The organism is Amycolatopsis minnesotensis (genome assembly GCF_039529815.1).
Taxonomy (GTDB): domain Bacteria; phylum Actinomycetota; class Actinomycetes; order Mycobacteriales; family Pseudonocardiaceae; genus Amycolatopsis; species Amycolatopsis minnesotensis.
Genome location: NZ_BAAANN010000020.1, coordinates 13,924 through 128,568, shown reverse-complemented (window position 1 = coordinate 128,568; position 114,645 = coordinate 13,924). Strand labels below are relative to the sequence as shown.

At 71.7% G+C, this 114,645-nt stretch carries 104 protein-coding genes and 1 other RNA gene (1 of these 105 only partly in view); 69 read left to right on the top strand and 36 right to left on the bottom strand.

Going from position 1 to position 114,645, the window contains the following annotated elements; all coding sequences use genetic code 11:
- Positions 1–265: the beginning of a magnesium and cobalt transport protein CorA gene (locus ABD256_RS24785; protein WP_344423412.1), read on the bottom strand. The gene continues 821 nt to the left of window position 1, outside the view; only the first 265 of its 1,086 coding nucleotides appear in the window; the start codon lies at positions 263–265; its stop codon lies off the left edge, out of view.
- Between the two features lie 330 nt (positions 266–595).
- On the opposite strand from ABD256_RS24785, the gene ABD256_RS24780 reads away from it, so the two are divergent.
- From ABD256_RS24780 to ABD256_RS24765, 4 genes are all read left to right on the top strand, one after another.
- Positions 596–1,099 (top strand): MaoC family dehydratase, encoded by a 504-nt coding sequence (locus ABD256_RS24780; RefSeq protein ID WP_344423570.1) that lies wholly within the window; start codon positions 596–598, stop codon positions 1,097–1,099.
- A 30-nt stretch (positions 1,100–1,129) separates the two neighbouring features.
- On the top strand, positions 1,130–2,227 hold the full coding sequence (locus tag ABD256_RS24775; RefSeq protein ID WP_425546517.1) for a DUF2332 domain-containing protein: 1,098 nt from the start codon (positions 1,130–1,132) through the stop codon (positions 2,225–2,227).
- Positions 2,228–2,325: 98 nt separating this feature from the next.
- On the top strand, positions 2,326–3,132 hold the full coding sequence (locus tag ABD256_RS24770) for an alpha/beta fold hydrolase (protein ID WP_344423406.1): 807 nt from the start codon (positions 2,326–2,328) through the stop codon (positions 3,130–3,132).
- 30 nt (positions 3,133–3,162) lie between these two features.
- Entirely contained in the window at positions 3,163–4,770 is a 1,608-nt protein-coding gene (locus ABD256_RS24765; protein WP_344423403.1) for an acyl--CoA ligase family protein, read from the top strand.
- Between the two features lie 336 nt (positions 4,771–5,106).
- Here ABD256_RS24765 and ABD256_RS24760 read toward each other — a convergent pair whose 3' ends face one another.
- On the bottom strand, positions 5,107–5,523 hold the full coding sequence (locus tag ABD256_RS24760; RefSeq protein ID WP_344423400.1) for an NUDIX hydrolase: 417 nt from the start codon (positions 5,521–5,523) through the stop codon (positions 5,107–5,109).
- A gap of 157 nt (positions 5,524–5,680) precedes the next feature.
- Here ABD256_RS24760 and ABD256_RS24755 point away from each other — a divergent pair, with 157 nt between their 5' ends.
- From ABD256_RS24755 to ABD256_RS24730, 6 genes are read left to right on the top strand one after another with little or no spacing between them, the layout of a single operon-like run.
- A complete protein-coding gene (locus ABD256_RS24755) occupies positions 5,681–5,872 on the top strand; it encodes a hypothetical protein (protein ID WP_215550545.1) in 192 nt (63 codons plus the stop codon).
- Positions 5,873–5,891: 19 nt separating this feature from the next.
- Positions 5,892–6,452, top strand: coding sequence for a PH domain-containing protein (locus ABD256_RS24750; protein WP_344423397.1), 561 nt, complete (start codon positions 5,892–5,894; stop codon positions 6,450–6,452).
- 47 nt (positions 6,453–6,499) lie between these two features.
- Complete coding sequence (locus ABD256_RS24745; RefSeq protein ID WP_344423394.1) at positions 6,500–7,369, top strand: PHP domain-containing protein; 870 nt, start codon at positions 6,500–6,502, stop codon at positions 7,367–7,369.
- Positions 7,366–7,992: a MarC family protein gene (locus ABD256_RS24740; RefSeq protein ID WP_344423391.1), complete on the top strand. Its 627-nt coding sequence runs from the start codon at positions 7,366–7,368 to the stop codon at positions 7,990–7,992. The genes ABD256_RS24745 and ABD256_RS24740 overlap by 4 nt, the downstream gene beginning before the upstream one ends.
- A 50-nt stretch (positions 7,993–8,042) precedes the next feature.
- Positions 8,043–8,915, top strand: coding sequence for a RecB family exonuclease (locus tag ABD256_RS24735; protein WP_344423388.1), 873 nt, complete (start codon positions 8,043–8,045; stop codon positions 8,913–8,915).
- Positions 8,916–8,949: 34 nt separating this feature from the next.
- On the top strand, positions 8,950–9,465 hold the full coding sequence (locus ABD256_RS24730; protein ID WP_344423384.1) for a hypothetical protein: 516 nt from the start codon (positions 8,950–8,952) through the stop codon (positions 9,463–9,465).
- A 157-nt stretch (positions 9,466–9,622) separates the two neighbouring features.
- Here ABD256_RS24730 and ABD256_RS24725 read toward each other — a convergent pair whose 3' ends face one another.
- From ABD256_RS24725 to ABD256_RS24715, 3 genes are read right to left on the bottom strand one after another with little or no spacing between them, the layout of a single operon-like run.
- Positions 9,623–10,522: an alpha/beta fold hydrolase gene (locus tag ABD256_RS24725; protein ID WP_344423381.1), complete on the bottom strand. Its 900-nt coding sequence runs from the start codon at positions 10,520–10,522 to the stop codon at positions 9,623–9,625.
- Positions 10,519–11,859, bottom strand: a complete 1,341-nt coding sequence (locus ABD256_RS24720) for an Rv3212 family protein (protein ID WP_344423378.1) — start codon at positions 11,857–11,859, stop codon at positions 10,519–10,521. The genes ABD256_RS24725 and ABD256_RS24720 overlap by 4 nt, the downstream gene beginning before the upstream one ends.
- A gap of 38 nt (positions 11,860–11,897) precedes the next feature.
- A complete protein-coding gene (locus tag ABD256_RS24715; protein WP_425546516.1) occupies positions 11,898–13,493 on the bottom strand; it encodes a DEAD/DEAH box helicase in 1,596 nt (531 codons plus the stop codon).
- Positions 13,494–13,989: 496 nt separating this feature from the next.
- Here ABD256_RS24715 and ABD256_RS24710 point away from each other — a divergent pair, with 496 nt between their 5' ends.
- From ABD256_RS24710 to ABD256_RS24700, 3 genes are all read left to right on the top strand, one after another.
- Entirely contained in the window at positions 13,990–14,613 is a 624-nt protein-coding gene (locus ABD256_RS24710; RefSeq protein WP_425546515.1) for a ferritin-like fold-containing protein, read from the top strand.
- Positions 14,614–14,656: 43 nt separating this feature from the next.
- Positions 14,657–14,887 carry a DUF3107 domain-containing protein gene (locus ABD256_RS24705; protein WP_344423372.1) on the top strand — a complete coding sequence of 77 codons (231 nt, stop codon included), beginning with the start codon at positions 14,657–14,659 and terminating at the stop codon, positions 14,885–14,887.
- 143 nt (positions 14,888–15,030) lie between these two features.
- Positions 15,031–16,368 (top strand): DUF418 domain-containing protein, encoded by a 1,338-nt coding sequence (locus tag ABD256_RS24700; protein WP_344423369.1) that lies wholly within the window; start codon positions 15,031–15,033, stop codon positions 16,366–16,368.
- A 149-nt stretch (positions 16,369–16,517) separates the two neighbouring features.
- On the opposite strand, the gene ABD256_RS24695 is transcribed toward ABD256_RS24700, so the two are convergent.
- Both ABD256_RS24695 and ABD256_RS24690 read right to left on the bottom strand, forming a co-directional pair.
- On the bottom strand, positions 16,518–16,850 hold the full coding sequence (locus tag ABD256_RS24695) for a DUF4873 domain-containing protein (protein ID WP_344423366.1): 333 nt from the start codon (positions 16,848–16,850) through the stop codon (positions 16,518–16,520).
- A 10-nt stretch (positions 16,851–16,860) separates the two neighbouring features.
- The gene (locus ABD256_RS24690) at positions 16,861–17,646 is read right to left on the bottom strand and encodes a TetR/AcrR family transcriptional regulator (RefSeq protein WP_344423363.1); all 786 of its coding nucleotides are present in this window, start codon (positions 17,644–17,646) and stop codon (positions 16,861–16,863) included.
- Positions 17,647–17,711: 65 nt separating this feature from the next.
- Here ABD256_RS24690 and ABD256_RS24685 point away from each other — a divergent pair, with 65 nt between their 5' ends.
- Positions 17,712–18,617: an AurF N-oxygenase family protein gene (locus tag ABD256_RS24685; protein ID WP_344423360.1), complete on the top strand. Its 906-nt coding sequence runs from the start codon at positions 17,712–17,714 to the stop codon at positions 18,615–18,617.
- Positions 18,618–18,624: 7 nt separating this feature from the next.
- A complete protein-coding gene (locus ABD256_RS24680) occupies positions 18,625–19,587 on the top strand; it encodes an alpha/beta fold hydrolase (RefSeq protein ID WP_344423357.1) in 963 nt (320 codons plus the stop codon).
- Between the two features lie 514 nt (positions 19,588–20,101).
- On the opposite strand, the gene ABD256_RS24675 is transcribed toward ABD256_RS24680, so the two are convergent.
- Entirely contained in the window at positions 20,102–20,722 is a 621-nt protein-coding gene (locus tag ABD256_RS24675) for a TetR/AcrR family transcriptional regulator (protein ID WP_215549833.1), read from the bottom strand.
- A gap of 138 nt (positions 20,723–20,860) precedes the next feature.
- Here ABD256_RS24675 and ABD256_RS24670 point away from each other — a divergent pair, with 138 nt between their 5' ends.
- The 4 genes from ABD256_RS24670 to ABD256_RS24655 all read left to right on the top strand — a co-directional run bounded on the left by ABD256_RS24670 (position 20,861) and on the right by ABD256_RS24655 (position 25,432).
- Positions 20,861–21,853: an alpha/beta fold hydrolase gene (locus tag ABD256_RS24670; RefSeq protein ID WP_344423354.1), complete on the top strand. Its 993-nt coding sequence runs from the start codon at positions 20,861–20,863 to the stop codon at positions 21,851–21,853.
- 79 nt (positions 21,854–21,932) lie between these two features.
- Positions 21,933–23,093 (top strand): DUF3152 domain-containing protein, encoded by a 1,161-nt coding sequence (locus ABD256_RS24665; RefSeq protein WP_344423350.1) that lies wholly within the window; start codon positions 21,933–21,935, stop codon positions 23,091–23,093.
- A gap of 85 nt (positions 23,094–23,178) precedes the next feature.
- Positions 23,179–24,351 carry an adenylyltransferase/sulfurtransferase MoeZ gene (gene moeZ, locus ABD256_RS24660; protein WP_344423347.1) on the top strand — a complete coding sequence of 391 codons (1,173 nt, stop codon included), beginning with the start codon at positions 23,179–23,181 and terminating at the stop codon, positions 24,349–24,351.
- Positions 24,352–24,634: 283 nt separating this feature from the next.
- Positions 24,635–25,432 carry a TIGR02569 family protein gene (locus ABD256_RS24655; protein WP_344423344.1) on the top strand — a complete coding sequence of 266 codons (798 nt, stop codon included), beginning with the start codon at positions 24,635–24,637 and terminating at the stop codon, positions 25,430–25,432.
- Between the two features lie 3 nt (positions 25,433–25,435).
- Here the strand turns inward: ABD256_RS24655 and ABD256_RS24650 are convergent, their stop codons facing one another.
- The gene (locus ABD256_RS24650; RefSeq protein ID WP_344423342.1) at positions 25,436–26,539 is read right to left on the bottom strand and encodes a DNA glycosylase AlkZ-like family protein; all 1,104 of its coding nucleotides are present in this window, start codon (positions 26,537–26,539) and stop codon (positions 25,436–25,438) included.
- An 85-nt stretch (positions 26,540–26,624) separates the two neighbouring features.
- On the opposite strand from ABD256_RS24650, the gene ABD256_RS24645 reads away from it, so the two are divergent.
- Positions 26,625–27,593 (top strand): helix-turn-helix transcriptional regulator, encoded by a 969-nt coding sequence (locus ABD256_RS24645; protein ID WP_344423339.1) that lies wholly within the window; start codon positions 26,625–26,627, stop codon positions 27,591–27,593.
- A complete protein-coding gene (locus ABD256_RS24640) occupies positions 27,586–28,389 on the top strand; it encodes a uroporphyrinogen-III synthase (RefSeq protein WP_344423336.1) in 804 nt (267 codons plus the stop codon). Before ABD256_RS24645 ends, ABD256_RS24640 begins: the two co-directional genes overlap by 8 nt.
- A gap of 274 nt (positions 28,390–28,663) precedes the next feature.
- Here ABD256_RS24640 and ABD256_RS24635 read toward each other — a convergent pair whose 3' ends face one another.
- Together ABD256_RS24635 and ABD256_RS24630 are read right to left on the bottom strand one after the other, a co-directional pair.
- The gene (locus tag ABD256_RS24635) at positions 28,664–29,542 is read right to left on the bottom strand and encodes a siderophore-interacting protein (RefSeq protein ID WP_344423333.1); all 879 of its coding nucleotides are present in this window, start codon (positions 29,540–29,542) and stop codon (positions 28,664–28,666) included.
- A gap of 43 nt (positions 29,543–29,585) precedes the next feature.
- Positions 29,586–29,876, bottom strand: coding sequence for an MGMT family protein (locus tag ABD256_RS24630; RefSeq protein ID WP_344423330.1), 291 nt, complete (start codon positions 29,874–29,876; stop codon positions 29,586–29,588).
- 96 nt (positions 29,877–29,972) lie between these two features.
- On the opposite strand from ABD256_RS24630, the gene ABD256_RS24625 reads away from it, so the two are divergent.
- Both ABD256_RS24625 and ABD256_RS24620 read left to right on the top strand, forming a co-directional pair.
- Positions 29,973–33,137, top strand: a complete 3,165-nt coding sequence (locus tag ABD256_RS24625; RefSeq protein ID WP_344423327.1) for an ATP-dependent helicase — start codon at positions 29,973–29,975, stop codon at positions 33,135–33,137.
- Positions 33,134–36,394: an ATP-dependent helicase gene (locus ABD256_RS24620; protein ID WP_344423324.1), complete on the top strand. Its 3,261-nt coding sequence runs from the start codon at positions 33,134–33,136 to the stop codon at positions 36,392–36,394. Before ABD256_RS24625 ends, ABD256_RS24620 begins: the two co-directional genes overlap by 4 nt.
- A gap of 245 nt (positions 36,395–36,639) precedes the next feature.
- Here the strand turns inward: ABD256_RS24620 and ABD256_RS24615 are convergent, their stop codons facing one another.
- Positions 36,640–37,008, bottom strand: coding sequence for a DoxX family protein (locus ABD256_RS24615; RefSeq protein ID WP_344423321.1), 369 nt, complete (start codon positions 37,006–37,008; stop codon positions 36,640–36,642).
- 315 nt (positions 37,009–37,323) lie between these two features.
- Here ABD256_RS24615 and ABD256_RS24610 point away from each other — a divergent pair, with 315 nt between their 5' ends.
- Together ABD256_RS24610 and ABD256_RS24605 are read left to right on the top strand one after the other, a co-directional pair.
- Positions 37,324–38,397 (top strand): potassium channel family protein, encoded by a 1,074-nt coding sequence (locus tag ABD256_RS24610; protein ID WP_344423318.1) that lies wholly within the window; start codon positions 37,324–37,326, stop codon positions 38,395–38,397.
- 90 nt (positions 38,398–38,487) lie between these two features.
- Positions 38,488–38,895 carry a hypothetical protein gene (locus ABD256_RS24605; RefSeq protein ID WP_344423316.1) on the top strand — a complete coding sequence of 136 codons (408 nt, stop codon included), beginning with the start codon at positions 38,488–38,490 and terminating at the stop codon, positions 38,893–38,895.
- Between the two features lie 870 nt (positions 38,896–39,765).
- On the opposite strand, the gene ABD256_RS24600 is transcribed toward ABD256_RS24605, so the two are convergent.
- Entirely contained in the window at positions 39,766–40,797 is a 1,032-nt protein-coding gene (locus ABD256_RS24600) for a neutral zinc metallopeptidase (protein ID WP_425546514.1), read from the bottom strand.
- Between the two features lie 206 nt (positions 40,798–41,003).
- Here ABD256_RS24600 and ABD256_RS24595 point away from each other — a divergent pair, with 206 nt between their 5' ends.
- The 5 genes from ABD256_RS24595 to ABD256_RS24575 are packed head-to-tail and all read left to right on the top strand — an operon-like array spanning position 41,004 to position 46,057.
- Entirely contained in the window at positions 41,004–42,053 is a 1,050-nt protein-coding gene (locus tag ABD256_RS24595) for a DUF7847 domain-containing protein (RefSeq protein ID WP_344423313.1), read from the top strand.
- Positions 42,050–42,685, top strand: a complete 636-nt coding sequence (locus ABD256_RS24590) for a DUF4129 domain-containing protein (protein WP_344423310.1) — start codon at positions 42,050–42,052, stop codon at positions 42,683–42,685. The genes ABD256_RS24595 and ABD256_RS24590 overlap by 4 nt, the downstream gene beginning before the upstream one ends.
- On the top strand, positions 42,682–43,800 hold the full coding sequence (locus ABD256_RS24585; protein WP_344423307.1) for a DUF4350 domain-containing protein: 1,119 nt from the start codon (positions 42,682–42,684) through the stop codon (positions 43,798–43,800). Before ABD256_RS24590 ends, ABD256_RS24585 begins: the two co-directional genes overlap by 4 nt.
- A complete protein-coding gene (locus ABD256_RS24580; RefSeq protein WP_344423305.1) occupies positions 43,797–44,759 on the top strand; it encodes an AAA family ATPase in 963 nt (320 codons plus the stop codon). The genes ABD256_RS24585 and ABD256_RS24580 overlap by 4 nt, the downstream gene beginning before the upstream one ends.
- 2 nt (positions 44,760–44,761) lie before the next feature.
- The gene (locus tag ABD256_RS24575) at positions 44,762–46,057 is read left to right on the top strand and encodes a DUF58 domain-containing protein (RefSeq protein WP_344423303.1); all 1,296 of its coding nucleotides are present in this window, start codon (positions 44,762–44,764) and stop codon (positions 46,055–46,057) included.
- Here the strand turns inward: ABD256_RS24575 and ABD256_RS24570 are convergent.
- Positions 46,054–47,061: a stage II sporulation protein M gene (locus ABD256_RS24570; protein WP_344423300.1), complete on the bottom strand. Its 1,008-nt coding sequence runs from the start codon at positions 47,059–47,061 to the stop codon at positions 46,054–46,056. The genes ABD256_RS24575 and ABD256_RS24570 overlap by 4 nt on opposite strands.
- A gap of 33 nt (positions 47,062–47,094) precedes the next feature.
- On the opposite strand from ABD256_RS24570, the gene ABD256_RS24565 reads away from it, so the two are divergent.
- Complete coding sequence (locus ABD256_RS24565; RefSeq protein WP_344423297.1) at positions 47,095–47,943, top strand: RDD family protein; 849 nt, start codon at positions 47,095–47,097, stop codon at positions 47,941–47,943.
- An 864-nt stretch (positions 47,944–48,807) separates the two neighbouring features.
- Here the strand turns inward: ABD256_RS24565 and ABD256_RS24560 are convergent.
- Positions 48,808–49,995: a neutral zinc metallopeptidase gene (locus tag ABD256_RS24560; RefSeq protein WP_344423294.1), complete on the bottom strand. Its 1,188-nt coding sequence runs from the start codon at positions 49,993–49,995 to the stop codon at positions 48,808–48,810.
- A 575-nt stretch (positions 49,996–50,570) separates the two neighbouring features.
- On the opposite strand from ABD256_RS24560, the gene ABD256_RS24555 reads away from it, so the two are divergent.
- The 5 genes from ABD256_RS24555 to nudC are packed head-to-tail and all read left to right on the top strand — an operon-like array spanning position 50,571 to position 57,796.
- Positions 50,571–52,361 carry a DUF2207 domain-containing protein gene (locus tag ABD256_RS24555; protein ID WP_344423291.1) on the top strand — a complete coding sequence of 597 codons (1,791 nt, stop codon included), beginning with the start codon at positions 50,571–50,573 and terminating at the stop codon, positions 52,359–52,361.
- 17 nt (positions 52,362–52,378) lie between these two features.
- Positions 52,379–54,070 carry a DUF2207 family protein gene (locus ABD256_RS24550; RefSeq protein WP_344423288.1) on the top strand — a complete coding sequence of 564 codons (1,692 nt, stop codon included), beginning with the start codon at positions 52,379–52,381 and terminating at the stop codon, positions 54,068–54,070.
- A gap of 41 nt (positions 54,071–54,111) precedes the next feature.
- Positions 54,112–55,395, top strand: a complete 1,284-nt coding sequence (locus ABD256_RS24545; protein ID WP_344423286.1) for a M16 family metallopeptidase — start codon at positions 54,112–54,114, stop codon at positions 55,393–55,395.
- A 2-nt stretch (positions 55,396–55,397) separates the two neighbouring features.
- Positions 55,398–56,777, top strand: coding sequence for a M16 family metallopeptidase (locus tag ABD256_RS24540; protein WP_344423283.1), 1,380 nt, complete (start codon positions 55,398–55,400; stop codon positions 56,775–56,777).
- The gene (gene nudC, locus ABD256_RS24535; RefSeq protein ID WP_344423280.1) at positions 56,774–57,796 is read left to right on the top strand and encodes an NAD(+) diphosphatase; all 1,023 of its coding nucleotides are present in this window, start codon (positions 56,774–56,776) and stop codon (positions 57,794–57,796) included. Before ABD256_RS24540 ends, nudC begins: the two co-directional genes overlap by 4 nt.
- 68 nt (positions 57,797–57,864) lie before the next feature.
- Here the strand turns inward: nudC and ABD256_RS24530 are convergent, their stop codons facing one another.
- Positions 57,865–58,896, bottom strand: coding sequence for a YncE family protein (locus ABD256_RS24530; RefSeq protein ID WP_344423276.1), 1,032 nt, complete (start codon positions 58,894–58,896; stop codon positions 57,865–57,867).
- 288 nt (positions 58,897–59,184) lie between these two features.
- Here ABD256_RS24530 and ABD256_RS24525 point away from each other — a divergent pair, with 288 nt between their 5' ends.
- The 6 genes from ABD256_RS24525 (at position 59,185) to ABD256_RS24500 (ending at position 66,009) form a co-directional block, all read left to right on the top strand.
- Positions 59,185–60,393, top strand: a complete 1,209-nt coding sequence (locus tag ABD256_RS24525) for an ROK family transcriptional regulator (protein WP_344423273.1) — start codon at positions 59,185–59,187, stop codon at positions 60,391–60,393.
- Between the two features lie 9 nt (positions 60,394–60,402).
- On the top strand, positions 60,403–61,800 hold the full coding sequence (locus tag ABD256_RS24520; RefSeq protein ID WP_344423270.1) for an extracellular solute-binding protein: 1,398 nt from the start codon (positions 60,403–60,405) through the stop codon (positions 61,798–61,800).
- 1 nt (position 61,801) lies between these two features.
- Positions 61,802–62,791: a carbohydrate ABC transporter permease gene (locus tag ABD256_RS24515; protein WP_344423268.1), complete on the top strand. Its 990-nt coding sequence runs from the start codon at positions 61,802–61,804 to the stop codon at positions 62,789–62,791.
- A gap of 97 nt (positions 62,792–62,888) precedes the next feature.
- Positions 62,889–63,770: a carbohydrate ABC transporter permease gene (locus tag ABD256_RS24510; RefSeq protein WP_344423265.1), complete on the top strand. Its 882-nt coding sequence runs from the start codon at positions 62,889–62,891 to the stop codon at positions 63,768–63,770.
- On the top strand, positions 63,767–65,026 hold the full coding sequence (locus ABD256_RS24505; RefSeq protein ID WP_344423263.1) for a 6-phospho-beta-glucosidase: 1,260 nt from the start codon (positions 63,767–63,769) through the stop codon (positions 65,024–65,026). Before ABD256_RS24510 ends, ABD256_RS24505 begins: the two co-directional genes overlap by 4 nt.
- Complete coding sequence (locus tag ABD256_RS24500) at positions 65,023–66,009, top strand: N-acetylglucosamine kinase (RefSeq protein WP_344423557.1); 987 nt, start codon at positions 65,023–65,025, stop codon at positions 66,007–66,009. The genes ABD256_RS24505 and ABD256_RS24500 overlap by 4 nt, the downstream gene beginning before the upstream one ends.
- 648 nt (positions 66,010–66,657) lie before the next feature.
- On the opposite strand, the gene ABD256_RS24495 is transcribed toward ABD256_RS24500, so the two are convergent.
- Genes ABD256_RS24495 through ABD256_RS24480 form a run of 4 tightly spaced genes read right to left on the bottom strand, consistent with a single transcriptional unit; the run spans position 66,658 to position 69,377 of the window.
- A complete protein-coding gene (locus ABD256_RS24495; protein ID WP_344423260.1) occupies positions 66,658–67,155 on the bottom strand; it encodes an SRPBCC domain-containing protein in 498 nt (165 codons plus the stop codon).
- Positions 67,152–67,481: an ArsR/SmtB family transcription factor gene (locus ABD256_RS24490; protein WP_344423257.1), complete on the bottom strand. Its 330-nt coding sequence runs from the start codon at positions 67,479–67,481 to the stop codon at positions 67,152–67,154. The genes ABD256_RS24495 and ABD256_RS24490 overlap by 4 nt, the downstream gene beginning before the upstream one ends.
- A 40-nt stretch (positions 67,482–67,521) precedes the next feature.
- On the bottom strand, positions 67,522–68,895 hold the full coding sequence (locus ABD256_RS24485) for a GntT/GntP/DsdX family permease (protein WP_344423254.1): 1,374 nt from the start codon (positions 68,893–68,895) through the stop codon (positions 67,522–67,524).
- Positions 68,892–69,377 (bottom strand): gluconokinase, encoded by a 486-nt coding sequence (locus ABD256_RS24480; protein WP_344423251.1) that lies wholly within the window; start codon positions 69,375–69,377, stop codon positions 68,892–68,894. The genes ABD256_RS24485 and ABD256_RS24480 overlap by 4 nt, the downstream gene beginning before the upstream one ends.
- 156 nt (positions 69,378–69,533) lie before the next feature.
- Here ABD256_RS24480 and ABD256_RS24475 point away from each other — a divergent pair, with 156 nt between their 5' ends.
- Positions 69,534–70,202 (top strand): FadR/GntR family transcriptional regulator, encoded by a 669-nt coding sequence (locus ABD256_RS24475; protein WP_344423555.1) that lies wholly within the window; start codon positions 69,534–69,536, stop codon positions 70,200–70,202.
- Positions 70,203–70,245: 43 nt separating this feature from the next.
- Positions 70,246–71,181 (top strand): cobalamin biosynthesis protein CobD/CbiB, encoded by a 936-nt coding sequence (locus ABD256_RS24470; protein ID WP_344423249.1) that lies wholly within the window; start codon positions 70,246–70,248, stop codon positions 71,179–71,181.
- Here ABD256_RS24470 and ABD256_RS24465 read toward each other — a convergent pair.
- The 4 genes from ABD256_RS24465 to ABD256_RS24450 form a co-directional block, all read right to left on the bottom strand.
- Complete coding sequence (locus ABD256_RS24465; protein WP_344423247.1) at positions 71,178–72,029, bottom strand: SURF1 family cytochrome oxidase biogenesis protein; 852 nt, start codon at positions 72,027–72,029, stop codon at positions 71,178–71,180. The two genes, ABD256_RS24470 and ABD256_RS24465, sit on opposite strands and share 4 nt — an antisense overlap.
- Positions 72,030–72,062: 33 nt before the next feature.
- Positions 72,063–72,881 (bottom strand): fructosamine kinase family protein, encoded by an 819-nt coding sequence (locus tag ABD256_RS24460; RefSeq protein WP_344423244.1) that lies wholly within the window; start codon positions 72,879–72,881, stop codon positions 72,063–72,065.
- 38 nt (positions 72,882–72,919) lie between these two features.
- Positions 72,920–73,387, bottom strand: a complete 468-nt coding sequence (locus ABD256_RS24455; protein ID WP_344423241.1) for a low molecular weight protein-tyrosine-phosphatase — start codon at positions 73,385–73,387, stop codon at positions 72,920–72,922.
- Positions 73,388–73,592: 205 nt separating this feature from the next.
- Complete coding sequence (locus ABD256_RS24450) at positions 73,593–74,201, bottom strand: chorismate mutase (RefSeq protein ID WP_344423237.1); 609 nt, start codon at positions 74,199–74,201, stop codon at positions 73,593–73,595.
- A 31-nt stretch (positions 74,202–74,232) separates the two neighbouring features.
- Here ABD256_RS24450 and ABD256_RS24445 point away from each other — a divergent pair, with 31 nt between their 5' ends.
- From ABD256_RS24445 to ABD256_RS24435, 3 genes are read left to right on the top strand one after another with little or no spacing between them, the layout of a single operon-like run.
- Positions 74,233–75,039: a Nif3-like dinuclear metal center hexameric protein gene (locus ABD256_RS24445; protein ID WP_344423233.1), complete on the top strand. Its 807-nt coding sequence runs from the start codon at positions 74,233–74,235 to the stop codon at positions 75,037–75,039.
- Between the two features lie 21 nt (positions 75,040–75,060).
- Entirely contained in the window at positions 75,061–75,798 is a 738-nt protein-coding gene (locus tag ABD256_RS24440; protein ID WP_344423228.1) for a zinc ribbon domain-containing protein, read from the top strand.
- Positions 75,795–76,892, top strand: a complete 1,098-nt coding sequence (locus ABD256_RS24435; protein ID WP_344423225.1) for a bifunctional RNase H/acid phosphatase — start codon at positions 75,795–75,797, stop codon at positions 76,890–76,892. The genes ABD256_RS24440 and ABD256_RS24435 overlap by 4 nt, the downstream gene beginning before the upstream one ends.
- Before the next feature lie 6 nt (positions 76,893–76,898).
- Here the strand turns inward: ABD256_RS24435 and ABD256_RS24430 are convergent, their stop codons facing one another.
- The 3 genes from ABD256_RS24430 to sfnG all read right to left on the bottom strand — a co-directional run bounded on the left by ABD256_RS24430 (position 76,899) and on the right by sfnG (position 79,800).
- Positions 76,899–77,333 carry a universal stress protein gene (locus ABD256_RS24430; RefSeq protein WP_344423222.1) on the bottom strand — a complete coding sequence of 145 codons (435 nt, stop codon included), beginning with the start codon at positions 77,331–77,333 and terminating at the stop codon, positions 76,899–76,901.
- Positions 77,334–77,351: 18 nt separating this feature from the next.
- On the bottom strand, positions 77,352–78,605 hold the full coding sequence (locus ABD256_RS24425) for an SLC13 family permease (protein ID WP_344423220.1): 1,254 nt from the start codon (positions 78,603–78,605) through the stop codon (positions 77,352–77,354).
- A 61-nt stretch (positions 78,606–78,666) separates the two neighbouring features.
- Complete coding sequence (gene sfnG, locus ABD256_RS24420; protein WP_344423218.1) at positions 78,667–79,800, bottom strand: dimethylsulfone monooxygenase SfnG; 1,134 nt, start codon at positions 79,798–79,800, stop codon at positions 78,667–78,669.
- 138 nt (positions 79,801–79,938) lie between these two features.
- Here sfnG and rnpB point away from each other — a divergent pair.
- The 10 genes from rnpB to ABD256_RS24370 all read left to right on the top strand — a co-directional run bounded on the left by rnpB (position 79,939) and on the right by ABD256_RS24370 (position 91,011).
- An RNA gene (rnpB, locus tag ABD256_RS24415) (RNase P RNA component class A) lies at positions 79,939–80,323 on the top strand.
- A gap of 54 nt (positions 80,324–80,377) precedes the next feature.
- The gene (locus ABD256_RS24410; RefSeq protein ID WP_344423215.1) at positions 80,378–81,250 is read left to right on the top strand and encodes an SCO6745 family protein; all 873 of its coding nucleotides are present in this window, start codon (positions 80,378–80,380) and stop codon (positions 81,248–81,250) included.
- A gap of 552 nt (positions 81,251–81,802) precedes the next feature.
- On the top strand, positions 81,803–82,069 hold the full coding sequence (locus ABD256_RS24405; RefSeq protein WP_215547473.1) for a hypothetical protein: 267 nt from the start codon (positions 81,803–81,805) through the stop codon (positions 82,067–82,069).
- Positions 82,070–82,081: 12 nt separating this feature from the next.
- Complete coding sequence (locus tag ABD256_RS24400; protein WP_344423207.1) at positions 82,082–82,546, top strand: hypothetical protein; 465 nt, start codon at positions 82,082–82,084, stop codon at positions 82,544–82,546.
- A gap of 3 nt (positions 82,547–82,549) precedes the next feature.
- Positions 82,550–85,516 (top strand): ATP-binding protein, encoded by a 2,967-nt coding sequence (locus tag ABD256_RS24395; protein ID WP_344423205.1) that lies wholly within the window; start codon positions 82,550–82,552, stop codon positions 85,514–85,516.
- 37 nt (positions 85,517–85,553) lie between these two features.
- Complete coding sequence (locus ABD256_RS24390; RefSeq protein WP_344423202.1) at positions 85,554–87,692, top strand: magnesium transporter; 2,139 nt, start codon at positions 85,554–85,556, stop codon at positions 87,690–87,692.
- Between the two features lie 9 nt (positions 87,693–87,701).
- Positions 87,702–88,298 carry a hypothetical protein gene (locus tag ABD256_RS24385; RefSeq protein WP_344423199.1) on the top strand — a complete coding sequence of 199 codons (597 nt, stop codon included), beginning with the start codon at positions 87,702–87,704 and terminating at the stop codon, positions 88,296–88,298.
- Between the two features lie 4 nt (positions 88,299–88,302).
- Positions 88,303–89,298, top strand: coding sequence for a C40 family peptidase (locus ABD256_RS24380; protein WP_344423196.1), 996 nt, complete (start codon positions 88,303–88,305; stop codon positions 89,296–89,298).
- A 10-nt stretch (positions 89,299–89,308) separates the two neighbouring features.
- A complete protein-coding gene (locus tag ABD256_RS24375; RefSeq protein ID WP_344423193.1) occupies positions 89,309–90,778 on the top strand; it encodes a hypothetical protein in 1,470 nt (489 codons plus the stop codon).
- Positions 90,779–90,819: 41 nt separating this feature from the next.
- On the top strand, positions 90,820–91,011 hold the full coding sequence (locus ABD256_RS24370) for a hypothetical protein (RefSeq protein WP_344423190.1): 192 nt from the start codon (positions 90,820–90,822) through the stop codon (positions 91,009–91,011).
- 149 nt (positions 91,012–91,160) lie between these two features.
- Here the strand turns inward: ABD256_RS24370 and ABD256_RS24365 are convergent, their stop codons facing one another.
- On the bottom strand, positions 91,161–92,024 hold the full coding sequence (locus tag ABD256_RS24365) for a LysR family transcriptional regulator (RefSeq protein WP_344423187.1): 864 nt from the start codon (positions 92,022–92,024) through the stop codon (positions 91,161–91,163).
- Between the two features lie 85 nt (positions 92,025–92,109).
- Here ABD256_RS24365 and ABD256_RS24360 point away from each other — a divergent pair, with 85 nt between their 5' ends.
- The 3 genes from ABD256_RS24360 to ABD256_RS24350 are packed head-to-tail and all read left to right on the top strand — an operon-like array spanning position 92,110 to position 94,132.
- Complete coding sequence (locus ABD256_RS24360) at positions 92,110–92,412, top strand: hypothetical protein (RefSeq protein ID WP_344423184.1); 303 nt, start codon at positions 92,110–92,112, stop codon at positions 92,410–92,412.
- Entirely contained in the window at positions 92,409–93,140 is a 732-nt protein-coding gene (locus tag ABD256_RS24355) for an SDR family NAD(P)-dependent oxidoreductase (protein ID WP_344423181.1), read from the top strand. Before ABD256_RS24360 ends, ABD256_RS24355 begins: the two co-directional genes overlap by 4 nt.
- Entirely contained in the window at positions 93,137–94,132 is a 996-nt protein-coding gene (locus ABD256_RS24350; protein ID WP_344423179.1) for an amidohydrolase family protein, read from the top strand. Before ABD256_RS24355 ends, ABD256_RS24350 begins: the two co-directional genes overlap by 4 nt.
- A 20-nt stretch (positions 94,133–94,152) precedes the next feature.
- Here ABD256_RS24350 and ABD256_RS24345 read toward each other — a convergent pair whose 3' ends face one another.
- Positions 94,153–95,112 (bottom strand): ATP-binding protein, encoded by a 960-nt coding sequence (locus tag ABD256_RS24345; RefSeq protein ID WP_344423177.1) that lies wholly within the window; start codon positions 95,110–95,112, stop codon positions 94,153–94,155.
- A 125-nt stretch (positions 95,113–95,237) separates the two neighbouring features.
- On the opposite strand from ABD256_RS24345, the gene ABD256_RS24340 reads away from it, so the two are divergent.
- Positions 95,238–96,647, top strand: coding sequence for an RNB domain-containing ribonuclease (locus ABD256_RS24340; RefSeq protein ID WP_344423552.1), 1,410 nt, complete (start codon positions 95,238–95,240; stop codon positions 96,645–96,647).
- Positions 96,647–97,420: a helical backbone metal receptor gene (locus tag ABD256_RS24335; protein WP_344423174.1), complete on the top strand. Its 774-nt coding sequence runs from the start codon at positions 96,647–96,649 to the stop codon at positions 97,418–97,420. Before ABD256_RS24340 ends, ABD256_RS24335 begins: the two co-directional genes overlap by 1 nt.
- A 508-nt stretch (positions 97,421–97,928) precedes the next feature.
- Here ABD256_RS24335 and ABD256_RS24330 read toward each other — a convergent pair.
- Positions 97,929–99,359, bottom strand: a complete 1,431-nt coding sequence (locus ABD256_RS24330) for an aldehyde dehydrogenase family protein (protein WP_344423171.1) — start codon at positions 99,357–99,359, stop codon at positions 97,929–97,931.
- Positions 99,356–100,711 (bottom strand): 4-aminobutyrate--2-oxoglutarate transaminase, encoded by a 1,356-nt coding sequence (gene gabT / locus ABD256_RS24325; protein WP_344423169.1) that lies wholly within the window; start codon positions 100,709–100,711, stop codon positions 99,356–99,358. The genes ABD256_RS24330 and gabT overlap by 4 nt, the downstream gene beginning before the upstream one ends.
- A gap of 100 nt (positions 100,712–100,811) precedes the next feature.
- Between gabT and ABD256_RS24320 the strand changes: the two genes are divergently transcribed.
- The gene (locus tag ABD256_RS24320; RefSeq protein WP_344423167.1) at positions 100,812–102,245 is read left to right on the top strand and encodes a PucR family transcriptional regulator; all 1,434 of its coding nucleotides are present in this window, start codon (positions 100,812–100,814) and stop codon (positions 102,243–102,245) included.
- Between the two features lie 38 nt (positions 102,246–102,283).
- Positions 102,284–102,571: a type II toxin-antitoxin system Phd/YefM family antitoxin gene (locus tag ABD256_RS24315; RefSeq protein ID WP_344423164.1), complete on the top strand. Its 288-nt coding sequence runs from the start codon at positions 102,284–102,286 to the stop codon at positions 102,569–102,571.
- Here ABD256_RS24315 and pip read toward each other — a convergent pair.
- Both pip and panB read right to left on the bottom strand, forming a co-directional pair.
- Positions 102,568–103,521: a prolyl aminopeptidase gene (gene pip, locus ABD256_RS24310; protein ID WP_344423161.1), complete on the bottom strand. Its 954-nt coding sequence runs from the start codon at positions 103,519–103,521 to the stop codon at positions 102,568–102,570. The two genes, ABD256_RS24315 and pip, sit on opposite strands and share 4 nt — an antisense overlap.
- 338 nt (positions 103,522–103,859) lie before the next feature.
- Complete coding sequence (gene panB / locus ABD256_RS24305; protein ID WP_344423159.1) at positions 103,860–104,744, bottom strand: 3-methyl-2-oxobutanoate hydroxymethyltransferase; 885 nt, start codon at positions 104,742–104,744, stop codon at positions 103,860–103,862.
- Positions 104,745–104,982: 238 nt separating this feature from the next.
- Here panB and lysX point away from each other — a divergent pair, with 238 nt between their 5' ends.
- The gene (gene lysX / locus ABD256_RS24300) at positions 104,983–108,303 is read left to right on the top strand and encodes a bifunctional lysylphosphatidylglycerol synthetase/lysine--tRNA ligase LysX (RefSeq protein ID WP_344423156.1); all 3,321 of its coding nucleotides are present in this window, start codon (positions 104,983–104,985) and stop codon (positions 108,301–108,303) included.
- Positions 108,300–108,986, top strand: coding sequence for a DUF998 domain-containing protein (locus ABD256_RS24295; protein ID WP_344423153.1), 687 nt, complete (start codon positions 108,300–108,302; stop codon positions 108,984–108,986). The genes lysX and ABD256_RS24295 overlap by 4 nt, the downstream gene beginning before the upstream one ends.
- Here the strand turns inward: ABD256_RS24295 and ABD256_RS24290 are convergent.
- On the bottom strand, positions 108,898–109,359 hold the full coding sequence (locus ABD256_RS24290; protein ID WP_344423151.1) for a MarR family winged helix-turn-helix transcriptional regulator: 462 nt from the start codon (positions 109,357–109,359) through the stop codon (positions 108,898–108,900). The two genes, ABD256_RS24295 and ABD256_RS24290, sit on opposite strands and share 89 nt — an antisense overlap.
- Before the next feature lie 75 nt (positions 109,360–109,434).
- Here ABD256_RS24290 and ABD256_RS24285 point away from each other — a divergent pair, with 75 nt between their 5' ends.
- On the top strand, positions 109,435–110,643 hold the full coding sequence (locus ABD256_RS24285; protein WP_344423148.1) for an MFS transporter: 1,209 nt from the start codon (positions 109,435–109,437) through the stop codon (positions 110,641–110,643).
- A gap of 30 nt (positions 110,644–110,673) precedes the next feature.
- Entirely contained in the window at positions 110,674–111,261 is a 588-nt protein-coding gene (locus tag ABD256_RS24280; protein WP_344423145.1) for a DinB family protein, read from the top strand.
- On the opposite strand, the gene ABD256_RS24275 is transcribed toward ABD256_RS24280, so the two are convergent.
- Entirely contained in the window at positions 111,244–111,843 is a 600-nt protein-coding gene (locus tag ABD256_RS24275) for a TetR/AcrR family transcriptional regulator (RefSeq protein ID WP_344423142.1), read from the bottom strand. The two genes, ABD256_RS24280 and ABD256_RS24275, sit on opposite strands and share 18 nt — an antisense overlap.
- 124 nt (positions 111,844–111,967) lie before the next feature.
- Positions 111,968–112,498, bottom strand: a complete 531-nt coding sequence (locus ABD256_RS24270; RefSeq protein WP_344423139.1) for a methylated-DNA--[protein]-cysteine S-methyltransferase — start codon at positions 112,496–112,498, stop codon at positions 111,968–111,970.
- A 183-nt stretch (positions 112,499–112,681) separates the two neighbouring features.
- On the opposite strand from ABD256_RS24270, the gene ABD256_RS24265 reads away from it, so the two are divergent.
- A complete protein-coding gene (locus ABD256_RS24265; protein WP_344423136.1) occupies positions 112,682–114,142 on the top strand; it encodes a S8 family peptidase in 1,461 nt (486 codons plus the stop codon).
- Positions 114,143–114,645: the final 503 nt, after the last annotated feature.

The window sequence follows — 114,645 nt, the reverse complement described above, 5'->3', positions numbered from 1 at the left end:
CGTGCAGGCCGAACGTGTCCGCGATGCCCTGGATCTGCTCCTCGTCCGGCTCGTGCAGGCCGATCCAGACGAACCCGGTGCCCCGCTCGCGGACCTCCTTGATCGCCTCCGTGTGCGACCACCGGCCGGACTGCCGCTCGCCGTCGACGTAGATGGCGCAGTCGACGACATAGGCCGACAGCGGCACCGGGATCGGCGGCGCGACCTGTGCTGGCTTGCCGTTTCCGCGGCCGCGAAGGCCGCCGAGGGAGGGAATCGCAGGCATGGCAACTCCTGTCGGTACACGAGAACGCGAGTCGTACGGGGTTACGACGTGCCGCGCGGCTGCTGATCCGCCCGGCTTCCAGCGTCCTGGTGCGTACCGGCGCCTACCTGACAGGCAGGAGGTCGGCCGGTGTGCTGAGGACGCTGGTGGTACTAGGGAGCGGACTATCGCCGGTACTCATATCGCGTACCTCACCTCCTTCGGCCGACGTGGTGATGCTCGCGTTGACGGACGAACACCGATGATCGAGGCTACTCCTCAACGTCTACTCGTGTCGCTCCAGGGCCGGATGGTGTTACCGGGCGCACGAATCGCCGAGGAGGAATGTTCGTGCAGTTCGGGCGGTACTACGAGGAGTTCGAGGTCGGCGCGGTCTACAAGCACTGGCCTGGCAAGACGGTCACCGAGTACGACGACCACCTGTTCTGCCTGATCACGATGAACCACCATCCACTGCACCTCGATGCGCATTACGCGGGCGAAACCACTGACTTCGGGAAGAACGTGGTCGTGGGCAACTACGTCTATTCGCTGCTGCTGGGCATGTCGGTGCCCGACATTTCCGGCAAGGCGATCGCGAACCTCGAGGTCGAATCACTCAAACACGTGAAGCCGACGTTCCACGGTGACACGATCTACGGCGAGACCGAAGTACTGGACAAGACCCCGTCGAAGTCGAAGGACGACCGCGGCGTGGTCTCCGTGGAGACTCGCGGGTACAAGCAGGACGGGCTCATCGTGTGCACGTTCCGCCGCAAGGTCATGGTGCCGAAGCGGTCCTACGGCGACGCCCGCGGCGGCGAGCAGCCCGGCCGCCCGGTACCGCACGAATAGACCGCGAACAGCGAAGGGGAGCAAGTGGGGATCGCGCTCGACGAGATCAAGCAGCGCCTGTCCAGGTTCGCCGAGGTGGAGGCGGCCGGCTCGTCACCGCTCTACGCGCATCTGGCGGCGAAGGCGGCCGAGGACGACGAGGTGGCCGGGCTGCTGGCGGCGGCGCCCGCGGGCGAGGCGCGCGCGAACCTGCTGCTCGCGGCGGCGCACCGGCTGATCCAGGCCGACCCGATCCACCCGCTGTCGCGGTACTACCCGACCCTCGGCGGGTTCGACGGCGTCGATTCGGAGACCTGGCCGCTGTTCCGGGAGTTCCTCCTCGGCCGCGCGGACAAGGCGAAGGAGATCATCGGCACCCGGTACACGCAGACGAACGAGGTGCGCCGGGCCGCGCTGCTGTACCCGGCGGTCGCGGCCGCCGCGAAGGCCGCGGGCGGGAAGATCGCGCTGCTCGAAGTCGGCTGCAGCGCCGGGCTGCTGCTCGGGCTGGACCGCTACGGCTACCGGTACCAGTGCGACGGCGGCGAGCAGCTCGTCGCGGGCCCCGCCAAGACCCCGCTCGGGTTGCACTGCGCGCTCGAACTGGCCGAGGGCGCGATGGCGCCGAAGCTGCCGAAGAAGCTGACGATCGCGGCGAAGGCCGGGCTGGACCGGATGCCGGTGGACGCCGCCGACGAGGACGAGCTCGCCTGGCTCGAAGCGTGCGTGTGGGCGGACCAGCCGGACCGGATCCGGCTGCTGCGCACCGCGGCCGCCGCCCAGCGCAAGGACGTGCCGGAGCTGATCACCGGCGACGCCGTCGACGATCTCGCCGCCACCGCGGCCCGGCTCCCCGCGGACCTGCCGCTCGTGGTGCTCACCAGCCACCTGCTGCCGTACCTGGAGGAGCCGCGGCGCGCGGCGTTCGTCGAGGCGGTGGCGGCACTCGCTGCGGACCGTCCACTGTGGTGGGTCAGCGAGGAGGCATACGACGTCGGCTTGAAGTACGTGCTGCCCGGCCGGGACGACCTGGTCTTCCGCGGCGAGAGCACCCTCGGGCTCGTGCACTGGGCCGGCGGGAAGGCCGACGCGAAGGCGCTCGCCCGCACGGCGCCGCACGGCCAGCGGATGGAATGGCTCGCGGGCTGAAACTTCTTCCGCCGGGGATGTAGTGCCCGGCGGCCCGGCTTCGACCTCCTGTCGACGGCGCTCGACGGGAGCGCCGGACGAGCGGAACGGGGCAGGACATGACGGAGACCGGGATCGAGCGGGTGCGGTCGGCGGACGGTTCGGAGATCGCGTTCGCGCGGTCGGGGCGGGGACCGGCGGTGATCCTGATCGGCGGGGCGTTCAACGACCGGTCGACGACCACCGCGCTGGCCGACGGCCTCGCTGAGGAGTTCACCACGTACCGGTACGACCGCCGCGGCCGCGGCGACAGCGAGGACCGCGCGTCGAAGGTGGCCGTCGCCCGAGAGGTCGAGGACATCGCGGCGCTGATCGAGCACGCGGGCGGCGAGGCGGCGCTGTTCGGCCATTCCTCGGGTGCCGTTCTCGCGCTGGAGGCCACCGCGGCCGGGCTCGCGGTGTCCGCGGTGGTCGCGTACGAGCCGCCGTACTCGGTCGGTCCGGTCGCGGACGAGCGCGTCGCGTCGGCGGAGCGGGTGGTCGAACTCGCCGAGGCCGGTGACTCCGACGGCGCGGCGGCGGAGTTCCTGCGGATGACCGGCGCACCGGCCGAGGTCGTCGACGGGATGCGCGCCGACGCGAACACCTGGGCCTACCTCACCGCGCAGGCGCACACGTTGCCGTACGACATCGCCGTGTGCGGATCGGGGCTGCCCGCGGACCGGCTGGGCACCATCGGCGTGCCCGTCCTCGTCATCGACGGCGGTGACAGCGAGGAGGCCCTGCGGGCCGGGGCGCGTGCGGCGGCCGACGCGGTGCCCGGCGCCCGGTACCGCACGCTGCCCGGCGAGGACCACGGCATCCTGCGGGACCCCGCGGCGCTGGTACCGGTGGTGGCCGGATTCCTGGGCCGAGCGCGGTTGTGAGCGGGGCGGGCGGGGGCGAGGATGGCCGCCATGGGTATCGACGACACCTGGTTCACGCCCTTGACCCCGCTCGCGTTCCTGGAGCGCGGCGCCGAGGTGTTCGGCGACAAGGAGGCGATCGTCTACGGCGAGCGCCGCCTGACCTACCGCGAGTTCGCGGCGGAGGCCACGCGCGTGGCGAACGCGTTGCGGGCGAGCGGTGTCGAGCCGGGTGACCGGGTCGCCTACCTGCTGCCGAACATCCCCGAGATGCTCGTGGCGCATTTCGCGGTTCCACTGGCGGGTGCCGTGCTGGTCGCGGTGAACACGCGGCTGGCGCCAGCCGAGATCAAGCACATCCTCGCCCACTCGGGCGCGAAGGTGCTGGTGGCCGACGCCGGACTGCACGCGTCCGTGCCCTCGGATTCGGGCGTGGGCGAGATCGTGACGGTGACCGACCCGGCCTCCGGCGCGAGCCCCGATCCCCGCGTCGGCGGCATCTCCTACGACGACCTGCTCGCGCGCGGCAGCGACGAGCCGCTGCCGTGGACCGTCGCCGACGAACGCGGCACCATCTCGATCAACTACACCTCGGGCACCACCGGGCAGCCCAAGGGCGTGCTGTACCACCACCGCGGCGCCTACCTGAACTCGCTCGCCGAGATCGTCCACTCGCGGCACACCACGGAGAGCCGCTACCTCTGGACGCTGCCGATGTTCCACTGCAACGGCTGGTGCACCACCTGGGCGGTGACCGCGATCGGCGGCACGCACGTGTGCCTGCGCGCGGTCGACGCGGCCGAGATCTGGCGCCTGCTCGAAGCGGAGCGGATCACCCACCTCAACGGCGCGCCGACCGTGCTGGTGACCATCGCGGGCCACGACGGCGCGCACCCGCTCGACCGCGAGGTGCTGGTGACCACGGCGGGCGCGCCGCCCAGCCCGACCGTCATCAAGCGCATGGCCGCCCTCGGCGCGAAGCTCGTGCACGTCTACGGGCTGACCGAGACCTACGGCCCCTACACGGTGTGCGAGGCGCAGGACGGGTGGACCGCGCTCGACGTCGACGCCCGCAGCAGGCTCCAGGCCCGCCAGGGCGTCGGCATGATCGTCTCCGACGGTGTGCGCGTGGTGGACGACGAGATGCGCGACGTCCCGCGCGACGGCGCCACCATGGGCGAGGTCGTGATGCGCGGCAACAACGTGATGGCGGGGTACTTCGCCGATCCGGAAGCGACCGAGAAGGCGTTCCGCGGCGGCTGGTTCCACTCGGGCGACCTCGGCGTGCGCCACCCCGACGGGTACATCGAGCTGCGGGACCGGGCGAAGGACATCATCGTGTCCGGCGGCGAGAACATCTCGACGATCGAGGTCGAGGCCGCGCTCGACTCGCATCCCGCGGTGCTGGAGGTCGCCGTGGTCGGCGTGCCGGACGAGAAGTGGGGCGAGCGGCCGAAGGCGTTCGTGGTGCTGCGGCCGGGCCGCTCCGTCGAGGCCGAGGAGCTGCTGGACCACGTGCGCGAGCGGATCGCGCGCTACAAGGTGCCGAACGCGGTGGACTTCGTCGGCGAGCTGCCGAAGACCTCGACCGGGAAGATCCAGAAGTTCCAGCTTCGCGAGCGCGAATGGGGCGACCGCAACTCACGGGTGCAGGGATGACCTCCGTGCCGCGGCGGGCGGCACGGTGACGCTGATGCCCCGAAGGCCACAGTGATGTGTGCGCGTCGGTTCCGGTGAGGTGGGTGGCGGATGCGTGGAGCCGTCGGGGCCTTGGTCCGTGAAGGGCGCCTTCGGGGAATCTGACGCCGCGATCTCGCCCCTCGCGGCGGGCGGCATGGTGGTGCTGATGCCCTGAAGGTGACCTTCGCGGCGTCAGATTCCCCGAAGGGCACCTTCAGGGCATGCGCAGCGGACCTCACCTCGGCCTCTATAGGAGCATCCTTCCGCACCGGGCCCGGCCTCGCGGAGACCGAGACGGGGTTCCACCCGGAGCCGTCAGGGGAGGAAGGGGAGCGCGTTCCAGTCACTCAGTGCAACGGTGAGACCGGGGACGAGATCACCCGATTGCTCCAGCGAGGTGTATTCGCGGGGGTCGACCCAGCGCGTTGCCGACGCGTCGTCACCAGGGCGGAGATCACCGTCGGCAATCGTGCAGAAGTAGTCGTGGATCTCGAACCGGCCCCGCACGACCGTCCCCGCGAGCGCGCCGGGGCGCACGAGCAGGCCGGTTTCCTCGCTCATCTCCCTGATGACGGCCTCGGCGTCGGTCTCGCCCCGCTCCACCTTGCCGCCGGGGAGCGACCACTTGCCGCGGCCGGGGTCGTTCGCCCTGAGGACGAGGAGCAGCCTGCCGTCGCCGTCGTGCACGATCCCGCCGACGCACCGCACCGGTTCGGGGGCTTCAGGATCCATTTTCCGAGGCTATCCGAGGTGAGCACGCCCACCTTGTACACGGAGAGTAGTTGTGCGGTACAATTCCGGCGGTGCACTGACCCAAGCGCGGGACTTTCCTCCCGCGCCGCCGTCCGGTGCGGTACAACGTAAGAGATTTGTGAAACGTGCAAGACCGGTGCCGACGCAAGAGACGGGATTGATCGTTGTGAACGCGAAGAAGCTACTTGGTTTGGCAGCCATCGCGTTGGTTCTGTTCTTCGTGATCGCCCAGCCAGGACATGCCGCGGGTCTGGTCAACAACAGCATCCAGTTCCTGCGCGACGCCGCGGAGTCCGTGATCACCTTCGTCAGCAACATTTTCCGCTGACCGGCGCTAGGCTGGTCAGATGTTCGCCCCACGCGATCCCGACGAGTACCTCCTCGAAACCGAGCGACGGGTCATCCGGATCCGGCGGCACTGGGCGGTGCTGTTGTGGGACAGCTTCGAGGCCATCGCGCTGATCGCCATCTGCGTGATGGTGTCCTACCTGCTGCCGCCCGCGATGTACGTCGTGCAGAACATCCTCTGGTACGCGGCCCTGCTCGTGGTGCTCCGCTTCGCCTACAAGGTCGTGGAGTGGTGGGTCGAGCGGCTGGTGGTCACCGACAAGCGGTTCGTGATGACCACCGGCGTGCTGACCACGAAAGTGCTGATGATGCCGATCAGCAAGGTCACCGACCTCACCTACGAGCGCACCGCCACCGGCCGCATGTTCGGCTACGGCACGATGGTCGTCGAGTCGGCGGGGCAGATCCAGGCGCTGAACAAGATCGACTACCTGCCCCGTCCCGAAGAGTTCTACGACACGATCTCCGAGCTCGTCTTCGGCGACAAGCAGAAGCAGCAGGAGCGGTTCTCGATGATCAAGGCCCAGCGCGCCGCCCGAGGCAAGAAAATGGTCGGCTAGCAGTACCGACGGGCGGGTGACCTGCGTCATCGGTCAGAATGTGATCGATGCGCATCGACCTGCACGCCCACTCCACCGCCTCGGACGGCACGGACAGTCCCGGCGGGCTGATGCGCGCCGCCGCGAGCGCGGGCCTCGACGTCGTGGCGATCACCGATCACGACACGACCGCGGGCTGGCAGGAGGCGTTCGACGCGCTGCCGCCCGGCCTGACCGTGGTCCCCGGCGCGGAGCTTTCCTGCGTCTCCGCGCACGACCACGGCTACGGCATCAGCGTGCACCTGCTGGCGTACCTGTTCGACCCCGAGTCGCCGAGGGTGGTCGCCGAGCAGCAGCGCCTGCGGCTCGAACGGCGCACGCGGGTGCGGGCGATGGCCGCGCGCATGGCGGCCGACGGGCTGCCCGTCGACGCCGACGAGATCATGGGCCTGCTGCCGGAGGACTCCCCGGCGGGGCGTCCGCACCTCGCGCAGGCGCTCGTGCGCGCCGGGCTGGTCAGCACGGTCGACGAGGCGTTCGCCGAGTACCTCGGCGGCAAGCGCGGCTACTACCTGCCGCGCGAGGACACCCCGGTCGAAGACGCCATCGAGATGATCGCGGAGGCGGGCGGCGTCACCGTGCTGGCACACGCCTTCGCCCATACGCGCGGGTACACGGTTTCGGCGGAGACCATCGCGAAGCTCGCGCAACATGGCCTCACCGGTGTCGAGGTGGACCACCCGAACCACGACGACGAAGCGCGCGAGCAGCTGTCCGCGCTCGCTCGCGACCTCGACCTGGTGCGCACCGGGTCGAGCGACTACCACGGCACGAACAAGACCATCGGGATCGGCGCCGAGACCACCGACCCCGGCCAGTTCGAGGCGCTCGTCTCGCGCGCCTCCGGCGCCCGCGTGCGGACCGGGGACCGTTCGTGAACCTCGCGGACTTCTTCGACGCCAAGCTGTTCATGGCGGCCACGATCACGCTGATCGTGATCATGGACCCGCCCGGCACGGTGCCGGTGTTCCTCAGCCTCACCGGGCGCAAGTCGCCCGCGGTGCGCGCGAAGGCGGCACGGCAGGCCGTGCTGGTGTCGCTGGTGGTGATCAGCCTGTTCGCGGTGGCGGGACAGGCGATCCTGTCCTACCTCGGCATCGGCATCCCGGCGCTGCAGGGCGCCGGCGGGCTGCTGCTCCTGCTCATCGCGCTCGACCTGCTGACCGGCAAGGGCAGCACCGACCCGGAGGTCGCCGAGGACGTCAACGTGGCGCTCGTCCCGCTCGGCACCCCGCTGCTGGCAGGGCCCGGCGCGATCGCGGCGACGATCGTGTACGTCCGGCAGGCCGACGGGCACGCGGGCGCGTACATCGCGCTGGGCGCGTCGATCGTGATGGTGCACTTCGTGCTCTACATCTGCCTGCGGTTCTCCGGCGTGGTGATCAGGGTGATCAAGGAAAGCGGCATCACGCTGCTCGCCAAGATCGCCGGCCTGCTGCTCGCCGCGATCGCGGTCCAGCTCGTGGCCAACTCGGTGCGCGGGTTCATCGCGACCCCCTGAGGCCCCCGCCCTCACCAGTTGTGTCGGCGGCGCCCCGTACCGTGGTGCCCGTGGAGCAGATCGGGTTCGAGTTCGACGTCCAGCCGCGCAGGCTGAGCAAGGTCAGCCCGGCGAGGCTGGCCACCTTCGACGACTGCCCGCGCCGCTACCGGCTGGCCTACCTCGAACGGCCCACGCCGCAGCGCACCGGGCCGTGGGCGCACAGCACGCTCGGCGCGGTCGTGCACAACGCGTTGCGCGCCTTGTTCGACCTGCCGGTGCGCAAGCGGACCCCGCAGCGCGCCGCCGCGCTGGTCACCGCGCAGTGGAAGGACGCCGGTTTCGCGGACGCGGCGCAGGCCGCGATCTACCGCGAGCGCGCGCAGGGCTGGGTCTCCGACTACGTCGAGTCGAACGACGTCGAGATGGACCCGGTCGGCCTGGAGCGCTGGGTCTCCGCGCCGGTCAACCCGGAGACCGGCGAGCACGCGAACCCGACGATGATCATCGAGGGCAGGGCGGACCGGATCGACCAGCGCGGCCGCGAGCTGGTCATCGTCGACTACAAGACCGGCAAACGCGCGCCCGACGAGCACGAGGCGCGTGCCTCGCAGGCGCTCGCGATGTACGCCGTCGCCGCCGCGCGGACCTTGCGCATGCCGTGCCACCGCGTGGAGCTGCACCACCTGCCCAGCGGCACGATCGCGGCGGCGGAGCATACCCCGGACAGCCTGCGCCGCCAGCTCGTACGCGCCGAGGAGACCGCCGGGGACGTGCGGAACGCGACCGATACCCTGGAGGCCGCGGGCGAGCAGGACGCCGCGGACTCGGCGTTTCCCCCGCGTCCGTCGAGACGGTGCTCGTGGTGCGACTTCCGCCCGAGCTGCCCAGCGGGCCAGCAGGCCGCGCCCGCCTCGAAATCATGGGATTTGCTTGCGCCGTAACGATTCGCACCCGACCGCGGGACGAAGGAGACAGGTGGGACCCGACACCGACGAGCTCGAACCGGTGAGCTTTGCGTCGCACGAAGGCAGGCTGCCCGGCCCGCGTCACCGTGCCGCCGAATCCGCCGACGCCGCCGAGCCAGGGGATTCCGCCGGCACCAAGGAATCCGTGAAGCCGGCCGATGCCGCCGGTACCGCCGGGTCCGAGTCCGAGTCCGGCGATGGTGCCGAGATGGATCCGGCGGACCGCGCGGAGGGCGGTGCCGACCCCGGCAGGCGTCCGCGCCGGTGGTGGCGCGGGCTCACCGGCTCGCTGGCCGCGGGCATGGTCGTGCTGGCGGCCGTGGTGCTGGGTGCCGGTGTGCTCGCACTCCTCGGCCCCACCGAAGGGCCCGGCCTGGCGTCGCTGGTGGCGCACCCGGTCGCCGCCGCGATCGCACTGGGCGCGCAACGGGTCGTCGACCGCAGGTCCGGACCCGTCGCCGGGGCCGCCGCCGTCGTGCTGCTCGCGGCCGTCGCCGGAATCCTCGTCTTCTTCTGGTGGTTCTGACCCGCTCCCCGATGTCCGGAAGAGGCTCTTGTAGAGGTCAAGGCGAGGCCCGCGGCGCCATGCTCCGTGCTGTGATGGCCGAGAACACGGCGTCAGATTCCCTGAAAGTGCCCTTCAGCGGTGGTGACCGCGGGGGCCCTTCGGGGCGTGGTCGCCGTCAGGAGAGGGCGAGCCAGGTTCGCCACCGGGGCAGCAGCGCGGCGAGCAGGCCTGCCGGGTTCTCGGTGTTGGGGGAGTGCGCGCTGTCCGGGATCGACAGGAACGGCGCGTCGAGGCGGCGCGCCATGTCCTGCTGCTCCGGCACGCTCCAAGCGTCGTCACCTTCACCGGCGACGACCGCGCACGGTGTGCCGCCTCGGCGCAGCGCCTCGGCCAGTTCGGCCACCCGGTCGGGTTCGGTGCGCAGCGCCATGGCCATGCCGAGCAGGCCGGGCGCGCTCGACGCGGTGAACCGGCGCCGGTAGAAGTCCTTCAGCGCGGCCGGAACCGTCTCCCACGCCGGGAACCGGGCGCTCACCTGTTCCCGCACCGCGTAGGCGGCGGCGAGCCCTTCCGGGGTCCCTTCGCGCAGCAGCGGTTCGCCGACCCCCAGTGCCGCGCGGCGGATGCCGTCGGGGAGGTGCCGGGGTCCGGTGTCCATCAGGACCAGCCCGGCGATCGGCGCGCCTGCCAGCACGGCCGCCCGCACCACCAGCCCGCCGAAGGAGTGGCCGAGCAGCAGCACCGGCCGCCCGCCGTCGCCGAGCGCGGTGACCAGCCCGGCCACCACTTCGCCGAGCGCGGCGGGCAGGTACGCGGTTTCGTCGCCGGGGCCGCCGGACTCGTACTGCCCGGGAAGATCGATCGCGACGGCCTCGAACCGGGCCTCGGCGAGGGCGTCGAGCAGCGGCGCGAAGTCCTCCTTCGAGCCCGTGTACCCGGGGACGAGCAGCACCGTGGCGTCCGACGGCGCCGTCGTGCGCAGTGCCGCGATCGGGCCGTACCGGCCGTCGAGGTCGACGCGGCTCGCCGAATGCGCCGTCAGCTGACCCTGGCGGTCCTCTTCGGTAGTGCTCATCGCAGGGCCACCAGCGTGTCGCCGCGCTGTTCGAGCAGGACCTGCCCGGACGCGGCGAGCCGCACCGGGCCCGCGTAGCCGTGCCGGTCGACGCCGACCGTGCGGATCGTCGCGCCGGTTCGCTCGTCCAGCACCGCGATACCCCCCTTGATCGGCACGACGAGCTGCCCGCAGAAGGTGGTGCCGGGGCCGAGCGCGCCATCGAGTGTCCACAGTGGAGCAAGATCGGCCTTCGCCAGCGCGATGGTCTTGGAGCCGGTGAACCAGTAGACCGCGTTGTTCGTCGTCGAGGTCGACGGCACGCCGCTCGGCGGGTCCTGCTCGAGATCGGCGTCCGGCACCGTCAGCGGGTACGCGGCGCGCTGGTTCCCGTCCGGCCCGTAGAGCACCAGCAGCCGCTGCTGGGGCAGTGCCACCGCGGCGGCCTCGCCGGACATCCCGACCAGCCTTGCCTGCTTGCCCGCGGTCACCGCGCTGTAGATGACCTCCGGCGAGTCGAACTCCTTGCCGTTGGCCTTGTAGACGGTCAGCCGGTCACCGGGATCGCCTTCGCAGCGCTCGATCACGCCGATCCGGTTCGAGGCGGCCGCCACCGAGCCGTAGGTGCAGTCCTTCCTCGGCTGCTTGTCCGCGTTGATCAGCGCGGGGACCTTGCCGTACTCGACCGTTTTCACCAGGTCGTCGCGCCAGGTGCTGAGCAGCGTCGGCGTGAAGGCGGTGAGCGCGGAACCGTCGTCGACGAGCCCGCCGCCCGGTTGCGCGTCACCGTCGCGCTGCGCCGTCCGGCGCCCGGTGCCGGTGTCGAGCTGGGTCATCTCGCTGCACCAGTCGCCGTTGCGGTACAGCGTGGTCGCCCGCGACCAGGTGCCCGCGATCGTGCACAACGGGATGTCGCGCGCGTACTTCCAGCGGATCGCGCCGGTCGCCGGGTCGCGGCCGTCGACCTCGCCACCGGCGCCGGTCACCACGGTGGAGTTCGAGGTCACCGGAGTCGGTGTCGCGGGGCTCGGCGCCTGCCACGCCTCGGTCAGCGAGCCGGGGACCTTGCCGGGCGCGCCGATCGTGCCGAGCTGCGGCGGGGCCTGCTCCGACACGGTCGCCCTGCTGTCGCTGCCTGCCCACACCACGACCGCCACGCCGAGGCAGACCAGTGCGATGGCCACCGCGATGATCCGGTCCCGCCGCGAGTTCCACGGAGAACGCCGCGCCCGTTCCGGGCTGGCGTGCTTCGCGGGCCCCGCGGTTTCCGGCGCGGTGCCGAGCACGTCCTCGGTGCCGAGGGCGGGCTCGGCACCGCTCGGCCGCCGGTGCCTGCCCCCTTGCACGGGTTCGCTCACGTCTGCTGCTCCCGGGATCAGCCCAATGCGTTACGCGCTCAGTCTGCCGAAGCGGGTGTTTCGCTGCTGTTGGAGCTGCCGGAACGACGACGGCGGCGGCGACGTGCCGGGCGCTCGCCGCTTTCGCCAGTTTCCTTCTCCTGCGCGGGCCCGGAGTGCGCGTTGTTCGCGTCCGCGGCGGGCTTGGCGCCACCCCGGGTGCGGCGGCGACGCGTCCTCGCGGCGCCTTCGCCCTCCTGGCCCTCGGTCTTCTTCGCCGCGTCGGCGGCCTCGACCTCGGCCGCGGCGTCGGCGTCGCCCCTGGTCCGGCGGCGGGGCTGGCGGGTCTTGGCGGTGCTGCCGCCGCGCTCGCGATCGCGCTTGCGGCCGCCGAGCTTCTCCTCCGGCTCCGCCGACAGCCCGGCGCGCGTGCGCTTGGCCAGCGGCAGCCTGCCGGTGGCGTCCTCGGCGATCCCGAGGTCGGTGAACAGGTGCTTCGAGGTCGAGTAGGTCTCGACGGGCTCCGGCTTGTCGAGGCCGAGCGTGTCGGAGATCAGCTTCCAGCGTGGCATCTCGTCCCAGTCGACGAGCGTGACCGCGACACCGGTCTTGCCCGCGCGGCCGGTGCGGCCGATGCGGTGCACGTAGGTCTTCTCGTCGTCCGGCGTCTGGTAGTTGAGCACGTGGGTGACGTCGGTGACGTCGATCCCGCGCGCCGCCACGTCGGTGGCCACCAGCACGTCGACCTTGCCGGACCGGAACGCCCGCAGCGCCTGCTCGCGCGCGCCCTGCCCGAGGTCGCCGTGCACCGCGGCCGCCGCGAACCCGCGCTCGGCCAGTTCGTCGGCCACCTTCTGCGCGGTGCGCTTGGTACGGGTGAAGATCATCGTCAGCCCGCGGTCCTTGGCCTGCAGGACCTTCGCGACCAGCTCCGGCTTGTCCATCGAGTGCGCGCGGTAGACGAACTGCGTGGTGCGCTCGTGGATCGCGCCCGCGTCGTTCTCCTCGGCCCTGATGTGCGTCGGCTGGTTCAGGAACGTCCTGGCCAGCGTGATGATCGGGCCGGGCATGGTGGCCGAGAACAGCATGGTCTGCCTGGCGTCGGGCACCATCCGCAGGATGCGCTCGATATCGGGCAGGAAGCCGAGGTCGAGCATCTCGTCGGCCTCGTCCAGGACGAGCCCGGAGACCTTGCCCAGCACCAGGTGGCGCTGCTCGGCGAGGTCGAGTAGCCGGCCGGGGGTGCCGATCACCAGGTCGACGCCCTTGCGCAGGGCCTCGATCTGCGGCTCGTACGGGCGGCCGCCGTAGATCGCGAGCGTGCGCACCCCGAGGTGCTTGCCCGCGTCGGTGAGGTCGTGGGTGACCTGCAGGCACAGCTCGCGCGTCGGCACCACGACGAGTGCCTGCGGGGTGCCGTCACCGGGGGTGGTGATGCGCTGCAGCAGCGGCACGCCGAAGCCGAGCGTCTTGCCCATGCCGGTGCGGGCCTGGCCGATGAGGTCGTTGCCGGCCAGCGCCAGCGGCAGCGTCAGCGCCTGGATGGCGAAGGTCCGCTCGATACCGGCGGCCTCCAGCGACCGCACGATCTCGGGGCGGACGCCGAACTCGGCGAAGGTGGGCGACTCCGGCTCGACCGGGGCCCCCGCCTGCAGCGGGTGGGACGGGTCGGTCTCGGGAAGGCCGCTTTCGAGGTGTTCGAGCTCGACGGGGTTTTCGGTCGTATCCGTCGATTCGGGGGTGGTGGACAGAATGATCAGCCTCTCTCGTGCCAGCGCGCACTGCCTGGTCACGTCTCGACACTCGACCGCTTGCGGTGCTTCGAGCGGGAATGCCTTCTCAGAGGCGTGCACGCACTGTTTTCTCGGTGAACCGGCGCGAATTCGCGCGCCGCCGGCACCCACCCGAAGGACGGGCCGTTCCGGCCATCGCGGCCGCCACCCGGTTCACTCCGGTGGTTCCCCGTCAACACGATGTCCGAGCCGGACGGGCGCGCCGAAGCAGGGCGGATCCTCTTGATCCTTCGCGCAGTGTACCCCGTCGACCCACCCCGACCGGTATCCCCAGCTCATCTGGCGTGGGCGAGGTCACCCGCCGGTCGGCGATACGCTGTGATCCGTGACCGAGGCCAAGGAAAAGCTCAGCGACGGCATGGTGGACCTGCTCGGCGTGCTCGCCTACACCGAGCTCGCCGCGTTCGACCGGATGGCGGAGGACGCGCGGTCCGCGCCGACGCTGTCCGGGCGCGCCGCGCTGGCGTCCATGGCGGCGGCCGAGATCGGCCACTACGACCTGCTCGCCGGGTACCTGTCCGATCGCGGGTTCGCGGTCGAGGACGCGATGGCCCCCTTCGTCGACTACCTCGACGCCTGGCACGCCGCGACGGCGCCGAAATCGTGGCTCGAATCACTCGTGAAGGCCTACGTCGGCGATGGGCTCGGCGCCGACTTCTACCGCGAGGTCGCCAGCTGGCTCGACCCCGAAGCGAAGGAACTGGTGCTCACCGTCCTCGCCGACACGGGTCATTCCGCGTTCGCCGAGCGCGAAGTCGCCGCCGGGATCGCGGCCGACCCCAAGACCCGCGACAAGCTCGCGCTGTGGGGCCGCAGGCTGCTCGGCGAAGCGTTGACGCAGGCCCAGTACGTGGTGGCGGAACGGGACGGGCTCGCGGAGTTGATCATCAGCGGCTCCGGTGACCTTTCGGGAATCGCCGGGCTGTTCCGCCGGTTGCAGCAGGGGCACGGCAAGCGCATGCAGGCGCTCGGACTCGGCTAGCCTCGTGCCTAGTCAATCAGCACGGAACAAGCGGAGGTCGTACGTGGAGGTCAAGATCGGCATCAAGGACACCCCCCGTGAGCTGGTGGTGTCCAGCGGCCAGTCTCCCGAGGACGTGGAGAAGCTGGTGGCCGACGCGCTGAAGGCCGCCGACGGGGTGTTCCGGATCGACGACGACAAGGGCCGGAAGTTCCTGGTGCCAGCCGACCGGATCGCCTATGTCGAGATCGCACCCTCCGAGGTGCGCAAGGTCGGGTTCGCCGTAGGCTCCTGAGCTGGTGTTTCGTTCGACTGTGCGGACGCCCACAGCACCTACACAGGTCAGGTCACAGGTGCGTCACCGCGCAATCTCAGGACCCTCTCAGTTACGTTAGGGACGATTCTTCTGGTAACGGCCCCGGCGAGCTGAGAGATGAGGTGGACGGCGTTACCGTCACAGAAGAGCGCCGGGCGAGTACGCGGCGTGCACCCGGCCGTCGCCCCGCCGCCCGCTCCGGCAGCGGGGGCGGCAGGCTCACCGGGATCGACGTGGCCCGCGGTGTCGCGGTCATCGGCATGTACGCCGCGCATCTCGGGCCCGATCCGTCGCGCGGCGGGATCGGCGTGCTGTTCAGCCCCTTCGAGGGGCGTTCGGCCGCGTTGTTCGCCGTCCTGTCCGGGCTCTCCATCGCGCTGATGTCCGGCGGGCGCCACCCGAAGACCGGCGTCGGCAAGACCAAGGTCGCCTGGCGGCTGGGCACCAGGGCGCCGCTGCTGCTGGCGCTCGGGCTGTGGCTCACCAACCTCGGCACCGGTTACCTCGTCATCCTCGCCTACTACGGCGTGTGCTTCGTCGCGGCGATCCCGTTCCTGCGGTTGCGCGCGAAGGCGCTGTTCATCCTCGCCGGGGTGTTCGCCGTCGTGGTGCCGTTCGTGTCGTACTTCGTCCGCGCGGCCGTCGCCCCGCGCGACCTGCTCTACATGCTGCCGGACCCGACGTTCGACCAGATCCGGCAGATCGGCGATCTCCCCGAGGTGCTCCTGAGCCTCGTGCTGACCGGGGCGTTCCCGGCACTGGGCCTGATGACCTACGTCTTCGCCGGGATGGCGATCGGCAGGCTCGACCTCACCTCGCGCCTGGTCAACCGCGCGCTGATGCTCGGCGGCACCGCGCTCGCCGTGCTCGCCTACGGCTCGTCGTGGCTGGCGACCTCGGTGTTCGGCGGCATGCGGCAGATCTACGCGTCGCTGGCGCCCGCCGCGGCGCAGGCGGGTATCACGCCCGAGCAGTTCTACGCGCAGAACAGCTACAACATCCACGGCACTCCGCCGACCACCTCGCTCGCCTGGGAGCTGGTGTCCAGCGCGCACGCCTACACGCCGTTCGACTTCGTCGGCTGCCTCGGCGTCGCGGCCGCGGTCATCGGCGGCTGCCAGCTGGCCGGCGCGCGGTTCGGCAAGCTGCTCCGGCCGTTCTCCGATCTCGGCTCGGTGATCCTGAGCGCGTACGTCTTCCACTTCATCGCGATCTACCTGCTGTGGGGGACCCTCGACCAGAACGTCGACCCGTTCAGCCTCGGCCGGTTCTTCAGCTTCTCCGCGGTGGCGCTCGTCGGCGCGATGGCGTGGAAGAAATGGGTCGGCAAGGGGCCGCTGGAATGGCTCCTGCACACCGCGACCCGGTGGCCGGACTACGCGTTCCGCGGCCGCGTCCCGGCCCAGCGCAGCTCGGAACCGCTGATGGACGTCTCGGCTGCCGCGAACAAGGTCGGCTGACCGGCCCGCTTCGCTCGACGCTCTCGCCCCGAAGGCGCCCTTCGGGGCATCAGATTCCCCGGATTCCCCGGGAGGCTCCCTTCAGGGCATTGCGCGGCGGACCTCACCTTGACCTCTGCGGGAGCATCCCCCGGGACATGTGCTTGGGGTCAGCTGCCGAGTTCTTCGAGTTCCTCGAGCGAGGTCGGCACGTGGAACGGCGGCGTGCTGGTGCCCATGATGCGGTAGCGGCCCCACGGGTCGGGGTCGGAGATCTCGCCGTCGGCGCTGCCGTGCGGGGTCTGGATCGTGGCCTTGCGCTTCTTGCCCTCGGTGAGCGTGCTCAGCGCCTCGTTCGCGGTGATGCGGCCGTACCAGCGGTAGAAGCCGTCGATCGGCTGGAAGTGCCCGCGCAGGTCGACTTCGATCGGGAGCTCCGCGCCGTCGACGGCCAGCGTCGCCGCGCCGGTGTAGCCGTCTTCGTCGTGTTCGTGCTCGCTCATCTGAAACTCCCTATCCGGCTTCGCTGTCGGATTCGGCCTCGGCCTTCGCCGAGGCCATCTGGATGATCTTGTTCTCTTCGAGCGGCAGGTTCGGGTCGATCGTGATGCCCTGCTGCCTGGTCAGGCCGTCGATCGCGGCCCAGATGATCTGGGTGAGGTATTCGACGATGCTGTCGCGGCCCATCGAGCGGCGGTCGAGCCACCATTCCCCGGTGTTCTGCACCATGCCGACGATCCCGTGCGCCCACGGCTCGGCCGCGCCGGAGTCCATGTTGAACATCCGCATGTAGTCGCCGAGCAGCGCGGTCAGCGCGGTCGCGATGAGCTCCTTGTCCTCCGCGACGACGTCGGAATCGACCGGTTTGCCCTGGAAGCGGCCCCGTGCCAGCAAGCGGTAGAGGTTCGGGTGCTCCTCGATCACGGTGAAGAACGCGTCGAGCGCCATCCTGATCCTCGGCACCGGCGCGAGCTCGGCGTTGATGGCCGGGATGAGCCGCTCGAAGAGGATCTCCGTGCCGCGCTGCCCGAGCGCGACGTAGAGATCGGCCTTGTCTTCGAAATGCCGGTACAGCACGGGTTTCGTGACCCCGGCCGCCGCCGCCACGTGCTCCATGCCGAGGTCGGGGCCGTGCTCGTCCAGCGCCTTCAGCGCGGCCTCCACGAACTCGGCCCGCCGGGCGATCCGGTGCTTGCGCCAGCGGTCCCGGCGGGCGTCGCCGGTGCTCGGCTCCTCGGCCGCGGGGTGCTTGCGGGGCTGCTTGCTGGTGCGCTTGACACGGTCGATCACGGAGGTCATGCTACCAGAGGTAACTGTTACTCGAAGTTACAGTCAGCTGGGTCACAGGGAAGGTGGTGTCGGCAATGACGCGAACCCTCGGCGACGCCGGCCGCGAGAAGACCGCGGAACGGCTGCTCAAGTCGTCGGCCAACAAGTTCTACGACCCCGAGGTCGACATCGACTGGGACGCGCCGCTGGTCGAGGGCAAGCGCTACATCCCGGAGCACCGTTCGTCCCTGTACGGCACGAAGCTGTGGGACAAGCTGTCCGAGGAACAGCGCATCGAGCTCGGCAAGCACGAGATCGCCAGCGTCGCGACCACCGGCCTCTGGTTCGAGATCCTCCTGATGCAGATGCTGCTCAAGGAGGTCTACGCCGAGGACCCCACGACGAGCCACGCCCAGTACGCGCTGACGGAGATCGCGGACGAGTGCCGCCACTCCACCATGTTCGCGCGCATGGCCGACCGCATCGGCTGCCCGGCGTACGGCCCCGTGCCGTGGCTGCGCCAGCTCGCGAAGCTGATGCCGACGATCAGCTACGGCCCCGCCCGCTACGGCGCGATCCTCGTCGCCGAGGAGGTGCTCGACCGGCTGCAGCGCGAGCAGATGAACGACCCCGAGATCCAGCCGCTGGTGCGCATGGTCAACCGCATCCACGTGCTCGAGGAAGCCCGCCACGTGACGTTCGCGCGCGAGGAGGTGACCCGCGGGATGGCGAAGCTGTCCAAGGCGGAGATCGCTTACCAGCGGTTCATCATCGCGCTCATCTCGTACTTCGTGACCAGGGCGTTCATCAACCCCGGCGTGTACCGGGCGGTCGGGATCAGCCCGAAGGAGGGCGTCCGCGCGGCGCTGTCGAACCCGAACTGGCAGGGGACGATCCAGTGGGCAGGCGACAAGATCATGCCGTTCCTGCAGGAGTCGGGGCTGGTCGGCGCGCCGGGGATGACGTTCTGGCGCAAGTCGTTCCTGCTGCCCGCGAAGTGAGGCGGCGATGACGACGGTTAGCCCGCGAAACGCGGTGGCGAGGGCCAGGGGGTCACGTCACCGGGGACCGCTGTCCTGGGACCCGGCCAGGGAGCACCGGTTCGTCACCGCCGACGGCACCGCGCTGCACTTCACGCTCACCGGGCCGCAGGACGCCGCGGTGACGCTGGTGCTCGTGCACGGCTGGACCCAGGACCACCACACGTGGGACAAGGTCGTCGCCGAGCTGGGGGTGCCCGTCCGGCGGCTCACCTACGACCTGCGCGGGCACGGTGCTTCGGCGCCCGCTCGCACGGGCACGGCGACGATCGAACAGCTCGCGGACGACCTGGCGGAGCTGATCGGGGAGAAGGCGCCGGAGGGCAGGCTCGTGCTCGCCGGGCATTCGATGGGCGGTATGACGATCATGAAGCTCGCCGAACGGCACCCCGAGCTGGTGTCGGGGCGGGTCGACGGTGTCGCGTTCGTCGCGACGTCGTCGGGGGAGATGGACCGGATCACCCTCGGCCTGCCGGGGATCGCGGGCGGCGGGGCGGCCAGGATCGAACGCAAGCTCGCGAAACTGCTCGCGCGCCAGCGGCGCGACCGGCTGCCGCTGAAGCCCGCCGTCGTCCGTCCCGGTGCGCGCTTTCTGGTGTTCGGCGACCGGCCGAGCCGTGCCGATCTGGACTCCGTCGCCGCGCAGCTGCTCCGGGCGCATCCGGCGAGCGTGGCCGGGTTCCAGGACGCGATCTCCCGGCACGACTGCCGCGTGGCGCTCGCCGCGCTCCGCGGCGTGCCCGCGGTCGTCATGGCGGGCGGAAAGGACCGGCTGTGCCCGGTCCCGCACGCGGCCGTCATCGCCGAGGAACTGCCGGACGCCGAGTTCATCCGCTTCCCCGGCGCGGGCCACATGCTCCCGCAAGAACGCGGCCCCGAAGTAGCCCGCCACGTTCGCGCCCTGCTCGCGCGCGCCGCCACGCGCGCCTGACTCCGCGGCTCGCTTTTCGACCCCTGAAGGCCACCTTGACGGCACTCGACGCCGTCAAGGTGGCCTTCACAGCATCCGGCCCGCCCGCCGCCTTGCCTGCCCCGCCCGCTACGCCCCACTTCGCCCCGCCACGACGTTTAGCCCGCTAACTGCACTTCGGCGACCCCGCCCTGCTCGCCCCACACCGACGACGTTTAGCCCGCTAAATGCACTTGGCGGTCCACTTCGCCCGCCTACTGTCCGCGCCGGAGGCGCGGGAGCCGGGAGCGCACCGATGCGTTCGCCCGCCTACACATCCGAGTGCCGCGAGGCCCGCGCCGAAGGCGCGGTCATGCAAAACCCAGCCACCCACCCGGCGATCCGGCGCGCCCCGCGCGCCGGGAGCGTGCAAGTCGGTCGCAGGGCCCCCTGGGCCCTCTGAATTTGCGATGGCAGGGCGCACCCCGCGACAAACCGGCGGGTTGAGCTGGGAGCCGCGCCCTGGCAGCGCAAATTCTGACGACCGATAAAAAAGCTAGTGCTGCAGGGGGAAGCCGCCGCCGATGCCTCGCCAGGCGAGGTTGGCGGTGAGCGCGACGGCTTCTTCGCGGCTCATGGTGCTGTGGTGGGCGAGCCAGAACCGGGCGCTGACCTGGCTGAGGCCGACCAGGCCGACGGCGAGCAGGCGCGCTTTGTCCTCGTCGAGGCCCGCGTCGGCGGTGATGGTGTCGGTGATGGCGTCGACGCTGGCGGAGGTGGCCCTGTCGACGGCGTCCTGCACGGCGGGCTCGCCGCGGAGGTCGGATTCGAAGACCATGCGGAAGGCGCCCGCGTCGTTGCTGACGAAGTCGAAGAAGGCGCCGACGGTCGCGGGGACGCGCTGGCGGTTGTCCGTGGTGGAGTCGAGCGCGCCGCGGACTCGGCTGACGAGCTCGTCGACGTGGCTTTCCAGCAGCGCGATGTAGAGGTCGAGCTTTCCGGGGAAGTGCTGGTAGAGGACCGGTTTGCTGACGCCTGCCTGTTCGGCGATCTCGTCCATGGCCGCCGCGTGGTAGCCGTTGGCCGCGAAGACCTTCTGCGCGGCGGAGAGCAGCTGCGCGCGCCGTTCGGTCCTCGGCAGGCGGACCCCACGGGGCTGTGCTCCCGTCGCGGTCATGTCGGCCATAGGTGCCTCCCTCGGTGTGTTCGCGCACCGTGGCGGACGGGGTTGCCACCCGTACGGAGCTGCCCCGACATTACTCGCCGGTATGCCCGGTCCGCCAAATCCCGCCCGGGAATCAGGCATTCTGGCAGTGTGCCGGAACCCGCAGTCACCCATGTGCCCCTGTCGAGTACCGCGCTGCCGCCGCTGGACCAGACCACTTCGCCGTGGCCGGGCGCGATGGAGCAGGTCGCGGGCGGCAAGCTGCACGTCCGCCGCGTGGACAGCGACGGCGAGGCGACCGTCGTTTACGTGCACGGCCTCGGTGGCTCGTCGACGAACTGGACCGACCTCTCCACGCAGCTCGCGCCGTTCGCGCGTGGCATCGCGGTCGACCTGCCGGGGTTCGGGTTCTCGGAGCCGCCGCCGGGGTTCGACTTCAGGCTCGCCTCGCACGCCGAGCTGCTCGCCGAATTCATCTCGGGGCTCGGGGAGGGGCCGGTGCACCTGCTCGGCAACTCGATGGGCGGCGCGATCTGCCTGCTGTTCGCGGCGAAGCACCCCGAGCTGGTCCGCACGCTGACGCTGATCTCGCCCGCGATGCCGGATCGCAGGCCGGACCCGCGACGGCTGGCGGACCCGAGGATGGCGCTGGCGTACCTGCCGTTCGTGGGGCCGGGGGTGCGGCGGCAGCTCGCCGCACTGGGGCCGCGGGAGCGCGCGGCCCAGGTGATCAAGCTGTGCTTCGCCGACCCGTCGGCGTTTCCGGAGCAGCGGCTCGGCGAGCTGGCCGACGAACACGGGGCGCGCGCCGAGTTCGCCTGGGCGGCGCCCGCGCTGGCGCAGAGCATGTTCGGCGTCTTCCGCACGTGGTTCGCCCGCGGCGCGGAGTCGCTGTGGGCGGTCGCGCCGGCGGTGCGGGTGCCGTCGCTGGTCGTCTGGGGTGAGCGGGACCGGGTCATCTCGGTGCGGCGGGCGCCGAGGACGGCGCGGCTGCTCGGCGACGCCCGGTTGCTGGTGCTGCCGAAGACCGGGCACGTGGCGCAGATGGAGCGGCCGGTGACCGTCGCGAAGGCCGTGCTCGGGATGTGGGAGTCCGTCGAGAACGGCACCTGGCAGGCGTCGCGGCCCTCTGTGCGGGGGTGAGGTGTTTCCGGGGTGATTTCGCTGTGTGATGCGCCAGTCGCCGCCTGCGTCACGGTGTGCGTATGGCACCCTGGGAGCCGTGAACCGGCCGCCGCACGAGGTGCGAGGCAACGCGTCGCGGGACCAGTACCCGCCGTTGCCCCGCCGGTCCCCCCTCCCTCCTTCCGGCGCGAGCGCGTCGCGTTCCGGGCAGTACCGGCCGCGTCCGGCGCCGAAGGTCCGGCTCGGTGAGGACCGCTACCGCCCCGGCTCCCGGCGCACCACGAGCGAGCCGCTGAGCGCCTCCTGGCGGCCGCAGGAGGACCCCGACGACGAGCCGAAGCGCCCGCGCAAGAAGAAGAGCGGGCTCGCGAAGCTGACGAAGACCTACGGCTGGCGGGTGTACGCGCTGCCGGTGCTGGTGGTGATCACGGCGCTGGTGGTGTTCAACACCGCGACGGGCCCGCCGGAACCGCTCACCGAGACGACGCAGGGCGCGCCGGGGCAGGCGAACGGCCAGGGCGACGGCGGGCCGACGGAACGCCCCGCCGCTCCGGTGAACGTGAGCATCCCGACCGCGGAGCTGCCGAACGGCGGCAACGTCACCGAGGCGGGCAAGGGCACCTACCACACCGTCGCGGTCCCGCCTGGCGCCGGAAAGAAGATCGGCACCGGCGGGAAGCTGTACACCTACACGGTCGACATCGAGGACGGGATCGACCCGGCCGAGCTGCAGGGCGACGACACCTTCGGCAACATCGTCGAAAACATCCTTTCCGACCCGAGGAGCTGGACCGGGACCGGCGGCGTGTCCTTCCAGCGCGTCGGCGCGAACTCGCCGGACCCGGACTTCCGGGTGAGCCTGACCACGCTGAACACGACCAAGCGCCCCGACGTGTGCGGTTTCGACATCCCGTACCCGACGTCGTGCTACATCAAGGGCTTCGACCACCGCGTGGTGATCAACCTCTCCCGCTGGATCCGCGGCGCGAAGGCGTTCGGCGGCGACATGGGCAACTACCGGATCTACGCGATCAACCACGAGGTCGGGCACGCGGTGGGCAAGAGCCACGTCGGCTGCAAGGAAAACGGCGGGCTCGCGCCGGTGATGATGCAGCAGACCTTCGGCGTCGCGAACAACTACGTCGCGCAGCTCAACCAGGTCGACCAGTACAACTCGAAGGCCGTTCCGGCGGACGGGAAGACGTGCCGGTTCAACCCGTGGCCCAATCTCGAGGTCGGGGATTCGAAGCCGAACTGATGTCCACCATGTGGACGCCGGGAAGGCTGGCTTGCCCTTGTGCGTTGGGCATACTGGGATGCTCGTGAACCACGATGGAGGACCCATGTCACTGCCGCCGCTCGTCGAGCCGGCCGCCGAACTCACCAAGGACGAGGTGGCCCGCTACAGCCGTCATCTGATCATTCCGGATGTCGGGATGACCGGCCAGAAACGGCTGAAGAACGCGAAGGTGCTGGTGATCGGCGCCGGTGGCCTCGGCAGCCCGGCGCTGCTGTACCTGGCCGCGGCCGGGGTCGGCACGCTCGGCATCGTCGACTTCGACGAGGTCGACGAGTCGAACCTGCACCGCCAGGTGATCCACGGCCAGTCCGATGTCGGCAAGCTGAAGGCCGCGTCGGCGCAGGAGTCGATCGCCGAGGTCAACCCGTTCGTCCAGGTGCACCTGCACACGCAGCGGCTGGAGAGCTCGAACGCGCTCGACATCTTCCGCGACTACGACCTGATCCTCGACGGCACCGACAACTTCGCCACGCGCTACCTGGTGAACGACGCCGCGGTGCTGCTCGGCAAGCCGTACGTGTGGGGCTCGATCTTCCGGTTCGAGGGCCAGGCCAGCGTGTTCTGGGAGGACGCCCCGAACGGCAAGGGCCTCAACTACCGCGACCTCTACCCCGAGCCCCCGCCGCCGGGCATGGTCCCCTCGTGCGCCGAAGGCGGCGTGCTGGGCGTGCTGTGCGCGTCGATCGGCTCGATCATGGTGAACGAGGCGATCAAGCTGATCACCGGTATCGGCGAGCCGCTGCTGGGCAGGCTGGTCAGCTACGACGCGCTGGAGATGCGCTACCGCGAGGTGAAGATCCGGAAGGACCCGGAGACGCCGAAGATCACCGAGCTGATCGACTACGACGCGTTCTGCGGCGTGGTGTCGGACGACGCGCAGCGCGCCGCGTCGGGCAGCACGATCACCCCGGCGGAGCTGAAGGCCAAGTTCGACAACGGCGACGCCTTCGAGCTGATCGACGTCCGCGAGCCGCACGAGTACGAGATCGTGAACATCAAGGGCGCGAAGCTGATCCCGAAGGACCGGCTCCTCTCCGGCGAGGCGCTGTCCGAGCTGCCGCAGGACAAGCCGATCGTGCTGCACTGCAAGTCGGGTGCCCGGTCCGCCGAGGCGCTGGCGGCGCTGCACTCGGCCGGGTTCAAGGACGCTACCCACCTCGGTGGCGGCGTGCTGGCGTGGGCGAAGCAGATCGACCAGAGCCTGCCGACGTACTGACGTTCAGCGGTGAAAACGGCGGGAACCCCTGAGCGGGGCCCCGCCGTTTTCGCTGTCACCGGAAGAACGAGGCGAACTGGCTGAAGTCCCGGTCGACGGTGAGCAGCCCGGCGACGCCGATCGCGCTCGCCCAGCAGAGGCCGGGCTTTGGCCGCGCGGTGTACGGCGAGGAGTCCCGGTCATGCGCGGCAGCGTGCCGGCCCGCCGTCGCATCCGTGCGGGGTTCGGAGAATTCCGAGCCAGCCGCACCGCGGAGCGGTTTCGCCCGGTACCGTCGAGCGCTGTGCCGACCTCCCGAGAACGTCCACCGGACCACGCCTGCGCGGCGTTCGGCGTGACCGCGGGGGACGCCGAGCCGATTCCCGGCACCACCGCGTGGCGGTGCGGGCCGGTCGTGCTGAAGCCGGTGGCGGAGAAGCCGAAGGCGGCGTGGGCGGCGCGCACGCTCGAAGCGGCCGACGTGCCCGAACTGCGGGTGGCGCGGCCGGTCCGGTCGACCGACGGCAGGCTGATCGTCGGCGGCTGGGCGGCGAACAGGTTCATCACCGGGCGTGCCGAACACCGCTACGACGACACCATGCTCGCCGCGGTGAAGCTCGCGCGCGCCACCGAAGGCGTGCCGAAACCGGCCTTCCTCGACGATCGGGACGACGTGGACGCGATCGCCGACCGCATCGCGTGGGGCGAGCTCGAAACGCCGATCGACGAGCACAAGGGCGGCCGGTGGTTCGAGGTGCTCGCGGGCGCGCGGCGCCCGGTGTCGAGCCCGGATCAGGTCGTGCACGGTGATTTGTTCGGCGCGGTGCTCTTCGACGGGGACGCGGCGCCGGGGATCGTGGACTTCAGCCCGTACTACCGGCCGGCGGAGTGGTCGGCGGCGGTGGTCGCGGTCGACGCGCTGGCGTGGGGCGGTGCCGGGATCGAGCTGCTGCACCGGTGGTCGCACCTGCCGGAATGGCCCCAGATGTTGTTGCGCGCCATGCTGTTCCGGCTGGCGGCGCACGCGTTGTCACCGCAGGCGACGCGGGCCGCGTTGGACGGCCTCCGCGCCGCGGCCCGTGAGGTCAGCGAGCTCGTCTGAGCGTCACCACGCGACGCGGACGTCGGTGAACCCGCGTGCCGCCGCGATCCGCGCCGCTTCTTCCCCGGCCGCTTTCCGCGCCGCCACCGAAATCGTCCAAAAAGGACTCACGGTGAAGTCGAGGCGGCGGCCGCTCGTCTTCGACCGCCACACGCCGCTGATCTCGCCGTCGGCGAGGAGCGCGCCGGGGTTGCCGAGCATCCGCCACACTTCCTTCTGCAGTGCGCGATCGGGGACGAGTACGTCGCGGTCCCTCGCCTGCAGGAACGGATCCCACGGCGGCAGCAGCCGGACGAGGTCGGGCTCGGGCGGACTTTCCAGCGCGGCAAGGTTTTCCGGTGCGATGAGGGCGCGCTTGCCCTCGACGTCGACCGGGACGAGATCCGGCAGCACGGCCTTGGCCGACGCCGCCGACGTGCCGACGAACCCGGCCGCGGCACCGGCGGTGGCCGGGCCGTGCAAGGTCAGGTAGGCGGCGATGGTGGCCGTCACCGCGGCGGGATCCGGTTTCGTGCCGATGCGCCCGCGGCCTTCGAGCGGGGCGAGCGTCGCCGGTGACTCGCCGGGGACCAGCCGGACCCCGCCGGGCAGCGAGCAGAGCCGGAAGAGGTTTTCGAGGATGTGCGTCGCCTGGCAGCCGCGGCAGGCGTAGGTCAGCGCCTCGGGCACGAGCTTGCTGATCGCGGTGCTCGCCGCGCCCTTGCCGGTCGGGCCGGGTACCACCTCGCGCATCGCGCGCGCCGCTGTGAACAGCGCGTCCGTCGCCGTCATCCCGGCTTCCGCCGCCTGCTTCGCCCGCCAGCCAAGGCGGGCCATGGCATCGGCTTCGTTCAACGGCACCAAGGCCCGTGTGACGGCGGGCAGGTCGGCGCGCCGGTGGTAGTGCTGCGCGCCGCGGTGCGACCACACGAGCACGAGCGCGGGATCGTCCACAAGGGACGGTATGCGGTCGAGCCTCGCGGTGAGCGCGAGCAGCGCGACGTCGCGCGCGCCGTCCTGCACGCCGAGGTCGAACACGGCGAGCGAGGCGGCTGTGTCGGCACCGCCGTGCTCGCGGTGCAGGCCCTGCGCCGCGATCCGGTACGCCAGCACCTGGCGGCGGTCCACGGATGCTCCTCTCGTCGGGTGTCAAGTCCATCATGGGACGGCATACCTGTCACCTCGTGTCAGGTATGCCGGGCATACTGGACCGATGCGGGCGAGCAGACTGCTCTCGGTACTCCTGCTGCTGCAGAACCGCGGGCGCATGACGGCCGAAGAACTGGCCACCGAGCTGGAGGTTTCGGTGCGCACGGTGTACCGGGACATCGAGGCGCTTTCCGCCTCCGGCGTGCCGGTCTACGCCGATCGCGGGCGGGCAGGCGGCTACCAGCTCGTCGACGGGTACCGCACGCGGCTGACCGGGCTGACCGAGGAGGAGGCGCAGTCGCTGTCGCTGGCGGGGCTGCCGGTCGCCGCGGCCGAACTCGGGCTCGGGACCGTGCTCGCCGCGGCGCAGCTCAAGCTGTACGCGGCGATGCCGGAGGAGCTGCGAACGCGGGCGGGGAAGGTCGCCGAACGGTTCTACCTCGATGTGCCGGGGTGGCACCGCGGGATCGAGAGCCTGCCGGTGCTCTCCGCGGTCGCCGAGGCGGTCTGGCAGGCGCGGCGGGTCAGGATCCGCTACGAGCGGTGGGGGCAGCGGATCGTGGAGCGCGTGCTCGACCCGCTCGGGCTGGTGCTCAAGGCGGGCAACTGGTACCTCGCGGGCCGGTGCGAGGGCAGTGACCGGACCTATAGGGTGTCCCGCATCCTCGAACTGACCGATCTCGGCGAACCGTTCGACCGGCCGGCGGACTTCGACCTCGGCGAGTACTGGCGGCAGTGGTCCGAGCAGTTCGAGCAGCGGATGTTCCCGAGGATCGCGCACGTGCGGATGTCGCCGAAGGCGCGGATGCTGGCGCCGTTCTACACCGGGGCGGTCGGTGCCCGTGCCGTCCGCGAAGCGGAACGCGGCTCCGGCGAGGACGGGTGGATCGAAGTGGACCTTCCGGTGGAACCGGGCGAGTCGGCGGTGGGCGAGCTGCTGCGGTTCGGCCCCGACCTGGAGGTGCTCGGGCCGCCGGAGCTGCGGGCGCGGCTCGCCGAGCGGATCGCGGAAATGGGGGCCGCTTATGCGTGAGCTGGCGGGTATGACGATCGGGATCACCGCCGAGCGGCGGGCGGAGGAGTTCGCGGCCGCGCTCGAACGGCACGGTGCGACCGTGTGGCACGCGCCGGCGCTCCGGATCGTGCCGCTGCCTGACGACGAGCGCCTGCGCGAAGCGACCGAGGACGTACTCGCGCGCCCCGTCGCCTTCACGGCCGTCACGACCGGCGCGGGGTTCCGGGGCTGGGCCGAGGCCGCCGAAGGATGGGGCCTTCGCGACCGGCTCGTCGCGGCGCTGGGCGGTTCGCGGATCTTCGCGCGCGGGCCGAAGGCGTGCGGCGCGGTGCGCGGTGCCGGGCTGCGCGAGGAGTACTCGTCACCGGCGGAAACCAACGCCGAGCTGTTCGGGGAGCTGGCCGAGGCCGGGGTGGACGGTGCGAGGGTCGCCGTCCAGTTGCACGGCTCGCCGTTGCCGGAGCACACGTCCGCGTTGAGGGCCGCCGGTGCCGACGTCGTCGAGGTGCAGCCGTACCGCTGGCGCGACCCGGCCGAACCGGAGCGCGTCTTCGACCTCGTCGACGGCGTGCTCGACGGCCGGGTGCGCGCGCTGGCGTTCACGAGCGCGCCCGCCGCCGTGAACTTCCTGAACCTGGCACGGGCGCACGGGCGCTACGAGGAACTGGTCGGCGCGCTGCGGGCCGGGCCGGTCACGTGCGCCTGCGTCGGCGCGGTCACCGCCGCCCCGCTCGCGGACCTCGGCGTGCCCACCGTGCAACCCGACCGGCAACGCCTCGGCGCACTGGTGAAACTCCTCGTCGCACTGCCCTGAGCGCTCCGAGTCCCGTGACGGCGACGGTGCTTGCCCGTGGTCTCTGAAGGTCGCCTTGGGGGAATCTGACGCCGCGATTTCGCCCCTCGCGGTGTGTGTTGTGGTGATGCCTGATGCCCTGAAGGCGTCCTTCGCGGCGTCAGATTTCCTCAAGGGCCCCTTCGGGGCATGCGCGGCGGACCTCGCCGACCTCTGGAGAAGCATCCGTCGGGGACGGCGATCCCCGCCGACGAAGTGCCGTCATGCTGGCCATCACGGGCGGAACCGGGGCAGGTCAGTCCTCGTCGACGAGGGGTTCGCCCGCTTCGGCGCGGCGGATGTTTTCGCGGCCGTTGTCTTCTTCGGTGCGTCCCCGCCGCCAGTAGCCGGTGAACGTGATCGAGCGCTTGTCGATGCCGCGTTCGCGGACGAGGTGGCGCCGGGTGAACTTCACCAGGTCCGCCTCGCCGGAGATCCACGCGTAGGGCTCGCCTTCGGGGAATTCGGCGGCCTTGACGGCGTCGACGACGGCTTCGCCGTGCGGGCGGTCGCCGCGGTGCACCCAGTCGACCTGCACTTCGCCGCGGGTTTCGAAGCGCTGTTCCTCCGCGGGGCCCGACACCTCGACGAACGCGCGCAGCGACTGGCCATCGTCGAGGCGTTCGATGATCGAGCCGATCGCGGGAAGCGCGGATTCGTCGCCGACGAGCAGCTGCCACGCGGCGCCGGGCTGGGGGTCGTACAACGCGTACGGCGGGCACAGGAAGCCGATTTCGTCGCCGGGCGCGGCCTTCGCGGCCCATTCCGACGCGGGCCCGGCGTGTTCGGGGTGCAGCACGAAGTCGATGTCGAGTTCGCCGAGCGACGGCCGCTGCGCGCGCACGGTGTAGGTGCGCATCGGCGGCCGGAGCGCGTCGGGCATCGCGAGGTACCGCTGGTACCAGCTGAGCACCCCGTCGGTGCTTTCCAGCGGCGGCGGCACGACCGGGCGCCGCTGGCCGGGCAGCGGGAAGAAGACCTTCGTGTACTGGTCCGGCCCGATATCGAGCGTTGACGCCGGGTTCTGCCCGGTGAGGGTGATCCGGACCATGTGCGGGGTCAGCCGTGCCAGGCGGCTGACCCGCAGCGTGTCGTACGCCATGGCCGGCCGGTTCGTGCGTGCCTCGGTCGTCATTAGGCAAGGCTAACCTGATTGGCAAGGCCGAGACCAGCGTGACCTACGACGCGTGCCAGCGGTACTTGCGCAGGCTCACCTTGTCGCCGTCGGCGAGCACGCCCTCGGCGCGCAGGAGTTCGAGCTGGCGGTGCCGGATGTGCGGCGCGGGAATCCCGCTCGCGCGCAGGATCCGGTGCCACGGCAGGTCGTTGCCGTCCTCGGACAGGACCCGTCCGACGAGCCGCGGCGTCGACGCGCCGGCGATCGCCGCGATGTCGCCGTAGGTGGCGACCTTGCCCGGCGGCACGTCGGCGACCACCTCGCGGATTCGCTCGTGCAGCTGCTCGTCCATGCGACCACTGTGCCGCACCCCGGATGGGCATGGCGCCGCAGGTCCGCGGGGTGGGCATGGTGCAATCAAGAGGTGCAGCGAGGGAGGGCCGGTCAGGTGAGCGCGCGGCTGGTCCGCGCGGCCACCGGGGCTCCGCCACGGCACGACTGGCCCGAGGGCGCGCGGCGCCTGCTCGAAGCGCCACAAGGGTTCCAGCGGGTGCTCGGCGCGCCGGGCACCGGGAAGACGAGCCTGCTCGTCGAACTCGCCGTCGCGCGGATCGCCGGTGGCGTCGACCCCGAGAACCTGCTGGTGCTCACCGCGTCCCGCCGCGCCGCCGACGCGCTACGCGCCGACATCACCCGGCGCCTGATCAGCGACGAGACCCCGCGCACGGTGCGCGAGCCGGTGGTGCGCACCGTGCACTCGTACGCGTTCGGGTTGCTGCGGTTGCAGGCTTCCGTCGACGGGATGCCGCCGCCGAGGCTGCTGTCCGGCCCGGAACAGGACGTCGTGGTCCGCGAACTGCTCGCGGGCGACCTCGACGTCGGCGCCTTCGACTGGCCGGAGCAGATGCGCCCGGCGCTCGCCGTGCCGGGGTTCGCCGAGGAGCTGCGCGATCTGCTGCTGCGGGCCGCCGAACGCGGGCTCGGCCCGGAGGACCTGATCAAGCTCGGCCGCAGCAGGGAGCGCGTCGAATGGGTCGCGGCGGGCACGTTCTGGCGCCAGTACGAGGAGGTCACGCTGCTGCAGGGGGCGGGGGGCAACGCGCTGGGCGTCCCCGGCTCGCCCGCGATGGACGCCGCCGAGCTGGTCTCCGCCGCGCTGCTCGCGCTCGACGCTGATCCCGATCTCGCCGCCCGCGAGCAGGCCAGGATCCGGCACCTGCTCGTCGACGACGCGCAGCACCTCGACCCGCTGCAGTACCGGCTGCTCGCCAGGCTCGGCGGCGGCGCGGCCGATTTCGTGCTCGCCGGCGACCCGGACCAGACCGTGTTCTCCTTCCGCGGCGCCGATCCGGGGCTGCTCGCCTCCGCCGATTCCGCGCGCACGCGCACCCTCACGCTCACCGAGGCGCACCGGATGAACGGCCCGGTGCACCAGGCGGTGACCGCGATCGCGAAGAGCATGGCCGGCGCGTCGAAGCACCGCGCGGCGACCCCGGCCGGCAAGGGCGAGGGCACGGTCAAGGTGCGCCTGATGCCGACACCGGCGGCCGAAGCGAGCTGGATCGCCGACCAGCTCCGCCGCGCGAACCTCGTCGAAGGCGTGCCGTGGCACGAGATGAGCGTGCTCGTGCGCTCCCCGACGCGCTCGTTCCCGGTGCTGCAGCGCGCGTTGCGGGCCGCGGGCGTGCCGATCGCGTCGGCCGTCGAGGAGCTGCCACTGTCGCGCCAGCCCGCGGTGCGGCCGCTGCTCGTCGCGCTGCGCGTCGCGGCCGAACCCGCGCTGCTCGACGCCGAACTGACCGAAATGCTGCTCTCCTCACCGCTCGGCGGCGCGGATCCGCTCGCGCTGCGCCGCGTCCGCCGTGGGCTGCGCCGGCTCGAGGTCGCCACGGGTGGTGAGCGTCCGAGTGACGAGCTGCTGGTCGAAGTGGTGCGGGACAACGATCTTCTCGGTGGTTTGGCCGACGCGGAGGCGGCGCCGGTGCGACGGGTCGCGAGCCTGCTCGCCAAGGCGCGCGAGTCGATCGCGGCCGGGCAGGGCGTCGAGCAGGTGCTGTGGGACCTGTGGCAGGGCAGCGGGCTGGAAGGGCTGCTGGCCCGGCGCGCCGAGCGGGGCGGATCCCTTGGCGCGCAGGCGGACCGTGATCTGGACGCGATCGTCGCGCTGTTCCACGCCGCGGGCCGCTACGTCGACCGGCTGCCGAAGTCGAGCGTCGCCGCGTTCGCCGAGTACCTGTCCTCCCAGCTGATCGCGGGCGACAGCCTGGCGCCGACCGCGACGAAGGGCGACGGTGTCTCGCTGCTCACCGCGCACGGCGCCGCGGGTCGCGAGTGGACGGTCGTCGCGGTGGCCGGTGCGCAGGAAGGCACCTGGCCGGACCTGCGGCTGCGCGGCTCGCTGCTCGGCGTCGAGCGCCTGGTCGACCTTTTGTCCGGTGTGGACAGTGACTCGGTTTCGGCAACCGCCCCGATCCTCGCCGAGGAACGCAGGCTCTTCTACGTCGCGGCGAGCCGTGCCCGCCGGGTGCTGCTCGTCAGCGCGGTGGCCGGCGAAGACGAGCAGCCGTCCCGGTTCCTCGACGAGCTGGACGACGGCGGGCAGGACCCCGGCCAGGATTCGCGGGTGAAGGCGCCCGGCCGGTCGCTGGTGCTCGCGGAGCTGGTCGGCGATCTGCGCTCGGCGGTGTGCGACGCCACCACGGAGCCGTCGCGGCGCAAGCTCGCGGCCCGTCAGCTCGCGCGGCTCGCCGCGGCCGGGGTGCCCGGCGCGCACCCGGATTCCTGGTACGGCATCGCGGATGCGTCCTCCGTGGACCCGTTGCACGGCGCGGGCGACGTCATCAAGATCTCTCCGTCCACTGTGGACGTTCTGGCGCGGTGCCCGCTGCGCTGGCTGATCGAGCGGCACGGCGGCAGCGATCCGGCGCAGCTCGCCGCGATCACCGGCACCCTCGTGCACGGGCTGGCGCAGGCCGCGGCCACCGGCGCCGGCGACGAGGAGCTGCGCAGGGCGCTCGATGACGCGTGGGCACGGGTCGACGCCGGCGCGCCGTGGTACTCGCGGCGCGAGCGGCGGCGCGTCGAGCAGATGGTGGCCAACTTCGTCACCTGGCTCAAGCAGAGCCGGGTCGAGCTGACCCAGCTCAGCGTCGAGCACGACATCGAGGTCGAGCTGCCAGCCAAGGAGGACGAGGTCAGGATCCGGCTGAAGGGCCGCATCGACCGGCTTGAATCCGACGGGCAGGGCCGCCCGGTGATCATCGACATCAAGACCAGCAAGGTGCCGGTGACCGCGGCGGACGCGGAGCTGCACCCGCAGCTCGCCGCCTACCAGCTCGCCGTGCTGCTCGGCGCCGTCGACGGTGTGAAGGAACCCGGCGGAGCGAAGCTCGTCTACGTGGCGAAGTCGCACAACCGGCACGGTTCCACCCTGCGCGAGCAGCCGCCGCTGGACACCGAGTCCGGGCGGAAATGGCTCGATCTGGTGCGCACCGCGGCGGAATCGGCGTCGGGGCCCGCGTACCAGGCCACCGAGAACTCCGAATGCGATCGCTGCCCGGCGCGCGGGTCCTGCCCGCTGCGCCCGGAGGGCCGCCAGGTGACCGGGCCGTGACGGGTCTCGTTTCCCCCGCCGACGTCGCCGAGGCGCTCGGCCTGCACCCGCCGACACCGGAGCAGGCCGCGGTGATCGCCGCGCCCATCGAACCCGCGCTCGTCGTGGCGGGCGCCGGTGCGGGGAAGACCGAAACCATGGCGGCGCGGGTGGTCTGGCTCGTCGCGAACGGGCTGGTGATCCCGGAACAGGTGCTGGGCCTGACGTTCACCCGCAAGGCCGCGCGCCAGCTCGGCGAACGCGTCAGGGCGAGGCTGCGGCGGCTCGCCGGTTCCGGCCTGCTCGACAAGGTCGACCCCGGTGGCGGGCGGCGCGCGGCGGTGCTCGCGGGGGAGCCGACCGTGCTGACCTACCACGCCTACGCGGGGCGCCTGCTCGCCGAGCACGGGCTCCGGCTGCCGGTGCAGCCCGGCGTCCGCCTGCTCTCGGAAACCGCGTCGTGGCAGATCGCGCACCGGGTGGTGTCCACTTGGGACAAGGACCTGGAGACCGACAAGGTGCCCCCGACGGTGACCGCGCAGGTGCTGGCGCTGGCGGGCGAACTCGGCGAGCACCTCGTCGAGCTGGACGAGCTGGCGGAGCGCACGCGATGGCTGTGCGAGGTGATCGAGCACGCGCCGAAGGGCAAGGGGCAGCGCGCCGCGTTGCCGCAGAAGCTCGCCGACATCGTTGCGGCACAACGGTTCCGGCTGGAGCTGCTTCCCCTCGTCGACGCCTACCAGCAGCGGAAGCGGGCGGAGGGCGCGCTCGACTTCGCCGACCAGATGTCGCTCGCGGCGCGGCTCGCGAGCGGGCACCCCGAGGTGGTCGAAGGCGAGCGCGACCGGTTCGGCGCCGTGCTGCTCGACGAGTACCAGGACACCGGGCACGCGCAGCGCGTGCTGCTGCGCGCGTTGTTCGGTGGCGTGGAGAACGCCCCGATGCCGGTGACCGCGGTCGGTGACCCGGCGCAGGCGATCTACGGCTGGCGCGGGGCGAGCGCGGCGAACCTGCCCCGGTTCACCACCGACTTCCCGCGCGCCGAGGGCGGAAAACTGGTGCCCGCGCGGGAGTACGGCCTGCTGACCAGCTTCCGCAACCCGCCGCAGGTGCTCGCGCTCGCCAACGGCATGTCCGAACCGCTGCGCGCGCGGGGGCTCGGCGTCGAACGGCTGCGCGCGCGCGACGGTGCCGGTCCCGCGGACATCGCGGCCGCGCTGCTGCCCGACATCAGGGCCGAACGGGCCTGGATCGCGGACGCGCTCGCCGAGCGCTGGCACGACGAGGTGTCCGCGACCGGCACTCCGCCGACCGCGGCCGTGCTGGTGCGGCGGCGGGCGGACATGGCGCCGATCGCGGCCGAGCTGCGCGCGCGGGGACTGCCGGTGGAGGTCGTCGGGCTCGGCGGCCTCCTCGACGAACCCGAGGTCGCGGACCTGGTCAGCACCCTGCGCGTGCTGTCCGACCCGCTGGCCGGCACGGCCGCGGCCCGCCTGCTGACCGGCGCCCGCTGGCGGTTCGCCGCGTCCGATCTCGCCGCGCTGTGGTCGCGGGCGAACCAGCTCGCCGGTCCGCGCCCGGGTGCCGAACCCGATCCGCTGCTGTTCGCCGAACGCGCCGAGCAGACCGGGCTCGTGGACGCGCTCGACGATCCCGGCGAGCCTTCGCGGTACTCGCCGGAGGGGTTCCGGCGCATCCAGAAGCTCGGCAGGGAGCTGACCATGCTGCGGCGAAGGCTCGACCAGTCGCTGCCGGAGCTGGTCGCCGACGTCGAGCGGACGATGCTGCTGGACGTCGAGTCGCTGGCGAGGCCGGGCAGCGCGGGCCGCGCCCACCTCGACGCCTTCGCCGACGTCGTCACGGATTACGCCGAGAGCGCGCCGACCGCGACCCTGATGTCCTTTGTGGACTACCTGGCCACCGCGGCGCACGCGGAGGACGGCCTCACCCCCGGCGAGGTGCAGGTCGCGCCGGACCGCGTGCAGGTGCTCACCGCGCACTCCGCGAAGGGCCTGGAATGGCGCGTGGTCGCGGTGCCGCACCTGGTGCGCGAGGTCTTCCCCACCAAGCGGCGCTCGTCGTCGTGGCTGCGCACGGTGACCGCGCTGCCCGCCGCGCTGCGCGGTGACGCGCAGGACCTGCCGGAGCTGCGCGTGTCCGACGGGATGGACCGCAAGGAAGTCCAAGAAGGACTCGTGCTGCACGAGGAAGGGTTCGCCGAACGCGAAGCCGAGGAAGAGCGCAGGCTCTGCTACGTCGCGCTGACCAGGTCCGAGCACGCGCTGCTGGTTTCGGGGCACTGGTGGAACGAAACGAGCGCGAAGCCGAAGGGCCCCTCGGAGTTCCTGACCGAGACCGCGGCGCTGATCAGCGAGGCGGAGGAAACCGGCGAGCCGATCGGTGTGCTCGGGGCCTGGGCCGAAGAACCCCCGCCGGACGAGGAAAACCCGCTCGTGCTGGACACCAGGACGGCGCACTGGCCGGTCGACCCGCTCGGCCCCCGCCGCGCCGCCGTCGCCGAAGGCGCCGATCTGGTGATGGCCGAGCTGGCCACGCTCGGCGAGCAGCTCGACATCTTCGGCGAGCTGGAAGAGGTCGAGGACCCCGACGGCTGGACCTCCGACACCGACGTCCTGCTGGCCGAGCGCGCCCGCGCCGCGTCCAGGACCGAGATCGTGCGGCTGCCAGGCCAGCTCTCGGTGAGCCAGCTCGTGGAACTCGCCGGGGACGCGGACGCGCTCGCCCGCCGCCTCCGCCGCCCGCTTCCGGTGCCCCCCAACACTTTCGCGCGCCGAGGCACCGCGTTCCACGGCTGGCTGGAGCACCGCTTCGGCGGCGAACGGCTGCTGGAAATCGACGACCTGCCCGGCGCCGCGGACACCGGAGAAGCCGCCGACGCCGACCTCGACGCCCTGCGCGATGCGTTCGAGAAGAGCGCGTGGGCGAACCGGACCCCGGTCGAGGTCGAGGTCCCGTTCTCCACCGACATCGACGGCACGACCGTGCGGGGCCGGATGGACGCCGTGTTCGCCGACCCCGACGGCGGCTGGACCGTGGTCGACTGGAAGACCGGCGCCGTCCCGGAAGGCGCCAAACTGGCCGCGTCCTCGGTGCAGCTCGCCGCGTACCGGCTGGCGTGGGCGGCGTTGAAGGGACTCCCGCTGGAGAAGGTGCGGGCGGCCTTCCACTACGTGCGGCAGGACCACACCCTGCGGCCGGTGGATCTGCTCGACGCCGAGGGGTTGCGGGATCTTTTGCGGGGAGTGCCTGAACGGTGACGCGGAGCGCGGCTCTCAAGATGAATGGCTGGTGAGTTGCTGTCCTTGTCGATGCCCAGGGTGGGGTCGATGGCGAGGCCGCGCGCATGCCCCGAAGGTGACCTTCGCGGCGTCAGATTCCCCCGAGGGCGCCTTCGGGGCATACGGCCCGGAGCAGGGCAGGCCACAACGGCGATATCCGCGACACTCATGCCTCCGAGGTGGTCTCTTTCGGGGCATCTGAGGCTGGAGGCAATGATCGAAGGCTAGGCCTCGTCGCGGACCTTCAGGGCCCACAGCACGAGCGGCCACTGGAGCGGGAGCCTGCCCCACGCGATCGCGCGTGCGGGGAGCGGCTTCTTCCTGCGGTCGTAGTCGATCGCCATCTTGACGTTGCCGGGCAGCACGCCGACGAAGAACAGCGCCGCCGCGAGGCCGCCGAAACGGCGGGTCCCCGTGTTGGCGATCGTGGCGGCGAGGCCCAGTTCGGCGACGCCCGATGCCTGCGTCCAGAGGCGCGGTGAGCCGGGGAGGTCGCGGGGGACCAGTGCGTCGAACTGCTTCGGCTTCGCGAAGTGCAGTGCCCCCGAGGCAGCGAGAAAACCGGCGAGCAGGAGCGCGGGACGCTTTGACATACCGTCAGTATGCCACGGGGGGATACGAGCTGTTCGGGCAAGACTCACCCGATCGTGTCAGATTTTGTGCCACCTTGACGCCGTACGAGCAGGTCAGCGCCAGCATGGCGGCGGGATCACCACGCTGAAGCGGGCGAGCGGCTGCGGCGTCACCACCACCGGCGGCACCGAGGTCGGCCACGCGGCGGGCACACCGAAGACCGGAGATCCGCGGCGCCGGGAACGCGCCGGTGAGAACCGGCGCGTTCGAAGCGCGTTGTCCTCTACGATCCCGAGCGTGAGTGACGCCTACCACCCGCGGCCGGGGGCCGGTTCATGAAGCGCATCCCGCTGGGGGAACGGCTGAGCGAGCAGCCGGACCACACGCTCGTCGGCGTCATCAAGATGCCGGAGACCTCGGTCAGCCCGATGCGGTCGATCGTCAAGCGCGTGCTCGGCGCGTTGCTGGCACTGCTGGCGACCGTGCTGATCGTCTACCTGGACCGCGACGGCTACCGCGACGCCAACGGCGACGGGCTGTCCTTCCTGGACAGCCTGTACTACTCGACGGTGTCCCTGTCGACCACCGGCTACGGTGACATCGCGCCCGCCACCTCGTCGGCACGGCTGGTCAACGTCCTGGTCATCACCCCGCTGCGCGTGCTGTTCCTGATCGTGCTGGTCGGCACCACTCTCGAGGTGCTCACCGAACGGTCACGGCAGGCGTTCCGCATCCAGAAGTGGAGGCACAAGGTGCGAGACCACGTCGTGGTCGTCGGTTTCGGCACTAAGGGTCGCGCGTCGGTCAAGACGCTGCTCGGCGACGAAGACGTCGAGCCGAACCAGATCGTCGTCGTCGACACCGACCAGCAGGCACTGGACGCGGCGAGCGCGCTCGGCCTGGTCACCGTGCACGGCTCGGCCACCCGCTCCGACGTGCTGCGGGTCGCGGGTGTGCAGCGCGCGCGGGCCATCGTGGTCGCGACCAACCGGGACGATTCGGCGGTGCTGGTGACCCTGACCGCCCGCGAACTCGCCCCGAACGCGCACATCGTCGCGTCCGTGCGCGAGGCAGAGAACGTGCACCTGCTGAAGCAGTCCGGTGCCAACCAGGTCGTCATCTCCAGCGAGACCGCGGGCCGCCTGCTCGGCATGGCCACCTCGACCCCGCTCGTGGTCGACATGGTGGAGGACCTGCTCACCCCCGAATCGGGCCTCGCGATCGCCGAGCGCGCGGTCGAGCCGTCGGAGGAGGGCGGCTCGCCGAGGCACCTGCCCGATATCGTGCTCGGCCTGGTCCGCGATGGCGAGCTGTACCGCGTCGACGCGCCGCAGGCCGACGCGATCGAACCGGGGGATCGGCTGCTCTACGTCCGCAAGGTCACCCAGGCCGAGCGCATCGAAAGCTGAGGTCGAGCACCGAGGTGGGTTTTGCCGGGGGGATCTGGAACCATATTCGTTGTGCGGCAACGAGCGGAACCCCTCAGAAGTCACGGCCAGTTGCACTGGAACGCGCTCGGGGTGGCCGCTTTCGTCGGGATCGCGATCGTCGCGGTGGCGTGGTGGCTCGGCCCCAGCCTGTTCGGCATCGCGAACGCCGAGGCCGGTGACGTCGTCGAAGCCAAGGTCACCGCGCCGGTGGAATGCGCCGGGCAGGGCGGGCACGAGACCGTGACCTTCACTCTCGGCGGCCAGCCCCGCACCGGCACGCTCGACGGCTGCGGGCACGGCAAGGACGAACGGGTCTCCATCCGCGTCGAATCCGGCGCGGGCTCCGGCACCGTCAACGTCACCGCCGCCGACACCGCGGAAGGCGCGCGCGACCTCCGCCGCCCCGTCGGCCTGTTCCTGGTAGCCCTGAGCTGCTTCGCAGGCGCCACCTACGCCTTTATCGTGCGACTGCGCTGACGGGGGCGCGGCTCCTGAGATGAGTCACTGCTGTGTGGCGGGGCGCCCCCGGCATCGCAAATTTGGAGGGCCTGGCGGCCCTGCGCACGACTTTGGACGCTCCCCGGCGCGCCGCGCGCACCGGCTGGCCGGTGGGTGGCTGGCTTTCGCATGACCACGCCTTCGGCGCGGACTGCAGGTGGGGTGGAGCGGGTGCCTCTTCTGCGGAGGGGTGGCTGCCCCAAGTCCCTGAAGGCGACCTTCGGGGACTCTGACGCCGCGAACTCGCCCCTCGTGACCGTGGCCCCTTCCTGCACCGGCCGAGCCATGCCCCGCCCGCTGCCTCCACCGACGACGTTTAGCCCGCTAAATGCACTCCGCGGCCTCCGCCTCAGCTCGCCCGCCCGCGACGTTTAGCCCGCTAAACGCACCCGGTGACCAGTGCGCCCAGCAGCCCTCGCCCGCGACAGTTAGCCCGCTAAACGCACCTGACCCCCACTTCGACCCGGCAGCCCCCGACAACGTTTAGCCCGCTAAATGCACTCCGCGGGCTCCGCCTCAGCTCGTCCGCCCGCGACGTTTAGCCCGCGAACTGCACCAGCCGCCCCATCCGGCTTCGCCTGCCTGCGTCCGCGCCGGAGGCGCGGGATGCACCCGGGCTATGCCCCGAGCGCCGCGAGGCCCGCGCCGAAGGCGCGGTCACTCCCAACCCAGCCACCCACCGGCGAGCCGACGCGCCCCGCGCGGCGGGGAGCGTCTCGGTCGGTCGCAGGGCCCCCTGGGCCCTCTGAATTTGCGATGGCAGGGCGCACCCCGCGACCAACCGGCGGGTCGAGCTGGGAGCCGCGCCCTGGCAGCGCAAATTCTGACGACCGATAAACAACACAGCGCTTACGAGACGTCAGTCGAGGAAGCCGCGAAGGTGTTGCACTTGGCGATCCGGTTGTCCTGCGCGCCGGTGCGCCACCACTGGGCGTAGTGCGCGTTGGTGCCGTGGTCGTGGCTGCCGGAGGTGTTGTCGCCGCGGGTTTCCTGGTCCTTCCACGCCTTGTCGTACATGTCCCTGGTGACGCTGCCGCCGCGGTCGACGTGGGCGCCGAGGAACATTCCGGAGAAGCACTGCGCCTGGAGTTCCTTGCGCCGCGCCATTTCCAGGCCGGTGGCGCTGTTCTGGCCGACCGCGTAGATCTGCTGCCACGCGGCGTCCATCAGGCCGGCGACCTCCTGCACGTGGTGGCCGTACTCGTGGGCGAACAGGGCGAGGTAGACGCCGGGGTTGTCGCCGTACTGGTCGGTCTGCAACCCCTTGAACGGGACGAAGAGGTTGTTTTCGCAGTAGTAGGCGGCGGTGGCGATGCCGACCTTGATGGTGCCGCAGTCGGTCTGGAAGCTCGGTCCGGTGGGGAAGTGCAGCGCGGGCGGGTGGAAGGGCAGGTGGTAGTACTCGAGGAAGGGGCCCCACGCCGCGTCGAGGCACTTGCCCGCGGCGGTGAAGAACGCTTCGGCTGATTCCTGGTCGGCGTGCCACTTCGGGAGGTCGCACGCGAGGTTCTTCAGCCCGGCGTCCGGGTCGGCGAGGATCGGGTGGTCGGCGAGCTTCAGGATCTTCTGGCCGTCGAGTGCGGGGCCGCCCGCGCCCGCGCCGCTGCCCGCGGTGGTGGTGGCCGGGACCGGTGGGGCGGAGGGGGCCGCCGCGGCCGGGGTGGTCTGCGCCGCCTGTGCCTTGTCGGCGGCGTCCTGCGCCTCCTGCCCCTTGGTGACCGCGACGTAGACGACCAGCCCGGACAGCAGGACCGCGACACCGGCGAGCACCGTCGTCATCCTGCGGTTCCGCCGCGGTGCCGCCTGCCGCGGCTGGCGGCCGGGCGGCGGCGGGGGAAGCGGTCCCGCCTGCCTCGACGGGCCGCGCGGCGGTTGCGTCATCGGCGCTTCTTCCCCTGCTGGACTCGGGCGGTCGGTGCGGCTTCGCAAAGCATAACGATCCGGCCCCGTCCTTCGCTGCGTTCGGCGGGACCGTGAATCGCCTCACCGGCGGCGTGGTTGGCTGGCCAGGCGGCGCCGCCGGAACCGAAAGTGGGACTATTCCGGCAGCACATCCGGGTGATCCACCAGCGAGCAGGGGAGTTTCCATGAGTGACCACGGGGGCTGGGCCTCGCCCGATCCCGACGGTGAGCGCGACAAGGCCGCCGGAACCCCCGGCGAGTCCGCCGAACCCGGCAACCCGCTGCCGTCCGCGCCGCCGCCACCGCAGCAGAACTGGGGCGGCGTGCCGAAGCCGGGGGTGATCCCGCTGCGCCCGCTCGCGGTGGGCGAGATCCTCGACGGCTCGATCACCACCATCCGCCGCCACGCGGGGAGCATCCTCGGCGTCTCCGCGGCGGTCGCGGTGGTCAGCGCGCTGCTGAGCCTCGCTGGCGAGCTGTGGGTGCTCGACGACCTGAACACGGTCCTCTCGCCAGGCCCCGCCGCGACGAAGGCGGAGATCGAGCGGCAGGCCATCGCGGCGCTGCCGAAGGCGCTCGGGTCGCTCGGGATCAGCGCGGTGATCACGATGCTGACGCAGACCTTCCTCGCCGGGTTCCTCACGGTCGTGCTCGGCAAGGCGGTGCTCGGCAAGCCGGTGCGGTTCTCCGAGGCGATGGCCGAAGCCAAGCCGAGGTGGCTGCCGCTGCTCGGGCTGACGATCGTCTACTCGGTGCTGGTGGCCGTGCCGTTCGTGGCCGGGTTCCTGCTCATGGTGCTGATCGGCCAGGTCGGGGTGATCTTCGTGCTGGCGGCGATCCCGCTGTCGGTGTTCCTCTACGTGCGCTACAGCCTCGCGACGCCGGCGCTGATCCTGGAGCAGGGCAAGGTCGGCACCTCGCTGACCAGGTCGGCGCGGCTGGTGACCGGGATGTGGGGCCGGGTGTTCGGCATCCTGCTGCTGGTGATGCTGATCGGGGTGGTGATCAGCCTCCTGGTCAACTGGGTGTTCACGCTGATCAGCGGTACTTCGCTGACCGCGACCACGCTGACCACGACCGCGATCGTGCTCTCCGCGGTCGGGCAGGTCATCGCGCAGACGTTCGTGACGCCGTTCACCTCCGGCGCGACCGCGCTGCTCTACATCGACCAGCGCATGCGCCGGGAGGGCATGGACCTCGAGCTGATCCGCGCCGCGGGGCAGCAGCCGCGGTGATCGGGCCGCTGTCCGCCGACGTCCCGGTCGTGATCGGCCGGGACGACGCGCGGGCGGCCGCCGAGGCGGAGCTGGCGAAGGCCGACTACCAGGCGGCGGAGCCGTCGTGGCTGGAGCGCGCCGCGCAGTGGCTCGTCGACCGGCTGGGCGACCTCTTCGACGCGGTGACGTCGTTCGTCCCCGGCGGTGGTTTCGGGCTCGCGGTCCTGCTGGTGCTCCTGGTCGTGGTGATCGTGGTGGTGCGGCTGCGGGTCGGGAAGACGGCCCGTGCCGGCGCGGTCGCGCGGCCGGTGTTCGCCGACCGCACCCGGACGGCCGCCGAGCACCGCGCGGCGGCCGGGGCCGCGGCCGCGTCGGGCGTCTTCGCGGCGGCCGTGCGCGACCGGTTCCGCGCGCTGGTGCGGGGCATGGAGGAGCGCGGCGTGCTGGACGCGCAGTCGGGCCGGACCGCGGACGAGGCGGCGGCCGAGTCCGGTCGCGCACTGCCCGGCGTCGCCGACGAGCTGCGCTGGGCGGCCGGGATGTTCGACGCGGTGCACTACGGCGGCGAACCGGCCACGGCGGCGGACTACCACCGCATGAGCGCGCTCGACGAACGCGCCGCCGCGCAACGCCCGGAGCTCGCGCGGTGACGGCGGTTTCCCCTGACGCGCGCGCGATCTGGCGTGCCGCGCGCGCACCGCTGGCGATCACCGCGCTGGTGCTCCTCGGCGGGATCGTGCTGGCGCTGGCCACCGGCGGCACTTCGCGGGGTGAGCTGGACCCGGAATCGGCCGCGCCGACGGGCTCGCGCGCGCTCGCGGCGCTGCTGCGGAACCAGGGCGTCGACGTGGTCGTCGCGGCGACCTTCGACGACGCGCTCGCCGCGGCACCCGGCTCGACGGTGCTGGTGACCGCGGGCGGGACGGTGCGGCCGGAGCGGCTGGCCGACCTACGGGACCGCGCCGCCGAAAGCGTGCTGATCGCGCCGGGACAGCCCGCGCTCGACCGCGTGCTCCCCGCGGTGCGGACCTACGGGGGACCGGACGCCGCGGTGCACGCGCCGAACTGCTCGCTGCCCGCCGCCGCGGCCGCCGGTGACGCGTTGACCGGTGGCCAGCGGTTCCTCGCGGACTCCCGCGTGACCACCTGCTACGGCGGGAGCGTCGCGTCCGTGCGGGACGCGCACCCGGCGACCCTGCTCGGCGACGGCGTGGCGCTGACCAACCAGCACCTCGGCGAGAACGGGAACGCGGCGCTCGCGATGCGGCTGCTCGGCGCCCGTCCCCGCCTCGTCTGGTACCTGCCGGTGCCGGGTGACCCCGCGTTCGCCGAAGGCCGCGAGACGATCACCGGCCTGCTGCCCGACGGCTGGGTCTTCGGCGGGGTCCAGCTCGCCGTCGCGGCGGTCGTGTTCGCGCTGTGGCGCGCGCGCAGGCTCGGCCCGGTGGTGACCGAACCGCTGCCGGTCGTGGTGCGCGCGGCCGAGACGACCGAAGGCAGGGCGCGGCTGTACCGGCGTTCGGGCGCGGCGGGGCACGCCGCGGCGATCCTGCGCGAAGCGGCGGTGGCGCGGCTCGCGACCGCGCTGTCGATGAGCGGTGACGCCGGACCCGCCGCCGTCATCGCCGCCGTGTCCGTCCGAAGTGGACTTACCGCGGCCGAGATTTCCCAGTTGCTGTACGGAGAAGGCGTGCGTGGCGATGCGGACCTGGTGCGCCTCGCGGACGATCTCGACGCGCTAGAGGAAAGGATTCGCAGATCTTGACCACCGATCAGCTTTCCGCGCGTGACGCGCTCATCGCGTTGCGCGCCGAGGTCGGCAAGGCCGTCGTCGGCAACGACGCCGCGGTCACCGGGCTCATCATCGCGTTGCTCTGCCGCGGGCACGTGCTCGTCGAAGGGGTGCCCGGTGTCGCGAAAACGCTGCTGGTGCGCGCCTTGGCGGCGGCGCTCGACCTGGAGACCACGCGCGTGCAGTTCACGCCGGACCTGATGCCGGGCGACGTCACCGGGTCGACCGTCTACGACGCGCACAGCGGCGAGTTCACGTTCCGGCCGGGGCCGGTCTTCACGAACCTCCTGCTGGCCGACGAGATCAACCGGACGCCGCCGAAGACGCAGTCGGCGCTGCTCGAAGCGATGGAGGAGCGGCAGGTCTCGGCCGACGGCACGTCGCGCGCGCTGCCCGAGGTGTTCGCGGTGATCGCGACGCAGAACCCGGTGGAGTACGAGGGCACGTACCCGCTGCCCGAGGCGCAGCTCGACCGGTTCCTGCTCAAGCTGACCGTGCCCGCGCCGTCGCGGGAGGACGAGATCGGCGTGCTGACGCGGCACGCGTCCGGGTTCGACCCGCGCGATCTGGCGGCGGCGGGCCTGCGCCCGGTCGCCGGTGCCGCGCAGCTCGCGGCGGCACGCGCGGCGGTGGCCGGGGTGACGGCCGGGCCCGAGGTGATCGGGTACGTGGTCGACCTGTGCCGCGCGACCAGGGAGCTGCCGTCGGTCCGGCTCGGGGTTTCCCCGCGCGGTGCCACGGCGTTGCTCGCCGCGAGCAGGGCGTGGGCGTGGCTGGCCGGTCGCGGCTACGCGACGCCCGACGACGTGAAGGCGCTCGCGCGCCCTGCGCTGCGGCACCGGATCGGGCTGCGGCCGGAGGCGGAGCTGGAGGGTGTGACGGCGGACGGGGTGCTCGACCGCGTGCTCGCCTCGGTCGCGGTCCCGCGCTAGCGATGGCCATCACCGGACGGGTGGGACTGCTGGCGCTGCTCGGCGTCGCGTTCGTCGGGCTCGTCATGCCTTCGGCGGCCGGGGTGCTCGTCGTCGCCGCCGTGCTGCTGCTCGGCGTCCTCGTGGATCTCGTGCTGGCCGGCGGGGTCAGGGCGCTGACCTTCGCGAGGTCGGGGGCGTCGTCGGTACGGCTCGGCGAAACCGCGGAGGTCGTCCTCGCCGTGACCAATCCCGGCCGCCGCGCGGTCAAGGGTGTGCTGCGGGACGCGTGGACGCCCAGCGCGGGCGCCGACCGGCGGCGGCACGCGCTCACCGTCCCGGCGGGCGAGCGGCGCACCGTGGTGACGACGCTGCGGCCGACCCGCCGAGGTGATCGCCCCGCGCACCGGGTGACGGTCCGGTCCGCCGGCCCGCTCGGGCTCGCCGCGCGCCAGGGCTCGCACCAGGTGCCATGGACCGTGCGCGCACTGCCGCCGTTCGAAAGCCGCAAGCACCTGCCCTCGCGCCTCGCCAGGCTGCGCGAGCTGGACGGCAGGCAGGCCGTGCTGGTTCGCGGCCAGGGCACGGAATTCGACTCCCTGCGCGAATACGTGACCGGTGACGACGTCCGCTCGATCGACTGGCGGGCCACCGCGCGGGCGGCCGAGGTGATGGTGCGGACCTGGCGCCCGGAACGCGACCGCAGTGTCCTGCTGGTGCTCGACACCGGCCGCACCTCGGCCGGGCGGGTCGGCGACGCGCCGAGGCTCGACGCCGCGATGGACGCCGCGTTGCTGCTCGGCGCGCTGGCTTCGCGGGCAGGCGACCGCGTCGACCTGATCGCCTACGACCGGGCACTGCGCGCGAGCGCGGCCGGGTCGTCGCGGGCGGATCTGCTGCCGTCCTTGGTGAACGCGATGGCGCCGCTCGAACCGGGCCTGGTCGAAACCGACGCGCGCGGCATGGTCGCCGAGGTGCTGAAGCGCGCCCACCGCCGATCGCTCGTGGTGCTGCTCACCGCGCTCGACCCGGCGCCGCTCGAAGCGGGCCTGCTGCCCGTGCTGGGGCCGCTGGTCAGCAGGCACCGGTTGCTCGTCGCGTCCGTCGCCGACCCCCGGATCGCGGAAATGGCGCGCGGCCGGGGTGACGCCGAGGCCGTGTACGACGCCGCGGCCGCCGAACGCGCGCTGGCCGAGCGACGGCACGTCGAGGGGCTGCTCCGCGGTCGCGGCATCGGTGTCGTCGACGCCGTCCCGGCGGACCTGCCGCCCGCGCTCGCCGACGCCTACCTCGCGTTGAAGGCCGCCGGGCGCCTCTAACCGGCCACCGGGAGGGTGTCGCCCGCGTACCGGGAATCCAGGTCGCCGGTTTCGCCCGCTTGCGCGGCACGCCTGCCCACGATGAACACGTACGCGAGAAAGGCTGCTTCTACGGCGATGCCGATCCCGATCCTCGCCAAGGTCGGCAGGCCCGACGGCGTGACGAAGGCTTCGATCACGCCGGACACCAGCAGCACGCAGGCGAGCCCGAGCGCCAGCACCACCACGGACCGGCCTTCCTGGGCCAGCGCGGTGGCGCGGGTGCGGTCGCCGGGGTTGACCACCGTCCAGCCGAGCCGGAGCCCCATGCCCGCCGCGACGAACACCGCGGTCAGTTCGAGCAGGCCGTGCGGCAGGATCAGCCCGAAGAACACGTCACCGCGGCCCGCCGCCGTCATCAGGCCGAGCCCGGCGGCGAGGTTCAGCGCGTTCTGGCCCAGCGCCAGCACCACCGGCACGCCGCCGAGCACCCCGAGGAACAGGCAGGTCGCCGCCACCCAGGCGTTGTTCGTCCACACCTGTGCCGCGAACGAGGCGGCCGGCCCGGTCGAGTAGTAGGTCTCGTACTTGCCGCCCGGCTCGGTCATCGCCTTGAGCTGCTCCGGCGGCGCGAGGCTCGCCCGCACGTTCGGGTCCTTCGCGATCCACACCCCGAGCAGCCCGCTCACCACCACGAACGCGGCCGCGCTGGCGAGCCACCAGTAGCGGCCCCGGTAGAGCGCCGCGGGGAAACGGCGCGAGAAGAACAGCCCGAACTCCCGCCACGCGGGGTTGTGCGTGCCGGTGACCGCCGCGCGCGCCTGCGCGACGAGCGAGGAAAGCCGGGCGAGCAGCGCGGGATCGGGCGCGCCGGACCGCGCGGCGGACAGGTGGGTGGCGGCGCGCTGGTAGAGCGTCACCAGCTCGTCCGCCTCCGGACCCCGCAGCGACCGGCCGCGTTTCGTCAGCTCGGCGAGGCGCTCCCACTCGCCGCGATGCGCGGTCACGAAGGCGTCCAGGTCCATTCGCGCAGCCTATGCGGTCACTACGCTTGCGGGGTGCGAGACGACTCCGATCTGGTCACCGGTGACGCGGTGGTGCTCGAACTCCACCTGGCGACGCTCGCGAGCCGAGGGGTGGCGTTCGTGCTCGACGCGCTCGTGCAGGTCGCCGTGCTGCTGCTGACGTTCCTGGCCCTGCTGCTGACCGGGCTCAGTGACCGATCGCTCGCCGTCGCGGTGCTGCTGTCCGTGCTGGTGCTCGTCCGCGTCGGCTACCCGGTGCTGTTCGAAGCGCTGAACCACGGCAGGACGCTCGGCAAAATGGCACTGGGGCTGCGCGTCGTCCGCGACGACGGCGGGCCGATCCGGTTCCGGCACGCGCTCGCGCGCGGGCTCGCCGGTGCCGTCGTCGACTTCGGGCCCGCGTTCGTCTGGGCCGTGGTGGGGATGGGCGTCTCGCTCTGTTCGTCGCGGTCGAAGCGGATCGGCGACTTCCTCGCCGGGACGGTCGTGCTCCGGGACCGGCTCCCGGAAACGCCGGCGCCGGTGCTCGTCATGCCGCCGCCGCTCGCGCAATGGGCTTCGCGGCTGGACCTTTCCGGCATCGACGACGGTCTCGCGCTCGCGATCCGCCAGTACCTCGGCCGCTTCCACGACCTGCGCCCCGAAGCCGCGCACGAACTCGGGCGGGCGTTCACCGCGGACGTGGTGGCCGCGATCGGCACCCCCGTGCCCGAAGGCGTGCCGGACTGGGCCTACCTCAGCGCGGTGCTCGCCGAGCGCAGCGCCCGCGCGAGCCGGGCCGCCGTGCCCGCCGTGCCCGCCGTACCCGCTGTCGCGGACAGCGCGCCCGAGCCGTCGGCGCCCGAGCCGCGTCCCGAAAACCCCTTCGCGCCACCGAGTTGATCCCCGGCTGACCGCGATGCCCCGAAGGTGATCTTCGGGGCATCGCGGTCCCTGAAGGTCACAGTGCTGATGCGCGCGCGTCGATTCGGGTGAGATGGGTAGCGGAAGTGTGGAGCCGCGCGGAGGCTTGAGTCCCTGAAGGACGCCTTGAGAGAATCTGACGCCACAATCCCGCCCCTCGCGGCGTACGAGACAGCCACGCCCATGCCCCGAAGGACGCCTTCGCAGCATCAGATTCCCTCAAGGGCCCCTTCGGGGCATGCGGCCCGGAGCGGAGCAGGCCCCGTGAAGGTCACATCCGCGGCGTGCACGTCTATGAAGGTCCCCTTGCGGGGCACGAGCGTGGACGCGGACGAAGAGGCGCGAGCCGCGAAATCCCAGCCCATGCCCCGAAGGACGCCTTCGCGGCATCAGGTTCCCCGAAGGACGCCTTCGCGGCATCAGGTTCCCCGAAGGACGCCTTCGGGGCATGCGCGGTGAGCCTCGCCCTGACCCTCACAGGAGCATCCTTCGGGGCATGGCGGGACCCCGCTGAGGCTGCGTGAGTTTCTTGCGAGGGCGGAGTTTGTGGCGCTCAGGTCCCCGAAGGTCGCCTTCGGGTACCTGACGGGGCCAGGGTATGCCCGGACCGCGTCCATCCCGATCTCCCCAGGAGCATCTTCCGGGGAATTCCGACGCCGCATACTCGGCCTTCGCGGCGCGCGAGCAGGGTGATGCTCATGCCCCGAAGGCTCCGTTCAGGGCATATGCCAGCCCCAGCCGCGCGCGAGGGGCGAGATTGTGGCGTCAGGTTCCCCGAAGGCGTCCTTCGGGGAACCTGACGCCACGGCCAGCGCCTTCAGGGACGTCAGCGCGTCCGGCTCGCTACGCCACGTCCTTGGACGAGGAGGCCCAGGTGTTGCACCGCTGGTTCCGGTTGTACTTCGAGCCGGTGCGCCACCACCCCTCGGAGTGGTCGTCACTGCCGTGGTCGCGTTGCGGCGCGCCGTGGTCGTCGCCCCGGCGGTTGCTGTTCCACGCCTCGTTGAGCATCTGCTGGTCGATGCTGCCGCCGTGGTTGGTCGCCGAGCCGAGGAACATCCCGGAGAAGCACTGCGCCTGCAGCTCCAGCCGCCGCGACACCTCCAGCCCCGCGCTCGAATCCTGGCCCGCGTTGTACCGCTGTTCGTCGGCGGCGCCCTCGATGCCGCTGAGGTTCTGCACGTGGTGGCCGTACTCGTGGGCGAACACCGCGAGGTAGATCCCAGGATGTGCGCCGCCGTTCTCGACCCGCAGCCCGGCGTAGGGCATGTACAGGGTCTGGTTCTTCGGGCAGTAGAACGCGGCGATGTTGTCGTACTCGACCGAACCGCACGGGCTCGACCAGCTCTTGCCGGACGGGCTCTGCAGGCCGGGCGACTTGAACGGCAGCCCCGCCGCGGACATCACCGGCGCCCACACCGCGTCGAGGCACGGTTTCGCGCTTTCCATGAACGCCGCGGCCGCCGACTCGTTGTTCGACCAGCGAGCGAGCTGGCACGCCTTGTTCTGCAGGCCGTAGTTGCTGTCGGCGAACAGCGGGTTGTCGGCGAGCTTCGCCACCGGCTGCGGCCCGCTCTGCGTCCGGCTCGGCGGCCCGCTCCGCGAGGTTTCGTCGGACCCGGACGAGGTCGAGGTGCCCGTCGAGGAGGACGACGAGGAAGAGCTGGACGACGACGAAGACGAACTGCTCGAGGACGCCGAACTGCTCGCGCTCGAGCTGTAGGTGTTCGAGTAGCTCGAATACCCGGCGTCGGCGCTGCGGGTCTTCTTGCCGCCGGAGGCCGCGATGATGCCGAGCGTCCCGCCGACGATCACGAGCGCGCCGACGATGCAGATCGCCACGATCGCGCCCGCCCCGGACTTCGCGGGCGGGCGGCCGAACTGCGCGGGGGCGAACTGCGGCCCGAACGGCACGGGAGGCGGCCCGAACGGGGGCGGGCCCGCGTGCGCGCCGGGACCGACCGGCGGGGCGAACACCGGGCTCGGCGGTGGCAGCGGCGCGGCACCGGGTGGCGGCGGCAGTGGCCGCATCCCACCGGGCGGGAAGGGCGCGCCACCGGGCGGGGTCGGCGGCGGACCGCCCGGCCTGCCCTGCGGCGGCCGCGGTGGCTGCTGCGGTGGTTGTCGCGGTGGCTGCTGGGGTGACTGCTGGGGCGGCTGCTGCCGGGGCCCGGGGCCGGCGGGACGGGCGCCGGGCGGCGGCAGCGGGCGCGCGCCCGGCGGCGACGGCGGACCGCCCGGCCTGCCCTGCGGCCCGTTCGGCCCCTGCGGGCCTTGCGGGCCCTGGGGCCCTTGGGGACCCTGAGGACCGTGCGGCCCGCGAGGACCCTGCGGCCCCCGCGGCCCGTTCGGGCCACGGGGCCCCGGCGGGCCTTGGTGCGGTGGCTGAGTCATGAGACCCCCGAGTGAACGGTGTTGAGGAGGTGTCGCGAAACGCGCGCGGCGCCGTCCGTGCGGCCAGTGTCGCCTGTGGACGGTCGGCGCGCGCGGGCACCCCGGTTCGGTGTCATGGCGTGTACTGGCCCCCACGGTCGGTATGCGCTGATCGGAGTGAATTCGCGTAATCGCGACCGCAGCATAAGCCGGGTGGACTATCGTCCGTGACCGTGTTCAGGAATTTGGGGGCCGCCGCAGCCGGAGTCGCCGCCGCGGCCGTGACCGCCGTGCTCGTCACCTCGGGCACGGCAGGCGCCGCGCCGCCGCCACCGCTCGGCCCCGCGCCGGGACCGTCCATGCCGGAGGTCCCCGGCCAGGACATGAGCAAGATCGACAAGCGCGAGGGCATCGGTGAGCGGATCGCGCCGCCGGGTCCCGCGATCTCGGTCGCGCTCAAGGTCCAGCGCGACGGCGCCCTGCAGGTGCAGGAGAAGGTCGTCGTGCCGGGCGGGCAGCAGCTCGAACGCCAGGTCCCGCTGCGCGTGCCCGCCGACGACGACCACGACCGCACCTACGCGGTGCGCGACGCGAAGGTGGCGGGGAACGGCACCGCGCAGGCCACCGCCGACACCTTCGTGATCAGGCTTTCCGGCGGCGAATCGACCGTCACGTACACAGTGGACGGTGCGGTCGCCGATCTCGCGGACGGCCAGCAGGTGCGCTGGCAGGTCGCCAGCGGCTGGAACGCGGACCTCGGCAAGGTCGACGCGTCGTTCATCGCGCCGGGCGGCCCCGCCACCGCGAGCGAGTGCTTCGCGGGCGCGCTCGGCTCGAACCAGCGCTGCACGCTGGCCGAGGTGGACCACACCGGTGTCGCGCGCGTCCAGCAGCTCGTCCTCAAGGCCGGCGAGCGGATGGACGTCGCGGTGGGGCTTTCGCCGGGCACGGTCCCCGCGAACGCGAAGTTCGTCGCGGTGTCCTCGGTGTCGGCCGCGTTCGGGTTCGACACCACCGGCCTGGTCGCGCTCGGCGCGGCCGTGCTGCTGCTCGTCGCGGGACTGCTTCTCCTGTGGCGCCTGCGCCGCCGTGACGCGAACGCGCTCGCGGGCCGCGCGGCGCCGGTCGAGGTGCTCGTGCGCGACGGCGAGCGGGTGTACTTCGCCTCGCCGGACGGCGTGCTGCCGGGGCAGGTCGGCACGGTCGTGGACGGCACGGTCGACGTCGTCGACATCAGCGCCACCGTGGTGGACCTCGCGGTCCGCAACTACCTGTGGATCGCGGAACTGCGCGGCCCCAACGGTTTCCTCGACTGGCAGCTGGCGCGCCGCAACGCGCCCGACGAGCACCTGCACGCCTTCGAGCGCGCCGTGTTCGACGCGCTCCTGCCCGAAGGCGCCGAGAGCGTGCTCCTCTCCGAGGTGCGCTCCGGCGGCACGCTCGTCCTCGACCCGGTTCGCGACGCGATGTACGACGACGTGGTGGCGCGGAAGTGGTTCACCCGCCGCCCCGACGCCGCCGGGCGGAACAAGCTCACCTGGGCCGGTATCGGCATGACCGCGCTCGGCGCGGTCGCCACCGTCGTGCTCGCGTTCACCGTCGGCCAGGCGCTGATCGGCGTCGCGGTGGCGCTCGCCGGGATCGGCCTGACCGTCGGCGCGAGCAAGCTGCCCGCGCGCAGCGAGCGCGGCCGGTCCGTCGCGGGACAGGTGCCCGGCCTGCTCGGCTACCTGCGCGCCGCGAAACGGGAGGACATCCCGCCGGCGGACCAGGAAATGGTGTTCTCGCGCTCGCTGCCCTACGCGGTGGTGCTCGCCGAGACCGACCGCTGGGTGCAGGCCTTCGCGGACCTCGACCCGTCGTCGGACGGCGCGCCGGGCGTCTACTGGTACGGCGGGCTCGAAGGCGATTCGGACCTGCGCCGGTTCGGACAGCACTTCCCGTCCTTCCTGACCGCGCTCGACGGGCTGCTCGCCGAGGCAGGGCACCGCCGGTCCGTCCGGCCAGAGCCCGTCCCCGCCTGACCCGGCGGAGCGCGATCGTGCGGCGAAGCGTGGTGGTGTGCGCCATCGCGGTGCTCGGCGTGCTCGCTCCCGGCACCGCGGCCGCGCAGGACGACACCCCGGTGCCCTCGCTGCCGCAGAGCGCCGAGCTGACCGTGAAGATCGGCGAGGACGGCGCGCTGCACATCGCCGAAGCCGTTTCGGTGCCGGAGAACACGGAGATGACGCGGCGGATCCCGTTGCGGCGCACCGCGGCGCACCACCGCGACCGCGTCTACGACGTGCGGGACATGGTGCTCGAAGGCTCCGGCGACGTGACGAGGACCGACGACGAGGTCACCGTGCGGCTGAAGCAGGGCACCTCGGTGCTCCGGTACACAGTGGACGGTGCGGTCGCGGAGCACGGCGGGGTGCTCACCGCGTTCTGGCGGCTGGAGGGCGGCTGGGACACCGGGCTGAACCTCGTGCGCGCGTCCGTTGCCGCGCCGTCGATCGCGAGCGCGGTGCGCTGCCAGCTCGGGCCCGAGAACGGAACCTATCCGCCGGCCGAATGCCAGGCGGCCCAGATCGACCACACCGGGCTGAGCCGGTTCAGCCAGCAGCACCTGCGCCCCGATCACGGCATGGACATCACGGTCGAGCTGCCGCCGGGGCTGGTGCCGCCGAACGAGGACCTGGAGCCGTCGAAGACCTTCGCGGGCGCCTTCGTGGTGACCTGGCCGGTCGGGGTGGCCTGGGTGCTGTTCGCGCTGCTGCTGCTCGCCGGCGGGGGCAGGGTGGCGGTGCTGCGGCGCCGCGCGTCGTCGCCGATCCGGCCGTCGCCGGTGGAGATGCTCACCGAAGACGGCCAGTTCGCCTCACCCGACGGCGCGCTGCCGGGGCACGCCGGGACCGTGCTGGCGAACCGGATGGACCCGCTCGACGTGGCGGCCACCGTGCTGGACCTCGCCGTGCGCAACTACCTGTGGGTCAGCGAGGTGCGCGCCGAGGACCGCGAAATCCCGGACTGGCTGCTCGTCCGCCGCAACGATCCCGACGATCAGCTCACCGGCTACGAGCGCGCGGTGTTCGAACTGGTCTTCGGGACCGAAGACGCCGGGCCGGTCCCGGTGTCCGCGCTCGCCGCCCGCGGCGGTGATCTCGGCGGCGTCCAGGACGCCCTCTACGCCGACGTGGTGCGCCGCCGCTGGTTCTCCCGCCCGCCGGACCGGCCGTCGGGCAGGCTCGCCAAGGCCGGGCCGCGGATCGTCGGCTACGGGGTGTTCCTGACCTTGCTGCTCGCGTGCACCGCCGGGTACGCCCAGCTCGGCGTGATCTTGGCGCTGGCGGGCGGTGCGCTCGCCGTGGCGGGCCGTGTTCTCCCAGCGCGAACGGCACGCGGCCACGCACTCGCGCGCAGGCTGCGCGGCCTCGCCGACCAGGTGCACGGCACGCGCGCGAAGGGCGTCCCCAAGCTGGAACGGGACGTGGTGTTCTCGCGCGGCCTCGCCTACGCGCTCGCGCTGGGGGAGGCCCCGGCGTGGCTCGCGGCGTTCGGCCAGCTCAAGCGGGCTCCGGCCGTCTACTGGTATGTCGCCGAGAAGGATGCACAAGCGCTCGCGGGCGTCGAGGAGTTCATCGGCACGCTGAGCGGGGCTTTCAGCGTCTCAGCCAAATTGCGCAGGACCCGCGCGCTCGGCGGCGTCGTGGCCGAGCGCGTGCTGGTGCGGCGGGCCGGGCGAACGCGGTAGGACCGCCACGCGGCCGCGTGCTTGGTCGTAGGGTGGGGCGCATGGCCGCACCCGACCTCACCAGGTACACCCTCGACAACGGCCTCCGCGTGGTGCTCGCGCCGGACCCGACCGCACCGGTGGTCGGCGTCAGCGTGCACTACGACGTGGGCTTCCGCTCCGAGCCCGAAGGGCGCACGGGATTCGCGCACCTCTTCGAGCACCTGATGTTCCAGGGGAGTGAGAGCCTCGAAAAGCTCGCCCACTTCCGGTACGTCCAGTCCAGCGGCGGCACCTTCAACGGCTCGACGCACCCGGACTACACGGACTACTTCGAGGTGCTGCCCGCCGCCGCGCTCGAGCGCGCGCTGTTCCTCGAGGCCGACCGGATGCGCGCCCCGAAGCTCACCGCGGAGAACCTCGCGAACCAGATCGACGTGGTGAAGGAGGAGATCCGGCTCAACGTGCTGAACCGGCCCTACGGCGGGTTCCCGTGGATCCTGCTGCCGCCGGTGCTCTACAAGACGTTCCCCAACGCGCACAACGGCTACGGCGACTTCACCGATCTCGAACAGGCGTCGCTCGAAGACTGCGCGGCCTTCTTCGACACCTACTACGCGCCGGCGAACGCGGTGGTGACCGTGGCGGGCGACTTCACCGTCGACCGCGCACGCGAGCTCATCGAGCGCCACTTCGGCGACGTGCCCGCGCGCCCGAAGCCGCCGCGCCCGTCGTTCGCCGAGCCGCTGCCCGCCGGTGAGCTGCGCGGCGAGCACCTCGACCCGCACGCCCCGCTGCCCGCGCTCGCCGTCGGCTACCGGATGCCGGACCCGATCAACGACCTCGACGGCTACCTGGCGAACCTGGTGCTCGGCGGTGTCCTCGGCGACGGCGACGGCGCGCGGCTGCAGCAGCGGCTCGTGCACCGCGAGCCGCTGGTCACCGACCTCGGCGCGGGTGCCGGGCTGTTCGGCCCGTTCGAAGCGCGCGACCCGGACGTCTTCACCATCACCGCGATCCACACACCCGAGGTCGAGCCGGACCGGATCCTCGGCGCACTCGACGAGGAGCTGGAGAAGCTCGCCGCCGCCCCGCCGGACGAGCAGGAGCTGGCGAGGGTCACCGCGCGCTGGGCCGCCGGGCTGCACTCCGAGCACGACAGGCTCGTTTCGCGGACGCTCGCGTTCGGCTCGTTCGAGCTGCTCTACGACGATCCGGCGCTGGTCGCCACCCTCGCCGACCGGATCGCGGCGGTGACCTCGGACGACGTCGTGGCCGCGGCCAAGGCGCTGCGCCCCGACTCGCGCGCGGTACTGGTGGTCAAGCCCGAGCAGGAAGGCAAGTGAGCGTGACTTCTTCAACCCACCGCACCGCCGAGGAGATCGGCAGGACCGCGCGCGGCCCGAGGCCGGTGCCCGAGCTCGGCGAGCAGCGCGCCGCCGCCGATCTGTCCCATGTGGACACCGTGCTGGCGAACGGGCTGCGCGTGCTCGCGGTCCGCAAGGCCACCGTGCCGCTCGTCGAGGTGCGGCTCTGGATCCCGTTCGCGGGTGACGACGAGCTGCACCCCGCGACCGCCGAGGTGCTCGCGGAAACCCTGCTCACCGGCACCGCGAAGCGGGACAGGGTGGCGATCGACACCGAGCTCGCGCTGATCGGCGGTGAGATCGGCGTCGGCGTCGACCCGGAGCGGCTTTCGATCAGCGGCAACGCGCTGGCCAGCGGCCTGCCGACACTGCTGGACGTGTTCGCTGACACGCTCACCGGTGCGTCCTATGTGGACACCGAGGTGGCGAGGGAGTCCGAGCGGCTGGTGGAGCGGCTCGCGGTCGCGCGCACGCAACCGAGGACGATCGCCCGCGAGGCACTGCAGAAGCACCGCTACGGCAGCCACCCCGCGACGCGCGAGGTGCCCCATGCCGAGGACATCGTGAAGGTGACCCCGGAGGGCGTCCGCGCGCTGCACACCGCTTCGGTGCTGCCGCGCGGCGCGACGATGGTGATCGTCGGCGACATCGACCCGGACAAGGTGATCGGCGATCTCGAGCGCGTGCTCGGCGGCTGGGCCGGGGACGGTTCGGCCAAGGTGCTCGCGCCGCTGCCCGAGCTGGCCGGCGGCGACGTGCTGTTCGTGCCGAGGCCCGGCGCGGTGCAGTCGCAGATCCGGCTGTCCGCGCAGACGGTGCCGCGCACCGATCCCCGGTACGCGGCGCTGCAGGTCACCAACTTCGTGTTCGGCGGCTACTTCTCCTCACGGCTGGTGGAGAACATCCGCGAGGACAAGGGGTACACCTACGGCGCGCATTCCGGGTTCGAGTTCACCGGCTCCTCCGCCGTGGTCAACGTCGACGCGGACACCGCGAGCGACGTCACCGCGGCGGCACTGCTGGAGACCAGGTACGAGTTCGGCAGGCTCGGCCTCGTGCCGCCGACGGAGTCCGAAGTGGAATCCGCGCGGCAGTACGCGATCGGCTCGCTGGTGACTTCCACCGCGTCGCAGACCGGGCTCGCCGGGCAGCTCACCGCGCTCGCCTCGACCGGGCTCGGGTTCGACTGGGTCGCGGCGCACCCCGAGCGGCTCGCCGCGGTGACCGTGGACGACGTGGCGCAGGCCGCGCTCGACTTCTTCGCGCCGGGCCGGTTCACCGGCGTCGTCGTCGGGGACGCCGAGCTGCTGGGGCCCAAGCTGACCGCGCTCGGCGGGGTCACCGTCGGCGAACCGTCGTGACCGCGCCGTTCCACCTCGGCGAGCTGCCGACCCTCTCCCGGTCCACTGTGGACCGGCAGGAGACGCTGCGCACCGATCCGGAGCGGCTCGAGTCGCGGTGGTCGGACGCCCGCGTGGTGCTGCTCTCCCGCGAAGGCCGCACCCCGGTCCGCGAGGACACCGCGTCCGCGCTGGCCACCCGCAAGGCCGTCGACTTCGGGCCGGAACCCGTGGCGGACGCGGCGTTCCTCGGGGAATGGGAAGGCACCGACTACTGGTCGGTGCCCGGCGAGCCGCAGGGCGACCCGGTGACCGTGCGGTCGCCGGGGAGCTGGGGCTTCGTCGAGGAGGTCCCCTCGCACGACGGTGAGCTGTGGGTCGACCTGCGCGGTTACGGCGATCTGCTCGACGACACCTCGGCGGGCCTGTTCACCACCGCGCAGGCGCTGCGCAACTGGCGGCGCCGGGCGAAGTTCTGCGCCAAGTGCGGCGGGGAGACCGGGTTCGTGCAGTTCGGCTGGGCGAGCAAGTGCTCGAACTGCGGGCGCGAGGAGTACCCGCGCACCGATCCCGCGGTGATCTGCCTCGTGCACGACGACGTCGGCGTCAACGGCGAGCACGTGCTGCTGGCGCGCCAGCCGATCTGGCCGAAGGACCGGTACTCGGTGCTGGCCGGGTTCGTCGAAGCGGGCGAGTCGCTCGAAGGCTGCGTCGAGCGCGAAATTCGCGAGGAGGTCGGCGTCGAGGTGCGCGAACCGCGCTATCTCGGCAGTCAGCCGTGGCCGTTCCCGCGCTCGATCATGCTCGGCTTCACCGCGCGCGCCGACATCGCCGCGCCGCTGAAGCCCGCCGACGGCGAAATCGAGCAGGCGCTGTGGGTTTCGCGCGCGGAGGTGCGTGCGGCGTTCGAGAACAGCTTGCTGCGCGACGAAAACGCGAAGCCGACGCCGATCGGGGGAGGCGCCGCGAACCTGGTGCTCCCCGGCAATTCGTCCATCGCGCGCGTGATGCTGAAGGCGTGGGCCGACGCCGAATCCTGACTTCCCGGCTGTATCGGCAAACCTCGGTGCCCCGAAGGTGACCTTCGGGGCACCGAGGTCTCCGAAGGTCACCTTCGGGGCGTGAGCACGGCCGCCGAGTCCGGGTCGAGGCCGGTGGGGAAGGAGCTGGTGATCCGGCGGGTGGTCAGGTCCAGCACGCTGACCTGGTTGGTCCCCAGCTCCGAGACGTAGGCGAGCGGTTTCGCCGGGTGCAGTGCGACGCCGGAGGGGATGCCGGTGCACTGGACCGACCACAGTGGACGGAGATCGGTGCTGAGCGCGGTGACCGTCTTCCGCACGATATCGGTCACCAGCAGGCGATCCTCGCCGTACGGGTACACGCGCAGCGGGTCACCGTCCACTTCGTACACCTTCCGGACCGCGAGCGTGCGCGCGTCCAGCGCGACCACCGCCGGGGTTTTCCGCGCGCCGACGAAGAGAACCTTCTCGTCCTGGCTCAGGCAACTGCTCTCCGGGAGCTGACCGGGGGAGGCCACGACCGGCGGCGTGGCCGCGTCGTACGGGCGGACCAGGCTGACCGTGTGGGACAGCAGGCCGGTGACGTAGGCGCGTTCCCCGTCGCGGCTCAGCGAGAACAGGTGCGTCTTGATGCCCCCGGTGTGCACCGCGCGCGTCGGCGCCGTGTCGGTCCGGGGCGCGTCGAAGCCGAGCAGGACGGCTTTTTCCTCGCTCAGCGCGTAAAGCCGGTCGCGCGCGTCGATGCGGATGCCGTGCACGCGGTTGAACGGCGCGGTGCTGATGGTCCGGACCAGCTCGCGCCTGGCGAGATCGAGCACGAAGATCGCGGCACCGCCCTCGCCGGTGTCCGACGACATCCGCACCCCGTAGTGCCCGACGTAGGCGTATTCGCCCCGCGAGTCCACCACCAGCTCGTGGGGGAACTGGGGCAGCGCGACGGTCGCCAGCCGCTGCCCGGAACCGGCGTCGAAGAAGCCCACCGCGTGCGCGCTCTTCTCGACCAGCACCAGCACGTCCGCATCCGGTACCGCCGCCGTCGCGGTCGCGGTCGTGGGCAGTCCCGCCGCGATCGCCAGTCCACTCGTCCCCGCTGCCTTCAACACCGCTCTTCGCGTCACCATGCGTGCTTTGTACCGGCTCCCCGGCCCGGCGCCAATGCCCCGGCGGCCACCGTGCTGACGTGAGCGCGTCGGTTCCGGCGAGGTGGGTGGCCGGGTCGGGGGTTTGCCGGAGGCTCGCCGCAGGGTCCCCGCCGGTGCAGCGCGAGTCCTCAAGGGCGGAGTTCGGGGCAAGCGCGCGAGAAGGAGACCGTTGACGAGTTGTGGTCCGGGTCACTACAGTCGCCGGAAACCGTCTGTAAAGTTTCCTAATAAAGGCCGGAGACACCTGTGCGAGCCGGAAGCCCTCGGATGCTGCGCGAGATCAACGACCGCGCCGCCATCGACGCGCTGCTCAGTGCGGGGCCGTTGACGCGGGCCGATCTCGAAGAGGTCATCGGCCTGTCGAAGCCCGCCACCGCCCAGCTGCTCACCCGTCTGGAGCAGGACGGCATCGTCGTCAAGGCGGGGGTTCGCGGTGGCGGCAGGGGGCCGAGGGCCCAGCTCTGGGCGGTCGACGGGAAGCTCGCGACGGTCGCCGCGGTGGACCTGACCACGCACGGCGCCGACTTCGTGCTCGCCGACGTGACCGGCGCGGTCCTCGCCGAGCATCGGGTTCCGCTGCCCGCGGAGGGCGCGCTCGAGGTGTTCGCGACGGCCGCCGAACACGCCGCGCTGTCGGCGGGGGTGCCGCTGAGCGAGCTGAGCCTGATGGTGATCGGCGCGCAGGGCGCGTTCAACCCGAACACCGGCCACCTCGCACCGGCGTCCGCGCCGCACCTGCCGTCGTGGTCCGGGTTCGACCTGCCGGAACGGCTCGCCGCACGGCTCGGCATCGAGGTCACCGTCGAGAACGACGTGAACCTGGTGGCGCTGCAGGAAATGGCGGTCGGCCGCGCGCGCGGGTGCAAGAACTTCGCGCTCGTCTGGCTCGACGAGGGCGTCGGCGGGGCGGTCGTGGTCGACGGGCGCCTGTTGCGCGGCGCGACCGGGGGCGGCGGCGAGATCGACTGGATGCGCGTGCCCGATCCCGCGGTCGCCGACACCGGGACGCCGAAGGAGGGCGCGCGGTTCGGGAACCTCGTCGACTACCCGGCGATCAGGAAGCTCGCCGCCGCACACGGCATCGAGGCGGCCGACGGCGCCGAGGCGGTCCGGCTCGCCATGGAGTCCGAAGTGGACGGTTTCGTGGGCGATCTGGCGGCCAGGGTCGCGGTCGGCGTGGCAGGCATCGTGAGCCTCGTCGACCCCGAGGTCGTGCTGCTGTGCGGCGAGGTCAGCCGCGTCGCGGGCGAACCGTTCGCCGCCGCGGTCGCCGAGCGGCTGCACCGGCTCGTGGTGCCGCGCACCCCGGTCGGCGTCACCGCGATCGGCGGCAACGCGGTGCGCGCCGGTGCGCTGCGCTCGGCGCTCGCCTACGTCCGCGAGGCCGAATTCGGTCTCGGCAACCACAACACCCCAGTGCTCCACGGGCCGTATTCGCCCGTGGCGATCCCACCGTTCCCCACCGCCGAACTCTGAAGGAGGGTCATGCTCCCCACGACCCCGGTTCGAAGGCTTGGAAGGTTTCGAAGGACGAGAAGGACGAGCCGCCGCGGGCGCGGCTCACTGGTGCTCTGCACGGCCGCGACGGCCGTGCTGGTGGCGGCGTGCTCCGGCGCCGGCGGCGGCACGGGCAGCGGGGGCGAGCCAGCCGCCGCGCCGGGCAAGGACGACAAGCTCACGCTCACCGTCTACAGCAAGTTCACCTCGCGCGAGTACGGGATTGTCACCAAGGGCCTGGAAAAGCTCAAGGAGAAGTTCCCGAACATCGAGATCAAGCACGAGGGCAACCAGGACGACGACAAGCTGACCCAGTCCATCCGCGGCGGAAACCCGCCCGACGTGGCGATTTCGTTCTACACCGACAACCTCGGCGCCTGGTGCCACAACGGCAGCTTCCAGGACCTCAAGCCCTACCTCGACCGCGACAAGGTGGACCTGTCCCAGCTCCCGGACGCGGTGCGCAGCTACACCGAGTACCAGGGCAAGCGGTGCGCGATGCCGATGCTGGCCGACGTGTACGGCTTCTTCTACAACAAGGACCTGTTCGCCGCGGCCGGGATCTCCGCGCCGCCGAAGAACACCACGGAACTGTTCTCCGCCGCCAAAAAGCTGACCCAGTTCAACCCGGACGGGTCGATCAAGGTGGCCGGTTTCATCCCGACGATGCCGTTCTACGCCAACCAGGCGCAGTACTGGGCGCCCAACTTCGGCGCCACCTACCTCGGTCCCGACGGGAAGTCCCGGCTCGCGGAAAGCGCCGAGTGGAAGGCGATGTTCGAGTTCCAGAAGAAGCTCATCGACTTCTACGGGCACGACAAGCTGGAGCAGTTCAAGGCGGGACTCGGCGACGAGTACTCGGCCGACCACGGCTTCCAGCGGGGCAAGCTCGCGATGATGATCGACGGCGAGTACCGCGAGGCGTTCATCAAGGACCAGGCGAAGGACCTGAAGTTCGGCACCGCGCCGCCGCCGGTGCTGGACAGCAAGCCGGACCGCTACGGCGGCGGTCTCGTGACCGGCACGATCGTCGCGATCCCCAAGGGCGCCAAGAATCCCGGTGCCGCGTGGGAGCTGATCAAACAGGTCACCTTGGACACGTCCACTTTGGTCGATCTGGCGAACGGGCTGAAGAACGTGCCCAGCACCAAGGCTTCGCTGACCGATCCGAAGCTCCAGGTCGATCCCGAGTTCAAGACCTTCCTGGACATGTACGGCGGCGGGAAGCTGCTGCCGAACCCGTCGACGCCGATCGGGGACGCGCACCTGAAGGCGGTCAACGACTTCGCCGAGAAGTGGCAGGCCGGCTCGGTGCCCGATCTCGCCGAGGGCCTGAAGAAGGTCGACGCGCAGATCAACGACGAGCTGGCCCAAAAGGGCGGCTGAGATGACCGCCACCCTGCCCGCGAGGGCTTCCGGTTCCCCCGCCGCGCCCGTCGCGGCGAGGCGGGGGAACCGCAGGGCGAAGCACCGCCGCACCGTCCTGCTGCTCCTCGCGCCCGCCGTGCTGGGGTTCCTGATCTTCTTCGGGTACCCGCTGATCGCCACCGTCTACTACTCGCTGACCAGGTACGACCTGATCAACCCGCCCGAGTTCATCGGCTTCGACAACTACGCGCGGATGTTCACCTCCGAGCAGCTCGTCGGCACCGCCGCGTACAACACGCTGTGGCTGGTCGTCGTGCTCACCGTGTGCCGGGTGGTGTTCTCGCTCGGCATCGCCTCGGTGATCTCGCGCCTCAAATCGGGCGTCGGTCTGGTCAGGACGCTGTGCTACCTGCCTTCGCTGGCCCCGCCCGCCGCGGCGACCCTGGCCTTCGTGTTCCTGTTCAACCCGGAATTCGGGCCGGTGAACCGGTTCCTGGAGTTCGTCGGCATCGACGGCGGGCTGTGGTTCAACGACCCGGGGATGTCGAAGCCCGCGCTGACCCTGCTGGCGCTGTGGGGATCGGGCGAGCTGATGATCATCATCCTGGCGGCGCTGCTCGACGTGCCGCAGGAGCAGCACGAAGCGGCGCAGATCGACGGCGCGGGCCCGGTGCGCCGGTTCTGGCACGTCACGCTGCCGTCGATCTCGCCGGTGCTGCTGTTCGGCGTGGTCAACTCCATCATCTACGCGCTGCAGTTCTTCACGCAGGCGGTGGTCGCGGCGGCCGCGGCCGCGGGATCGGCCGACGTGGCAGGCAACACCAAGTACATCGGCGCGCCGCAGAACTCCACCCTGACCTACCCGGTCTGGCTCTACGTCCAGGGTTTCCGGTACTTCAACATGGGCTACGCGGCCGCGATGGCGGTGCTGCTGTTCGTCGTCTCCGCCGGGTTCACCTGGATCCTTCTCCGCCAGCTCCGCAAGGGACAGCACCAGGAGGAGACGTGACCACCGTCCGCGAACCGGTCTCCGTCCCACCGAAAGTCCATTTTAGATGCTCATGGGTGTTCTCCCTTCCCTCGTTCCTCGGTACAGGAGAACACCCATGAGACACGAGCGGACTGTATCTTCGCGACCGCTTCCTCCCTTCGGTCGTCACCGGTCGTGGAACCGCAAGCTGTCCTGGATCGCCACGCACGCGATCGGGATCGCGCTCGGCGTGATCTTCCTGCTGCCGATGCTGTTCGTGCTGCTGACCGCGGTGATGAAGAGCGACCAGGCGATGTCGTCGAGCCTGTGGCCGAGCGAATGGCACTTCGACAACTTCATCAAGGTGTTCAAGGACGCGCCGCTGCTCACCTACTTCGGCAACAGCCTGCTGTATTCGGGACTGGCGACGGTGGGTGCGCTGCTGTCCGCGATCCCGGCGGCATACGCGCTTTCGAAGCTGCGGTGGCGCGGGCAGAACGCGTGCTTCATGCTGACCGTGGCCGCGATGATGCTGCCGCCGCAGGTGACCATCGTGCCGCTGTACGACCTGTGGGTGCGGCTCGGGTTCACCGGCACGCTGGTTCCGCTGGTGGTGCCGTACTTCTTCTTCGACGCGTTCTCGATCTTCCTGCTGCGCCAGTTCTTCCTGACCATCCCGAAGGACTACATCGAGGCCGCGAAGATCGACGGGTGCACCGAGTTCGGGGCCATGGTCAAGGTGCTGGTGCCGATGGCGAAGCCGGGGATCGCGGCCACCGCGATGTTCTGCTTCCTGTTCACCTGGAACGACTACTTCGGACCGCTGCTCTACACCGGGGAAAACCGCGACGGCTGGCCGCTTTCACTGGCCATCGCGCAGTTCCGCGGCATGCACCACGTCGAATGGAACCTCACGATGGCCGCCACCGCGCTGATCATGGCGCCGGTCATCGTCCTGTTCGTCTTCGCGCAGAAGTCGTTCGTCAAGGGAATCACGTTCACGGGGGTGAAAGGGTGAAGCTGACAGTCGTCGGTGGCGGGTCCACGTACACGCCGGAACTCGTGGACGGCATCGCCGGCCGGAGATCCACTTTGGACGTCGACGAGATCGTGCTGGTGGATCCGGACGGCTACCGGCTCGACGCGGTGGGCGAGTTCAGCAAGCGCCTGCTGAGCCACGCCGGGCACCCGGCGCGGGTGCGCACCACGAGCAGCCTGGCGGAGGGCGTCGATGGCGCCGCGGCGGTGCTGATCCAGCTCCGCGTCGGCGGGCAACGGGCGCGCCGCGAGGACGAGACGTTCCCGCACGTCTGCGGCTGCCTCGGCCAGGAGACCACCGGGGCCGGCGGGCTCGCGAAGGCGCTCAGGACGGTTCCGGTGGTGCTCGACATCGCGGAGCGGGTGCGCGAGCTGGCCGGTGAGAACACCTGGATCGTCGACTTCACGAACCCGGTCGGGATCGTCACGCGGGCGTTGCTGGCCGAAGGACATCGCGCGGTGGGCCTGTGCAACGTCGCGATCCACCTGCAGCGGACGTTCGCGGGCCTGCTGGGTGTGGACCACGGCGCCGTCCGGCTCGGCCACACCGGGCTCAACCACCTGAGCTGGGAGCGCGAGGTGCTCGTCGACGGCGTGGACCGGCTCCCGGATTTGCTCGGCGAGCACGGTGAGTTCATCGGGGAGCACGTCAGCGCGCCGGTGGACTGGATGCGCCGGGCGAACGCGGTGCCGAGCTACTACCTGAAGTACTACTACGGCCACGACGACGAGGTCGACCGCCAGCGGACCGCGCGCCCGCGCGCGGACGTCGTCAGCGACGTCGAGGAGGAACTGCTGAAGGTCTACCTCGACCCCGAGGCGCACACCAAACCGGCCCAGCTCGAGAAACGCGGCGGCGCCTACTACTCGGAGGCCGCGGTGCAGCTCGTGCACGCGCTCACCGGCGGCGGCCCCGCCGAGGAGCACGTGGTCAACGTCCGCAACAACGGCACCATGCCGTTCCTGCCCGAAGACGCGGTGATCGAGGTTCCCTCCACTGTGGACTCCGCTGGCGCGCGCCCGCTACCGGTCCGGCCGGTCGAACCGCGGTACGCCGGCCTCATCTCGGCAGTGACGGCTTACGAGAACCTGGCGCTCGAAGCCGCGCTGAAAGGCGGCCGCGACCGCGTGGCCGACGCCCTGCTCGCGCACCCGCTCGTCGGCCAGTACCGCAAGGCCGACCGGCTCGCCGACGAGATCGTCCGCATCAACCGTGGGTTCCTGCCGTGGGCGTGACTCCGGCCGGCACGGTCATCGCCATCGACGGTGGCAACAGCAAGACCGACGTCCTGGTGGTGTCCACCGAGGGCGACGTGCTCGGAAGGTCGCGAGGGCCCGGCGCCTCGCCCCAGAACATCGGGGTCGCCGCCTGCGTCGAAGTCCTCGAAGGGCTGGTGCTGCAAGCCATGCCCGGTGTCGCGGGACGGCGGCCGTTCGCCGTCCACACGTCGGCGTACCTCGCCGGGCTCGACTTCCCCCGCGAGGAGGAAGTGCTCCACACCGCGTTGGCCGCCCGCGGCTGGAGCGACACGCTGACCGTCGGCAACGACACGCTCGCGTTGCTGCGCGCGGGCACGGCCGACGGTGTCGGCGTCGCCGTGGTGTGCGGCGCCGGCATCAACTGCGCCGCCATCGGCCCGGACGGCGCCACGCACCGGTTCCCCGCGCTGGGCAAGATCTCCGGCGACTGGGGCGGCGGTTACCGCCTCGGCGAGGAAGCCCTGTGGTGGGCCGTCCGCGCCGAGGACGGCCGCGGCCCCGGCACCGCGTTGCGGAGCGCGGTCGCCACCGAGTTCGGCGAAGAGTCCGTAGTGGACGTGGTGCGGCGCCTGCACTTCGCCGAACTGCCCCGTGCCGGGATCCACCGCCTGTGCCCGCTCCTGTTCCGCGTCGCCGCGGCCGGCGACGAGGTCGCCCAGAACGTGGTCGGCCGCTTCGTCGAAGAAGTCAGCGTGCTGGTGGCCGTCGCACTGCGAAAGCTGGGCCTGACCGCGGGCACCCCCGAGGTCGTCCTCGGCGGCGGCGTGCTCACGGGTGTGGGCCCGCCGGTGATCTCCGAGGTCGAACGGCGCTGCCTGAAAGTCGCCCCCGGCGCCGTCGTCCGCGTCGTCGACGTGGACCCGGTGGTCGGCTCGGCACTGTTCGGCCTGGACCGCTTCGGCGTACCGGACGAGGTCAAGGCCCACCTCCGCGCACTGACCCGAAGGATGCTCCGATAGAGGTCAAGGCGAAGCCCGTCGCGCACGCCCTGAAGGTGGCCTTGGGGGAATCTGATGCCGTGAAGGGCACCTTCAGGGCATCAGCAGCACCACGCCGCACGTCGTGAGGGGCGAGATCGCGGTGTCAGATTCCCTCAAGGCGCCCTTCACGGCATGCACTGGGACTTCGCCGTTCACGTCTCATTCTCATCTCCGCGCTGGCGCCCCAAAAAAGGGCCTTCATAGGCGTGAATGCCACGGATGCGGCCTCCACGGACCCGCTCTGCTCCGAGCGCATGCCCCGAAGGGGCCCATGAGGGAATCTGACGCCGCGAAGGGCCCCTTCAGGGCATCAGCGCCGCCGCGCCGCCCGCCGCGAGGGACGAGATCGCGGCGTCAGATTCCCCGAAGGCGACCTTCACAGACCAAGCCCCCGGGCGGCTCCGCGCTTCCGCCACCCACCTCACCAGAATCAACGCGCACACATCATCACTGTGGCCTTGGGGGAATGTGATGCCGTGAAGGGGACCTTCAGGGCATCAGCAGCACCATGCCGCACGCCTGCGAGGGTGGGAAAAATGGCGTCGGATGCCTGAAGTCACCTTCGGGGCATCCGACGCCACTCCACCATGGCGAAGGCGTGCCGGAAACACGCGCTGTGCCCCGGCACTAGGAAACGATCGGAGAACCCGTCTCCAGCAACGACTTGAGGTCCGAAAGGATCCAGGGCCAGCCGCCACCCGCGTTCTGGCCGGGCTCCGCCGAGGGATCATCGAACTCGCCCGCGACCATGCGGGCCAACCCCGGAGCCCCGCTGAGATCGTGCGTCACGGTCAACCGGGTGCCCGCCGTCTTCGTCTCCACGATCTCGTAGGTGAGCCTCGTGAACCCTTCCTCCTTGAGCGCGGGGTCCATCAGCATCCGCCACGAGAGCACCAGCCGCCGGGGCGGATCCACTTCGACGACCTCACCGTCGATAAGGTCCCCGGTGATGCCCATGCCGATGAACTCCCGCGTCGGGTGGACGACATAACGGCCACCCGGCTTCGGGTCGAAATCGGTCAGCCCGGTGTACCCGTACTTGGCCGTCCACTCGGGTTTCGTGATGGCGTCCCAGATCGCCTGCGGGGACGTTCTGATGTAGACGCGGTGAACTTGCACGCTCATGTCGGGGGTTCCTTCGCTTCGAGTTCGGTCTTCAGGTCGAGCAGCGCGGCCGCCTGGCGCCCGGTGAACTTGCCGATCCAGCGGTCGTGCACGGCCCGGATCGGCACCGGGTTGAGGAAGTGCCGCTTTTCGCGGCCTTCCTTGCGCGAGACGACAAGGTTCGCCTCTTCGAGCAGTTTCAGGTGCTTCATCACGCCGAACCGGCTCATGTCCACTTCGGACTCCAGCTCGGTGAGCGTGCGGCCGTCACGCGCGAAGAGCAGGTCGAGCAGGAGCCGCCGGGTCGGATCGGCGAGTGCCTTGAACACCAGGTCGTCGTCGGGCACCAACCCAGAATAGGTGACCAAAAGGTCACATGTCAATCGGTCAGAGCAGCGCGCCCAGCGGGAGGATGAGCGCGATCGCGACCACCGAGATCACCGTCTCCATCAGCGACCAGGTCTTGAGCGTCTGCCCGACCGACAGGCCGAAGTACTCCTTGACCAGCCAGAAACCCGCGTCGTTGACATGCGAGAGGAACAGCGAACCGGCGCCGATCGCGAGGACGAGCAGCGCGCTGTGCGTCGGGTCCATGGTCGCCGCGAGCGGTGCGACGATGCCCGCCGCCGACACCGTGGCCACGGTCGCCGACCCGGTCGCGAGCCGGATCGCCACCGCGACGAGCCACCCGAGCAGCAACGGCGACAGGTTCGCGCCGGTGGCGAGCCCGGTGATCACGTCGCCGACACCCGCGTCGACGAGCGTCTGCTTGAACCCGCCGCCCGCGCCGACGATGAGCAGGATCCCGGCGATCGGCGGCAACGCGTCGGACACCGTCGAGGACAGCCGCGCGCGGTCGAACCCCGCCGGGCGGCCCAGCGTGACCATGCCGACGAGCACCGCCGCGAGCAGTGCGACGAGCGGGTCGCCGACGAAGTCCAGTACGCGGCGGACCTCGTTTTCCTTGCCGAGCAAGATGTCCGACAACGCCTTGCCGAGCATGAGCACCACGGGAAGGAGCACTGTGGACAGTGTCGCGGCGAAGCTGGGACGCTGTTTCCCCGATTCCGAGTGGGTTTCCGGGATGAGGCGCTCCGGCGGGATCGCGTCGGGCACCATTTTGGCGGCGAGCCTGCCGAACAGGGGGCCCGCGACGACGAGTGCCGGGATGCCGACGAGCAGCCCCAGCGCGAGCGTGATGCCGACGTTGGCGTTGAGCGCGCCCGCCGCGGCGAGCGGCCCCGGGTGCGGCGGGACCAGTCCGTGCAGGACGGAAAGCCCGGCCAGTGCGGGAATCCCGAGCAGCATCAGCGGGCGGCCGCTGCGCTTCGCGACGAGCAGCACCACCGGGATCAGCATGACGAGCCCGATCTCGAAGAACATCGGCAGCCCGATCAGCGCGGCGACGAGCGCCATCGCCCACGGCAGCAGGCGCGGACCCGCCTTCGCGAGGATGGTGTCCACGATCTGGTCCGCGCCACCGGAATCGGCCAGCAGCTTGCCGAGCATCGCACCGAGCGCGATCAGCACGCCCACCGAGGCGACCGTCGAGCCGACGCCGGACGAGAAGCTCTTCAGCAGCTTGTCGACCGGCATCCCGGCGACGAGCCCGAGCACGCCGGAGCCGAGGATCAGCGAGAGGAACGGGTGCAGTTTCGCCTTCGTGATCAGCACGACGATGAGCGCGATCGCGAGCACCGTCGCGCCGATCAGGCGGGTGTCGTGGCCGGTCCACGCACCGGCGGCCAGGGTGGCGGTCATGCGAACGCTCCGAGCGCGGTCTTCACGATTTCTTCCGGGCTGTCACGGATGTCCGCGACCAAGCCGTTTTCGCAGGCGCCGAGCGGTTCGAGCGAGCCGAGCTGGGAGTCCAAAAGCGACACCGGCATGAAATGGCCCGACCTGGTCTTCATCCGCTCGGCGAGCAGTTCGCGCGGACCGTCGAGGTGCACGAAGGCGATGTCGCCACCGGTGCGCAGCACGTCGCGATAGCTCCGCTTGAGCGCCGACGACGTGACGACCCCGCCGGTTTCGGCGTGTTCGCGGATCCAGTCCGCGATCGCGTGCAGCCACGGCCAGCGGTCTTCGTCGGTGAGCGGGACGCCCGAGCTCATCTTGTCGATGTTCGCCTTCGGGTGGAACGTGTCGGCTTCGGCGTAGTCGACGCCGAGGCGTTCGGCGAGCTCGGTGCCAATCGTGGTCTTGCCCGATCCGGACACGCCCATCACGACGATGACGGTCATCGTGCCTCCTGAACTCCGCCGACTCCGGGAACTTCGTTGTCCCGGACCCAGTGAAACTCACAAGTACTACTTATTCAAGAGAACGTACTACTTAATCGAACAAGAATGCCTTCGATGCTCTAGCCTGAGGCCGTGGTCGACGGTGTGCACGCCAAGATGCTCGACGCGCTGGGGACGGCCATTGCCTCCGGCGAGCTCCCGCCGGGGTCCGTGCTGCGCTCCGAGGAGCTGCAGCAGCGGTTCGGCACCTCGCGGACGGTCGCGCGCGAGGTCGTCCGCGCGCTCGAAGGCATGCGCCTGACCAGCAGCAAGCGCCGCGTCGGCGTCACCGTGCGCGAGCACGCCGACTGGAACCACTACGACCCGAGGGTGATCCGCTGGCAGCTCGGCGGCGCCGGGCGGCAGGACGCGCTGCGCACGCTCACCGAACTGCGGTCCGCGATCGAGCCGAGCGCCGCCCGGTTCGCCGCGTTGCGCGCCACCCCGGAGGAGCGCGGCAAGCTCGGCGCGCTCGCGTCGCGGCTGGAGTCCACGGCTCGCGCACGGGACCTCGACACCTTCCTCGGCCACGACGTCGCGTTCCACCACCTGGTGCTCGCGGCTTCGGCGAACCCGATGTTCGCGCAGCTCTCCGGGGTCGTCGCGGAGGTGCTCGCCGGGCGGACCGGGTACGGCCTGATGCCGGAGGAACCGCAACCCGAAGCCGTCGCGCTGCACGTCGAGGTGGCCACCGCGATCGCCGCGGGGGACGCGGACCGGGCCGAACGCGCCATGCGGGACATCGTGGTGCAGGCACGCGACGAGATGGCCGAGCTGTTCGAGTAGCCTCCCTGACCACAAAGACGTCGGGGCGAACAGGGGAAACGGCGTGAGCGCTGCACGCGCGATCGGGCTTTTGCTCGGCGTGGCCGCGGACGGGGTGATCGGGGACCCGAAGAGGGGCAGGCCGGTGGCCGTGTTCGCACGGGCCGCGCGGCAACTCGGCGGCAGGCTGACCGGGGATCGCAAGCTCGCGGGCGCGCTGTACGCGGGCAGCCTGGCCGGTGTGGCGGTGCTGTGCGGCGTGGTCACCGAACGGGCCGGGCGCCGGAGCCCGGTACTGCAGGCGGCCGGCACCGCGGCCACCACCTGGGCGGTGCTCGGCGGCGCCGGGCTCGCACTCGACGGCACCGCGCTCGCGCGCGACCTCGAAGAAGGCGAACTCGAAGCCGCGCGCGAGACGTTGAGCCACCTCGACCCGCGCACCACGGAGGACCTCGACGTCATCGCGCTGTCCAGGGCGTCGGTCGAAACCGTCGCCGAGAACACCGCGAACGCGGTCGTCGGGCCGCTCGTGTGGGGTGCCGTCGCCGGTGTGCCAGGACTTCTCGGCTCGCGCGCGATCACGGTGCTGCGCAAGCTCTTCGGGCCGCGGCCGGGTCAGGTCGGCTGGTTCGCCGTGCGCCTCGACGACGTGGTGAACCTCCTGCCGACGAGGGTCGCGGCGGTACTCACGGTCGCGGGCGCGCCCGTCGTGGGCGGGTCCGCCGGTGAGGCGTGGCGCGCGTGGCGGCGGGACACGACCGCGCACCCGAGCCCCAACGCGGGCCGGGTCGAAGCCGCCTTCGCCGGCGCGCTCGAAATCCGGCTCGGCGGGCGCACGGTGTACCCGCACGGCGTCGAAGAGCTGCCGGTGCTGGGCGTCGGCCGCAATCCCGACGCGGGCCACGTCACGCGTGCGGTCGAACTTTCGCGCGTGGTCGGCTGGCTCGCGGGCGCGAGTTCGGTCGTCCTGGCCGGGTTGCTCGGCCTGCGGAAGCGCTAGCGACGCTCCGGCGCGGCCAGTCGCGATTCGTTGTCCTCGGCCTCGGCTTCGGCCAGCAGTTCGCTGAACGACTTGCGGCGCCCGCCGGATTCGCGCTCGGCGCGCAGCGCGCCACCGGGCTTCAGCTCGCGGACGGTGAAGTACAGCCAGCCGAGCAGCGCCATCGTGCCGAACGCGATCCACTGCAACGCGTAGGAGAAGTACGGGCCCGCTTCGAGCTGCGGCAACGGCAGCGCGCCCAGCACCCCGGGCTGCTTGTCGTCGAGCTGGAAGTAGCCAGGCCGGATGTCGAGCCCGCCCGCCCGCGCGACCACCCGCGAGTCGACGACGTAGCTGTGCGGCTTGCCCGCCGTCGACTCGTCGGCGAAGGCCTCGCGCTTCTTGGGGTCGGTCTCGTCGGTCCGCACGCGCGCCACGACCTCGACGGTGCCCGCCGGCGGTGCCGCGTACGGCGGGACGCGGCTGCGGTCGTCCGGCCGGAGGTAGCCGCGGTCGATGAGCACGACCTGGCCACCGGCGGTGCGCAACGGCGTCAGCACCTCGAACGCGGGCTCGCCCTGCACCGTGCGCAGGCGCGCGACCACCTCGTGCTGGGGCAGGTAGGTGCCGGTGACGGTGATCCGCTCCCACTCCGACTTGGCGTCCGGCGCGGTGGTGCCGGGCAGCGCCTCGGCCAGCGGGCGCGGCTGCGCGGTGAAGGAGGACTGCAGCGCGGTGTTCTGCGCGACCTGCTCGGCGTCACGGCTGAACTGCCACGGCGCGAGCAGCGTGTAGCAGGCGATGGCGAACACGAACACCACCAGCGTCAACGCCAGCCAGCCCGGCTTGAGCAGGAACTTCAACCGCACCCCTCAACGGTAGGCCGTCGCGGTTCGCCCGGCTCACCCGGCCGTGTGCGCGGCCGTCAGCGCCTCCTTGACGTACCCGCCGCCGAACAGCGCGGCGTGCACCAGCAGCGGGAAGAGCTGGTGCAGTTTCACCCGGTCGCGCCAGCCGTCGGCGAGCGGCGCGCCCGCCTCTTGCGCGGCTTCGCGGTACCCGCCGACGATGTGCTGGAGGAACGGCGTGCCGAACAGGTGCAGCATCGCGAGATCGGCTTCGCGGTGGCCGCCGTGCGCGGCCGGGTCGATGAGCCACGCCTGCCCGTCGTCCGCCCAGTAGACGTTGCCGCTCCACAGGTCGCCGTGCAGGCGCGCGGGCGCTTCCTCGGCGAAGCCGAGGTCCGGCAGGCGCGCGCAGAGCTTGTCGAACACGGCGGCGTCGTCGCGGCCGAACACGCCGTCGTCGACGCACATCCGGACGTAGGGCTGGATGCGCTCCGCCGCGTAGAACCCGGCCCAGGTGTCGTGCGTCGTGTTGCGCATGGGGGCGAGCCCGATCCACGCGTCAGCCGGGCCGCCCGGTGGTGGGCAGCCGAAACCGGAGGCGCCGCGCAGGTGCGTCGCGGCGAGGCCCCGGCCGAACCGCGCCGCGGCTTCGGCCGTCGGCCTGCCACCGGGGAGGTACCGCAGGACCAGCCAGTCTTCGTCGGCGCCGAGCACCTCGGGCACCGGCAGGTCGCCGTGCTCGGCGAGCCAGTGCAGCCCGGCGGACTCGGCGGCCACCGCGCCGGCGCCGGCGCCGCCCTTGACGAACACCACCCTGCCGCCGTCGAGCGCGGCGAGGTAGACCGCGCTGCCGCGCCGCCGCAGATCGAGCACCGGCTCGCCGAGCAGCCGCTCGGCGGCCGCCCTCGCGTTCAGGACCGGCTCCCGTGTTCGCGGACCGCGTCCAGCAGGGCGGGGACCGCGCGCTCGATCATGCCGAGCACGTCGTCGAACCCCCGGTCGCCGCCGTAGTACGGGTCGGGGATCTCCGAGCCGGGCGACGCCGCGGGGTCGAAGTCCCGCAGCAGCCGCACCTTGCCGGGATCGGCGACCTTGGCGCGCAGGAAGGCGAGGTGGCCCTCGTCGGCGGCGAGCAGCAGGTCGGCGTCGAGGTGCTCGTCGTCGACCTCGGCCGCGACGTGGGCGGTGGGGTAGCCGTGCGCCGCGAGCGTCGCGCGGGCGCGGGCGTCGGCGGGCTCGCCGACGTGCCACGGCCCTGTTCCCGCACTGCTCACCGTGACCTGGTCGGCGAGGCCGGCGCGCGCCGCGTGTTCGCCGAAGACGAGCGCCGCCATCGGTGACCGGCAGATGTTGCCGGAGCAGACGAAGCAGATGTGCACGCGTGCAGTGTGGTGCAAGCACGGAGAGCGATGCCACGGGGGAGTGGATCAAATCGGCGGACGGTCGCTTTCGGTAGCTCTGACGTGCTCCGAGCGGCGCCGAAGCCCCTTTCGAGATGCCACGATCGAGGCTCCGGTGATGGGTGGGCTCCCTCTCGGTACGCCCTGAAGGTGCCCTTGAGGGCGTTGGGTGCCGTGAGAGCGGTCAGCGCACGCAGGCCGAGCCGAGGGCGACGTGCAGGGCGGCGCGGTGCAGGCGGTCGAGGTGCCACTGCCTGCCCGCGATCGCGTTCGCCAGCCGCAACCCCGGTTCGCACCGCGGGCTGGTGCGCGCGTGGCCGGTGGCGGCCAGTTCGTCGAGCAGTTCGCCGTTGACGCGGTCGATCACCGGCCTGACCTCGGTCGGCAGATCGGGCCGTTCGGTCGGCACCTGGCCGGGGTGGGCGTCCCAGAACGCGAACAGGCCGCGCTGCACGATCTTGCTCGCCTCGATCTGGTCGCGGAACAGCGCGACCGAGCGCACCGGATCGATGCCCAGTTCCGCCGACCGCTTCGCGGCGAAGTCCAGCACCACCTGCTCGCGCGCCGGATCGTCGATGGGCGAACCCGTCCCGCCCACCGCCCCCCAACGAGACGCTTCGTGCCACTGCGCGTATTTCGCGGCCGCCACCTTGTCCGAGATCCGCACCCGCTCCGCCGACGAACCGGCCAGCGGGAGCAGGGATTCGCGGGGCGCGGCCGAAGCCGTAGCCGAGGTCGCGGTCAGCGCCAAAGCCGCGACCAGGGCACACAGGATCGAGGACCGAAGGCGCATGGCCCGGAAGCGTACATGCGAGGATCGCGCCATGCCCGTGATCTCGGATGTGCTCACCGCCTTGGAGGCCGCCTACCCGCCCGCGCTCGCCGAGTCGTGGGACGCGGTGGGCCTGGTGTGCGGCGATCCCGCCGAGCCCGTCGACCGCGTGCTGGTGTGCGTCGATCCGGTGGAGGCCACCGTGACCGAGGCCGAGGAGATCGGCGCCCAGCTCATCGTGGCGCACCACCCGCTGCTGCTGCGCGGCGTGCACGGGGTGCCGGCCGACACCGCCAAGGGCTCGCTCGTGCACCGCCTGATCCGCGGGCGCATCGCGCTCTACTGCGCGCACACGAACGCCGATTCCGCCGACCCCGGGGTGTCCGACGCACTCGCCGACGCGATCGGGCTGCGGGTGCTGCGCCCGCTTTCGCCCCACCCGGCCGGGAACACCGGGATCGGGCGGATCGGGGAGCTGCGCGAACCGGAGCCGTTCGCGGAGTTCGTCGCACGGGTCGGCAGGGCGCTTCCGGTGACCACGCCAGGCGTGCTCGGCGCGGGCGACCCGGATCGTCCTATTAGGACTGTCGCGGTGTCGGGGGGCGCCGGTGACTCGTACCTCGCCGCGGCCGCCGAAGCGGGTGTCGACGCCTACGTCACCGCCGATCTCCGCCACCACCCCGCCGGGGAGCACCTCGCCTCGCTCGCGGCCGTGCCCGCGCTGGTCGGCCTGACGCATTGGGCCAGCGAGTGGCCGTGGTGTGGGCAAGCCTCGGCCGTCATCCGCGCCGCGGTTGCGGGTAACGTCGACACCCACGTCTCCACACGGTGCACCGATCCGTGGACCATCCGAGCCTGAGTTTTTAGGGGGAACGCTGAAGTGAAGGCAGATCCAGCCGTCCAGCGACAGCTGCTCGAGCTCGCGAAGATCGATGCCGAGCTTTCCCGCACCGCACACCGCAGGCGCACCCTGCCCGAGCTCGCCGAGATCGACGCCGCCGAGAAGACCGTGCGCGGGCACAAGGACGCACTCGTCGCGGCCCAGACCGCCGCCTCCGATCTCGACCGCGAGGTGGCGCGCCAGGAAAAGGAGATCGACTCGGTGCGCGCCCGCGAGGAGCGGGATCGCAAGCTGCTCGAGTCGGGCACCGTGAACGCCAAGCAGATGACCGACGTGCAGCACGAGCTGGAAACCCTGCAGCGGCGGCAGTCGGCGCTCGAGGACGACCTGCTGGAGCTGATGGAGCGCCGCGAAGCGCTCGAACTCGACGCGCAGCGCACGTCCGCGGAGGTCGAGAAGGCCGAGCAGGGCCTGTCCGAGGCGGTACTCCGGCGCGACGAGGCGTTCAAGGACCTCGACACCACCACCGCCCGCCGCGACAAGGACAGGGCGGACATCCTGCCGCGGTTCCCCGCCGATCTGATGGCGCGGTACGAGCGGGTGCGGGAGCACAAGGGCATCGGCGCCTCGCTGCTGCGGGCGCGCCGCTGCGGCGCCTGCCAGCTCGAACTCGACCGCAACACCATCGCCGAGATCAAGGCCGCGCCCGAGGACGAGGTCGTGAGCTGCGACAACTGCGGCGCGATCCTCGTGCGCACCCTGGAGTCCGGGCTGTGACCTCTCCGGTGACCCATGTCGTCATCGAGGCGGACGGCGGCTCCCGCGGCAATCCGGGCCCGGCAGGCTACGGCGCGGTGGTCTTCGACGCGGCGACGTCGGAGGTGCTCGCCGAGCGCCGCGCCGGGCTCGGGGTCACCACGAACAACGTGGCCGAATACACCGGGCTGGTCGAGGGCCTTCGCGCCGCGCGCGAGCTCGGAGCGTCCATTGTGGACGTCCGGATGGACTCGAAGCTGGTCGTCGAGCAGTCCTGCGGCCGCTGGAAGATCAAGAACGCCGCGCTGATCCCGCTCGCCGAGCAGGTGCGCGAACTGGCGGCCGGGTTCGACCGCGTGCGCTACCAGTGGATCCCGCGCGCCGAGAACGCCCACGCCGACCGTCTCGCCAACGAGGCGATGGACGAGCAGGCGGGCAAGCCCGCGCGCGGCCAGGACCGCGCGTCGCCGACGAAGTGGAGCGGCGCCAAGGGCACCCCGACGAAGCTCATCCTGCTGCGCCACGGCCAGACCGGGATGTCGATCGACCGCCGCTATTCGGGCCGCGGCGACGTGCCGCTGACCGAGCACGGGCAGCGGCAGGTGGCCGACGCGGCGAAGCGCTTCGCCGCCATGGACGGCATCGGCGACACCGTCCCGATCGTGGCGTCACCGCTGATCAGGGCCAAGCAGACCGCGCAGGCGGTCGCCGACGCGATCGGCGCGCGGGTGGAGACCGACGCGGGCCTGATCGAAACCGACTTCGGCGACTGGGAGGGCCTGACCTTCGCCGAGGCCGCCGCGCGAGACCCGGAGCTGCACGCGAACTGGCTCGGCGACCCGGCGGTGCCGCCGCCCGGCGGCGAAAGCTTCGACGCGGTGCTCCAGCGGGTGCGCGGCTGCCTCGACGGGATCATCGAGCGGTACCAGGGCAGGACGGTCGTGGTGGTGAGCCACGTGACCCCGATCAAGACGCTGCTGCGGATCGGGCTCGACGCGGGGCCGTCGGTCCTGTTCCGGCTGCACCTCGACCTGGCGTCGGTGTCGATCGCGGAGTTCTACCCCGATGGCAACGCTTCGGTGCGCTTGGTCAACGACATCTCGCACCTGACCTAGGTTTCGTCAGCCGGGCCAGACCAGCAGGACGGCGCACGGCGCGTGGTCGACGACGAAGCGCGTGTGGTGCCCGAGGCTCTTCGGCCCGGCGTGGCCGCGTTCGCCGTCGCGGGCGCAGACCAGTACGTCGGCATCGGCGCACGCCGCCACCACTTCGCGTTCGACGTGCCCGTGCCGCACCCGCACCGCGCATTCGCGGCCGAGGCGGGCTTTCGCGTCGTCGAGCAGCGCCCGTTCGGCGGGCACCGCGACCGGGTCGACGGTGTCGGCGGGGTCGTGGCCGTGCCGCGAAAGCAACCCGTGGTAGGCGAAGCGCATCGCGTCACCCACGTCGTCGTCCGCCACGTGCAGCAGCGTGATTTCGAGCTCGGGGCCCAGCGTTGAGACGGCGTCGACGCAGGCGCGCCAGGTCCCTTCCGCGAGCCACACCGTCACCTTCATGGCTGACCATCGTGCCCGTCAAACCAGTGCCAGGCCACACCACAGCGCGAGAACGGCACCGGCGAGGGACACCGGAACCGTCCACGCGCCCAGGCGGAGGAACTCGCGCAGCGTCGGCGTGACCCCGGCGCCGGCCAGCACGCGGCGCCACAGCAGGGTGGCCAGCGAACCGAGGTAGGTGGCGTTCGGCCCGATGTTGACGCCCAGCAGGACGGCGAGGAGCACCCCCGCCGCCGGGTGCGGGCCGAGGGCGGACACCAGGATCAGCGTCGCGGGCAGGTTGTTCACGAGGTTCGCCAGCACCGCCGCGACGAGTGCCGCGAGCAGCAGCTCACCGAGGCCCTCACCGTCGGGGAGCAGCGCGCGGAGCACGTCGCCGAGCAGGTGCTCCGACACCGCCTCCACCACGATCGCCAGGCCGAGCACGAACAGGCACAGCAGCGGGTTCGCCTCGGTCACCAGCCGCCACGGGCGCGCGGTGCGCCGGGCGAGCGCGCGCACGGCCAGCACGAGCGCGGCCACCGCGGCGACCACGGCCGGTTCGACGCCCGCGAGCGGCCCGGCCGCGAACCCCGCGAGCGTCAGCCCGAGCACGACGAGCGCGAACACCGGCGCCGGTCCCGGCTCCGGTGACGGCACGTCCGAGCGCCCGGTCAGGTCGGTGGCGAAGAACCGCACGAACACGGCCAGTTCGATCGCGATCGTGACCAGCCACGGCAACGCCATCAGCGCGGTGAACCCGGCGAAGCTGAGCCCGGAGGCGGAAAACGCCAGCAGGTTCGTCAGGTTCGACACCGGCAGCAGCGTCGACGCCGAGTTCGCGAGGTGCGTGCACGCGTAGACGTGGGGCTTGGCGCGCAGCCGCAGGCGGGTGGCGGTGGCGAACACGACCGGGGTGAGCAGGACGACGGTCGCGTCGAGGCTGAGCACCGCGGTGGTGCCCGCGGCGGCGGCGAAGGTCAGCGCGAGCAGGCGCCGCGGCCTGCCACGACAGGCGACCGCGACCCGGTCGCCGAGCCAGGTGAAGACGCCTTCGGTGCCGGCGAGGAAGGACAGCAGCAGGATCGCGGCGAGGAAGCCGATCGTCGGCAGCAACGCGAGCACGCGGTCGACGGCGAGCCGGGGCGGGACGAGCCCGAGCAGCAGCACCACCCCGGCCGCGGGCACGGCGACCAGCGCCTCGGGCAGCCCGCGCGGGCGGATCATCGCGAAGGCGAGTACGGCGACCAGCAGCACCAGGCTGACGATCGCGCTCACCGGGCCTCCGCTCACCCGCTCACGTTAGATCGTCCGCCGCGGCAGCGCCCCGAAGGTGATCCTTCGGGGCAGTGGCTCACGCCGGGGTGGAGATCGGCTCCGGGGTGCCCGCGGAACGGTCCTCGTCCTGTTCCAGTTCGCGGATGACCGGCAGCACCTTCTCCCCGAAGAACCGCACGTCCTCGTGGTAGTGCAGGAACCCGAGCAGCAGGAGGTTCGCGCCGCGCCGCTTGTACTCGATCGCCCGGTGCGCGATCTGCTCCGGGGTGCCGATCAGCCCGGTGCGGAAGCCGTCGTTGTACTGCACGAGATCGGCGAACCCCGAGTCGGCCCACATGCCCTTCTTGTCCGAAGTGGACGATCCGGCCTGCTTGACCGCGCTGCGGAACCCTTCGACGGCGTCCACATTGGCCTTGGCGACGATCTCCTTCAGCACCTCGCGCGCTTCGGCCTCGGTATCGCGCGCGATCACGAACCCGTTGAGCCCGAATCGGACGGCGTGGTCGTTCGCGGCCGCGTAGTCGCGCACCTCGCCGACCTGCTCGCTGAACCCGTCGAAGTCCTTGCCGTTGCTGAAGTACCAGTCCGAGACGCGGCCGGCGAGCTTGCGCGCCGCGGTCGAGTTCCCGCCCTGGAAGACCTCCGGGTGCGGGCGGCCCGCGGTGTCTCCGGCGGGCAGCGGTTTCGGCTTGATGTCGAAGTCGTGGATCCGGTAGAAGTCCCCGCCGAACTCGGCGTGGTCGTCCGTCCACAGTTCCTTGAGCACGCGGATGAACTCCTCGGAGCGCCGGTACCGCTCGTCGTGCTCCAGCCACGGTTCGCCGAGCCCGGTGAACTCGTCCTTGAACCAGCCGCTCACCACGTTCACCGCGGCGCGCCCGCCCGAGATGACGTCGGCGCTGGCGATGAACTTCGCGAGCACACCGGGGTGCCACAGGCCGGGGTGGATCGCGGCGATCACCTTCAGCCGCTGCGTCGCGAGCAGCAGCGCGAGGCTGAAGCCGACGGACTCGTGCTGGTAGGCGGCGCCGTAGCTGGCGGTGTAGCGCACCTGCGTGAGCGCGTACTCGAAGCCGTTGTTCTCCGCCAGCACGGCCAGTTCCCGGTTGTATTCGTAGCCCCAGTCGGTGCGTTGCTCGATATCGCTGGTGACGAGGCCGCCACTGACGTTCGGCACCCAGTAGGCGAAACGGAGTGGTTCTTCAGCCATGCTTGCTCCAGAACGGTGTCGCGGGGTGGATGGTGCGTCGGGCCCGGACACGGCGAGTACAACAGCGCCGGTCATGGCGGTCAACGCGCGTCCACGCGATGGGACCCGGCGGGGACCGGCTATCCTCCGGTACGCGGACGAGCTGGCAGGGCGGTCGCGGGAACCGCGAGGTTTTCGAGGAAAGTCCGGACTCCGCAGGGCAGGGTGGTTGTTAACGGCAACCCGAGGCGACTCGCGGGAAAGTGCCACAGAAAACAGACCGCCTCCGTCCCAAGTGGACGGCGGTAAGGGTGAAACGGTGGTGTAAGAGACCACCAGCGCCCCGGGTGACCGGGGCGGCTCGGTAAACCCCACCCGGAGCAAGGCCAAGAGGGAGCACGCGTGCTCCTGCGCAGGCGTTCGAGGACGGCCCGTCCGAGCCTGCGGGTAGGCCGCTGGAGCCTGCCGGTGACGGCAGGCCGAGATGGATGGCCGCCACCCGCGCGAGCGGGTACAGGATCCGGCTTACATGCCAGCTCGTCCGCCTCCCCCGTTCGGCGGCGCGGCAAGCACCCCTACCCACCAGTAGGGTGGCCGCATGGCTTTCGGAGACGACGTCGCCGTCGCATACCGCTATCACCGGGTGCTCGACCCGCTGCACAGTCTTGGCTACTTCGCGCCGGAGACCGAGCAGGCGCTCACCGCCGCCGGGCTCCAGCCGGGCAGGATGGGCTACTTCGCGAGCCGGTCCGCGCCGATGGGCACCGTCGGGCCCGGCGTCGTCACGGCCACGTTCTACAACTTCAGCCCGTCGCTCGTGGCGCGGCACATTCCCCGCGCGTGGACGCTGGCGTCGCCGGAGCGGATCCTCGCCGCGAGGGCGGAAGCCATCGACGCCGCGTTCAAACGCCTGCTGGGCGCCGAGACGCTCGCGTCTCCCGACGTCGCCGAGGCCGCCGAGCTCGCACGCGAAGCCACCACCGCCTGCTCCGCCGAGGGCAGGCCGCTCTACGCCGGGCACGCGGACCTGGACTGGCCGGGCGAGCCGCACCTCGTCCTGTGGCACGCGATCAGCCTGCTGCGCGAGTACCGGGGCGACGGGCACATCGCCGCGCTCGTGGAGCACGGGCTCGGCGGGCTGGGCGCGCTTGTCACGCACACGGCGACCGGCCGCGGGTTCATGGCGCCCGCGGCGAAGAAGACCCGGGGCTGGTCCGATGAGGAATGGGACGCCGAATCGGGCCGCCTTCGCGACGCCGGCGTGCTCGACGAGGCGGGCGCGCTCACCGACGCGGGCGAGAAGCTGCGCGCCGGCATCGAGGACGCGACGAACCGGGCCGCGATGGCGCCCTGGGTCCACCTCGGTCAGGGGCGCGCCGATCGGCTGCACGAGATCGGCCGCGCGCTGAGCCGTCAGGCGGTGGCGGCGGGCGCGTTCCCCGAAGGCGTCTTCGCGGCACCCAAGGCTTGAATTCTTTTCGCATTAGCGAACTGATCCGGCGAATGGCCGTCGTAGATCCACCAAATCGGGCAGATGTCACGGAGAGTGTCGAAAATGCGGTGGTTTGAGAGGATCTTGTGACCGGTTTCGCACCCGAGGGTGATCGACTTCGGCGCCGGAGTTGATCTTGCTCGTCACTGTGCGGACGCAAGGTCTGCGGCCGAACGGGGCATGGTTGACTGTGCGCGCCACGGAAGCGCGGAAAGTGCTCGCACCGAGAGTGAGCGCAAGCCGCACAACCGAGTGAGCCCACCGGCGTACTACGGAATCCGGGTGGCCGGGGTTAAACCTGAGCCGCCTTGCGGCGATGATGGAGACAGCGAGTTAGACAAACGAGCTGCAGTGAGATTGGCCGTACTGTGTGCGTCGGAGCCTTGAACCGAACTGAACAGAGCGCGCTTTGACCGCTACGCGTCGTGACTGCATTATGTGCTGGACGACGCTGCAAGTCCCACCCCCGACCAAGGGCCTCCAGCAGAGGGGGCTCGTGAGAAGAACGCTCCTCGCACTCAGGAGTACGCGATGACCATGATGACGCTTGTGCAAGATCTCGCACAAGGTGAGATCAAGACCAAGGGCGTCCAGTCGTGGATGCTCGACAACATCATCCCGCTGGTGCTCCTCGCCGTCGCGCTGCTGCTGTTGTGGCTCGGTGGCGGCAAGGGCGACAACGCCGGCGTGATGCGAAGGCTTGCCGGCGTCGTGATCGCGCTCGCGATCATCGGCCTCGCGGTGAGTGGGCTCGGTGTGAACGTCGGCCAGTGGATCGCCGGCCTCTTCACAGGCTGAGACCGGCTCACTGTGCGTATCCGTACCGACGACGAGGTCTACCGGGTCGACGCCGTATGGCTCGGCCCGCCGAAGGCCACGTTCCCTTGGCGTGCCCGCTATGTGGCGTGGGGCGTCGGCGTACCCGTCCTGCTCATCGTGCTCACCGTCGAACGCCAGCTCGGTGTCGGGTTCGGCTTCTTCTCGATGGCGTGGGCCTTCGTCGGCACGATCTTGATCACCAGGGTGATCACCAGGAAGATCAGTCACGAACGCCCGCTCGGCGCGGTCATGTCGATGTGGGCCCGTGAGCTGCACACCCCCCGCGAGCGGATCTCGGCGACCGGTGGCGCGGTGAGTGCGGCCAAGGTACGGGTGCGGGCCGAGCGGCCGGTGCCGAAGAACCGGAGGCGACGGGCCGGGAACCCGCCGCACGGACGGAAGCGAGCCACCACACGAGCGCGCCGGGCCGGCACCACGGCACCGGCCGGGAGGTAGTCCTTGTTCGGTCGCGGCGGACGCGGGAAGAAGCGGGAGCAGGACCTGCACTCGGGTGCCACCTCATGGCAGCCACCGCAGGCGAGGCAGTCCTCTTCGCGCCAGCAGCAGGACTCACGCGGCGGCAAGCGGCTGCCGAGGGAGCAGGCGATCCCCGCCTACACCCCGTCGATCGCCGCCCGCAGCATCGACGGGCACCTGCTGCGCACCGGGCACGAGGTCTACGCCTGGTACCGGCTCGCGCCGCAGCGCTGGTCGTTCCGGTCGGACTCCCAGCGCCGCGACCTCGTCGCCGCCATCGCGGGGCAGTACGCCGAGCTGCAGGGCCGCTGGCTGCACCTGCGCGTGACCACCCGGCCCTACCCGATCCGGATGTGGGCCGAGGCGCACGTGCGCAACGCGCCCAACCGGCCGAAGGACGTGCCGGGCGCGATGTCCTTCGACGACTACCTGATCGGCGAGCAGCAGCAGCTGATGGGCCGTTCGATGGCCGAAAAAGAGGTCTACCTCGGCGTCCAGGTGCAGACGCGGCGGATGATGGACCGCGCCGTCGAGCGGGCCGCGCCGGTGCTGCGCAAGATCCTGCCCGAGGCCGTCGACGCGGAGCTCACCGCGCTCGACTCCGAGGTCGAGCACCTCGACCAGGTGATCGGCTCGTCGGGGCTGGAGGGCAGGCCGGCGCACGCCGACGAGATGTCCTGGCTCATGCACCGCTCGTGCTCGCTCGGGCTGCCCGCGCCGCGGAACATGCCCGCGGTGCCCGGCGCCGAATGGGAGCCGGAGGACCTCGCGAGCTTCACCGACGCCGCCGACTTCCACGCCGAGCCGTACGCCCCGACGCTGACCGTGCGCGGCCGCACCGGCTCGAACGCGGGCGTGCTCCGGCACGTCGCGGTGCTGACCGTCGGCCAGATGCACGGCCTGCAGATCCCCGAGGTCGACGACCCGTGGGTGCAGCACGCCGACCGGCTCCCCGCCTCCGTGGAATGGTCCGCGCGGATCTACGTGCGGCGGCCGGAGGAGGTGGCCGGGGAGCTGCAGCGGCAGATGAACAAGGTGCGCTCGCAGGTCAAGCACTACACCGACGAGCACGACCTGGAGCCGCCGCAGTCGCTGGCGCGCCAGGCGTCGCGGGTGCTCGAGATCGACGACGAGATGACCTCCGGGTTCACCGCGCTGGCCACCAGGGTCCGGTCGTGGTGGCGGCTGTCGGTGTCCGGCCCGACCGAACGCGACGCGCTGCGCCTCGCCCAGCAGCTCCTCGACCTGTACAAGCCGAAGATCGCGATCGAGCACCCCGAAGCGCAGTACGCGCTGGCGCGGGAGTTCATCCCCGGTGAGCCGCTCGCGTCCGGCGCCTACATGCGCCGCGGCTCGGTGGTGTGGGCCGCGGCCGCGGTGCCGACGGCGACCGCGGAGGTCGGCGACCGGCGCGGCATCCTGCTCGGCGAGACGTGCACCGCGACCAGGCGCCCGGTGGCCTGGGACCCGTGGATGGCGCAGGAGATCAGGGACGGTTCCGGGCTGACCGCGATGGTCGCCGGCCTCGGCGGCGGAAAGTCGTTCCTCGGCGGCGGAATTGTCTACAAATCGCTTCGGGCCGGGGCGAGCTGGACGCTGCTCGACCCGTCCGGCCCGCTGTCCCGGCTGTGCGAGCTGCCCGAGCTCCGGCCGTACGCGCGCCCGATCAACCTGCTCAACGCCCAGCCGGGCATCCTCAACCCGTACCGAGTGGTCGCCGAGCCGCTGCTCGAGCACTTCATGGACGAGGACGACCCGGAACGGTCGTGGCGGCGCGAAAAGGCGCTCGCCGGCGCCACCCGCCGCCGCCTCGTGCTCGACGTGCTGACCGGTGTGCTGCCCTACGAGGTGGCCAGGATGGCGCAGACCAGGATCGTGCTGCTGCGCGCCGTCCGCGCCGTCGGCGGCCGGTTCGACGCCGATCCCGGCCAGGTCATCGACGCGCTGCGCCGCGACTCCAGCGAGCACCACGAGCACGCGGGCGTCGTCGCGGACTTCCTCGACGAAATGCGCGAACGCATGTCGCTGCTCATCCCCGAGCACGACGCGGACCCGTACTCGGAGACCCGTGACGACCGGATGACCGTGCTGACCATGGCCGGGCTGACCCTGCCGAAGGACGGTGTCGGCCGCGAGCACTGGACCGACGCGGAATCGCTCGGCGTGGAGATGCTGAACCTCGCCGCGTGGCTCACCCAGCGCTCGGTCTACGAGAAGCCGAAGGAACAGCGCAAGGGCGTCTGGATCGACGAGGCGTTCTTCCTCTCCGAGGTCCCGACCGGGCGGGTGCTGATGAACCGGTTCGCCCGTGACTCCCGTAAGTGGAATGTGCGGGTGTTGCTGTCGTCCCAGATCCCGGCGGACTTCCTGAAGATCCAGGGCTTCGTCGCGCTGCTCGATTCCGTCTTCGTCGGCAGGCTCGACGACGACGACGCGCAGGCCGACGCGCTCCGCCTGCTGAAGGTGCCGGTCGGCGTCGGGTACGAGCAGGTCGTCGCCGCGCTGGGCAGGCGCCCCGGCGCCCACCGCGGCAGCCTGGAGCGCGACCGCGACCCGCGCCAGTTCATCTTCGGCGACGGTGCCGGTGGCGTCGAGCGGATCCGCGTCGACTTCTCGGGCCCGCACCTCGCCCAGCTTCGCGACGCGCTGGACACCACGCCGGGCGGCGCCGGCGCGGACGCGAAGCCGTCGAAGCCGGGGGCGGGCACGCCCAAGGAGGAGCCCGCGCCCCACGTGGCCACGCCACCGGAGGACGAGGAACTCGAGCACGACTTCGAACTCGCCGCCGAGCTGGAGGTCGGCCTCACCGAGGACCAGCTGCTCGCCGAGCCCGTGCACGGCGCGGCGCAGGGCGAGGAGCTTTCCGGCGAGCTGCACCACGACGGCACGCCGGAGAACAGCGGCACCCGTGCGGGCAAGGGCGGCGGCACCGGCCGGGACGCCGCATGAGCGGCGGCGATACCGCGGCGCGGCCGGGTGGTGGGCGATGAACACCATCCTGACCGTGGCGTTCTTGCTCGCCGTGGCCGGCGCTTGGCGCGCCTGGCGCAACCACCGTCGCGACCGTCGCAAGAGCGGTGAGCGGAAACCGCGCCGGTTCGCCGCGCTCATGATGGCGGTCGCGATCCTCGGCTTCCAGGCCGTCGCCACCGCGCCGCCCGCCTCGGCCGCGGCGTGCGGCGAAGCCCCGAACCCGGAACGCCCCGGCGCCGGTCTCGTCGGCGCGATCGACCCGCCGCTGCACCACGGCCACATCGAGAGCCCGTACTTCAAGTACGGCTACGGCGGCATGGTGTGGAACACGTTCCAGACGAACTGCGGCGCGCTGTCCGGCCTCGCCGACCCGAGCGCGACGATCGACACCTGGGCCGGGAACCAGCTTTTCAACCTGGGCAAGAACATCGTCGGCGCGACGAACTCGCTGCACTACACGGTGCTGGAGAACGGGTTGCTCAGCCCGATCTACAACGCCGTCAAGACCGGCGCGGAGAAGGTCTACAACAACATCTACGCGCAGCTTTTCGGCATCGCCGCGTTGATCTTGGCCATCTTCATGTTCCGCAACATCTGGCAGGGCGACCTGCGCACGATCAGCAAACGCGCGCTGTACGGCCTCGCCGCGGTGTGGCTCGCCGCGTCCTCGGTCGCCATGCTGCGCTATCTCGATCCGATCGACAGCGCAGTGGTACAGACCACCACGAACATCCAGGCCGGGTTCATCGACGCCACCGGTGATCACAAGGCGTGGGACGTGATCCCCACCGACCTGCACGACCAGGTCGTCTACCGGAACTGGCTGCGCGGCGAATTCGGCTCGCCGGACAACGAGAACGCGAAGAAGTTCGGCCCCGGCCTGCTCGACGCGCAGTCGTTCACGGTGTCGCAGATCGACGCGAAGGAGGACGCGAACCAGGCCGTCGTCGACGGCAAGAAGGCCGCGTTCAAGAACATCTCCACGCAGCTCGGCCCGGACACCGGCTACTTCACCGGTGACGACGGCAGCAGGGTCGGCGCGGGGTTCCTCTCACTGGGGCAGAGCCTCGCCTACGCGGTGTTCCAGCTGCTGGCGAAGCTGTCCGTGCTGCTCGCCCAGGTCATCATCCGGCTGTTCGTGCTGACCGCGCCGGTCATCGGCCTCGTCGCGCTCGTGCACCACGACGTGCTGCGGCGGGTGGCGAAGCTGCTCGGCGCGGTCGCGTTCAACCTCGCCATCCTGTCCGTCCTCGCCGGCGTGCACGCGTTGCTGCTGCAGGCGATCTTCGGCGCGGGGCAGGTGCTGTCGATGCTCACGCAGATGGCGCTCGCCAGCCTCGTCACCATCCTGTTGTTCATGGTGGGGCGCCCGGTGCGGCGGCTGTGGCAGATGGTCGAGATGTCGGTCAGCACGGTCGGCGGCGCGATACCGGCGCCGAGCGGGGGCCTGTTCTCCCGCTTCCGCCGCAAGAACCAGGGCCCGACCCCGCAGGACGAGTTCTGGGCGAACGTGCGCGACACCGACGAGGCGATCGAAGGCGAGTCCCGCGGGCCGATCGGCGCGCTCTCCGGTGGTGGCCGGTTCCGGCCGGAGGCGACCGTGTTCGCCAACTCGCAGCGCCTCGACGGCGTGTCGGGGCTTTCCCGCCCGGCCGCCGCGTGGTCCGGTGCGCCGTGGCCCGGCGGAGCGGGCGCGGTGGGCGGCATGCCCAATCGCCCCGCGCTGCCGTCCGGCGGGAGCGACGGTGCCACCGCCTACTCGCTCGAAAGCGGCCCTCCCGGCGATTACGTGCTCGGGCCGGGCGGAACGCTGCGCGGTGGTGGTCCGAGCGGTGGTGGTCCGAGCAGCAGGCGCGTCGACACGTCACCGGTGTTCGACCGGCGGTGGAGCGACGAACCGGAGCCGGTCGTCGTCCCGTCCAGAATGGACTCCGGGCGTGGGCAGAGCGAAGCCGCGTACACCGCGCCGCCGCAGCAGCAGGCGCAGCCAGGACCGCAGCCGGGCATGCCACCCACCCCGGCCGCGGCGCCGGAGCCGCGGCGCGCGGAGGCGGAGATGGTCGCGGGCAAGCCGGTGTTCGTGGTCTACCGGCCCTCGCGAGGGCTCGAAGTACGGCAAGACGTCCGCGACACCGACCGCATGGTCCGGTAGGGGGAGCGCATGCCGATCCGCACGAACCGCGGCAGGGCCGCGGTCTACCGCAGGCTGTGGGGCTGGCCGCTGAGGTCGCCGAAGCACCTCGTCGTCACGCTCGTGGTGTTCGCCGTGGTGGTCACCGCCGTCGGAATCGCGATCCCGAAGCTGGCGGGCCGCCAGTCCACCGGCACGGCCGCGCCGGCGCCGGAAGAGACCACGTCGAGTACGCCGCAGGCGCCCGGTGCGCCGGGGGGCACGGTCGCGCCGACGACCCGGCTCACCGCGCCGCTGAGGACGCCGGCCTCGGCGCCGCCGAACCAGGACGGCCTGAACATCGCGAAGGCGTGGGCGGCGGCGTGGGTGAACCACCCGCAGGGCATGACGATCGAGCAGTGGCTGCAGAACCTCAAGCCCTACACCACCGACGAGTTCCTGCCGCAGATGGCGTCGGTCGAGCTGGCCAACATCGCCGCGACGAAGGTGACCGGCGAACCCGTCGCGAAGAACTCCTTCACCAGTTCGATGGACGTGGAAGTCGCCACGGACAAGGAAAAGCTGACGATCAGCGTCGTACGCAGCGGGGCGGGATGGCGCGTCGCGAGCTACGACAAGGCGGGTTAGCGGGATGCGCGTCGGCGTGCTCGTCGTCGTGCTGGTCGCCATCGCGTTCGCCGCGGTGGTGACCACCGGGACCATCGCGAAGGTGGTGACCGACCAGCAGGAGCAGGCAAGGGCGGTGGCGAACGTCAGCTGCGACGCGGCCGTCGGCCCGAGCCAGCCCGGCGACCCGAACCGCGGCGCCGGCGATGCCTCGCGCCTCACCGACGAGCAGCGCTCGATCGTCGGGCAGATCATCTCGATCGGCAAGCAGCGCAGCCTTTCCCCGCGCGCGTGGCAGATCGCGATCCAGGCCGGGATGACCGAGTCGGGCCTGCGCAACCTCGTCTACGGCGACCGCGACTCGCTCGGCATCTTCCAGATGCGGCCGTCGATGGGCTGGGGCACCGTGCAGCAGGTCACCGACCCGCCGTACCAGGTGAACAAGTTCTACGACGTGCTGCTCGCGGTGCCGGACTGGGAGAAGAAGCGCCCCGGTGACTCGGCGCAGGCCGTCGAGCGGTCCGGGTTCCCCGAGCGGTACCACAAGTGGGAGCCGATGGCGGTCAAGCTGGTCGAGAACCTCGGCCAGGTCACCGACGTCAGCGGCTGCGGCCAGAGCGCGGGCGCGGCGCTGCCGCCGAACCAGCGCGCCGCCGCGGCGATCAAGTTCGCGCTCGGCGAGCAGGGCAAACCGTACGTGTGGGGCGCCACCGGCCCGAACTCCTTCGACTGCTCCGGGCTGATGCTGCGCGCCTACGAGTCCGCCGGTGTCACGCTGCCGCGCGTGTCGCGCGACCAGTACCAGGCGGGCGCGATGCTCCCGGTGAAGGACGCCCAGCCGGGCGACCTGGTGTTCCTCGCGACCGACCCGTCGAACCCGGCGACCATCCACCACGTCGCGATGTACCTCGGCGACGGCAAGATCGTCGAGGCGCAGCAGACCGGCGTGCCGGTGCACACCCGGGCGTTCTCGTTCGACGAGAGCGAAGTTGTCCCGCAGGCCGTCCGGCCGGGCGTCTAGGGTGGGCGACGTGGCCAAGAAGTTCGGCAAGCGCGGCAAGCAGGGTGCCGGCGGGCCGGGGGAGGACCCCCGTGACCTGTTCGGCAACCCCCAGCTGCCCCGCCCCGCCGGGCCGCCCGCGTCCAGCACCCCGCTCGGTGACCACCTCGCCAAGGGCTGGCCCGGCGTCGACCAGGGGTACGTGGTGCTGCCGCGCCCGCTCGCGGAATCGATGTCGCTGCCGTGGCAGCAGCAGCTTGCCGGGCTGCTCGCGGAGTTCCACCGCGTGCACGGGAACCTGTCCTGGCCGATCTACCGCGTCGTGCCGTCCCGGTACGAAAACCTCATCGATCTCGACGAGGAGCAGCTCGCGGAGGCGGGCTACCTCGTCGAGATGGACGCCGAAGGCGACATGATCTACCGCGAGCGCAGCGGGCGGAAGGTCGAGGACCCCGAAGCGGTCACGGTGCTGGTGTCCTCGCTCGACCCGGTCGTGCGCCGCGGGCCGGAGCAGGCCCCGCCGCCGCCTCAGCACCAGCAGGGGCCGCGTCAGGCGCCGCAACCGCCGCAGCAGCCCGCGCCGCCGCAGCAGCCCGCGCCGCCACAGCAACCGCCAGCACAGCAGCAACCGGCACCGCAGCAGGCGCCGCCGCGGCGGCAGCCGGAGCAGCCGCGCCCGCCCGCGCCGATGAACATCCCGCCGCCACCGGTGTGGCGGTCGACTCCGCAGCCTTCGCGGCAGCCGCCGCATCCTCCGACGCCGCCGTCCGGTACGCCGATGGCCCCGGGGTCGCCAGGGGGACCTCCGGGTGCGCAGCCGCGAGCACAGCCGCCCGCATCGCCGCCTCCCGCGCAGCAGCCACCGGCTCAGCAGGCGCCGTCCCGGCCGCCGGGCACGCCGCCGTCGGGTACGCCCGTGCCGCAGGCGGGGACTCCGCCGGTCACGTCGTCGGCGCCTCCTGCCGCGTCCAAGCCGCCAGAAGAGGGACCGCGGTACGCGGACCCGGTGCCGCCGACGCGGACGCCGGAGCGGACCGAGGCCGTCAAGCCGCCGAAGCACGAGGCGCCCCCGCCCGCGCGCCAGGTCCCTCCCGCGGCCCCGCCTCCGCAGCGCCCGACATCGGCCTCGACGGCTCCGCCGCCCATGACGCGCCCGGAGCCCCCTGCCGCGTCGGAGGAATCGCCGGAACCGGAGACTTCCGCGTCGCGTAGCTGGGCCGCGGGTGCGCTGCTGGAGCCGAAGGAGCCGAGTGGCCTGAAGTGGTGGGAGACGGCGGAAAGCACCGCCGAGCTGCCCCCGCCGAAGCCGCCGGAAAGCGCCGAGCCGAAGCGGGCACCCGCGGAGGAGCCGGACGTCGACACCCCGCCGCGGGGTTTCCGCCCGCCGAATTCACGGGACTGGTTCGACGAGATGCCCGGTGCCGCGAAGCCCCCTGGTGAAGGCAGCGGGTTCGGCCCGACCGGTGAGCCGACCGAAATCCCGTACCGCTACCGCAAATAGGCGAGTGGTGCCGGCGCGCCGATGGTGCGACGCTGAACGGTATGGCTGACGACCCGAACCCGGACGAGGGCTGGTACTACAACACCCGCACCAACCAGGTGGAACACCACCAGCGCGCGCGTGCGATCGACCTGCTCGGCCCGTACCCCGACGAAGCCACCGCGAAGCGGGCGCTGGAGATCGCCCGCGAACGCACCCGCAAGGCGGATGCCGAAGACGCCGACTGGAACTGACCAGGTCCCCGGACTTCCGCATGCCCCGAAGGACGCCTTCGCGGTGTCAGGTTCCCTCAAGGGCCCCTTCGGGGAATGCGCGGCGGATCGGCGCCTTGGCCTCGGCAGGAGCATCCTTCCGGGCATGAACAGCGCCCCCGCGACGACGTTTAGCCCGCTGAATGCACCGCGGCGCTGTCACGGAGGCTGAGCGCGGCGGCGACGAAGGACGCGACCAGCGGGCGGCGATCCTGTTCCTTCCAGGCGAGTACGAGCCGGCTGGGCGGCGCGTCGGTCACCGGGACGCAGACCAGGCCCCCCGCGACCGGTTCGACCAGCGAGCGGGGCAGCACCCCGATCATCCGGCCCACCCCGATCATCTGCAGCAGCTGGATCACGTCGACGACCTCGGGGCCGGTGCCATCGCCACCGGGGACGCCCTTCCAGCGCGGCAGCGGCTCACCGTCCAAATCGGACAGCCGAACCGAGGTGCGCCCGGCGAGGCGGTGCCAGGACGGGAGGATGGCGACGCGGTCGTCGGTGTGCACGGTTTCGTGGGCCAGGCCGTCGAGCGGGTCGAACGGCGCGTAGAGCAGGCCGACGTCGGCCCGGCCGTCGAGCAGGAAGTCGGCGCGGTCGGCGGGGCCGCTGAACAGGATGTCCACCCGGCGGGCGTCGGGCCGGTGGGCGTACTCGGCCAGCATGGGGGACAGCAGACCGGCATCGCCGCCGGGCTTGAGCACGAGCCGCAGGTGGGTCTGGGGGTCACCGGCGCGCCGGGCGCTCCGGACGGCGGCGCTGACCGCGTTGAGCGCATGACGCCCGTGTTCCTGCAACGCCTCTCCGCCGGGGGTGAGTTCGACGTGCCGGCTGGAGCGGACGAACAGCGGGACGCCGAGCCGCGTTTCGATCCGCCGGATCGCCTTCGACAGCGCGGGCTGGGCGATCGAGAGCCGGACGGCGGCCCGGCCGAAGTGCAGCTCGTCGGCGACCGCCATGAAGTACTCGAGCTCGCGGGTTTCCAGTTCGACCATGCCTCCAGGTTATCGCTGAAGATCGAACCGGTCTTGGACACCGGCGGTTTCCGGCGGCCAAAATTGAGACATGATCACCCACACGATGATAGTTTCCTTCGATAAGCCGCTACCGGACACCGAGCTCGATCAGTACCTCGCAGATATCGAACGCGTCATGCTCGACAGCGGTCTCACCCAGTCGGTCGCGACCGGGCGCCACCTCCCCATCCCCGGCGAAGAAGCCATCCCGGCGCTGATCGCGACCGCGATCGTGCAGGTGACCGTCGCCGACACCGACGCACTGGCGAAGGCGTTCAGCGCGCCCGGCATGCACGAGGTCATCGACCGCTGGCAGTCGCGGTACCCGTACCGGGTCGCCTGGGCGAACCACGAGCCGCTGTCGTGAAGGCGGGTCTGGTCACCGGCGCGGGCAGCGGGATCGGCCGCGCGGCGGCGATCGAGTTCGCCAGGCAGGGCGCGGCGGTCGCGGTGCTCGACATCGACGGGGCCGCGGCGGCCGAGACCGTCGGGATGATCGAGAAGGACGGCGGCGAGGCGCTGGCCGTCACCGTCGACATCGCCGACGAAGAGTCCGTGCGATCGGCTGTCGAGCGCGCCGCCACCGCTTACGACGGATTCGACTTCGCCGTGAACAACGCGGGGATGACCTCGCACCACCGGCGGCTCGACGAGATGGGCCTGGCCGAGTTCGAGCGCGTGGTCCAGGTCAACCTGGCCGGGACGTTCCTGTGCCTGAAGTACGAGCTGCCCGTGCTCGCGGGCGGCGGCGCGATCGTCAACGTCGCCTCGAACGGCGGCCTGTACGCGATCCCGAGCGCCCCCGCTTACGTGGCGGCCAAACACGGCGTGGTCGGGCTCACCAAGGTCGCCGCGGTGGACTACGCGCCGAACGGCATCCGGGTCAACGCCGTCTGCCCCGGCCCGACCCGCACGCCGGGGTTCGACAAGGTGGCGGCGGGCACCGAGATGATCGCGATGCAGGCGGCGATCACCCCGCTGGGCAGGCTGGCCGCGCCGGAAGAGGCGGCCGCCGCGGCGGTCTGGCTCTGCTCGGACGCCGCGTCCTTCGTCACCGGGATCGCGCTGTCGGTCGACGGCGGTCGACGGGCATGAGGGTCATCGCGGTCGAGGAGCACCTCGCCACCGAGGCGTTCCTGCGCGTCGCGCACGGGCTGGACGTGGTGCCGGGCGACGAGACCGAGGTGGGGCTGACGCGCACGGTGGAAACCTCGCCCGCCTTCCGCGCCCGGCTCGTCGATCTCGACGCCAGGCTCGACGAGATGGACGCGATCGGGCAGGACATGGCGGTGCTCAGCCTCGACCCGCCAGGGGTCCAGCCCTATCCCGCGGCGGACGCGGTGCCGCTGGCCAGCGAGTTCAACGACGCGCTGGCCGCGATCGTGCGGCGGCACCCCGGCCGGTTCGGCGGGCTGGCCGCGGTGGCGCCGCAGGATCCGGCCGCCGCGGCCGCCGAGATCGAGCGGGCAACGGGACCGCTCGGGCTCAACGGGATCATGATCAACTCGCATACCGGCGGGCGGTACCTGGACGAGCCGGAGTTCGCGCCGCTGCTGGCGGCGGCCGAAGCGAACCGGGCGCCGATCTACCTGCACCCGCGGGCGCCGAGCGGGCTCGGCGCCTACCGCGAGCACGGGATGTCCGGGGCGGTCTGGGGTTACCAGGCCGAGGCCGGGCTGCACGCCGTGCGGCTCATCCTCAGCGGCGCACTGGACCGCCACCCCGGGCTGACCATCGTGCTCGGTCATCTCGGCGAGGGAATCCCGTACTGGCTGCGGCGGATGGACAACCGGCACGCGTTCGCGGTGCGGACCGCGGGCGCGGCCACCCCGATGCCGCGCCTGTCGCTCACGCCGAGCGAGTACTTCCGCCGCAACTTCGCGCTCACCACGAGCGGCATCGACGATCCGGACGTGCTCGGGCTCGCTCTGCGCGCGGTCGGCGCGGACAACATCATGTTCGCGATCGACTGTCCGTACGAGGATTCCGCGGCCGCCATGGCCTTCCTGCGGGACGCCCCGCTGACCGAAGGGCAGCGGACCGCGCTCGGCCACCGCACGGCCGAGCGCGTGTTCGGTATCGCTTAGGCCGTGCCGCGGACCGGGCCTTACGCCTGCCGCGCGATGGAAGGCACCGCGAACTCCTCGTCCACCTGCGCGGCGAGGTCTTCGCCGGTGCGGGCGTTGCCCCAGGAACGGGCGTTGCGCAGGTGGAATTCGACCGCCTGCCGCTGGAACCGGTCCCAGTCGCGCGGGGTGGCGTCGATGGTGGACCGCATGGTGCGCAGCGCGTCGAGGTTGTGGGTTTCGAGCTCCTCGATGGGGCGGGGGCGGCCGCGTTCGGCGGCGCGGACGTGCGCCGAGCTTTCCAGCCAGCACAGCAGGTCGGTGCCGACTTCTTCGCGGAGGAAGTCGACGTCGTCGGGTTCGGTGACCTTGTTGCCGACCACGGCGAGCCGGATGCCGAAGTCCCTGGCGTAGTCGGAGTACTGGCGGTAGACGCCGATGCTGCGCACGGTGGGCTCGCAGACGAGGAAGGTCACGTCGAAGCGGGTGAACAGGCCGGAGGCGAACGCGTCGGCGCCCGCGGTCATGTCCATCACGACGTACTCGCCGGTGTCGTCGACGAGGTGGTTGAGCAGCAGCTCCGCGGCGCCGACCTTGGAGTGGTAGCACGCGACGCCGAGGTCGTCCTCGCTGAACCTGCCGGTGACGCCGAGCCGGACGCCGCCGATGTCGCGGAAGCAGGCGGCCATGATCGGGTTGTCGCCGAACGGGGTGAGCAGCCGCGAGCCCCGGCCGGGCGGGGTGGTCTTGATCATCGCGTCGGCGCTGCTGATGCGGGGGTTGTCGCCGCGGAGGTAGTCCTTGATCAGGGGCAGGTGGTCGCCGAGGGTGGGCAGCGCGAGCGCTTCCTCCTCGCTCGCGCCGAGTCCGACCGCGAGGTGCTGGTTGATGTCCGCGTCGATCGCGAGCACCGGGTTACCGGTACCGGCAAGGTAGCTGGTGAACAGCGCGCTCAGCGTGGTCTTCCCGCTGCCGCCCTTGCCGACGAAGGCGATTTTCACAACCTGCCCTTTCTGATAGTGGTTTTCATTTCACTGGTGGTGGTCAAGATACACCCGAGTGGCCCATCCCCGATCGAGCGGTCGGGACCCCCGATCGGGGATATGGTGCTGGGGTGCCGCCGGTAGTGATCCGCACTCATGCCACGGGTGGGGACTTCGGCCGTCTCCGGGCGGAGTTCGAGCTCCCGGAGTCCTTCACGGCCAGGGCGCTGGCCGAAGCCGAGGCCGCGGCGATCGATCCGATCGACGCCGGTGCGCGCGAGGACGCGACGGACCTGCCGCTGGTGACGATCGACCCGCCCGGCGCGAAGGACCTCGACCAGGCGATGCTCCTGGAACGCACGGCCACCGGCTTCCTGGTGCACTACGCGATCGCCGATCTCGCCGCCTTCGTCGCGCCCGGCGGCCCGGTCGACGCCGAGGCGCGCCGCCGCGGCCAGACCCTGTACCTGCCCGACGGCAACGTGCCGCTGCACCCGCCGGTGCTGTCCGAGGGCGCGGCGAGCCTGCTGCCCGGCGAGATCCGCCCCGCGGTGCTGTGGACGGTCGAGACCGATCACCTCGGGGAGCTGCGGGACGTCCACGTGCGCCGCGCGCTGGTGCGCTCCACCGGGCAGTTCGACTACGAGACGGTGCAGGCCGCGATCGACGACGGCACCGAGCACCCGTCGGTGGCGGTGCTGCCCGAGCTGGGCAGGCTGCGGCGCGAGCTGGCGGTCCGCCGTGGCGCGGTGGAGCTGCAGCTTCCCGAGCAGGAGATCAGCGCGGACCCCGGCGGGGGCTGGGCGCTGGCGCGGCGGCCGCGCACCGACGTCGACGCGTGGAACGCCGAGATCTCGCTGCTCACCGGGATGGCGGCGGCCTCGATCATGATCGACCACAAGGTCGGCGTGCTGCGCACGCTGCCGGATCCGGACGCCGAGGCGGTGAGCTGGCTGCGAAGGTCGGCATACGCGCTCGGGGTCGAATGGGACGCGGCGAGCAGCGTCTCGGAGTTCCTGTCCCGTCTCGACCCGCAGGCGCCGGAGTCGCTCGCGCTCTACGCGGACACGACGCGGCTGTTGCGGGGCGCGGGCTACACGGCGTTCGACGGCGAGCTTCCCGAACTGACCACGCACGCCGGGATCGGCGGCTCCTACGCGCACGTGACGGCGCCGATCCGGCGGCTCGTCGACCGGTTCGCCACCGAGGTGTGCCTCGCGGTGAGCGCGGGACGCGCGGTACCGGGCTGGGTCCGCTCCGCGCTGGCCGGGCTGCCGGACCTGATGAGCGCATCGGACCTGCTGGCGTCCAAAGTGGAGCATTCCTGCATCGACCAGGTCGAGGCGTGGATACTGGCCGAGCGGATCGGCGGCACCTTCGACGCGGTGGTGCTCCGTGCGGAGGAGAGCCGCGCCGAGGTGCTCATCGAGGACCCGCCGGTGGTGGCGAAGTGCGCGGGGGAGCGCCTGCCCGAGGGGGCGCGGATCAGGGCGAGGCTCACCGCGGTGGACGTCGCCAAGCGCAAGGTTTCGTTCGAGCGGGTGGGTTCCTGATGCTGCTGGACGATCTCGGCGAACCGGTCCCGCTCGACGCCGTGCCTTCGCGCGTGGTGTCGCTGGTGCCGTCACTGACCGAAGCGGTCGAAGTGAGCGCGCCGGGACGGCTGGCCGGTGCCACCGACTACTGCACCCATCCGGCCACTTTGGACCTGCCGAGAGTGGGCGGCTCGAAGTACCCGAAGATCGACCGGATCCTGGCGCTGAAGCCGGACCTCGTGCTCGCGAACTCCGAGGAGAGCAGGCCGGAGGACGTGGAAACCCTGCGCGGCAACGGGATCACGGTGTGGGTGATGGCAGCGCCCGCCACCGTGCCCGACGGGCTGGCGTCACTGCGCCGCCTGCTCACCCAGTGCTTCGAGCTGGACCAGCCGGACTGGCTGGTGGCGGCGGAAGAGGCGTGGCGCACCCCGGCGCCGGTACGCGCGCGGGCGGTCGTTCCGGTGTGGCGCAAGCCGTGGGTGGTGCTCGGCCGCGACACCTTCGGCGGCGACGTGCTGTTGCGGCTGGGAATCGCGAACGCCTGTGCCGGGCACGAAGACCGCTACCCCCGGCCGAAGCTCGACGAACTGCGCGCGCGGTTCGACAGCGGCGAGGCCGATCTGCTGGTGCTCCCGGACGAGCCGTGGGAGTTCACTGCGGACGACGGCCCCGACGCCTTCCCCGGCGTGCCGTACGTCCTGGTGTCCGGCCGCTTCCTGACCTGGTACGGACCGTCCCTTGTGGACGCGCACGGCGCGCTGTCCGCCGCCCTCGCGGCCATGCCCTGAAGGTGGCCTTGGAGGACCAGGATGCCCCGAAGGTCACCTTCGCGGCGTCAGGTTCCCTCAAGGGCGCTTTCGGGGCGCGCGGCCCGGAGCAGGGCGGGCCTCGTGAAGGTCAGATCCGCGGCGTTCGCGTCTCTGAATGCCTTCTTCGGGGCACGAGCGCGGAAGGGAGAAGGAGTCGCGAGATTCCAGGGCGTGCCTTGAGGGGCGCTTTTGGGAATCTGACGCCGCAATCTCGCCCTTCGTGGCGTGCGGCATGGCGGCGCCTGTGCCCCGAAGGTGACCTTCGCGGCGTCAGGTTCCCTGAAGGACGCCTTCAGGGGCATGAACATCGCGGATGCGGGCCTCGTGAGTCCGTTCTGCGCGCCTGCCCTGAACTTGTGCACGTGCCCTGAACTCGCGGATTCCCTGAAGGGGGCCTTGCGGGAATCTGCTGCCCCGAAGGTGACCTTCGCGGCATCAGAAATCGACGCGCACCCGTCACCACAGCGCTTTAGGGGGAAAGATCCTCCTAAAGCGACAGTCCGGTGAGGATGGTCAGGCGCGGCTCGGTGAAGTCCTCCATGGCGGCGGCGGGGCCCTCCCTGCCGATGCCGGAGTCCTTCACGCCGCCGTAGGGCATCTGATCGGCGCGGAAGCTCGGGACGTCGCCGATCACCACGCCGCCGACGGCGAGCTTCGCCGACGCGTCGAAGGCGGTGTTCAGATCGCGGGTGAAGACCCCGGCCTGCAGCCCGTACCGGGACGCGTTGACGCGGGCGAACCCGTCGGTGACCGAGTCGACCCGGTTCACGCACACCACCGGCCCGAACACCTCTTCCGCCATGGCCTGGGCGCTCTCGGGAACGTCGGTGAGCACCGTCGGGGCGACGGTGCTGCCTTCGCGGGTCCCGCCGTGGCGCAAGGTCGCGCCCGCTTCGACGGCCGCGCCCACCCAGCGTTCCACGCGCTCCGCGGCGGCCACGTTGATCAGCGGCCCGACATTGGTGGTCTCCGCGCGCGGGTCCCCTGTGGACAGTTCGGCGACGTGCGCGGTGATCCGGTCCACCAGCTCGTCGAAGAGAGCGGCGTGCGCGTAGACGCGCTGTACCGCGATGCAGGACTGCCCGCCCTGGTACATCGAGAAGGTGGCGATCCGCTGCGCGGCGAAGTCCAGGTCCGTCCAATCCGGACAGACCAGCACCGCGGCGTTGCCGCCGAGTTCCAGTGCGACGTGCTTGCGCGGGACCGATTCCCGGATGCCCCAGCCGACCGGGCCGGAGCCGGTGAACGACACCACCGGCAGGCGCGGGTCCGCGACGAGCGCGGCGGCGACGTCGTTCCCGGTCGGCAGCACCGACCAGCTTCCCGCGGGCAGATCGGTTTCGGCGAGGACTTCGCCGAGCGCGAGCGCGGTCAACGGTGTCGCGGGCGCCGGCTTGAGCACGATCGGCGCGCCGACCGCGAGCGCGGGGGCGACCTTGTGCGCCACCAGGTTCAGCGGGAAGTTGAACGGCGTGATGCCCAGCACCGGCCCCCTCGGCACGCGCCGCACGAGCGCCATCCGCCCGGTGCCGCCGGGATCGGTGTCGAGCCGCTGCAGCTCGCCGGAGAACCGGCGTGCTTCCTCGGCCGCCCAGCGGAACGTCGACACCCCGCGGGCGACCTCGCCGCGCGCCCACTTCAGCGGCTTTCCCGACTCGGCGGTGATCAGGTTCGCGAGTTCGCCCGCGCGCGATTCGAGCGTCCTGGACACGTGGTCCAGCGCACCGGCCCGCACGTGCGCGGGCAGCGCGGCGGTCTCCTCCGCGGCGTCGGCCGCCGCGCGCACCGCCTGCTCGACGTCCGATGTGGACGGTACGTGGTGCGCACCGGCCACCCCGCCGTCGAACGGGTGGTGCACGACGGCGGTTTCGCCGCTGGTGACGGGCTTTCCGGCGATCCAGAACGGGGTTGCGGTCATCGGGACATCTCCTGCCGGACGGCGTGTTCGAGTACGGAAAGGCCTTCGTCCAGCAGTTCGCCGGACAGGGACAGCGGCGGCAGCAGCCGGACGACGTTGCCGTAGGTCCCGCAGGTCAGCACCACCACGCCGAGCGCGTGGCACGCCTTCGCGACACGGGCGGTCACCGCCGCGTCGGGCTCGGTGGTGCCGGGACGGACGAACTCGGCGGCGAGCATCGCGCCGCGGCCGCGGACGTCGCCGATGACACCGGTTTCCCCGGCCAGCGCCCGCAGCCGGGGCAGCGCCGCTTCGCCGATCCGCCGTGCCGAAGCAGCCAGGTTCTCGGTGCGCATCGTCTCGATCGAGCCGAGCGCGGCGGCGCAGGCGACGGGGTTGCCGCCGTAGGTGCCGCCGAGCCCGCCGGCGGGCACCGCGTCGAGCAGTTCGGCGCGCCCGGTGACCGCGGCGAGCGGGAGCCCGCCCGCGATGCCCTTCGCGGTGGCGATGAGATCGGGCACCACGTCCTCGTGGCTCGACGCGAACCAGTCGCCGGTGCGGCAGAACCCGGTCTGCACCTCGTCGGCGACGAACACCGCGCCGTGTTCCGCGCACCACCGCGACAGCGCGGGGAGGAACCCCGGCGCCGGTTCGATGAACCCGCCCTCGCCCTGGACGGGCTCGATCACCACGGCGGCCACCTGGTCGCCGCCGATCTGCTTTTCGATCCGTTCGAGCGCGGCCGCGGCGGTCTGCTCGCCGGTCAGCCCCGGCGCGTCGCGGAAGGGGTACGAGCCGGGCACGCGGTAGACCTCGGGCGCGAACGGGCCGAACCCGTGCTTGTAGGGCACGGATTTCGCGGTCAGCGCCATGGTCAGGTTGGTGCGGCCGTGGTAGGCGTGGTCGAACACCACGACGGCCTGCCGCCCGGTGGCCGCGCGCGCGATCTTCACCGCGTTCTCCACGGCTTCGGCGCCCGAGTTGAACAGCACCGAACGCTTCTCGTGCGTGCCGGGTGTCAGCTCGCCGAGCGCTTCGCAGACCTCCACGTACCCCTCGTACGGCGTGACCATGAAGCAGGTGTGCGTGAACCAGCACGCCTGCTTGCGCACCCGGTCGACGACGGCGGGGGCCGAATGCCCGACGTTCGTCACCGCGATCCCGGAGCCGAAGTCGATCAGCGTGTTGCCGTCCGCGTCGGTCAGCAGGCCACCGCTGGCCGAGGTCACGTACACCGGCAGCACCGAGCTGACCCCGGCCGCGACGGTGGCCGCGCGGCGCTCCTGCAGCGCGCGCGAGGCGGGGCCGGGGATCTCGGTGCGCAGCCTGCGGTGTTTCGGGGCGGGTGCCTGCTGGTCGGCGGTCACCGTCACGGCCTGCTCCTTCGCTCGGGGATCCGGTGTCGAGAATGCGCCGGCGGCAGGCACGCGCCTATGGCCGTTTTGGACAACCGGGCGCGTAGAGTTCGCCATAATGGCACTGACCTTGCGCGCGCTCGCCGCGGATCTGGGGCTGCCGGTCCGCGCCGGGGAAGCCGCGCTCGACCGGGCGGTGGCCTGGGTGCACGCGACCGAACTGGCCGATCCGAGCGACTTCCTCGAAGGCGGCGAGCTCCTCCTCACGATCGGCCTCGCGCTGTCGGACGCCGATTCGTACGTGGCGAGGCTGGTCGCGGCGGACGTGGCCGGGATCGGGTTCGGCGTCGGCCTCGGGCACGACCGGGTGCCGCCCGCGCTGGCCGAGGCCGCGGCGAAGGCGGGCCTGCCGCTGCTGGAGGTGCCCAAGCGCACGCCCTTCATCGCGATCACGCGCGCGATCTCCCGCGCGATCGCGGCCGACGAGTACGCGTCGCTCGTGCGCACCGACAAGGGCCAGCAGGCGCTGACCCGCACCGCGCTCGGCAGGCGCGGACCCGGCGCGGTGGTGCGCAAGCTCGCTTCCCTCGTCGACGCCTCGGTGCTGCTCGTGGACGCGGCGGGCAACGTCCGCGAAGCGGCGCCCGCCGCGGCCGCCGCGCTGGGCGAAGCGCTCGGGCCGGAGCTGTCCGGCGCCCGTCGCGGGAGCAAGCTGCTCCGGCTCGCCGGGAAGGAGGTGATGATCCAGGCGCTGGGGTCCCGCGGGTTCCTGGTCGTCGCGGCACCGGACCCGCTGGACGCGGCGAGCCGTCACATCGTCACCACCGCCGCGGCACTGCTGTCGCTCGCGCTGGAGCACGGCCGTGAGCAGGACGCCGCGCTGGGGCCGTTGCGGACGGGACTGCTCGACCTGCTCGTCGGCGGGCAGCCGGAACTGGCGGCGGCGTCCATCGCGAAGCTGTTCCCCGGGGCACCGGAGCCGCCGTGGTCGGTGTGCGCGCTGCTCGGCGGCGCGGCCGCGCGCCGTGCCGCGGCGGACCTGGTCGAGTCCGGATCGGACGGTTTCCACGCGGAGCACGGCGGCATGCTGGTGGTGCTGGCCAAGGTCCCGGTCGCGGCGAAGCTGACCGGGCGGATCGGTGGCCTGCACGCCGGAACCGTCGACGGGGTGTCCGCATTGGACGCTGCGGACGGCGTCTCTCGCGCGATGCGGTCGGCACGCGCCGCGAAGGAGCGCGCGGTGCCCGTGGTGGACTTCGCCGACGAGGCGGGCAGCGTGCTCGATCTCGTCGGCGAGGACGTCGCGCAAGCGTTTGCGGACAGCCTCCTCGCCCCGGTGGCCCAGCGCGCCGACCTCGTCGAAGCACTGCGCTGCTGGCTCGCGCACCACGGGCACTGGGACTCGGCGGCGACGGCGCTCGGCGTGCACCGGCACACCCTGCGCAACCGGATCCGCAAGTGCGAGGACCTGCTGGGCCGCAGCCTGGACTCGCCCGGCCTCCGCGCCGACCTCTGGCTCGCCCTGCAGGTCCTCCCGACGCGATCTTTGTAGTACCTCGCTGTAGAACCTCACTGTAGAACCATGGGCCCATGAGTGAGGTCGGCGTTCGCGAGCTGAACCAGAACACCGCCGGTGTGCTGGCCAGGGTCAAGCAGGGCGAAGAAATCGACATCACGGAGCGCGGAGCGGTCGTGGCACGGCTGGTTCCCGCGCGGCCGGGCGTGCTCTCGGAGCTGATCTCCACCGGAAAGCTCCGCCCGGCAACGAAAACCGGCCCCTCGCCGCGCCCGGCCGGACCCACCATGACGGCGGCCAGCGCCCTGAACCCGGCCCTCGCTGGCGCGCGAGGCAAGGGACCGGAGGGTGACCGCGGCTAGCGGAAGCTGTCGGTGGCGGCGCGGAGCTGGGCGAGGACGCCGGGATCGGTGACGGCGTGGCCCGCGGTGTTGATGAGCCGCAGTGTCGAGGACTGCCACGCCCGGTGCAGTTCGTACGCGGTGTTCGGCGGGCAGACCGCGTCGTACCGGCCCTGCACGATGACGCCGGGGATGCCGGGGAGTTTGCCCGCGTCGCGGATGAGCTGGCCGTCGTCTAGCCAGGCGTCGTGCGTGAAGTAGTGCAGCGCGAGCCTGGCGAAGGTGACCGCGAAGGCGGGCGCGCTGTAGTTGTCCACGAAGTTCTGCTGCGGGATGAGCGACACGATCGCGCCTTCCCAGACGCTCCAGGCGATCGCGGCGCGCTCCCTGGTGGCGCGGTCGGGGTCGAACACGAGCGCGTGGTAGGCGGCGAGGGGGTCGTGGCGCAGTTCCGGCGGGATCGGGGCGAGGAAGTCTTCCCACTGTTCGGGGAAGACGCGTGCCGCGCCGCCGCGGTAGATCCAGTCGAGTTCGCTCCGGCGGGCCGTGAAGACGCCGCGCAGCACGATTTCGCTGACGCGCTCGGGATGGGTTTCGGCGTAGGCGAGCGCGAGCGTCGCGCCCCACGAGCCGCCGAAGAGCTGCCACCGTTCGATGCCGAGGTGCGTGCGCAGCGCCTCCATGTCGGCGACGAGGTGCCAGGTGGTGTTGGTGCTCAGATCGACACCGTCGTCACCGATGTGCGGGGTGCTGCGGCCGGCGCCGCGCTGGTCGAACAGCACGATCCGGTAGGCGCGGGGGTCGAAGTGGCGGCGCGTGCTGCCCGCGATGCCGCTGCCCGGCCCGCCGTGCAGGACCACTACGGGCTTGCCGCCGGGATTCCCGGACTGTTCCCAGTGGACCCGGTGCCCGTCGCCGACGTCGAGGAAGCCGCTGTCGTACGGCTCGATCGGCGGGTACAGGTCGTCCATGCGCACACTGTGCCTGATCGACTTCCCAGGTGGGGGCCCGCCCCCGCCGCCAGATGGTGAGCGGGCCCCCGTCCGGGGAGCGGTCTACTCCGGTGCGGAGGACCGCTGATCTGCCGTCGGCGCCGGCGGCCGGACGCGGTGGCGCGGCGGACCGGTGCGCTTCGCTCGTGCACCCATCGGCTCCTCCTCGTCGAAGGCCTGTTCGGTTGCGGCGAGTAAACGTTAAGATACTTTCCTAACTAGGTCAAGCATGTGATTTTCATTCAAATACGTGAACGAAGCGGGGTTGACAAAGTACTGCCCGGGGTGTGGGAACCCCGGGCAGTACTGGGGAACGATCAGTGGAAGGCGTGCTCCGGCGCCGGGAACTCGCCACGGCGGACCTCGTCGGCGAACGCGCCCGCCGCATCGGAGAGCACCCCGGCGAGATCGGCGTACCGCTTGACGAACCGCGGCGCCTTGCCGGTGCGCAGCCCCGCCATGTCCTGCCACACCAGCACCTGCGCGTCGCAGTCCGGCCCGGCGCCGATGCCGATGGTCGGGATCTTCAGCTCGTGGGTCACCCGTTTCGCCGCTTCGGCCTGCACCATTTCCATCACCACCGCGAACGCGCCCGCTTCCTGCAGCGCGAGCGCGTCGGCGAGGAGCGTCTCCGCCCCGTCACCGCGAGCCTGCACCCGGTAGCCGCCGAGGTTGTGCTCGCTCTGCGGCGTGAAGCCGATGTGGCCCATCACCGGCACGCCGGCCGAGGTGAGCGCCTCGACGTGCGGGGCGAACCGGCGCCCGCCTTCGAGCTTGACGGCGTGCGCCCTGCCCTCCTTCATGAATCGCACCGACGTCGCCAGCGCCTGCTCCGGTGAAAGCTGGTACGAGCCGAACGGGAGGTCCGCGACGACGAGCGCACGAGTGACCGATCGGGTGACGCCGCGGACGAGCGGCAGCAGCTCGTCGACGGTCACCGGCAGCGAAGTGTCGTAGCCGAACACGTTGTTCGCGGCGGAGTCGCCGACCAGCAGGACGGGGATGCCCGCCTCGTCGAACAGTGCGGCGGTGTACATGTCGTACGCGGTGAGCATGGGCCACGGCTCGCCGCGCTCCTTGAGCTCGCGCAGGTGGTGGACGCGGACTTTCCTGGTGGGCTTGGCCTTGTCCGGGCCGCTGCCGTACGGCGCGGCGACCTCGTTCGAGCCGGCTGATTCCGGTGACGACTTCGTTGACGACACGGTTACCGTCCTTCCCTCGAGGCCTCCAGGAGGTCCCCGGGTAGTGGATCTGGGAAAACCAGCGTGACACCCCGCGGGGCGGGCGGCCACCGCGCTGCGACCAGCTTCACAAGTCCTCACCGCGGCCGAACCGGGCGACGAACTAGGGTGCCCCATCAGACTTGCGAGGGACGCGCGATGACGTGCGCGCGCCCTTCACTGGCTAAGCGTTCAGACCAGAAAGCGAGGCGGCACCTTCATGACCGCGCGTGCGCCCGCAGTGGCGCCATGGAAGCGCAAGTCCGGCGGAATCGTGGCCACGATCGTCCAGCTCGGCTCGCTCGTTTCGCTTTTGCTGCTCCTGTTCGGGCCGCGGCACATCGGGTTCCACAACGGGGCGATCTGGGTTTTCTCCCTCTTCGGGATCCCGGTGGACTCGAACCTGGTGATCGCGCTGGTGCTCGCCGTGCTCGGCGCGGCGCTGCGCAGGCGGAAACGGGCCGCGCTCTACACGCTGGTGCTGTTCCAGGTGGGCAGCCTCGGCATGGTCGCGCTCGCGCAGGCCATTCTGGTGTGGGCGCCGGAACTGCTCGAACTGACCGCGCGGGAACGCGCGCACGTCGACAGCGCGATCTGGACATTCCCGATTTACGCGGCGTTTTCCATCGCATTGATGGTGTTCCTGCTGAAACTGCGGCCCGCGTTCCCCGCCCGGCTCGCCGACGGTGCGCTGCGGCGCGGGTTCACCGTGCTGTTCGGCGGGATGGCCGCGGTGGTGGTGATCGGCTGGGCGCTGACCGAGGTCTTCCCCGGCAGGCTCACCGACGCGTGGGAGCGGTTCGCCTGGGTCACCAACCACGCGACCGGTGAGCTGCTCCGCCTGCGGCGCTTCGGCGTCGGCGAGGGCCCCGAGTGGCTCGACCTCCTGCTCGACCTCGGCGGCACCCTTTCCGTCGCGCTCGCGCTGTACGTGTTCTTCCGCGGCGTGCGCAGCCGCCGCCACCGCAGCGACGACGAGGAGCTGCGGCTGCGCAAACTGCTCGCGAGCCACGGCGAGGACGATTCGCTCGGCTACTTCGCCACGCGCCGCGACAAGAGCGTGGTGTTCGCGCCGTCGGGGAAGGCGGCGGTCACTTACCGGGTGCTGGCCGGCACATCGGTGGCGAGCGCGGATCCGGTCGGCGACTTCGACGCGTGGCCGGAAGCCGTGCAGGCGTGGCTCGCGGAGGCGTACCGGTTCGGCTGGACGCCCGGCGTGCTCGGCGCGAGCGAACGCGGCGCCCAGGTCTACGCCGACGCCGGGCTGAAGGCGTTGGAGTTCGGCGACGAGGCCGTGCTCGACGTGCGCGAGTTCAGCCTCGCCGGGCCGGAACGGCGTTCGGTGCGGCAGGCGGTGAGCCGGATCGCCCGCGCGGGCTACACCTCGCGCGTGCGGCGGCACGGGGAGATCCCGGCCGAGGAGATGGCCGAACTGCTCGTGAAGGCGCAGCAGTGGCGCGGCGACGAGACCGAGCGCGGGTTCTCGATGGCGCTGTCGCGGCTGGGCGATCCCTCCGACGCCCGGTGCGTGATGGTCGAGGCGTTCGACGCGCGCGGCCAGCTTCGCGGGCTGCTGTCGTTCGTCCCGTGGGGGCGGCGCGGGTTGTCGCTCGACCTCATGCGGCGGGACCGCGACGCCGAGAACGGCCTCAACGAGTACCTGCTGGCCGAACTGGTGGCGAACGCGGCACGCCTTGGCACGCAACGGGTTTCGCTGAACTTCGCGATGTTCCGCGCGGTGTTCTCCGAGGGCGAGCGGATCGGCGCCGGCCCGGTGCTGCGGTTGTGGCGCGGGGTGCTGAGCGTGGCGTCGCGGTTCTTCCAGCTCGAGTCCCTGTACCGCTCGAACGCGAAGTACGGGCCGGACTGGGAGCCGCGGTTCCTGTGCTACTCCTCGGCGCGGCGGCTGCCGAGGGTCGGCATCGTCGCCGGTGCGCTGGAAGGGTTCCTGCCGAGCAGCACGCGGGCGACGAAGGCGCTCCGGAGCGAGACGGTCACCGCCGAATTCGTCGAGAACGTGCGCCGCATCGAGGCCGAGGCGGCGACCGTCCCGTCGAAGGCCACCCGCCGCCCGGAACAGGTCCGCGTGCGGATCGCGAAGGTGGATCGCCTGCGGGACAAGGGAATCGACCCGTACCCGGTGAGCTTCGAGCGCGACACGCTGGTCTCCGAAGTGCGGCAGAAGTACTCCGGGCTGGCCCCGGACACGCACACCGGCGACGAGGTCCGCGTCGCCGGGCGGCTGGTGGCGCTGCGCACGCTCGGTGGCCTGTGCTTCGCGGTGCTGCGGGACTTCTCCGGCGAGGTGCAGCTCATGCTGGCCGCCGACCGGCTGCCGCTGGAGGACTGGCGCGATGGCATCGACCTCGGCGACCAGGTCGGCGCGCGCGGCACGGTCGTGACGTCGAAGCGCGGTGAGCTTTCGGTGCTCGTCGACGAGTGGACGCTGACCGCGAAGTGCCTGCATCCCTTCCCGGACAAGCGAAAGGGACTGTCCGATCCGGAGACGAAGGTGCGAAAGCGGTACCTCGACCTCGCGGTGAACCCGGACGCCACCGAGTTGTTCCGCCTGCGCGCCAAGGTGGTGCGCGCGGTGCGGGACAGGCTGCACAACGCGGACTACCTCGAGGTCGAGACCCCGATGCTGCAGACGGTGCACGGCGGCGCGAACGCGCGCCCGTTCGTCACCCACATCAACGCCTACGACATGCGGATGTACCTGCGGATCGCGCCGGAGCTGTACCTGAAGCGGCTGTGCGTGGCCGGGGTGGAGCGGCTGTTCGAGCTGAACCGCAACTTCCGCAACGAGGGCGTGGACGCCACGCACAACCCCGAGTTCACCATGCTCGAGGCATACCAGGCCTACGCCGACTACGACACCATGCGGGTGCTGACCCGCGAGCTGGTCCAGCACGCCGCCGAAGCCGCGTACGGCGCGCAGGTGGTGCGGCGGCGCGGGGCGGACGGCTCGGTGGAGGAGCACGACATCTCCGGTGACTGGCCGGTGATCCCGGTGCACACCGCGGTGTCCCGCGCGCTGGGCGAGCAGGTCGGCCCCGGCACCCCGATCGCCGACCTCCGCCGGTTGTGCGCCGCGGCAGGCATCCAGGCCGACGACGAGGCGACCCACGGCGACCTGGTGCTCAAGGCGCACGAACACCTCGTCGAAGGCGCCACGGTCGCGCCGACCTTCTACACCGACTACCCGACCGAGGTCTCGCCGCTGACCCGGCAGCACCGGGTGGACGGCAGGCTCGCCGAGCGGTGGGACCTGATCGCGTTCGGCGCCGAGATCGGCACCGCCTACACCGAGCTGACGGACCCGATCGAGCAGCGGCGGCGGCTCGAAGCGCAGTCGCTGCGCGCGGCGAGCGGTGACGTGGAGGCGATGGAGCTCGACGAGGACTTCCTGGTGGCGCTGGAACACGGCATGCCGCCGACCGGCGGGCTCGGGCTCGGCGTCGACCGGCTGCTGATGATGCTCACCGGCGCGTCGATCCGGCAGACGGTGCTCTTTCCTTTCGTACGGCCGAAAACGTGAACCGGCGAGCAGTGGCGGGGGTGCTGCTCGTACTGGCCGGGGTGGCGTACTCGGCCTGGCTGCTCGCCTACGTCCTGCCGGTGGGGCTGTCGCTGGTGCACGCCTACGTCAGCGAACTGGCGGCGGGTGACCAGCCGTACCGGTTGCTCTTCCGCACCACGGACCGGATCGCGGGTGCCGCGATGGTCGCCGCCGCCGTCCTGCTCGCCGTCCGCGCGCCGCGCAGGCCAGCGTGCTTCTTCGCGCTCGGCGGGCTCTTCCTGTTCGGACTGTCCGTTGTGGTCGATGCGTCGTCCTCTTTGGACTGCGCGAGCGCGGCGAGCGAGGCGTGCCGGATCAAAGAGGACAGGGGCGCGGTGTCCGCCGCGGACACCCTGCACACGGTCTCCTCGGTGGTGACGAACTTCGGCATGCTCGCCGCCGTGCTCGGCGCGCAGCGGTTCGTCACCGGGACCGCCCGCGCGCTGCTGTTCGCCGCGGCGGCGGTGATCGCGGCGACCGGGCTCGCGATCGTGTGGCTGGACACGCTCGGACCCGGTCACTACGCGGGCTTGGTGCTCCAGGTGCAGTTGGTGGCGGCCGCCGCGGTGCTCATCACGGCGGGGGTTCGGCTTGCCGTGCGGAAATGTGGTCCTCCAGCCTCCCCAGCAGCTCCAGCAGGGTCGTCCGCTCGGCGCCGTTGAGCACCTCGAACGTCTCGTCGGCGTGCCCGCGCTGGATGCGTTCGATCTCGGTGACCCGCGCGCGGCCCGCTTCGGTGATCGCCAGCAGGCTCGCGCGCCGGTCGGTCGGATCCGGTTCGCGCACGAGCAGCCCGTCGCGTTCGAGCGCGTCCACGGCGGAGGTGATCGCCCTGCCGGTGAGCCCGAGCCGCTCGCGCACCGCGCCCATCCGCGGCCGGTCGCCGAGCATGTCGACCATCAGCAGTAGCTGGACCTGCGCGGCGGGCCAGCCGAGCCGCACGTAGGGCGCGCCAGCGTAGCGGCGCATGACGTGGGTGATGCGGCGGAGCGCGTCCGCCAGCTCGGCACCCGTCGGTGCTTTCTCCCTTGACACGTCCTCCAGCTTACGCGCAAAGTATATAGGCGCAATTGATACTAAATACTTTGACACTAACTGGGGGATCTCCTCTTGCACTGGGCCAACCGCACCTACCTGCTGCACCTGAGCAGCACGGTCGTCTCCACCTTCGGATCCGCCGCGGCACCCGTGGCGATCGTGTTCACCGTCCTCGGCGCGGACGGCTCGGCGGCCGACGTCAGCGCCGTCACCGTGGCCGGGCTCGTGCCCGCGCTGCTGTTCTTCCTGGTCGGCGGCGTGGTCGCGGACCGGTGGCCGCGCAATCTCGTGCTCGTCGGCGCGGGCTCGCTGTCCGCGCTGACGCAGGCGGCGCTCGGCGTGCTGGTGCTGACCGGGTCGGCGAGCCTCGGCGCGCTGATGGCCGCCGCGGCGGTGAACGGCATCGCGCTGGCCTTCACGATGCCCGCGTCGCAGGGGCTGCTGATGCGCAGCGTCGATCCCGGGTACGCGAGCAAGGCCTTCGCGACGTTCCGGCTCGGCCTCAACCTCGCGCAGATCTGCGGCGCGGCGCTCGGCGGCACGTTCGTCGCGGTTGGCGGGCCGGGCTGGGTGCTCGTCGGCGACGCCGCCACCTTCGCCGTCGCGGTCGTGCTGCGCCTGGGCGTGCGGATCGAGGGCCGGATCAAGGCGAAGGGGTCACCGCTGGGCCAGCTCGCCGAAGGCTGGCGCGAATTCCGGTCGCACCGCTGGCTGGCCGCGGTGATCGTCCAGTTCGCCGCGGTCAACGTGCTCGCCGTCGGCGCGTTCGAAAGCGTGCTCGGGCCGGTACAGGCGAACGCGGCGCTCGGCGGCGCCGCGCCGTGGGGCACCGTGCTCGCCTTCGACGCCGTCGGCATGGTGCTCGGCGGGCTGGTGATGCTGCGGGTGAAGCCGAAGCGGCTGCTCGTCTGGGCGCTCGGGGCGGCCGCGCTGACGGTGCTGCCGATGCTGTCGATGGCCGCGGGCCTGCCGCTGGCGGGAGTGTGCGCGGCGGCGCTGCTCGGCGGTGCCGGGGTCGAGGTGTTCGGCGTGAACCTGATGACGGCGATGCGCCAGGAGGTCGCGCGGGACCGGATTTCCCGCGTGTCCGCCTACCAGTCGCTCGCGGGTTTCGGCCTGACGCCGGTGGGCGCCGGGATCGCCGGGCCGATCGCGGGCGCACTCGGCGCCGGTGGCGCGCTGTGGGCGACGTCGGCGATCCTGCTCGCGCTCGCCGTGATCGTGCTGAGCCTGCCCGCGGTGCGCGAATTGGTCGTGCGCGAGGTACCCGCCGCGGTGTAGGGAGGAACCCCGACACCCGAGGGAGTGGTCATGGCGTCACAGCCACCGCCGGTCGCCGACGAGCGCGACGGCCTGCTGCGGTTCCTGGGCAACCAGCGGTACGTGCTGCGGCTCGCCGCGCACGGCCTGACCGACGAGCAGGCGAGGAGCGTGCCCACCCGCAGCGCGCTCGGCATCGGCGGGCTGATCAAGCACGTCGCCGCCGTCGAGACGATGTGGGCCGACCTGGTGCTGGGCATCCAGCCGCGGCTCGGCGCCGGGGCGGCGGCCGCCCACCACGACAACTTCCGGCTGCACGAGGACGAAACGCTGGCCGGCGTGCTCGACGGCTACGCGGCGGTGGCGGACCGCACGACGCGGATCGTGGCCGATCTCGACCTCGGGCACGAGGTGCCGGTGCCGAAAGGGGTGCCGTGGTACCCGGACGATCTCGAAGCCTGGTCGGTGCGCTGGGTGCTGCTGCACCTGATCGAGGAGACCGCCCGGCACGCGGGGCACGCCGACATCGTGCGCGAGCACATCGACGGCGCGACCGCGTTCCCGCTGCTGGCCGCGGCCGAGGGCTGGCCGGAAACCTCGTGGCTGAAACCGTGGCGTGCGTCAAAGTCCTTGGCGTAGCAGGGTGAAAGCCTCGTCGAGGTGTTCGTCGAAGGCGCGCCCGCTCGTGCGGGCGCGCTGCTCGGCGGTTTGCATCGCGGCGAACGAAGCCGCGACGAGCAGGCCGGGGCGGACGTCGAGATCGGCGTCGGTGCCGGTGCGCGCCGCGATCTCGTCGGCGAGCGCCTTCATCGTGTCGTCGATCTCGTCCATCAGCCGGATCCGCGCGTACAGCTCGGGATGGCGGCGGTACAGCTCCTGCAACAGCTCCAGCTCACCGTGCAGATCGGGGAAGGCGGCGGCTTCGGCCATCGCCTTGACCACGGCGTGCATCGACGCGAGCGGGGCCTCGTCGACGGGGCGCGCCCGCAGTTCGGCCAGGATCTCCTCCCGGGTCCACTGGTGCGGCTCCAGGTCGAACAACTCGTCCTTGGTGGCGAAGTAGTTGAAGAACGTGCGCGGGGAGATGTCGGCCGCTTCCGCGATCGCTTCGACCGTCGCCGCTTCGAGCCCGTGCTCCAGCGCGAGGCGCACCGCCACCGCCCTGATCGCCACGCGCTTGGCGATCCGCCTGCGCTCCCTGCGTTCCTCCGCCATGCTCATGGGTGTTCTCCCTCCCCTCGTTCCTCGGTACGGGAGAACACCCATGAGGCACGAGCGCGCTGTGTCTTCGGGAGCGACTTCTCCCTGCGGTCGTCGTCGCTCCGCGATGACCCTAGACGGTGGGTCAGAACAGCGTCGGCTCCTCGGCGATCGCGCCCTCGATCACGAGCATCCGCAGTTTCGTGCCGACGCCGCCCGGCGCGGAAAAGCCGCCGTTCCCGCCGCCCGCGGCGAGCACCCGGTGGCACGGCACGACGATCGGGTACGGGTTGGCGCCGAGCGCCTGCCCGACGGCCTGCGCCGAGCCGGGCATGCCGAGCCGGTGTGCGATATCGCCGTAGGTCAGCGTCTTGCCGGGCGGGATCGCGCGCGTGATCTCGTAGACCCTGCGGTGGAACTCCGGCACCACGTCCTCGTCGACCTCGACCTCGAGCAGGTCGAGCCGCGCACCGTCCAGCAGCGCCGTCATCGCGTCGATCGCGTGCTGGATTTCGGGCGGTGGCGCGGCTTCCACGGCGTCGGGGTAGTCGCGGAGCACCTTCGCCGTGGTGCGTGCCGCGTTGGCCTCCGGGAGCTGGACGCGGGTGATCCCGTGCTCGCCCCAGCACACCCCGCAGCTGCCGATCGCGGTGTCGAACAACGCGAACTCCGTCATCGGGTCAGCCTACCGCGAGTGAGCGGGCCGCCGGCCAGGCCGCGTCCGTCCACAACGGACCCGAGGTGGATTCTGTCGCCGCTCTGACACGCCGAGTGATCCGACGAACGGGGGCTGGCGCGGCCCGTTCCGCACGCTAGATTCGTGCTTCTCGGGATGATCTGGGCGGAAGAGGTCGTAGTGGTGAACAGGGTGAGGCGCGTTTCGGGTGTGGTCGCCGCGGTGGTGGCCTTCTGCGGTGCGGTGACGGTGCCCGCTGCCGCTGCGACGGCCGCGCCTCCCGCGCCGCCCGCGCGGCTGACCAGCGCGCCGAGCGTGACCGAGGCGCCGGGCACGCTCGTGCTGCCGTACGTGGTGGTGACCGGCGACGACCTGGTGCACACCTGGTGGGCGGAGCTGGCGGTGCGCGCCAACGGCGGCACGGTGGTGTCGTCCTACCCGCAGGCAGGCGTCGTGGTCGCGTATTCGCCGCGCGACGGGTTCGCGCCCGCGGTGCGGAAGGTGCCCGGCATCACCGCCGTCGGCGCGACGCGCACCGCGAAGATCCCGGTCGAGTGGTTCGCGCCGCGCAAGGACGTCCGCTACACCGGGCCCGGCTCGCCGAGCAGCGGCCAGGTGCCGCCGGAGGGCACCGCGTGGGACGTGCCCGCGCTCGGCGTCGACGAGGCGCACGAGGTGACCACCGGCAGCAAGCGCGTGACGGTCGGGGTGCTCGACACCGGCGTCGACGACACGCACCCCGATCTCGCCGCCGCCTTCGACCGGCGCGATTCGGTGTCCTGCCTGTCCGGCTGGGCCGACCGGGGTGCCGGCGCGTGGCGGCCCACCCTGGACGGGCACGGCACGCACGTCGCGGGCACGATCGCGGCGGCGCGGGACGGGAAGGGCGTGGTCGGCATCGCGCCGGGGGTGAAACTCGCCGCGGTGAAGCTCGCCGAACTCGACGACACCGAGACCGCGGAAAGCATGGTGTGCGGGTTCGTCTGGGCCGCCGACCACGGCTTCTCGGTCACGAACAACAGCTACCGCGCGATCCCGTGGCGGTACCACTGCTCCAACCAGGTCGACCAGGCCGCGATCAAGCTCGCCGTCGGCAGGGCGGTCGCCTACGCGCAGCGCCGGAACGTGCTGGTCGTGGCGTCGGCCGGGAATGCGGGCATCGACCTCGACCAGCGCTCCAGCGACGCGGAGAGCCCCGCCGACAGCACCCCGGCGCCGCGTCCCATCGACACGAGCTGCATCCGCCTCCCGCACGAGCTGCCCGGCGTGATCGGCACGGGCGCGGTCGACGAAAAGCTGCTGAAGGCGAGCTTCTCGAACTACTCGGCGAGCAGGGTGACGGTCGGCGCGCCCGGCGCACGGGTGTGGTCGACCTGGCCCGGTGGGCTGTACCGCTCGGCGAGCGGGACCTCGATGTCGTCCCCGCACGCCGCGGGCGTCGCCGCGCTGATCGCCAGCACGCACCGGTATCTGCGCGGCGACCGGCTCGGCAGGGCGCTGACCGCGCAGGCGACCCCGTTGCCGTGCCCGGACCTGTACGACCCCAACGGCGACGGCAAACCGGACGCGACCTGCACGCCGTCGCCGACGGGCAACACCTTCTACGGCGCGGGCCTCCCGAACGCGGCCGCCGCCGTCCGCTGACGGCTCGCCGGGTGTCCCCGAAGGGGCCTTCGGGAACTCGGGGTCCCCGAAGGCCCCCAGTGAGGATGCGCGCGGTGATTCCGGTGAGGTGGGTGGCGGAAGCCTGGAGCCGCCTGGGGGAGCCGCCTGGGGGAGCCGCCGTGGGGCTTGGCCCCCGAAGGTCGCCTTGAGGGAATCTGACGCCGCGATCTCGCCCCTCGCGGCGCGCGGCATGGTTCTGCGTATGCCCTGAAGGTGCCCTTCGCGGCGTCGGATTCCCCGAAGGGCGCCTTCAGGGCGTGCGGCTCGGGGTGGGGCCGGGCTCGCGGAGGCCGTATTCGTGGCATGCGCGCCTCTGGAGGCCGTCTTTCGGGGCGTGAGCGCGAATGGTCGCGAGCGGTGAAGCCCAGCGCTTGCCCTGAAGGGGCCCTTCGCGGCGTCGGATTCCCCGAAGGGCGCCTTCAGGGCGTGCGGCTCGGGGTGGGGCCGGGCTCGCGGAGGCCGTATTCGTGGCATGCGCGCCT

Coding starts and splice junctions, on each gene's coding strand:
- ABD256_RS24770 (WP_344423406.1), top strand. CDS start 2,326: ATGACGGAGACCGGGATCGAGCGGGTGCGGTCGGCGGACGGTTCGGAG.
- ABD256_RS24765 (WP_344423403.1), top strand. CDS start 3,163: ATGGGTATCGACGACACCTGGTTCACGCCCTTGACCCCGCTCGCGTTC.
- ABD256_RS24760 (WP_344423400.1), bottom strand. CDS start 5,523: ATGGATCCTGAAGCCCCCGAACCGGTGCGGTGCGTCGGCGGGATCGTG.
- ABD256_RS24750 (WP_344423397.1), top strand. CDS start 5,892: ATGTTCGCCCCACGCGATCCCGACGAGTACCTCCTCGAAACCGAGCGA.
- ABD256_RS24745 (WP_344423394.1), top strand. CDS start 6,500: ATGCGCATCGACCTGCACGCCCACTCCACCGCCTCGGACGGCACGGAC.
- ABD256_RS24725 (WP_344423381.1), bottom strand. CDS start 10,522: ATGAGCACTACCGAAGAGGACCGCCAGGGTCAGCTGACGGCGCATTCG.
- ABD256_RS24710 (WP_425546515.1), top strand. CDS start 13,990: ATGGTGGACCTGCTCGGCGTGCTCGCCTACACCGAGCTCGCCGCGTTC.
- ABD256_RS24695 (WP_344423366.1), bottom strand. CDS start 16,850: ATGAGCGAGCACGAACACGACGAAGACGGCTACACCGGCGCGGCGACG.
- ABD256_RS24690 (WP_344423363.1), bottom strand. CDS start 17,646: ATGACCTCCGTGATCGACCGTGTCAAGCGCACCAGCAAGCAGCCCCGC.
- ABD256_RS24685 (WP_344423360.1), top strand. CDS start 17,712: ATGACGCGAACCCTCGGCGACGCCGGCCGCGAGAAGACCGCGGAACGG.
- ABD256_RS24680 (WP_344423357.1), top strand. CDS start 18,625: ATGACGACGGTTAGCCCGCGAAACGCGGTGGCGAGGGCCAGGGGGTCA.
- ABD256_RS24675 (WP_215549833.1), bottom strand. CDS start 20,722: ATGACCGCGACGGGAGCACAGCCCCGTGGGGTCCGCCTGCCGAGGACC.
- moeZ (WP_344423347.1), top strand. CDS start 23,179: ATGTCACTGCCGCCGCTCGTCGAGCCGGCCGCCGAACTCACCAAGGAC.
- ABD256_RS24645 (WP_344423339.1), top strand. CDS start 26,625: ATGCGGGCGAGCAGACTGCTCTCGGTACTCCTGCTGCTGCAGAACCGC.
- ABD256_RS24640 (WP_344423336.1), top strand. CDS start 27,586: ATGCGTGAGCTGGCGGGTATGACGATCGGGATCACCGCCGAGCGGCGG.
- ABD256_RS24635 (WP_344423333.1), bottom strand. CDS start 29,542: ATGACGACCGAGGCACGCACGAACCGGCCGGCCATGGCGTACGACACG.
- ABD256_RS24630 (WP_344423330.1), bottom strand. CDS start 29,876: ATGGACGAGCAGCTGCACGAGCGAATCCGCGAGGTGGTCGCCGACGTG.
- ABD256_RS24615 (WP_344423321.1), bottom strand. CDS start 37,008: ATGTCAAAGCGTCCCGCGCTCCTGCTCGCCGGTTTTCTCGCTGCCTCG.
- ABD256_RS24610 (WP_344423318.1), top strand. CDS start 37,324: ATGAAGCGCATCCCGCTGGGGGAACGGCTGAGCGAGCAGCCGGACCAC.
- ABD256_RS24600 (WP_425546514.1), bottom strand. CDS start 40,797: ATGACGCAACCGCCGCGCGGCCCGTCGAGGCAGGCGGGACCGCTTCCC.
- ABD256_RS24595 (WP_344423313.1), top strand. CDS start 41,004: ATGAGTGACCACGGGGGCTGGGCCTCGCCCGATCCCGACGGTGAGCGC.
- ABD256_RS24575 (WP_344423303.1), top strand. CDS start 44,762: ATGGCCATCACCGGACGGGTGGGACTGCTGGCGCTGCTCGGCGTCGCG.
- ABD256_RS24570 (WP_344423300.1), bottom strand. CDS start 47,061: ATGGACCTGGACGCCTTCGTGACCGCGCATCGCGGCGAGTGGGAGCGC.
- ABD256_RS24560 (WP_344423294.1), bottom strand. CDS start 49,995: ATGCGGCCACTGCCGCCGCCACCCGGTGCCGCGCCGCTGCCACCGCCG.
- ABD256_RS24545 (WP_344423286.1), top strand. CDS start 54,112: ATGGCCGCACCCGACCTCACCAGGTACACCCTCGACAACGGCCTCCGC.
- ABD256_RS24530 (WP_344423276.1), bottom strand. CDS start 58,896: ATGGTGACGCGAAGAGCGGTGTTGAAGGCAGCGGGGACGAGTGGACTG.
- ABD256_RS24525 (WP_344423273.1), top strand. CDS start 59,185: ATGCTGCGCGAGATCAACGACCGCGCCGCCATCGACGCGCTGCTCAGT.
- ABD256_RS24520 (WP_344423270.1), top strand. CDS start 60,403: ATGCTCCCCACGACCCCGGTTCGAAGGCTTGGAAGGTTTCGAAGGACG.
- ABD256_RS24515 (WP_344423268.1), top strand. CDS start 61,802: ATGACCGCCACCCTGCCCGCGAGGGCTTCCGGTTCCCCCGCCGCGCCC.
- ABD256_RS24510 (WP_344423265.1), top strand. CDS start 62,889: ATGAGACACGAGCGGACTGTATCTTCGCGACCGCTTCCTCCCTTCGGT.
- ABD256_RS24495 (WP_344423260.1), bottom strand. CDS start 67,155: ATGAGCGTGCAAGTTCACCGCGTCTACATCAGAACGTCCCCGCAGGCG.
- ABD256_RS24485 (WP_344423254.1), bottom strand. CDS start 68,895: ATGACCGCCACCCTGGCCGCCGGTGCGTGGACCGGCCACGACACCCGC.
- ABD256_RS24480 (WP_344423251.1), bottom strand. CDS start 69,377: ATGACCGTCATCGTCGTGATGGGCGTGTCCGGATCGGGCAAGACCACG.
- ABD256_RS24475 (WP_344423555.1), top strand. CDS start 69,534: ATGCTCGACGCGCTGGGGACGGCCATTGCCTCCGGCGAGCTCCCGCCG.
- ABD256_RS24450 (WP_344423237.1), bottom strand. CDS start 74,201: ATGCGCCTTCGGTCCTCGATCCTGTGTGCCCTGGTCGCGGCTTTGGCG.
- ABD256_RS24445 (WP_344423233.1), top strand. CDS start 74,233: ATGCCCGTGATCTCGGATGTGCTCACCGCCTTGGAGGCCGCCTACCCG.
- ABD256_RS24430 (WP_344423222.1), bottom strand. CDS start 77,333: ATGAAGGTGACGGTGTGGCTCGCGGAAGGGACCTGGCGCGCCTGCGTC.
- sfnG (WP_344423218.1), bottom strand. CDS start 79,800: ATGGCTGAAGAACCACTCCGTTTCGCCTACTGGGTGCCGAACGTCAGT.
- ABD256_RS24410 (WP_344423215.1), top strand. CDS start 80,378: ATGGCTTTCGGAGACGACGTCGCCGTCGCATACCGCTATCACCGGGTG.
- ABD256_RS24405 (WP_215547473.1), top strand. CDS start 81,803: ATGACCATGATGACGCTTGTGCAAGATCTCGCACAAGGTGAGATCAAG.
- ABD256_RS24390 (WP_344423202.1), top strand. CDS start 85,554: ATGAACACCATCCTGACCGTGGCGTTCTTGCTCGCCGTGGCCGGCGCT.
- ABD256_RS24385 (WP_344423199.1), top strand. CDS start 87,702: ATGCCGATCCGCACGAACCGCGGCAGGGCCGCGGTCTACCGCAGGCTG.
- ABD256_RS24380 (WP_344423196.1), top strand. CDS start 88,303: ATGCGCGTCGGCGTGCTCGTCGTCGTGCTGGTCGCCATCGCGTTCGCC.
- ABD256_RS24370 (WP_344423190.1), top strand. CDS start 90,820: ATGGCTGACGACCCGAACCCGGACGAGGGCTGGTACTACAACACCCGC.
- ABD256_RS24365 (WP_344423187.1), bottom strand. CDS start 92,024: ATGGTCGAACTGGAAACCCGCGAGCTCGAGTACTTCATGGCGGTCGCC.
- ABD256_RS24360 (WP_344423184.1), top strand. CDS start 92,110: ATGATAGTTTCCTTCGATAAGCCGCTACCGGACACCGAGCTCGATCAG.
- ABD256_RS24350 (WP_344423179.1), top strand. CDS start 93,137: ATGAGGGTCATCGCGGTCGAGGAGCACCTCGCCACCGAGGCGTTCCTG.
- ABD256_RS24335 (WP_344423174.1), top strand. CDS start 96,647: ATGCTGCTGGACGATCTCGGCGAACCGGTCCCGCTCGACGCCGTGCCT.
- ABD256_RS24330 (WP_344423171.1), bottom strand. CDS start 99,359: ATGACCGCAACCCCGTTCTGGATCGCCGGAAAGCCCGTCACCAGCGGC.
- ABD256_RS24320 (WP_344423167.1), top strand. CDS start 100,812: ATGGCACTGACCTTGCGCGCGCTCGCCGCGGATCTGGGGCTGCCGGTC.
- ABD256_RS24315 (WP_344423164.1), top strand. CDS start 102,284: ATGAGTGAGGTCGGCGTTCGCGAGCTGAACCAGAACACCGCCGGTGTG.
- pip (WP_344423161.1), bottom strand. CDS start 103,521: ATGGACGACCTGTACCCGCCGATCGAGCCGTACGACAGCGGCTTCCTC.
- lysX (WP_344423156.1), top strand. CDS start 104,983: ATGACCGCGCGTGCGCCCGCAGTGGCGCCATGGAAGCGCAAGTCCGGC.
- ABD256_RS24280 (WP_344423145.1), top strand. CDS start 110,674: ATGGCGTCACAGCCACCGCCGGTCGCCGACGAGCGCGACGGCCTGCTG.
- ABD256_RS24275 (WP_344423142.1), bottom strand. CDS start 111,843: ATGAGCATGGCGGAGGAACGCAGGGAGCGCAGGCGGATCGCCAAGCGC.
- ABD256_RS24270 (WP_344423139.1), bottom strand. CDS start 112,498: ATGACGGAGTTCGCGTTGTTCGACACCGCGATCGGCAGCTGCGGGGTG.